Origin of the sequence: Chitinophaga silvatica (assembly GCF_003419895.1) — a bacterium.
GTDB lineage: Bacteria > Bacteroidota > Bacteroidia > Chitinophagales > Chitinophagaceae > Chitinophaga > Chitinophaga silvatica.
Map to the genome: position 1 here is coordinate 173015 of NZ_QPMM01000001.1, position 115343 is coordinate 288357.

Annotated in this window: 85 protein-coding genes (2 of these 85 running past the window's edge); 49 read left to right on the forward strand and 36 right to left on the reverse strand. The window is 39.5% G+C overall.

The window, feature by feature from the left end:
* Nucleotides 1–1875, reverse strand: partial view of a ligand-binding sensor domain-containing protein gene (locus tag DVR12_RS00645; protein ID WP_116973524.1) — the 5' portion only. The gene continues 1011 nt to the left of window position 1, outside the view; the window shows 1875 of its 2886 coding nt (coding positions 1–1875); the start codon lies at nt 1873–1875; its stop codon lies off the left edge, out of view.
* A 232-nt stretch (nt 1876–2107) separates the two neighbouring features.
* Between DVR12_RS00645 and DVR12_RS00650 the strand changes: the two genes are divergently transcribed.
* The 3 genes from DVR12_RS00650 (at nt 2108) to DVR12_RS00660 (ending at nt 6039) form a co-directional block, all read left to right on the forward strand.
* Entirely contained in the window at nt 2108–3286 is a 1179-nt protein-coding gene (locus tag DVR12_RS00650) for a DUF5009 domain-containing protein (RefSeq protein ID WP_116973525.1), read from the forward strand.
* Nucleotides 3287–3310: 24 nt separating this feature from the next.
* Entirely contained in the window at nt 3311–5164 is a 1854-nt protein-coding gene (locus tag DVR12_RS27715) for a glycosyl hydrolase family 18 protein (RefSeq protein ID WP_199417009.1), read from the forward strand.
* Nucleotides 5165–5256: 92 nt separating this feature from the next.
* Nucleotides 5257–6039, forward strand: coding sequence for a ThuA domain-containing protein (locus DVR12_RS00660; RefSeq protein WP_199417010.1), 783 nt, complete (start codon nt 5257–5259; stop codon nt 6037–6039).
* Here DVR12_RS00660 and DVR12_RS00665 read toward each other — a convergent pair.
* From DVR12_RS00665 to DVR12_RS00680, 4 genes are all read right to left on the reverse strand, one after another.
* On the reverse strand, nt 6025–7134 hold the full coding sequence (locus tag DVR12_RS00665) for a serine hydrolase domain-containing protein (RefSeq protein ID WP_116973526.1): 1110 nt from the start codon (nt 7132–7134) through the stop codon (nt 6025–6027). The two genes, DVR12_RS00660 and DVR12_RS00665, sit on opposite strands and share 15 nt — an antisense overlap.
* Nucleotides 7135–7146: 12 nt before the next feature.
* Nucleotides 7147–8910 carry an ABC transporter ATP-binding protein gene (locus tag DVR12_RS00670; RefSeq protein ID WP_116973527.1) on the reverse strand — a complete coding sequence of 588 codons (1764 nt, stop codon included), beginning with the start codon at nt 8908–8910 and terminating at the stop codon, nt 7147–7149.
* Nucleotides 8894–10618, reverse strand: coding sequence for an ABC transporter ATP-binding protein (locus DVR12_RS00675; RefSeq protein WP_116973528.1), 1725 nt, complete (start codon nt 10616–10618; stop codon nt 8894–8896). Before DVR12_RS00675 ends, DVR12_RS00670 begins: the two co-directional genes overlap by 17 nt.
* A gap of 189 nt (nt 10619–10807) precedes the next feature.
* On the reverse strand, nt 10808–11371 hold the full coding sequence (locus tag DVR12_RS00680) for an NADPH-dependent FMN reductase (RefSeq protein ID WP_116973529.1): 564 nt from the start codon (nt 11369–11371) through the stop codon (nt 10808–10810).
* A 455-nt stretch (nt 11372–11826) separates the two neighbouring features.
* On the opposite strand from DVR12_RS00680, the gene DVR12_RS00685 reads away from it, so the two are divergent.
* Together DVR12_RS00685 and DVR12_RS00690 are read left to right on the forward strand one after the other, a co-directional pair.
* Nucleotides 11827–12588: an SDR family NAD(P)-dependent oxidoreductase gene (locus DVR12_RS00685; RefSeq protein WP_116973530.1), complete on the forward strand. Its 762-nt coding sequence runs from the start codon at nt 11827–11829 to the stop codon at nt 12586–12588.
* A 26-nt stretch (nt 12589–12614) separates the two neighbouring features.
* On the forward strand, nt 12615–13001 hold the full coding sequence (locus DVR12_RS00690) for a hypothetical protein (protein ID WP_116973531.1): 387 nt from the start codon (nt 12615–12617) through the stop codon (nt 12999–13001).
* On the opposite strand, the gene DVR12_RS00695 is transcribed toward DVR12_RS00690, so the two are convergent.
* Nucleotides 12998–14302, reverse strand: coding sequence for a sensor histidine kinase (locus DVR12_RS00695; RefSeq protein ID WP_116973532.1), 1305 nt, complete (start codon nt 14300–14302; stop codon nt 12998–13000). The two genes, DVR12_RS00690 and DVR12_RS00695, sit on opposite strands and share 4 nt — an antisense overlap.
* A 240-nt stretch (nt 14303–14542) precedes the next feature.
* Here DVR12_RS00695 and mrdA point away from each other — a divergent pair, with 240 nt between their 5' ends.
* From mrdA to DVR12_RS00715, 4 genes are all read left to right on the forward strand, one after another.
* Complete coding sequence (gene mrdA, locus DVR12_RS00700) at nt 14543–16456, forward strand: penicillin-binding protein 2 (RefSeq protein WP_233522105.1); 1914 nt, start codon at nt 14543–14545, stop codon at nt 16454–16456.
* 21 nt (nt 16457–16477) lie between these two features.
* Nucleotides 16478–17275, forward strand: coding sequence for an alpha/beta hydrolase (locus DVR12_RS00705; RefSeq protein ID WP_116973534.1), 798 nt, complete (start codon nt 16478–16480; stop codon nt 17273–17275).
* A gap of 24 nt (nt 17276–17299) precedes the next feature.
* Nucleotides 17300–17890, forward strand: coding sequence for a TetR/AcrR family transcriptional regulator (locus DVR12_RS00710; RefSeq protein WP_116973535.1), 591 nt, complete (start codon nt 17300–17302; stop codon nt 17888–17890).
* 344 nt (nt 17891–18234) lie between these two features.
* On the forward strand, nt 18235–19218 hold the full coding sequence (locus tag DVR12_RS00715; RefSeq protein WP_116973536.1) for a GlxA family transcriptional regulator: 984 nt from the start codon (nt 18235–18237) through the stop codon (nt 19216–19218).
* Between the two features lies 1 nt (nt 19219).
* Here the strand turns inward: DVR12_RS00715 and DVR12_RS00720 are convergent, their stop codons facing one another.
* Nucleotides 19220–19651, reverse strand: coding sequence for a response regulator (locus tag DVR12_RS00720; RefSeq protein ID WP_116973537.1), 432 nt, complete (start codon nt 19649–19651; stop codon nt 19220–19222).
* 189 nt (nt 19652–19840) lie between these two features.
* Here DVR12_RS00720 and DVR12_RS00725 point away from each other — a divergent pair, with 189 nt between their 5' ends.
* From DVR12_RS00725 to uvrA, 3 genes are all read left to right on the forward strand, one after another.
* Nucleotides 19841–21100, forward strand: a complete 1260-nt coding sequence (locus DVR12_RS00725; RefSeq protein ID WP_116973538.1) for a PQQ-dependent sugar dehydrogenase — start codon at nt 19841–19843, stop codon at nt 21098–21100.
* Nucleotides 21101–21123: 23 nt separating this feature from the next.
* Nucleotides 21124–21546 (forward strand): secondary thiamine-phosphate synthase enzyme YjbQ, encoded by a 423-nt coding sequence (locus DVR12_RS00730; RefSeq protein WP_116973539.1) that lies wholly within the window; start codon nt 21124–21126, stop codon nt 21544–21546.
* A 380-nt stretch (nt 21547–21926) separates the two neighbouring features.
* Nucleotides 21927–24449 (forward strand): excinuclease ABC subunit UvrA, encoded by a 2523-nt coding sequence (gene uvrA, locus DVR12_RS00735; RefSeq protein WP_116973540.1) that lies wholly within the window; start codon nt 21927–21929, stop codon nt 24447–24449.
* Between the two features lie 194 nt (nt 24450–24643).
* Here uvrA and DVR12_RS00740 read toward each other — a convergent pair whose 3' ends face one another.
* Together DVR12_RS00740 and DVR12_RS00745 are read right to left on the reverse strand one after the other, a co-directional pair.
* A complete protein-coding gene (locus DVR12_RS00740; protein WP_116973541.1) occupies nt 24644–26368 on the reverse strand; it encodes an ATP-binding response regulator in 1725 nt (574 codons plus the stop codon).
* Nucleotides 26369–26620: 252 nt separating this feature from the next.
* Nucleotides 26621–26899, reverse strand: coding sequence for a helix-turn-helix domain-containing protein (locus tag DVR12_RS00745; protein WP_116973542.1), 279 nt, complete (start codon nt 26897–26899; stop codon nt 26621–26623).
* Between the two features lie 337 nt (nt 26900–27236).
* On the opposite strand from DVR12_RS00745, the gene DVR12_RS00750 reads away from it, so the two are divergent.
* Nucleotides 27237–28103 carry a DMT family transporter gene (locus tag DVR12_RS00750; protein WP_116973543.1) on the forward strand — a complete coding sequence of 289 codons (867 nt, stop codon included), beginning with the start codon at nt 27237–27239 and terminating at the stop codon, nt 28101–28103.
* A gap of 68 nt (nt 28104–28171) precedes the next feature.
* On the opposite strand, the gene ppsA is transcribed toward DVR12_RS00750, so the two are convergent.
* Nucleotides 28172–30583: a phosphoenolpyruvate synthase gene (gene ppsA / locus DVR12_RS00755; RefSeq protein WP_199417011.1), complete on the reverse strand. Its 2412-nt coding sequence runs from the start codon at nt 30581–30583 to the stop codon at nt 28172–28174.
* A gap of 164 nt (nt 30584–30747) precedes the next feature.
* Nucleotides 30748–32757: a beta-L-arabinofuranosidase domain-containing protein gene (locus tag DVR12_RS00760; protein WP_116973545.1), complete on the reverse strand. Its 2010-nt coding sequence runs from the start codon at nt 32755–32757 to the stop codon at nt 30748–30750.
* 146 nt (nt 32758–32903) lie between these two features.
* On the opposite strand from DVR12_RS00760, the gene DVR12_RS00765 reads away from it, so the two are divergent.
* Both DVR12_RS00765 and DVR12_RS00770 read left to right on the forward strand, forming a co-directional pair.
* On the forward strand, nt 32904–33506 hold the full coding sequence (locus tag DVR12_RS00765; RefSeq protein ID WP_116973546.1) for an alpha-ketoglutarate-dependent dioxygenase AlkB family protein: 603 nt from the start codon (nt 32904–32906) through the stop codon (nt 33504–33506).
* 55 nt (nt 33507–33561) lie between these two features.
* Nucleotides 33562–34389 (forward strand): protease complex subunit PrcB family protein, encoded by an 828-nt coding sequence (locus tag DVR12_RS00770; protein WP_158563172.1) that lies wholly within the window; start codon nt 33562–33564, stop codon nt 34387–34389.
* On the opposite strand, the gene DVR12_RS00775 is transcribed toward DVR12_RS00770, so the two are convergent.
* From DVR12_RS00775 to DVR12_RS00785, 3 genes are all read right to left on the reverse strand, one after another.
* A complete protein-coding gene (locus DVR12_RS00775) occupies nt 34386–35588 on the reverse strand; it encodes an alpha/beta hydrolase-fold protein (protein ID WP_116973548.1) in 1203 nt (400 codons plus the stop codon). The genes DVR12_RS00770 and DVR12_RS00775 overlap by 4 nt on opposite strands.
* Nucleotides 35589–35678: 90 nt before the next feature.
* Entirely contained in the window at nt 35679–36527 is an 849-nt protein-coding gene (locus DVR12_RS00780; RefSeq protein WP_116973549.1) for an NAD(P)-dependent oxidoreductase, read from the reverse strand.
* Between the two features lie 41 nt (nt 36528–36568).
* Nucleotides 36569–37879 carry a GntP family permease gene (locus DVR12_RS00785; RefSeq protein ID WP_116974214.1) on the reverse strand — a complete coding sequence of 437 codons (1311 nt, stop codon included), beginning with the start codon at nt 37877–37879 and terminating at the stop codon, nt 36569–36571.
* 101 nt (nt 37880–37980) lie between these two features.
* On the opposite strand from DVR12_RS00785, the gene DVR12_RS00790 reads away from it, so the two are divergent.
* Both DVR12_RS00790 and DVR12_RS00795 read left to right on the forward strand, forming a co-directional pair.
* On the forward strand, nt 37981–39084 hold the full coding sequence (locus DVR12_RS00790; RefSeq protein ID WP_116973550.1) for a Gfo/Idh/MocA family protein: 1104 nt from the start codon (nt 37981–37983) through the stop codon (nt 39082–39084).
* A 112-nt stretch (nt 39085–39196) separates the two neighbouring features.
* Nucleotides 39197–39787 carry a porin family protein gene (locus DVR12_RS00795; RefSeq protein ID WP_116973551.1) on the forward strand — a complete coding sequence of 197 codons (591 nt, stop codon included), beginning with the start codon at nt 39197–39199 and terminating at the stop codon, nt 39785–39787.
* Here DVR12_RS00795 and DVR12_RS00800 read toward each other — a convergent pair whose 3' ends face one another.
* Entirely contained in the window at nt 39788–41839 is a 2052-nt protein-coding gene (locus tag DVR12_RS00800; RefSeq protein WP_116973552.1) for a hypothetical protein, read from the reverse strand.
* Nucleotides 41840–42105: 266 nt separating this feature from the next.
* Here DVR12_RS00800 and DVR12_RS00805 point away from each other — a divergent pair, with 266 nt between their 5' ends.
* From DVR12_RS00805 to DVR12_RS00815, 3 genes are read left to right on the forward strand one after another with little or no spacing between them, the layout of a single operon-like run.
* The gene (locus DVR12_RS00805) at nt 42106–42609 is read left to right on the forward strand and encodes a hypothetical protein (protein ID WP_116973553.1); all 504 of its coding nucleotides are present in this window, start codon (nt 42106–42108) and stop codon (nt 42607–42609) included.
* Nucleotides 42610–42619: 10 nt separating this feature from the next.
* Nucleotides 42620–43039 carry a helix-turn-helix domain-containing protein gene (locus DVR12_RS00810; protein WP_116973554.1) on the forward strand — a complete coding sequence of 140 codons (420 nt, stop codon included), beginning with the start codon at nt 42620–42622 and terminating at the stop codon, nt 43037–43039.
* A 26-nt stretch (nt 43040–43065) separates the two neighbouring features.
* Nucleotides 43066–43473, forward strand: a complete 408-nt coding sequence (locus tag DVR12_RS00815; protein ID WP_116973555.1) for a hypothetical protein — start codon at nt 43066–43068, stop codon at nt 43471–43473.
* Nucleotides 43474–43563: 90 nt separating this feature from the next.
* Here the strand turns inward: DVR12_RS00815 and DVR12_RS00820 are convergent, their stop codons facing one another.
* Both DVR12_RS00820 and DVR12_RS00825 read right to left on the reverse strand, forming a co-directional pair.
* Nucleotides 43564–44139: a hypothetical protein gene (locus DVR12_RS00820; protein WP_116973556.1), complete on the reverse strand. Its 576-nt coding sequence runs from the start codon at nt 44137–44139 to the stop codon at nt 43564–43566.
* A gap of 1 nt (nt 44140) precedes the next feature.
* Nucleotides 44141–45424, reverse strand: a complete 1284-nt coding sequence (locus DVR12_RS00825; RefSeq protein ID WP_116973557.1) for an LVIVD repeat-containing protein — start codon at nt 45422–45424, stop codon at nt 44141–44143.
* Nucleotides 45425–45579: 155 nt separating this feature from the next.
* On the opposite strand from DVR12_RS00825, the gene DVR12_RS00830 reads away from it, so the two are divergent.
* Nucleotides 45580–46995, forward strand: coding sequence for a coiled-coil domain-containing protein (locus DVR12_RS00830; RefSeq protein WP_147323390.1), 1416 nt, complete (start codon nt 45580–45582; stop codon nt 46993–46995).
* Between the two features lie 61 nt (nt 46996–47056).
* Here the strand turns inward: DVR12_RS00830 and DVR12_RS00835 are convergent, their stop codons facing one another.
* Nucleotides 47057–48925: a glycoside hydrolase family 127 protein gene (locus tag DVR12_RS00835; RefSeq protein WP_116973559.1), complete on the reverse strand. Its 1869-nt coding sequence runs from the start codon at nt 48923–48925 to the stop codon at nt 47057–47059.
* A gap of 222 nt (nt 48926–49147) precedes the next feature.
* Here DVR12_RS00835 and DVR12_RS00840 point away from each other — a divergent pair, with 222 nt between their 5' ends.
* On the forward strand, nt 49148–51631 hold the full coding sequence (locus DVR12_RS00840; RefSeq protein WP_116973560.1) for a glycoside hydrolase family 9 protein: 2484 nt from the start codon (nt 49148–49150) through the stop codon (nt 51629–51631).
* A 4-nt stretch (nt 51632–51635) separates the two neighbouring features.
* Nucleotides 51636–52976, forward strand: coding sequence for an AGE family epimerase/isomerase (locus tag DVR12_RS00845; RefSeq protein ID WP_116973561.1), 1341 nt, complete (start codon nt 51636–51638; stop codon nt 52974–52976).
* Here the strand turns inward: DVR12_RS00845 and DVR12_RS00850 are convergent.
* Genes DVR12_RS00850 through DVR12_RS00865 form a run of 4 tightly spaced genes read right to left on the reverse strand, consistent with a single transcriptional unit; the run spans nt 52960 to nt 62818 of the window.
* Entirely contained in the window at nt 52960–53610 is a 651-nt protein-coding gene (locus DVR12_RS00850; RefSeq protein WP_116973562.1) for a GNAT family N-acetyltransferase, read from the reverse strand. The genes DVR12_RS00845 and DVR12_RS00850 overlap by 17 nt on opposite strands.
* Nucleotides 53607–54278, reverse strand: a complete 672-nt coding sequence (locus DVR12_RS00855; RefSeq protein ID WP_116973563.1) for a macro domain-containing protein — start codon at nt 54276–54278, stop codon at nt 53607–53609. Before DVR12_RS00855 ends, DVR12_RS00850 begins: the two co-directional genes overlap by 4 nt.
* On the reverse strand, nt 54244–59400 hold the full coding sequence (locus tag DVR12_RS00860; RefSeq protein ID WP_116973564.1) for a DarT ssDNA thymidine ADP-ribosyltransferase family protein: 5157 nt from the start codon (nt 59398–59400) through the stop codon (nt 54244–54246). Before DVR12_RS00860 ends, DVR12_RS00855 begins: the two co-directional genes overlap by 35 nt.
* Nucleotides 59393–62818, reverse strand: coding sequence for an AAA domain-containing protein (locus tag DVR12_RS00865; RefSeq protein WP_158563173.1), 3426 nt, complete (start codon nt 62816–62818; stop codon nt 59393–59395). The genes DVR12_RS00860 and DVR12_RS00865 overlap by 8 nt, the downstream gene beginning before the upstream one ends.
* Nucleotides 62819–63243: 425 nt before the next feature.
* Between DVR12_RS00865 and bla the strand changes: the two genes are divergently transcribed.
* Entirely contained in the window at nt 63244–64149 is a 906-nt protein-coding gene (gene bla / locus DVR12_RS00870; RefSeq protein ID WP_116973566.1) for a class A beta-lactamase, subclass A2, read from the forward strand.
* Nucleotides 64150–64214: 65 nt separating this feature from the next.
* On the opposite strand, the gene DVR12_RS00875 is transcribed toward bla, so the two are convergent.
* From DVR12_RS00875 to DVR12_RS00890, 4 genes are all read right to left on the reverse strand, one after another.
* Nucleotides 64215–64676 carry a VOC family protein gene (locus DVR12_RS00875; RefSeq protein WP_116973567.1) on the reverse strand — a complete coding sequence of 154 codons (462 nt, stop codon included), beginning with the start codon at nt 64674–64676 and terminating at the stop codon, nt 64215–64217.
* 10 nt (nt 64677–64686) lie between these two features.
* Nucleotides 64687–66090, reverse strand: coding sequence for a dihydrolipoyl dehydrogenase (lpdA, locus tag DVR12_RS00880; protein ID WP_116973568.1), 1404 nt, complete (start codon nt 66088–66090; stop codon nt 64687–64689).
* A gap of 66 nt (nt 66091–66156) precedes the next feature.
* A complete protein-coding gene (locus DVR12_RS00885) occupies nt 66157–66753 on the reverse strand; it encodes a TetR/AcrR family transcriptional regulator (RefSeq protein WP_199417012.1) in 597 nt (198 codons plus the stop codon).
* A gap of 189 nt (nt 66754–66942) precedes the next feature.
* Nucleotides 66943–67914: a 3-keto-disaccharide hydrolase gene (locus DVR12_RS00890; protein ID WP_116973570.1), complete on the reverse strand. Its 972-nt coding sequence runs from the start codon at nt 67912–67914 to the stop codon at nt 66943–66945.
* 275 nt (nt 67915–68189) lie between these two features.
* On the opposite strand from DVR12_RS00890, the gene DVR12_RS00895 reads away from it, so the two are divergent.
* From DVR12_RS00895 to DVR12_RS00940, 10 genes are all read left to right on the forward strand, one after another.
* The gene (locus DVR12_RS00895) at nt 68190–68579 is read left to right on the forward strand and encodes a hypothetical protein (protein ID WP_116973571.1); all 390 of its coding nucleotides are present in this window, start codon (nt 68190–68192) and stop codon (nt 68577–68579) included.
* 164 nt (nt 68580–68743) lie between these two features.
* The gene (locus DVR12_RS00900; protein WP_116973572.1) at nt 68744–69490 is read left to right on the forward strand and encodes a DUF1269 domain-containing protein; all 747 of its coding nucleotides are present in this window, start codon (nt 68744–68746) and stop codon (nt 69488–69490) included.
* Nucleotides 69491–69552: 62 nt separating this feature from the next.
* A complete protein-coding gene (locus DVR12_RS00905; protein WP_116973573.1) occupies nt 69553–70116 on the forward strand; it encodes a flavin reductase family protein in 564 nt (187 codons plus the stop codon).
* A 3-nt stretch (nt 70117–70119) separates the two neighbouring features.
* A complete protein-coding gene (locus tag DVR12_RS00910; protein WP_116973574.1) occupies nt 70120–71724 on the forward strand; it encodes a Na+/H+ antiporter in 1605 nt (534 codons plus the stop codon).
* 69 nt (nt 71725–71793) lie between these two features.
* Complete coding sequence (locus DVR12_RS00915) at nt 71794–72660, forward strand: LytTR family DNA-binding domain-containing protein (protein WP_116973575.1); 867 nt, start codon at nt 71794–71796, stop codon at nt 72658–72660.
* Between the two features lie 108 nt (nt 72661–72768).
* Complete coding sequence (locus DVR12_RS00920) at nt 72769–75513, forward strand: carboxypeptidase-like regulatory domain-containing protein (protein WP_158563174.1); 2745 nt, start codon at nt 72769–72771, stop codon at nt 75511–75513.
* 21 nt (nt 75514–75534) lie between these two features.
* Nucleotides 75535–76803 (forward strand): parallel beta-helix domain-containing protein, encoded by a 1269-nt coding sequence (locus DVR12_RS00925; protein WP_116973577.1) that lies wholly within the window; start codon nt 75535–75537, stop codon nt 76801–76803.
* Between the two features lie 12 nt (nt 76804–76815).
* Nucleotides 76816–77859, forward strand: coding sequence for an SO2930 family diheme c-type cytochrome (locus DVR12_RS00930; RefSeq protein WP_116973578.1), 1044 nt, complete (start codon nt 76816–76818; stop codon nt 77857–77859).
* 115 nt (nt 77860–77974) lie between these two features.
* Nucleotides 77975–80389, forward strand: coding sequence for a TonB-dependent receptor (locus DVR12_RS00935; RefSeq protein ID WP_233522108.1), 2415 nt, complete (start codon nt 77975–77977; stop codon nt 80387–80389).
* Nucleotides 80390–81127: 738 nt separating this feature from the next.
* Nucleotides 81128–82048 carry a DUF6528 family protein gene (locus DVR12_RS00940; RefSeq protein WP_147323391.1) on the forward strand — a complete coding sequence of 307 codons (921 nt, stop codon included), beginning with the start codon at nt 81128–81130 and terminating at the stop codon, nt 82046–82048.
* On the opposite strand, the gene DVR12_RS28085 is transcribed toward DVR12_RS00940, so the two are convergent.
* Entirely contained in the window at nt 82024–82254 is a 231-nt protein-coding gene (locus DVR12_RS28085; protein ID WP_116973580.1) for a response regulator transcription factor, read from the reverse strand. The genes DVR12_RS00940 and DVR12_RS28085 overlap by 25 nt on opposite strands.
* Before the next feature lie 536 nt (nt 82255–82790).
* On the opposite strand from DVR12_RS28085, the gene DVR12_RS00950 reads away from it, so the two are divergent.
* Together DVR12_RS00950 and DVR12_RS00955 are read left to right on the forward strand one after the other, a co-directional pair.
* Nucleotides 82791–84914, forward strand: a complete 2124-nt coding sequence (locus DVR12_RS00950; protein ID WP_116973581.1) for a RagB/SusD family nutrient uptake outer membrane protein — start codon at nt 82791–82793, stop codon at nt 84912–84914.
* A 146-nt stretch (nt 84915–85060) separates the two neighbouring features.
* Entirely contained in the window at nt 85061–86392 is a 1332-nt protein-coding gene (locus DVR12_RS00955) for a DEAD/DEAH box helicase (RefSeq protein ID WP_116973582.1), read from the forward strand.
* 46 nt (nt 86393–86438) lie between these two features.
* On the opposite strand, the gene DVR12_RS00960 is transcribed toward DVR12_RS00955, so the two are convergent.
* Nucleotides 86439–87032 (reverse strand): TetR/AcrR family transcriptional regulator, encoded by a 594-nt coding sequence (locus DVR12_RS00960; RefSeq protein WP_116973583.1) that lies wholly within the window; start codon nt 87030–87032, stop codon nt 86439–86441.
* Between the two features lie 41 nt (nt 87033–87073).
* On the reverse strand, nt 87074–87778 hold the full coding sequence (pepE, locus tag DVR12_RS00965; RefSeq protein WP_116973584.1) for a dipeptidase PepE: 705 nt from the start codon (nt 87776–87778) through the stop codon (nt 87074–87076).
* Nucleotides 87779–87964: 186 nt separating this feature from the next.
* Here pepE and DVR12_RS00970 point away from each other — a divergent pair, with 186 nt between their 5' ends.
* The 8 genes from DVR12_RS00970 (at nt 87965) to DVR12_RS01005 (ending at nt 99462) form a co-directional block, all read left to right on the forward strand.
* Nucleotides 87965–89494, forward strand: a complete 1530-nt coding sequence (locus tag DVR12_RS00970) for an alpha-N-arabinofuranosidase (RefSeq protein WP_116973585.1) — start codon at nt 87965–87967, stop codon at nt 89492–89494.
* Nucleotides 89495–89585: 91 nt separating this feature from the next.
* The gene (locus DVR12_RS00975; protein WP_116973586.1) at nt 89586–91250 is read left to right on the forward strand and encodes a ribulokinase; all 1665 of its coding nucleotides are present in this window, start codon (nt 89586–89588) and stop codon (nt 91248–91250) included.
* A gap of 10 nt (nt 91251–91260) precedes the next feature.
* Nucleotides 91261–91959, forward strand: coding sequence for an L-ribulose-5-phosphate 4-epimerase AraD (gene araD / locus DVR12_RS00980; protein WP_116974216.1), 699 nt, complete (start codon nt 91261–91263; stop codon nt 91957–91959).
* A 10-nt stretch (nt 91960–91969) separates the two neighbouring features.
* Entirely contained in the window at nt 91970–93445 is a 1476-nt protein-coding gene (gene araA / locus DVR12_RS00985) for an L-arabinose isomerase (RefSeq protein WP_116973587.1), read from the forward strand.
* Nucleotides 93446–93568: 123 nt separating this feature from the next.
* Nucleotides 93569–95251: a sodium:solute symporter family transporter gene (locus tag DVR12_RS00990; RefSeq protein ID WP_116973588.1), complete on the forward strand. Its 1683-nt coding sequence runs from the start codon at nt 93569–93571 to the stop codon at nt 95249–95251.
* Between the two features lie 54 nt (nt 95252–95305).
* A complete protein-coding gene (locus DVR12_RS00995) occupies nt 95306–96025 on the forward strand; it encodes an NUDIX hydrolase (protein ID WP_116973589.1) in 720 nt (239 codons plus the stop codon).
* Nucleotides 96026–96180: 155 nt separating this feature from the next.
* On the forward strand, nt 96181–98154 hold the full coding sequence (locus tag DVR12_RS01000) for an alpha-L-arabinofuranosidase C-terminal domain-containing protein (protein WP_116973590.1): 1974 nt from the start codon (nt 96181–96183) through the stop codon (nt 98152–98154).
* Between the two features lie 150 nt (nt 98155–98304).
* Nucleotides 98305–99462, forward strand: a complete 1158-nt coding sequence (locus DVR12_RS01005; protein WP_116973591.1) for an aldose epimerase family protein — start codon at nt 98305–98307, stop codon at nt 99460–99462.
* A gap of 102 nt (nt 99463–99564) precedes the next feature.
* Here DVR12_RS01005 and DVR12_RS01010 read toward each other — a convergent pair whose 3' ends face one another.
* The 3 genes from DVR12_RS01010 to DVR12_RS01020 form a co-directional block, all read right to left on the reverse strand.
* Nucleotides 99565–101043: a RagB/SusD family nutrient uptake outer membrane protein gene (locus tag DVR12_RS01010; RefSeq protein WP_116973592.1), complete on the reverse strand. Its 1479-nt coding sequence runs from the start codon at nt 101041–101043 to the stop codon at nt 99565–99567.
* An 11-nt stretch (nt 101044–101054) separates the two neighbouring features.
* On the reverse strand, nt 101055–104090 hold the full coding sequence (locus DVR12_RS01015; protein ID WP_199417013.1) for a SusC/RagA family TonB-linked outer membrane protein: 3036 nt from the start codon (nt 104088–104090) through the stop codon (nt 101055–101057).
* A gap of 370 nt (nt 104091–104460) precedes the next feature.
* Nucleotides 104461–105459 (reverse strand): RNA ligase (ATP), encoded by a 999-nt coding sequence (locus tag DVR12_RS01020; protein ID WP_116973594.1) that lies wholly within the window; start codon nt 105457–105459, stop codon nt 104461–104463.
* A gap of 201 nt (nt 105460–105660) precedes the next feature.
* Here DVR12_RS01020 and DVR12_RS01025 point away from each other — a divergent pair, with 201 nt between their 5' ends.
* Together DVR12_RS01025 and xrtN are read left to right on the forward strand one after the other, a co-directional pair.
* The gene (locus tag DVR12_RS01025; protein WP_116973595.1) at nt 105661–108141 is read left to right on the forward strand and encodes an XrtN system VIT domain-containing protein; all 2481 of its coding nucleotides are present in this window, start codon (nt 105661–105663) and stop codon (nt 108139–108141) included.
* Nucleotides 108135–109442 carry an exosortase N gene (xrtN, locus tag DVR12_RS01030; RefSeq protein ID WP_116973596.1) on the forward strand — a complete coding sequence of 436 codons (1308 nt, stop codon included), beginning with the start codon at nt 108135–108137 and terminating at the stop codon, nt 109440–109442. Before DVR12_RS01025 ends, xrtN begins: the two co-directional genes overlap by 7 nt.
* Here xrtN and DVR12_RS01035 read toward each other — a convergent pair.
* Nucleotides 109432–109848, reverse strand: coding sequence for a hypothetical protein (locus DVR12_RS01035; RefSeq protein ID WP_233522109.1), 417 nt, complete (start codon nt 109846–109848; stop codon nt 109432–109434). The two genes, xrtN and DVR12_RS01035, sit on opposite strands and share 11 nt — an antisense overlap.
* Nucleotides 109849–109934: 86 nt before the next feature.
* Between DVR12_RS01035 and DVR12_RS01040 the strand changes: the two genes are divergently transcribed.
* A complete protein-coding gene (locus tag DVR12_RS01040) occupies nt 109935–110753 on the forward strand; it encodes an alpha/beta hydrolase (protein ID WP_116973597.1) in 819 nt (272 codons plus the stop codon).
* Between the two features lie 36 nt (nt 110754–110789).
* The gene (locus DVR12_RS01045; RefSeq protein WP_116973598.1) at nt 110790–111557 is read left to right on the forward strand and encodes a porin family protein; all 768 of its coding nucleotides are present in this window, start codon (nt 110790–110792) and stop codon (nt 111555–111557) included.
* A gap of 76 nt (nt 111558–111633) precedes the next feature.
* On the opposite strand, the gene DVR12_RS01050 is transcribed toward DVR12_RS01045, so the two are convergent.
* Nucleotides 111634–112350, reverse strand: a complete 717-nt coding sequence (locus DVR12_RS01050) for a 3-ketoacyl-ACP reductase (protein ID WP_116973599.1) — start codon at nt 112348–112350, stop codon at nt 111634–111636.
* 87 nt (nt 112351–112437) lie between these two features.
* On the opposite strand from DVR12_RS01050, the gene DVR12_RS01055 reads away from it, so the two are divergent.
* Nucleotides 112438–113307: an aldose 1-epimerase family protein gene (locus DVR12_RS01055; protein WP_116974218.1), complete on the forward strand. Its 870-nt coding sequence runs from the start codon at nt 112438–112440 to the stop codon at nt 113305–113307.
* Between the two features lie 247 nt (nt 113308–113554).
* Here the strand turns inward: DVR12_RS01055 and DVR12_RS01060 are convergent, their stop codons facing one another.
* Nucleotides 113555–114070, reverse strand: coding sequence for a hypothetical protein (locus DVR12_RS01060; protein WP_116973600.1), 516 nt, complete (start codon nt 114068–114070; stop codon nt 113555–113557).
* 58 nt (nt 114071–114128) lie between these two features.
* Nucleotides 114129–115343, reverse strand: the final stretch of a protein-coding gene (locus tag DVR12_RS01065; RefSeq protein ID WP_116973601.1) for an efflux RND transporter permease subunit. 1890 nt of this gene lie beyond the right edge of the window; 1215 of the gene's 3105 nt are visible here — the last part of the coding sequence; the start codon falls outside the window, past its right edge — the gene reads right to left on this strand; the stop codon is at nt 114129–114131.

The following is a 115343-nucleotide window of genomic DNA, read 5'->3' on the forward strand; positions in this document are numbered from 1 at the left end:
TTGTTCGTAATTAATATGATAGATCCCTTTGGAAGAACAAATGAAGATATTCTGCTGATCATAGGGATAAATATAACCCGGACTTGTATTTGCCTGTGCCGGAAGTGATGGAAACCAGTTGATCGTAAAATTGTTTTGGTCGGAAGACTGGCTGAAGTCAACCACTCCGATCAACTGATTACTTACAAACCAGATGTTTCCGAAGTTATCTTCTGTCAGATAACGAACGGGCATATCTTTAAAAATGGGTTTGAAAAAGGAAGAAACTGCCCATTTGCCTGTCGCTTCATTATATTCATAAATTCCTTTCTCTGTAGCTGCAACCACCCGGTTCTTTAATCTGTATACAAAGTTGTTGGTGTTTCCAGGTAAACCATCTTTTTGAGAAAAGATATTTTTCCTGATCACCGTTTTCTGATCATCAGATAATGAGATTCTAAAAACTCCCCGGTAGGGATGGGAACCCCAGATGATTCGATTATCGCTGGCGAGAAAACGCATAGATTCATACAGGCTGTCTACTTTTCTGACGTTTTCAGGTTTAAGGTTCTTATCTATGACTAATAAACCTGTATAACTGCCTGCAATCAACTGATGCGGATGGGTAGTTTGCGGAAGAAATGTCCATACGCCTTGTTGGGTGGCAAGTGGGGTAGCATTTCCATTACTAATTACAAAGGCTCCATCCTGATGTGCCATTAATAATTGTTTATCCACTTCCTGTAATGCCCAAACCTGTCCATTGGTTTGTGCTACTTCTGTAAAGTTGCCACTACCCGTACTGAAGTCTTTATCCTGTAAACGTAGGGGAAGAGTATAGAGGCCATTTGATGTACCTACAAAGAGATGATCATTATGTACAATTACTGAAGTACCTGAAACCTGGTTATACTTATCCGGATAAATATGTTTCAGTGCTGTATTATAATTAATGAAATCCAATCCATTCTCTAATCCCAACCATAAATTCTGATCTCTGTCCTGAAACAGGCTTAGTACATTATTGTGCTGTAATCCTTCGTTTCTGCTGAAATGCTGCAATAGCTGTCCATTTTCATCAAGGATGAATAAACCATTTCCGGTAGTACCTATGGCATATCTTTTCCCTAATTGTTTAATGGAATTTATGCGGTCTTTCAACAGCAGAGGATCAATACTTGTTTTAAAAGGGGTAAGCCTGCGCTGATGCAGAAAAAATAAACCATTACTTAAGGAGGCTACCAATAATGTGTCGTGCCTGTAATTGGTCATATCCCTGATGCGTAAATGAGCATAGGAATTTTCTGCACATGCCGTCTCCCACTTATTATTTTGTAGTGTGAGTAAGCCCTGAGATCTGTCGTTGGTATATAACCGGCCATTTAGCCAGGTCATCATCATCCAGCCTCCGGGTGCATCCAGGAAATTGATTTTGTTTTCTTTCAGCTCAAAAATACTCTCTATAGTTCTGAAGTATACGGCTTGTGGAGTGATATTAATATCCCAGATATCTGCAAATTGGTGGTCAACCGGTGGAACTAAATGTTTGAGGGAATGATATATTAATAACCCGTTTGTTGCAGGTTCGAAATACCCTATTTCATCATGGCCTCCCACATATACCTTACCACTACTGTCTATGGCCAGTGAACGGATACTTGCCTTGTTGGGAAGCGGATGCAGTTGCCAGTATCGTCCGTTGAATGTAAGCAATCCATCATTGTTGGCAATATAAAGGATTCCATTTTTATCTTGTTGCTGACATCTGATTTCTGCTGAAGCATGAAAGTCTTTGCTATTGTAACTAATAATATCGGGTAGTCCGATCGTATTTTGAGCAGTTAATGACTCAAATAAAAAAATAGATAAAAGGAAAAATGGAATAACTTTCAGCATAGTTGCCAACAAAATAGCAAAAAAAGAACGGGTTGTAACCTATAGTTGTCAATATCCGGTTTGTAGTGGTGATGTAGTAGTAAAAAATATTGATTATCAATAGTAGTAGTAGAGTTGTTAAGGTGAAAAAGTAGTAGTTGATTGTTTAAATTCAGATATTTGTTAAGGCCGTTTATTGCTATTTCCACGTTGCTGACTGAATCCTGTGCCACAACCAAAATTCTATAATTCCATGAGTATTCCCAATAAGCCAAGCCGACAATTATCGATCGATGCTTTCCGGGCTATCACTATGTTACTGATGATCTTTGTAAATGATGTGAGTGGGGTCAGTAATATTCCAAAATGGATAGACCATGTAAGCGGGAGAGCAGATGGATTAGGATTCGCTGATACTGTATTTCCTACCTTCCTGTTTATTGTCGGATTATCTATGCCTATAGCGATTGGTAACCGTTTAAAAAAACAGGAAAGCTTTATTAGAATTGAATCTCATATAATATTAAGATCTCTGGCTTTAATTGTCATGGGCTTTTTCCATGTCAATCTCGAAAGCTACAGCGATCAGGCAGTTCTTCCTCATGCAATTTGGGAATTGATCATAACAATTAGCTTCTTTCTGATATGGCTCGATTATCCATCAACTGTCTCTAAATCGTTGCAGGTTGTATTTAAAGGAAGCGGGATCGCCCTACTTATACTAATGGCTGTTTTATATACCGGGGAACACGGATCAGGAATCCGGGGAATGAGATTGTCGTGGGGCGGAATTTTAGGAATTATCGGTTGGGCGTATCTGATCAGTGCAACCTTATACTTATTGATAAGAGGTAATCTTATATTGACAGGCGTACTGTTGTTGTTGTTCCTTGGAATCAATATTGGTGATCATGGCAGATGGTTAAGCATTTATATCTGGCCTTTGGGGGATGCTTCTTCAGTAACCCTGGTGATGGGAGGTGCTTTCATTGGAGCCCTTTATCATCATTACCGTACTGCAAATAAATTGAATCAGCTTTGGATTGTATTTGCATTGATCGGTACAGGCGCTATCCTGGCTGGATTGATACTTAGGCCATATACTGATGGTATTTCCAAAATCAGAAGCACACCAGCCTGGGTTCTTATTTGTGGCGGTCTTGCAGTGATCATTTTTGAATTATTAATTTATTTGGTAGATATAAAAGGGAAAGTAAAATGGTTTAAATGGATTAAGCCAGCCGGAACCAGTACTCTTACCTGTTATCTGATGCCTTATTTATTATATAGCCTCATGAGTTTATCTCATTTGTGGTACCCTCATTGGTTTAATACCGGCATTGGAGGTATTCTGCGTTCGTTTGTTGTTGCTTTTGTTTTGATTATGGTAGTTGGATGGATGGAAAAGAAACACTTACGTTTAAAAATCTAACAATTAATCTATTAAAAAGAAATTATGAAGTATTTGCATTCACCAAAAAAAGGAGGTATCTGTTTTTTAATGCTACTCACGGTTTTCCTCAACGCTACTGCTCTCCAGGCTACATCAAAGAAGCCCGGAGGGCAGGGAAAACCCGTTGTCATTGGGTATGTAGGCGGATACAGAGGATTGGTAAATGTTGAAAAAATAGCAGCCAGCAAACTAACGCATATCAACTATGCCTTTGTAAATGTAATTGCTAACCGTGCTGTACTGAGCAATCTGAAAACAGATACAATAAATCTCCGTTTATTAAATCAACTTAAACAAAAAAATCCCGATCTCAAAATCCTGATCTCATTGGGCGGATGGTCGTGGAGCGAAAATTTCTCAGATGCTGTACTAACAGATACCAGCCGTAAAGCCTTTGCTGCAAGTGCTGTAGATATAGTAAGAAAATATGGAATAGATGGAGTGGATATCGACTGGGAATACCCAGGTCGCCCGGGTGAAGAAGGAAATGTTTACAGACCGGAAGACAAACAGAACTTTACATTGATGTTTGCCGAACTTCGTAAAGAATTGAATAAGCTGGAGAAAAAGACAAAGCGCAAACTTCTTCTTACTACAGCAACCGGAGGTTTCCCACAATTCCTGGAAACTACCGAAATGGGCAAGGCACAACAGTATCTCGACTATGTAAACCTGATGACCTACGATATTTACTCAAGTAAAGTTGCCGGACATCATACCTGCTTATATGCTTCCGCTGTGAATCCGGATGGACTGTCGGCCGATCGTGCTGTTAAGGCTTATGTTGCAGCAGGAGTGCCAATCGAAAAACTGGTAATGGGCCTTGCATTTTATAGCCGTAGATTTATTGTTGAAGATAGCACCGGAACCGGACTGGGAGATAAAATTGTAAAACAGTCGTTTGGTCGTGGCTATACGTTTATGAAAGATAGTATGATCAATAAGAATGGTTATAAAGCCTACTGGGATGATCAGGCTAAAGCTCCGTATATGTTCAATCCCTCTACCAGGGAGTTTCTGACCTATGATGACGAGAGATCTGTTCAGGCAAAATGCGATTATGTGAAAGCCAACAAAATGGGTGGGGTAATGTTCTGGGAGTATTCCAGTGATGAAAAAGAATACCTGCTCGATGAAATCAATAATTCATTTAGTGTACATAACCCACATCCATCCTTTACTGCTTTGGTATTGTATGAAAATGGCGGTCACCATGTTGCCTTTTCAAAAACTGCCAGAGTATGGCTGAATAAATTGGGGGAGACAAAAAACATCAACTTCGATTTTATCAACAACACAGATTCCATCAATGATAATTATCTGAAAAAATATAAGTTATTCATTCAGCTCGATTATCCTCCTTATGCCTGGAAACCCGAAGCTGCAAAGGCTTTTGAGCATTATATAAATGATGGAAAGAAAGGTTGGATAGGGTTTCATCATGCTACCTTACTGGGAGAATTTGACGGATATCCTATGTGGCAATGGTTTTCGGCTTTCATGGGTGGTATTAGGTTTAAAAACTATATCGCCGGATTTGCAGATGCAAAGGTTATAGTAGAAAATAACCAGCATCCTGTAATGAAAGGAATAGATAAAAATTTTCAAATCAGTAAAGAAGAATGGTACACCTATGATAAAAGCCCAAGGGCTAATGTGCAGGTGCTGGCCAGTGTAGATGAAGCCAGCTACCAGCCCGCTTCTGATGTGAAAATGGGCGACCATCCGGTGGTTTGGTCTAACAACCAGTACAAAGCAAAGAATTTATACATTTTCATGGGCCATGGTCCGTGGTTATTCAATAACTCAACTTATACCAGATTAGTAGAAAACGCCATTTCATGGGCGGCTAACTAAAAGCAGCAAAACTCATTTTTTACTCACCGTTGATAGTTCGGGGCTTGCTCCGCAGGCCCCTTTTTACCCTATAAAACACCAAATCCATAGTTATGAGCAGCACAATGAAAATACTCCTATGTCTTATTTTATGTTTAACCAGCAATTCTAAAGTAGTAGCCCAGTCTCCATTATTCAGAGTATTGGCATTTTATAATACCCGTGTAGAACCAGATCACGTGGATTTTGCCAGGGATGCCATCTCGTTTTATAAACACCTGGCCACAGAACGACATTTCCAATTTGATACAACCACCGATTGGTCGAGAATGAATCCTGCTGACCTGAAGAAATATGAAGTGGTTTTATGGTTGAATTTTTTTCCTACCACCGCGGAGCAACGAAATGGATTTACAGAATATATGGAGAAGGGTGGAGGATGGATTGGTTTTCATGTTGCCGGGTATAACGATAAGTATACACAATGGCCCTGGTTTGTACAATTTATGGGTGGAGCAGTTTTTCATAACAATAACTGGCCCCCATTACCTGCACGGTTACACGTAGAACCAACCAGGCACCAGGTGACCCGCCACCTGCCTGCCGATTATGTAAGCCCTGCCAATGAATGGTATCAATGGATTCCAAGCCCAAGAGAACAAAAAGATATTCAGGTATTGGTAACTTTAGATCCCTCTAATTACCCATTGGGAAGGAAAAATCTACTGACCTTTGGAGATATTCCTGTCGTATGGACTAACAAAAAATTCCATATGCTATATATTAACATGGGGCATGGAGATAAAATTTTTACAGATTCAGTGCAAAACAAAATGTATGAAGATGCCATTATGTGGGTAGGGCAAAAAGCAGGGAAGTCTTTACTGAATAAATAAATCCAGTGTAGGCCAGGGTGTTTTAGGATCATTTACGGCTTTCCATAATAAGCCATCCAGGTCATTGAAGAAAGCACCATCGGTACGGGTATTACAAAGCATTACCCAATTGAACTCATTATGGCCACGAATAATTTCTGAAGCTGTACCCGGCAATGAACCGGAATGCCACCAATTATTGTAAGGATTAACGGCCAACCCTAAAGCATATCCGCTGTTAGCAGCTGATCCTGTTGTTAAAGCACTGATGCTGGCAGCAGTCAGTATATCTTTGGGGTTTGGAAATCCATCTATCTGCACCAAAAATTTTGCTAAGTCATTTGCCGAGGCTATCCAACCTCCGTGAGCATCCATTCTTGTGATATTATAGATGTATGGCTGTTCGGCATTCTGACCATAATAGATGACCTCGTCCTTACGTTTATTCTGCAGGGTATTACCTCCTATCTGCATAGTGCTGATGCCACATGGCTTAAGAACTGCCTGCTGCACATAGCTTTCATAACTTTGCTTACTGAGTTTTTCAATAATTCTTCCCAGGATGCAATAGCCAAAATTTGAATAGTCATATACAGTGCCGGGTGGGTGTTGGAGAGGTTGGTGGTCAATCGTCCAGCTAATTAATTCATCAGCGCTCATTTTAGGATGAGAAAACATAGGATCGTTACTATTGTTACCCCAGCCACCGGAAGTATGTTGAAGTAGTTGTTTTATAGTAATTTCCTGTAATTGTTTGTTATAAGGTTGATGCCCGTATCTCGTGCCCAGAATTGCCTTTTCTCCGAATACCTTATCGGCAAGTGAACATTTGCCGGCTTCCACCAATTTCAGAATCGCAACAGCCGTGATACTTTTAGATACGCTGGCGATTCTGAAAAGGTTATTTGGAGTAGCTCGAATATGATTGATTGTATCTGCAAATCCATATCCCTTACTGTAAATCAGTTTTCCATGGTGGGTGATGGCGATAGCCATCCCGGGAACCTGATAACGCTGCATAAATGCAGTTACCGCACTATCAACTTCAGGAACAGATTGAGCTTTAAGCGCGAAACAACTGCAAAGGCACAGCAGGAAAGGGATATAGTATTTCATCTACCTAAAATACTAACTTTCTCTAGATCCTTCCATAATCTTTTCCATAGCATTCTGAAGGCTGCCAGCTTTTACCACTTCACCCGAGTTTACAAAGTAGATCTCATCGGCATTTTCAATTGTATTAAGCCTATGGGCAATGATCACCTTAGTGGTTGTGGTAGGGAGTTTTTGTAGGATTTCTTCCAGCAATTGTTCTGTTACTGTGTCGATATTCGCAGTAGCTTCATCGAGGATCAGGAGGTCTGGTTTTCTTAATACCGCTCTCATAAAAGCAATGATCTGCTTTTGACCAAGACTGATACCTTCTCCGCCACCTACTACTTTGGTATCCAACCCTTGTTCGAAGATGGCAAGTAGTTTTTCGAGATTGCTGGCTTTTATAACATTGAGTAGCTCTTCATTGGAAGCATTCTGATAAGCAATGTTGCCATACAAAATGTTTTCTTTAATGGTGCCTGTAAACAGAAACGGCTCCTGGAGAATAAAACCAATTTTATTGGTTCGCTCTTCATTGCTATAGCTACGAATATCACGACCCGAAAGTAAAACGACACCCTGGGTTGGATCGTATAATCTGGCTATCAGTGAAGCAGTGGTTGTTTTACCTCCACCTGTAGGTCCTACTAATGCATAGGTTTTACCTGGTTCCAGATTGAGATTGATGTTATGTAAAATTTCCTTGCCTTCAGGATAGCCAAAATGTACATTGCGAAATTCAACCAGGGCAGTTGAAGCAGGAGTTACTTCTTTTTTAGGAATAATTTCAAGATCTGATTCTAAATTCAGAATCTCTGAAATCCTATCCCATCCTGCCATCGCTACCTGGAAATTGGCCCATAAAGTAGCAAGTTGACGCAACGGAGAATAGAAATAGTTTGCATATCCGAGATAGGCCAATACCAGTCCTATAGTAAATTCTCCTTGTGTAATCAGGTAAACACCAATTACCAAAACCAGTAGTTGCGCAATGCTGGAACACATTGAGTAAAATGGAAGGTAAATGTTATTGGCAATACCAGCACTAGTAGCAGTTTGATAGTTGTTGTTGTTGGCCTCACTGAAGCGCTTCCTGAAGTAATCGCGACGGTTAAACGCAACTATTGCTTTGAAGTTGCCCAGGCTTTCCTGAATTTCAGCACTTAATGCCCCCACTGTTTTCAGGTTGATAGCATTTTTCCTTTTCACCCAAGGGGAAAGTATCCTGGTAAAAATTAATATAATCAGGGCAGGAAACAAAGTAACCAGGCCCATTTTGAAGTTGAGGGAAATCAGGAAGATACCTGCACCTATCATGCCGGCAAGGCTGCCGATAAACTGCATTAATGCCTGAGAAAAGAATTGATTCAACTTATCGGTATCATTGTTTACCCGCGAAATAAGGTCACCGGCTTTATTCTGATTAAAGAAGGCAACAGGTAACTGCTGAATTTTAAAGAAGATGGCATTGCGTAGTGTGAAAAGTGTACGTTGCCCCACCCGGCCCATTAGCTTGGTTTGAAAATAGCTGGTAAACAGGGCAATCAAATACATGCCTATCAGAACACTGGTACAAAGTATGAGGCCATGGTAGTTCTTTTTTACAATGAAATGATCCACTGCATAGCTGACCAGTAGCGGCCCCATTAAGTTGAGCAATGCATTTAAAAGAATAGCACCGAATGCCAGCAACAGATTCTTCTTTTCATGAGTGATCAGTTGCAGCAAATTCTTAAATGCTGTATAATTAGAAGCACGCTGGCCTTTATTTATATTATTATTAAGATTGTAATTCATAGTTGCTGGTGCTTTGCTGGGAGTTATAGATCTGTATATATTCTGGGCTGCTATGCATCAGTTCATGGTGTGTACCTATAGCAACTATTTCTCCTTGCATTAAGAGAATAATTTTATCGTAATTAGTTACGGCATCAATTTTCTGAGTTACCGATACCAGTGTAATCCCAGGGTATGCCGTTTCTACATTTTTAAGAATTTTCTTTTCCGTATTAGTGTCTACCCTGGCGGTAAAGTCATCCAATAATAATACAGTTGGCTTAATAGCCAGGGCTCTTGCCAGCATTATTCTTTGTTTCTGACCGCCGGAAAGGCTGGTACCGCGTTCAGAAACCACTGAATCAAGTTTTTCCGGCAATGTATTAATGAAAGCAGATAATTCAGCAGTATTTATAGCCTTCTCCATATCAATTTCCGTAACACTTTCATTGAAGGCAATATTTTCTCTGATGCTCATATTAAAAATGATGCTATCCTGAAATACCAGTCCAACCTGGCGGTGATAAGCCTCATTATTAAAATCAATTACCGGATGCTGATCTACCAGCACCTCTCCGGAGGTAGGCTGAATTAGTCCGGTGAGCAGGTATAATAGCTGTGTTTTGCCTGCGGCGGTAGGTCCGATAATGGCTACTTTACTTCCTGCCGCAATGTCGAAAGAAATATTTTTTAGAATTGGTCTTTCGCCATAACTGAGACTTACATTCTTAAAAGAGATATTTCCTTTGATGGTTTCGCTGATATTACCTGCCGGCATGGTATCCGGAAGCTCCAGTACATTACTGATGCGTTGATAGGAGGCAGTTGCCTGTGCGATAATATTGCTCATAAATCCAATCAGGATAATAGGGAATATAAGCAAAGCCAGGTAGGTACTGAATGCAGTAAAATCTCCCAGTGTCATTGAATCTACAATCACGAAATGACCACCAATCAGCAAAATAGCAACGGTACCCATACTTGCCGAAAAAGTGATGATGGGCATCAGACCTGCAAAGAGTTTCACGATCGAAATACCAAAGTTCATTGCTTTGGTATTGGCTTCCACAAATTTTCCCTCTTCGAGTTGCTGGCTGTTCACTACCCTGATGATGGCAGCACCTAAGATGCTTTCATTAATTACCTTATTCAACCAGTCCATTACTTCTCTGGCTTTTATAAATAAGGCACGCACTTTTCGTAATACCAGGAAGAAGGTTATACCTATGATTGGTACTATGGCAATAATTATCAGTCCTAATTTCCAGTTGATGGTTAATAGCAGTACACTAACACCAACAATAATGAAGACGGATGAGATTAATGAAACAATAGCCTGCGATACGTATAGTTTGATGCTATCAACATCTGCAATCAGATTGGTAAGTAATCGGGAAGGGTTGGCCTGCTCTACCCAGGCATAACTCTGGGTGGAGATCTTTTCAGCAATTTTATTCCTTAATTCCAAAGCCACTTTCTCAGACAACCTTACCTGCAGTATATTTTGGAGGTAGGTGAAAAGCAGAATGCATACCACTGCTGAAAGAAAAGTAACCAGGATGGGTGTTAATTGAAAATTATGTTTTTCATAAGCATCAATACTGTTTCCAATAATTTTAGGAAGAATTATATTTATCCCACTACTAAGTAATGTAAATGTTATCAGGAGTAAGACCATGGTCCTGTATGGTCGTAACAAACTGAATAAACCAGGTTTTTTTTGTTTCATCTTTTCAACTTATAAATTGGGTATTCACAATGAGACGTATTCGGGAAGCAAATATTGTATATTATTTCCCAAGATATAAATTTTTATACGGTCATCTGTTAAAAAACAAAGAACGTAATAGAAAGCATAACATATAAGTAATGTTTACTTCCTATTTACGTTCTGTATAGAGAGGGATCTTATTTTGAATTAAGAGGCAGTGGCCATTTTTTTCCCGTTGATGGCACTGGCAAGCCATTCAAACTCATCCAGGAATTTTTGTGATGAGCGTAGGGTATGCTCATTTACGAGTTCCTGTTTTTCGTTAAACGCACCATAGATTTCAGGAACCAGCAGCCTGGTAGGAACGCAATAGGCACCAATATTTATGACTACCTGAGATAACTGTTGTACCGCGTTGATACCTCCGAATTTACCTGCACTTACACCTACCACTCCAATTACTTTTTTGTGAAATTCAGCGGAGAAGTAATCCATTGCATTTTTTAATACGCCTGAAAAGCTGCCGTGATATTCGGGAGTTACCAAAATAATAGCATCCGCAGTATGAAGTTGGTGACTCATTTTTAATGCAGCATCGGGCAACTGTGGGTGCTTGCCAACTCTTTCTTCCAGCATGGGTAAGGAGATAGTGGCAAGATCTAAAACTTCCACTTCGTGATGCTTATCATTTAATTGCTGACTTAAATAATAGCCTATTTTATGAGACTGACGGCCTTGTCTTATACTTCCTATTAGAACAGCGATTTTCATGTAAACTGGTTTCAGGTGAATAAATACCTGTGACTACCGACGAGATCATGTAGCAGAAGGGCTATTGCATGTGGTATAAACAACTGGCAATGTAGGCATCATCCCGTCCGGGATATTACTCTTACCCGGTGACGCCTACACTCAGTTGATACTAGCGGTACAAAGATAGGAGGTTTTTTAAATAAACCAAATAAACACTTGGTTTATTATGAAAAATATTCCCCTTTATCTGTAGGGCCATTATTGCAAGCGCTGGATTGCTATTCCTGCCAGTAACAAGTAGGAACCTAATTAATGGTCGGTACCGGGTTTTATCCCTTGAACGTGAAAGCCCAATTTTTCTTAACTTCAATATTAACCTCAAAAAAACTTAAACACTCACCATTTTTACTTAAACTGTCACCATACCCTAATAGCCGCTTTAGTGGAACTTTGTATCACTAAATCATAAAAATATGGCTGTAAAGAAAATAGCATTGGTAACCGGAGGTAGCAGGGGCCTGGGAAAGAATATGGCCCTTAAATTAGCCCAGCAAGGTCATGATATTATTATTACCTATAAAAGCAATCAGGACGATGCAAATGCTGTTTTGTCTGAGATCGCTAAAGCAGGTAGTAACGGTGCCGCATTCAAACTGGATACTGCAGATGTATCATCTTTTGATTCCTTTTTCGCAGAAATCAGTAAATATCTCCAGGAAACTACAGGTAAATCGGGTTTCGATTTCCTGGTGAATAATGCGGGGATCGACAGGCGGGCATTAATTCCCGAAACTACTGAAACCCAATTCGATGAATTGTGTAATGTGCATCTGAAAGGCGTTTTCTTCCTTACTCAAAAGGCCTTACCACTTATCGCAGATAATGGCAGAATTATCAATCTCTCTACCGGTCTGGCAAGATTCGTTACTCCCGGTTATGCCGCATACGCCGCAATGAAAGGGGGTATTGAGGTATTTACCAGGTACCTGGCCAAAGAAGTGGGGAGCCGCGGAATCACCGCCAACGTGGTAGCTCCGGGTATTATCGAAACCGACTTCACCAGGTCTGTTTTTGAGCATGCACCTCAGGCCATCCAGTTTATTACATCCCAAACGGCACTTGGCAGAACAGGAGTACCAGACGATATTGGTGGTATAGTTGCTTTCCTCTGCTCCGAAGACGCCCGATGGATTACTGCTCAAAGGATTGAAGCATCCGGTGGAATGTTTTTGTAACTTCCTCCTTTAAATCAAAATCAAATATGTCGGGAGAAGCAGTATTAAAAAAGTTGTATTTCATAAAGGCTGCAAATGCATTGATTGTTAATGCACCAGCCGAATACCTGGATATGATCGGGGAGGTTACCTATGATAAGGAACCTGAAAAAACGAAAAAAGGACAATACGACTTTGTACAGGTGTTTGCAATTGAGCAGGATGAATTGGTAGCATTATTGAAAAAAGTAGCTCCATATGCTAAACCTGATTGTTTCTTCTGGGCATGTTATCCCAAAGGAGGAAAGCTGAAAAGCAATATTAAACGAGAATCTGTGTGGGCGGCCTTCGAAACTATTCAGTTGGATGTTGTTAGCAGTGTATCTATAAATGATACCTGGACAGCCTTACGGGCCCGCCCCTTTAAAAGTTAATTGGCCAGTGGCAGTTCCAGGTAGAAGGAGCTGCCACCTTCCTGGTTATTTTGAAACCAGATTTTCCCATTCTGCGCATTGGTATATTCCCGGCAAAGGAAAAGCCCCATTCCAACCCCCTTTTCATTATCAGTTCCAAAGGTAGATCTGACTTTCAGAGAAAAAATATCTTCCTGCTGATGTATTCCATTCCCGCTATCCTTGACTTCTATTAAGCAATTTCCCTCAACAACACTGGTTCTTACTACTATTGTACCACCTGCAGGGGTAAACTTGGAGGCATTGCCAAGGAGGTTTCTTACAATCAATTGCAGCATGTTAAGGTCTGCCAGGACTTCCATCTCTTCATCTATATAAGTTTCCAATGATATCTTTTTCTTGGAAACCGCCAGTTTATTGATTTGCAGAATAGGCTGAATCGCATATGAAACATTTACTTTGGATAAATGTACATTAGGGCCATCCATCTGGGTTTTAGACCACATCAGGATATTGTACAGCATTTCCTGTGTGTTGTTTACCACATATAAAAGCTCTGCTTCAATCTGGGCTTTATCTTTGGGCTCCAGCTCAATCTCCTTTATCAGTTGTAAATAACTCTGGATTGATGCTAATGGATTCCGGAGGTCATGTGAGATGAGGGAAAATAATTTACTCTTCTCAGCATTCATGAGCTCCAGCGATTTATTCTTTTCATCACCTCTTTCCTTTTCCTTTCTGTAGGCATTTTTGAGATACATTGTACCTACAAAAATTACTACCACATCAGTAATGTAGGTAGGAGTCATGTCGGCAAACAAATCTTCTCTTGTGGCATAAACTGCTGCTACTGAGCTGGGATGATAATATTCATATATGATTACTCCAACCACCGTAGCCAGATTTAGTAGTAACCACCAGGTATATTGCCTGGGGGAACTGATCAGCATTGTCAGGAAGAAAGCCAGGGTAAAAGATAATAGGGAAGCGCCCTGAATACCTCCGCTGTAAAAATAGTTTACGGCAAAAAGTATATTCACCACAATTACCGACAATGCCACGCTGATGGTCAATTTATTTCGGAATCGCGAGAGGTAGTAAATCCCGGCAAAGGAAATAACTAATATACCAAAGATCAGAGAGGTCATTTTCAGACCAGTCAGATAATTATATGGTACATTGAAGGCGATAATAAATAAAGCTATTGCACAAATAGCATTGAAGATCCGGTTTTCAAGCGGAAAATCTTTTGGATTCCCGATTATCTGATATGACAGCTTCTTAAACAAAGGTAATAGGTTTCTATTGGCACTTAATAACATGCAAATGAATTTTGATGAAACGGGAGCCAGTTGGATGAACTATTGCAAAATTCGCAAATTTTCTGAATCCCGAAATCTTATTCTTTTTTACTAGAAACAATATCCGCGCCATTAATTTTTTTTATCAAAAATTATTTATATAAATAGTCTTCATATTTATTTTTATATAGCTTTGCAAAAGCGAATTTTTCCTCGCCATTTCCAATGTCAGTTTTTAATCAACCCAGACGACGCATAGTCGTGCTTATTATATTGGGACTAGCCATGGTCCTGATTGCCAGACTTTCCTATCTCCAAATTGTTGAGAAAAAATACCAACGTTTAGCCGATGCCAATGCAGTAACAAAAAAAATAGTCTACCCTAGCCGGGGAATTATTTTTGACAGAAAGAATAGAAGCATTCTGGGAAACGATATCCTGTACGATTTGGTAGTAACGCCGGCTGCGGTAAAAAATATCGATACCAGCTACCTATGCGAGATCCTGGAAATTAACAAGGAAGAATTTATTAAGCGTATAGGCGATGCCGTTAAACGGAATGGGAGAGTAAGGCCTTCCGTATTTGCCGGCTTATTGTCTGCCGCCACTTTCAGCCGTCTCCAGGAAAGCATGTATTTATTTCAGGCAGGATTCGAACTGGTACAAAGGCCTATTCGTTCTTATCCCTATAAAGCAGCAGCTAATATATTAGGCTATATCGGAGAAATCTCTCCTGGGATGCTTAAAACAGATAAATACAGCGATTATCAGTCGGGCGACTATATAGGTCTTACCGGTCTTGAAAAAACTTATGAGGATGTATTGATGGGGCAAAGAGGTACCCGATATATCATTAAGGATAACCTGAACAGGCCACAAGGCGCCCTTGAAAATGGCGACTTTGATACCGCTGCAATCGCAGGAAAAAATCTTCGTCTGTCTCTGGATATTGAATTACAGGTATTGGGAGAAGAATTAATGCGCAATAAAATAGGCAGTATTGTAGCCATCGATCCTTCTACCGGTGGTATTCTCGCGATGGTGAGCGGACCGGTTTTTGACCCAAATTTGCTTACCGGAAGTTCACGTACCAAAAACGTAAGTAAGTTATTCGTAGATCCTACCGAGCCATTTTTAAACAGAGGTATTCAGGCAACTTATCAACCCGGTTCCGCTATGAAGCCCTTAACAGCCATAGTTGCACTGGATGAAGGGCTGATCACTCCGGATTTTGGCTTCCCCTGCCATGGTGGTTATACCAGCTGTAAGTTTATTAAATGTTTGCATAGTGAAGCCGGTCATGCAGCCAACTTACGTGCTGCCATGGCTCATTCCTGTAACTCCTATTTCCTGCATTTATACCGGATGGAAGTGGATGACCGTAAATGGGGAGGAGTTAAAAAAGGCCATGCAAAATGGAAGGAGTATATGAGTCGATTTGGGCTGGGGCATAGGCTGGGTATAGATATTCCCGGAGAAAGCCCCGGTATTGTTGCAGATACTACAGTTTTAAATAAGAGATATAACGGAAACTGGAACTCCTGTTCAGAGCTATACGTAGGCATCGGCCAGGGCCAGGTTGCAGTTACTCCCTTGCAGATGGCAAATGCTATGTGCCTGATTGCCAATAAGGGTTCTTATTTTCTGCCCCACCTGGTAGAATCTATAGATCTGGATAGCTCCGACTTATTAAAGAAATTTAAAGAGAGGCATACAGTGGCTAAGATCTCGGATACTGCATATCACTCTGTAATTTATGGAATGGAAGATGTAATAGAACACGGAACCGGGAGAGGAGCCCAGATGAATGGGATTGCGGTATGCGGAAAAACCGGAACCGCACAAAACAGAGGAATTGTGAACGGTAAAGCGGTAGACCTTAAAGATCATTCTGTGTTTGTAGCCTTTGCACCCAGAGATAATCCAAAAATTGCTATTGCCGTAATTGTTGAAAATGCAGGAACAGGAGCCACATTTGCAGTTCCGATTGCTAATCTGATGATGGAGAAATATCTGAGAGATACACTTCCTCTTTCCAAACAACCCATCATGAAAAGAATGTTGGAAACTACTACTATCCAATTGTCCAAGTTGGAAACTTCTAAGATCGATTCACTGAATGCAACAACCGGTATGTTAACGTCAGAAGCTATTCTTAAGAAGTATTTTCATTAACTTATATGTAAATATGATTACATGAAGTGGTTCAAAAGAATAGCATTGAGCTTATTGGGATTGTATATTTTGATTTGCACATTGGTTTACTTCTTCCAGGAACATCTTATTTTTTTTCCTGAGAAATTGCCACAAGACTATAAGTTTCAATTCAATGAGCCGTTTATAGAGAAAAGTATTATTGTTGATAAGGGAATTATCTTGAATGGGTTACTGTTTCGTACACCCAACTCCAAAGGATGTGTGTTTTATCTGCATGGCAATGGAGGTTCTATTCGCAATTGGGGTGAAAAAGTGCAGCCCTATCTGGATTTAGATTACGATGTCTTTTTATTGGATTATAGAGGATATGGTAAAAGTAATGGAACTATTTCTAATGAAAATACTTTGTATAAAGATATTCAGGTGGCCTATGATTCCATCGTGCACATATATCCGGAAGATAAAATTACAGTATTAGGATATTCGCTGGGCACAGGTCTGGCAGCTAACCTGGTTAGTAAAAATCATCCAAAGCAGTTAATACTTCTGGCTCCCTACTATAGTTTTAGTCAAATGGCCAAAGAGCATTTCCCTTTTCTGCCAAAGGCTCTTATCAGGTATCACTTTCCAACCTGGGAGTATTTGAAGCAGATTAAAGCTCCGGTAACTGTTTTTCACGGAGATATTGATGAAGTGATTAACTGTAGCAATTCTACAGAATTACTGAAACCATATTTAAAGCAGGAAGATCACTTGTATGTATTACGAAATCAGCAACATGACGGTATTACGGATAATATAAGCTATTTGGGCTTCCTCCAACAATTACTTCCCTGACCTATTTATTTTATATTTGTAACTATGCGGTACAGAGATGAAAATAAGGTTCAGGCAATTCGTGAGCGGGCTATTGAAATGATAGCTAAAGAAGGATTGGAGAACTTCAGTATTAACCGGTTGGCTAAGGCGGCAGGTGTTTCTCCTGCTACGATTTATATTTATTATAAGGACAAGGAAGATCTGATTACCACTATTAGTATTGAAGAAGGACTGAGAATGGTTAGGGCTACCTTGAATGGCTTTGACCCCACAATGCCCTTTAAAGATGCATTATGGTTGCAATGGAAAAACAGGGCTGTATTTAATCTCGAAAATTCACAATCTGCATTTTTTTTCGATCAGTTAACCAATTCAACCTACCGCGAGCAAATGCTGGAGGTGACTTCAGAGGAGTATGCCAAAACAATAGGAAAGTATGTTAAAGGAGCTATGGACAATGGAGTAATTGAAGAAATGGCCTTGGTTACCTATTGGTCTTTAGCTTTTGCTCCATTATATTCCCTGATCAACTTTCATAAAGAAGGAAGAGATTTAAATGGAAAAAAATTTGAATTAACACCCGCTATTCTGGAACAGGCATTTAATTGTGTTATTAAAGGGTTGCTCAAATAATAATTTCAACTTACTATTCTTCAGATTTAAAGTGTTGGAATCCAGCGATCTTTATCTATTCCATAATCCAATAACCGTTATTTAAGAACAAAGCAATAGTACGAATTGGTATTAATGATGTATTTCATAGTAATCGATGGGTAGTATCAGAGATTTCAATGGATTATATTATCGTATACTTAGGAGAGGATTGCAGACAGTTAATGATTGGATTTAGCTATCGTTTTGGAAATCTGATGTTTACAAAAGAAAGGATAGAAAATGCTGATTGGATAATGAATCTAAGCGTGTAAAATGAACAAAATGATTGTTGATTTAATAATGTTTTCTCTTAGATTTGAATTATGAAGCAAGTTGCAATAATTGTTCCCCGCGGGGCCGTTGCTTTAAGTTGCATAGAAGGCCCTTTAGTTTGTTTTAGTAAAGTAAATGATTTCCTAGCCCAAGCAGGTCAATCCCCATTATTCCATGTAAAACTTATGGGTACCTCTTTAGAGCCGGTAGTTTATCATCACTTTTTTAAAGTAACTCCAGATGTTCAGCTTTCAGATGACTATAAACCAGATTTGATAGTTATTCCGGCTGTTAATGGAGAGTGGAATGAAGTAGTGAAAAGTAATGAACCATTCTTAAAATGGATTGCTGACCAAAGAAATCAAAATGGTGCAGAAGTGGCCAGTTTATGTGTTGGAGCATTCTTACTGGCTGGTACTGGTTTGCTTGCGGGAAAGCGTTGCGCAACCCATTGGGGTGCTGTTGGTGATTTCAATAAAATGTTCCCGGAAGTAGAACTGGTTTCTGAAAGAATTATTATTGATGAAAATGGAATTTATTCCAGCGGTGGTGCTAATTCATTCTGGAATTTACTGATCTATCTGGTTGAGAAATATGTAAGCAGAGATATGGCCATCGTTTTATCGAAATACTTTGAAATTGAGATCGATAGAGATAACCAGGCTACTTTCAGCATTTTTAAGGGTCAGCGCACCCATCAGGACGAATCTGTGCTCTTGGCCCAGGACTTTATAGAAAGTAACTGGGGCGAGAAAATTACAGTAGAGCAATTGGCAGAAAAATTTGCTGTAGGGCGCCGAAGTCTTGAAAGAAGATTTAAAAAAGCAACCAGCAACACCGTTACAGAATATATCCAACGCGTGAAAATGGAGGCTGCAAAGAAAAGCTTCGAAACCAGTCTGAAAAATATCAATGAAATTATGTATGAAGTAGGCTATTCAGATACAAAGGCCTTCAGAAATATCTTTAAGAAAAATACAGGGTTATCGCCTATGGAGTATAGAAATAGGTTCAATAAAACTGAATTGAAATAGTTTAAACATTACTGATCTGCTGGGAGGGAAACAGCATTTGCCAGCTTCCTTCCAGCACATCTTTCAGCATGTTACATAATTCCTGAAAGGTGTTGGGTTTTGTCAAAAATAGCTTAGCCCCTAATCTGTAGGCTTCATCTCTATCTTCCTTCATATCTGAAGTACTCAATATGACAATCTTTGTCATACGATGTTGCAGTATCTTTTTCAATTCTACCAAACATTCCCGGCCATTCATCAAAGGCATATTGAAATCCAGAAAAATATAATCCGGAGTATAAACCTTGTTTTCTTCAAATAACGCCAACGCCTGTACGCCACTGGAAAAAACCTTTGTCTCAATCACAGGGGATATGTTGCTAATCGCTTCTTGGAAAAATGTCCTGTCATCTGCATCATCATCTATGATCATTACCTGCTGTGGTGTAACCATGGTTAAAATTTAATGTTAAGGATTTTCATTTCTTCTAAAATAATTACTCTTAGGTTGGCAGGAACAATGAAGATACACCAAATATTCGCAGTTTTCGAATTAAATATTTTTTAATGCATATAGCAGAACCCGCTATTTGAAACCTTGTACTGGCTTAGATATTGTAGTATCTAAATTAAAGTTTATTTGATGAGAAATTGTTTGTTATCACTCCTATTGTTAGGTAGTTCCTTGTTGGCAGATGCACAGGATACCTTACAGTTACCTTCCCCATTTGCTACCAAATCTTACAGAGGCTATGGCTATGTAATGGGATGGCAACCCGGGGAAACTCCTAAAGCCCCGTTTGGAATGGGTGTTACTCTATACGCCGATAACCTCCAAAATCCGCGCTCCTTATATCAACTTCCCAATGGAGATGTACTGGTGGTTGAAGCTAATAGCAATCATTCTTTTTTTACTAAAGTCGGTGCGGTAGTCCTTGGTGCCAATAAATCCAACAGCATGAAACGAAGTAGTAATAGAATTACCCTGCTGCGGGATACAAATCACGACGGCTTCCCCGACCAGAGATTTACTTTCCTTTCCAATCTGAACCAGCCTTTCGGGATATTACTCCTCAATAACAAACTATATGTTGCGAATACTGATGCGCTTTGGTGCTTTCCGTATCACAACGGTGATACCATAATCCGGGCAGCCGGACAAAAGATCGCCACTTTCCCGGCCGGAAAAAATAACATACATTGGACCCGCAACATCATAGCTAACCCTGCAGGAACAAAAATTTATATAGCAATTGGCTCCGGCTCCGATCATGCAGAAGATGGTATTGAAAATGAAGTGCAACGTGCCACGGTTATAGAAATGAACCCAGACGGTTCTAATCAACGCATTTATGCCTCAGGACTAAGAAATCCGGTTGGAATGGCCTGGGAACCAACTACCAATACCTTGTGGACAGTGGTTAACGAGCGCGATAAAATGGGTAACGACCTTGTTCCCGATTATATGACTGGAATTAAAGATGGTGGCTTCTACGGTTGGCCCTATTACTATTATGGAAAACGCCCCGATCCCCGTGTAAAAGTAAATCCGGACTATGCCAACGCAAATGTAGTTGTTCCCGATTTCACCCTCGGAGCACATACCGCCTCTCTAGGTCTGATCTTTTATACCGGCAACAAGTTCCCTGAACGATACCACAATGGTGCATTTATTGCCCAACATGGTTCCTGGAACCGAAAACCCATAAGCGGATATAAAGTCCTGTTTGTTCCGTTTAAAGACGGAATGCCCGCAGGGCCGCCAGAAGATTTTCTCACTGGCTTCGTGTATAACGAAAAGGAAAAGATTGTGAAAGGTCGACCTGTTGCCTTATTACAATTAAACGATGGTTCGGTATTGCTGACTGATGATAAAACAAATAGAATTTGGAGGATACAGTAAATTGCATCCTAATTCGCAGGTTTATGAAAATCATTCAAAATTCTATTCAATTAAGCCAGAGGAAACGAGGCTTTCATATTATTACGCCCGAAATAGTTCAGGCACTTCCACAGCTTTCTGATATCCGAACGGGAATGCTACAGGTATTTATTCAGCATACTTCCGCTTCTCTTACAATCAATGAAAATGCTGATCCAACTGTAAGAGTGGATTTCGAAATGTACTTCAATAAAGTAGCACCGGAATCGGACCCCAACTACCGACATACCGACGAAGGCCCCGATGACATGCCCGCACATTTGAAAGCGTCTATGCTGGGGAGTTCTGTAATGGTTCCCATCAGGCACGGGCGACTGGCACTTGGTACATGGCAGGGTATTTATTTATGCGAACACAGAAATCAGGGCGGTGCCCGCCATCTGGTAATCACAGCCTGGGGTGAATAGCGCAGCAACTGCATAATTCATTGTGAACTGACATTACTTAAGCCGTTGCGATAACGGCAATGGGAAAGGCATGTCTGGAAGAAATTAAATTCATCTACCATAATAATTAAAGCCATTGCGCCAATGGCAATGGGAAAGGCATGTCTGGAAGAAATTAAATTCATCTACCATAATAATTAAAACCATTGCGCCAATGGTAATGGGAAAGGCATGTCTGGAAGAAATTAAGCTGCCATAATATCTTAAGCCATTGCGCGAATAGTAATGCCTTAAGAAGAAAGAAATAAGTTTTATGGAACTCCCCTGCAAAGCCCCGGCTAGTCAAACGCCCCTGGCATATCAAATGATCCCAGGGGCATAGTTTTTGTGCTAACCAGCCCATGCAGAACCCCATTCAAAACTTCAAAGAGGGCGACAGTGGCAATGTTCATGTTCGTGGTGCCCGTGAAAATAATCTAAAGGATATTGAGTTAACCATACCAAGAAATGCATTGGTTGTTTTCACTGGTGTTTCGGGTTCGGGGAAATCTTCGTTGGCATTTGGTACGCTATACGCCGAAGCTCAACGCAGATATCTGGAATCAGTATCTCCTTATGCCCGGCGCTTATTCCACCAAATGCCGGTTCCCGAAGTAGATGAAATTACAGGCTTGCCACCCGCGGTAGCGCTTCAACAACAACGAGGCGCTCCAACTACCCGTTCATCCGTGGGTAGTGTTACCACACTTTCCAATTTATTAAGGATGTTGTATTCCAGGGCCGGAAATTACCCAGCAGGTATCCCTCATATGGATTCGGAATATTTCTCTCCAAATACTCCAATGGGTGCCTGCCCGGTATGTCATGGAATCGGAAGGGTTTACGATGCAACAGAAAGCTCCATGGTTCCGGATGCTAATCTCACGATTCGGGAACGTGCGGTTGCTGCCTGGCCAACAGCCTGGTATGGGCAGAATTTAAGAGATATTCTCACCACCATGGGGTATGATGTAGATAAGCCATGGAAAGAACTCCCAAAGAAAGTGCGTGACTGGATCCTGTTTACCGACGAACAACCTGTAGTTCCGGTTTATGCCGGATTCACACCTGCCGAAGTGAAAGAGGCGGTAAAACGAAAATTGGAGCCTAGCTATATGGGCACATTTTCGAGCGCCCGTCGTTATGTGATGCATACTTTCGGTACAACAGAAAGCCAGGCAATGAAGAAGCGTGTCATGCAATACATGATTAGCAAAGAATGTCCTGAATGCAAGGGGAAAAGACTAGGCAAAAATGCATTAGCTGTAACTTTCGAAGGCATGGATATTACAGATATGTCGAGGCTTCCCTTGAAACAGTTGGCTGCATTAATGCAACGATATGCAAAAGCAGATCCGGCAAAATTTCATGAAAGTAAGATCCATCCCGAACGTGCAATGGTAGCCCAACGAATTGCACAGGATATGGCAATACGCCTCGAAATACTGTTAGACCTGGGTCTTGGCTATTTATTACTGGAACGCAACTCTCCAAGTTTATCTCCCGGGGAGTTGCAGCGTTTAAGATTAGCCACACAGGTACGTTCCAATTTATTTGGCGTTGTGTATGTTTTGGATGAACCGTCAGCTGGCCTGCATCCTGCAGATACGGTGGCTTTACTAACTGCAATGAATAAACTGAAAGCAGCGGGGAACTCCCTTTTTGTAGTAGAACATGACCTGGATGTAATTAAGCATGCAGATTGGTTGGTAGACGTTGGCCCCGCGGCCGGAGAAAGGGGAGGCGAAGTATTATACAGCGGGATACCTGAAGGATTAAAAGGGATTGAAAGATCTGTGACCAGGAAGTATTTGTTTTCGGAAGATAAATCAACAGACCATTCTATCCGTAGTCCACAAGGGTGGTTGAAGCTGGAAGGGATTACACGTAATAATCTGCATAATCTGAAAGTTGATTTTCCCCTGGGAGTATTTACTTCTGTAACAGGGGTTTCCGGGTCGGGCAAATCGAGTTTGGTTAGCCAGGCATTAGTGGAATTGGTATCGAAACGCCTGGGTTATCAAACTACAGAGGAAGAAGGTGAACTATCAGAACAAACGGAAACTACAGAAGGAAATATAGTTGAAGGGATCAGCAAAATTAAACGGTTGGTACAGGTAGATCAGAAGCCGATAGGCCGAACCCCCCGCTCTAACCTGGCTACCTATACCGGGTTATTTGATCAGGTGCGAAAGCTGTTTGCTGCAACTAAAATGGCAAAATCCCGAAAGTATGACGCTGGTCGTTTTTCCTTCAACGTAGCTAAAGGAAGATGTGAAACCTGTCAGGGAGAAGGATGGGTGATGGTTGAATTGCTATTTCTGCCGAGTGTATATGCTCCTTGTCCAACCTGTCATGGAGCCAGATATAATGCTAAAACATTAGAGGTATTGTTTAATGGTAAAAATATAGCGGAAGTATTGGGGCTTACAGTAGATGAAGCGGCCATATTTTTTCAGGAAGATACGGTATTGAAACGTTCATTGAATGTTTTGCAGGAGGTGGGGTTAGGATATCTCAGGTTAGGACAACCGGCAACGGAATTATCGGGAGGTGAAGCGCAGCGGATTAAGTTAGCTACAGAATTGCAGCGTATAGGAAAGGGTAATACACTTTATGTTTTGGATGAACCAACAACGGGTTTACATCCTTCAGATGTAGAGAAGTTAATTGCTCAATTGAATATCCTGGTGGATGCCGGAAATACGGTAATTGTGGTAGAACATGAAATGCGGGTGGTTGCAGGAAGTGATTGGGTGATAGATATAGGCCCGGGAGCAGGGGAGGAAGGAGGTACTATAGTGGTAGCTGGGGTTCCTGGTAAGGTGGCTAAAGCGAAGAATAGTAAAACGGCTCCTTATCTATTGTCGTTTATAAACAGATAGAATGTTTAGAAATACGATACTATTAGTTTTTGAAACTATAATCAGGGGCTCATTTTGAATGTACGAATCGATACTCAAAACAAAAACTGAGAGTATGATTTCTAAATTATATTAATCATAAACGTCTACTGATTTTTGAGAAGCTATTTTTACCAGGTTCGCTGAGTATGTCGATTCTGAACAGACAGAATAAGTTATGCATAAACGACGAGGTTTTTAAGTGTATGATATAGCTCTTCAAAATCGACTGGTTTACTAAGAAATCCGTCGGCTCCTGAAGAGATCACTTCTTCCTGTACCTCACTAAAGCAGTTGCCGGAAACCAGAATGGTAGGGATATGTTTGAGTTCTTTATCTTTTTGTAGCAGTGATAGTACTTCAACGCCACTAATTTTAGGCATTACCATATCCATGATGATGATATCTGGTTTAAATAGTCTTGCTTTCGTGATGCAATCATTTCCTGAATCGGCCAGTATAACATTAATGCCTAAACGTTCTAGTGCCAGTGTAAAGGCAAGTTGGTTCATGGAGTCGTCGTCTGTTACGAGGATCTTAATACCTTTGAGTAACTCGTAATCGATATCTTCCTTGGTGGTAGTAATATTTGGAGGAACGGCCAGCTCCAGCGGCAGCAGGAGAATAAAGGTACTGCCTTTTCCGTTAGGATTGTCGGTAACATGCAAGTCGCCGCCCAGTTGTCTGGCCAAATGTCTGGCAATGGGTAATCCCAGGCCTGTAGATTCGTTTTGATGTTGAGTAGCGCTGACGTATGGGTCGAAGATATGTTCCTTTTCGGGGTCGGGGATTCCTTTTCCCTGATCGGTAACGGTAAATCGCAGTTCTCCATTTTGAACAGATGCAGTAACTCTGACGATGGAATGTAGTGCAGTAAATTTTATTGCATTGCTGAGTAGGTTTACAATGATGCTTCTAAGTTTACTGATATCGGTGAGGATGTATTCAGGGAGTTGATCGCTGATAGAAACTGAAACGTGAACGGCCCTTTTTTTCCCGAGGAAGTCATATGTTTCGCATAACTGATTCAGCCATTCCCGGATCTGGAAGGTTGACTTTGAGATTTCCACTTTTCCGGCTTCGATTTTAGACCAGCTCAGGGTGTTGTTCATGACCAGCTGGATATCCTGGCAGGCGAAGTGAACGGCATCCAGGTGAGCTTTGCCCACCTGGATGGTTCTTTTGTTTTCGTCTGCTGCTTCGAGGTAGTTTTGCAGGATGCTGTTAACTACATTGAGCGGAGACCTGATTTCATGCGTAGTTTCTCTTACGTAAATACGCATCGACTGGTTGGTCTTATTAAGTTGCTCTACCAATGATTTCATGCGTTGATATTGGAATTTGCTTTCCTTCGCGTAATAGTAGAGTACAGAACCATTCAGGAAGGTTGCAGTAGCTATAGCAATCCAATGAAGATAATATTGAAAACTGGCAGAAAGAGGCAGTGCTTTTATAAGTTGTGACTTGTAATTCAACTGCACAAGTATGATCATCAACCCACAAAAAGTCATTACAAATATTCTGTTAAACCATTTTTGATAGACCAATAGGGTGCTAAAGGCCAGGAATGGAGCAAAGAGATATATTTGGGAAGATCGCCCCAGAATGATACCAAAATAGCCTATAAAAAAGGTATGAAGTATAAATAATAACTTTTTCCCCGTCTGAACAGAAGTATAGCGTGTACATGCCAGTACAGATAAAAATAATAATGCTTCCAGCATCGCCGGGTAAAATATTTGTTCGTTACCCGTAAGGCTATAAAACATACAGCCCAGCGAAAAAGCCAGGATAGCTCCAATTACAGCCAGTGCATCCACAATTTGAGTATGGCGCTTTTGCTGATCATTTAGTATTTCTATTGGTTCGATTATCCTGGGTAATGCATTGCTACTATCCATTTTGTACCAGGTTTGAATTTAGAATTGGTTGATAATTAATCTGATAATGCATCAAGGTAAAGGAATGTGCATTATCAAATGTAAATCCAATGTTAAAAACAATTCGGAATGCCGACCAGTTTAGCTTTTGGGATTTAAAATGCGCACAAGAAATGCACATGAAAACTTGAGTTATGAACATTTTTTGACGGAATTGCCTACTGATAAATACTATTGCGGCAAAAGTACTGGCACCATAATCCTGATGAATAACTATTCGGATAGTACTCTTCGTTTACTTTTTCTGAAAGCAGTTGGACTCATACCTTTTTGTTTCTTGAAAAAGCGATTCAAGTGACTTTCATCAGTAAACCCTAACTCAACTACCATTTCACTAATGCGCATGTCGCTATGTAATAAACGATGTTCAATCATTTTCAGTTTGTAATTCATAATAAATTGTTGCATCATTTCATTGGTATGCTTCTTAAAGTATTTTCCCACATAATGCTCCGATACCCCAAACTGATTGCTGATCGCATCTGTACGGATCCATCAATAGTTGTTTTATGGAAGAATCTTCATGTGAGAAACTCTATTTCCCTTCAAATTACTTTTGATACATCCTCTTTCCCTATGCAAACTCCGATAAATTCCATACCTTGCAACCCTAATTTTAAGTGAAGATCATGCATATTTATACATCTACACCTCCTCCTGCTGTTGTTGTTGTAGCCGTTCTGGCTTAATAACCAGCGTTCTATTCTTTAATAGCTAGTCCTGTTTTGCGGGACTATGCCAACATTCCCACTAAGGCTGTTGACCTGGTTATTCTTTCGTATGCCCTGCTCATCTGCAGGTTAGTTTTCATTTTATTAAGAATCGTTTAATGACCAGGTATATATTGATGGTATTTGTCGGCGCATGCAGCTATGGCATCTTATCAACATTTGTAAAATTATCTTATAGAGAAGGATATACAGCATCAGAAATTGCAGTATCACAAGCTTTAACCGGAATGATCGTGCTATGGCTAATAGTATTAGTAAGCAAACAGTTTCCCGGCCGAAAGCATTCATTAAAATCACTTCTCCTCTTATTACCAACAGGTGCTGCTATCGGATTTTCAAGTTTCGTTTATTATTTATCTGTAATCTATCTGCCGGCTTCAATTGCAATAGTAATCCTCATGCAATTTACCTGGCTCGGATTATTACTCGAATGGGTATTTTTTAAACAACGCCCTAATTCCATTCAGCTGATCACTACATGCATGATCCTGGTTGGTAGTTGTCTGGCCAGTGGAGGAATCAGTGCAGCAACTCATTTGCCCTGGCAGGGAATAGGATTGGCAGCGCTTTCTGCCTTGTTATATGCCATATATTTACTGGCAAATGGGCGTGTAGGAAAGGATATTCCATCTTTACCCAAAAGTGCAATTATGATGACAGGTTCTTTTGTTGGATTACTGATTGCAAACTTTCCTCAGTTATTGGCTTCTCAACATACCAACATCGGACTCGTTAAATGGGCTTTGTTTCTGGCAACTTTTGGTACTATTCTTCCGCCATTATTGTTTTCTAAAGGGATTCCAAAAATCGGGGTTGGAGTAAGCGCTATTTTAATGACCGCCGAATTGCCAGTAGCAATTATTTGCTCTCATATGCTATTGCAGGAACCTGTAACAATCTTGCAATGGAGCGGAGTAGGGGTTATGTTGTTTGCTTTGGTATTGTTGAATATCAGATCGAAGTAAAGATATTTTTAGGTTGATGATTGAAGTTTGAGATCATCAAATTTCAATCATCAACCTAAATAAAAAAATTATTTCTCAGCTTCATGAATCGCCATAATAGTTTTAATTACTGCATCCGGAGTAACTGAAATGGAATCTATTCCTTGCTCTACCAAAAACTTGGTGAATTCCGGAAAATCTGAAGGTCCTTGTCCACATATTCCAACCTTTACATTTGCTTTTTTAGATGTCTTGATTAATTGCTCAATAAGTCTCAGTACTGCGGGGTTTTGCTCATTATAAATACTTGCAACTAAAGAAGAATCACGGTCAAGCCCCAACGTTAATTGTGTCAGATCATTTGAACCAATAGAGAATCCATCTATATACGAGGCAAATTCTTCTGCCATCAGAATATTGGAAGGCAATTCTGCCATCAGGAATACTTTTAGCCCATCATCTCCACGTCTTAGTCCAAACTCGTTCATTGTTTCCAATACCTGTTTTAATTCTTCAACGGTTCTGCAAAACGGGATCATTACAATCACATTTTTAAGGCCCATTTCCTTCCTGACTTTAAGAATAGCCTTACATTCCAGTTCAAAAGCCGGTTTATATTGTGGTGCATAGTATCTGGATGCTCCTCTCCATCCGATCATTGGATTTTCTTCTTCCGGCTCAAAGTATTTTCCTCCCAAAAGGTTTCTATACTCATTGCTTTTAAAATCTGAGAAGCGAACTATCACAGCTTCGGGATAAAAGGCTGATGCAATTTTTCCAATTCCATAAGCGAGTTGATTTACAAAATAAGCAGCTTCGTTTTCATGTCCTCTGATCAGTTCCTTGATAGTGGAGGATAGCTGATGGTCTTTCAATGTCTGATGTTGCAATAGCGCTAACGGATGTACTTTAATGTAATTGTTGATAATAAATTCTTCCCGTGCTAATCCTACTCCTTTATTCGGTAGTTGCGAAAATTGAAATGCCAGGCCGGGCGACCCAACATTAAACATCAGATTAGTTTTAATAGCAGGAAGTTTAGATAAATCTACCTGCTCTTCTTTAAAAGGAATTTTTCCATCGTAAACATGGCCTTCACTTCCCTCGGCGCAACTAATGGTAATTAATTGTCCGTTGGCTAATCTTTCTGTTGCATTTCCACAGCCTACGATTGCCGGAATACCCATTTCACGTGCTACTATGGCGGCATGACAGGTGCGTCCGCCTTTATTGGTAACAATTGCCGAGGCAATTTTCATAATAGGTTCCCAATCGGGGTCTGTCATATCAGTAACCAGAATATCACCTTCTTTAAATCCATTGCCTTTAATCAATCTATTATCTAATGAAAAAAGGATGTTTACTTCTCCCGAGGCAATCTTATCTCCGACTGCGATCCCCTTTATTATTGGTTTTTTATGTTCACTATTATCCAGTTCATAGGTAATAATCCGTTGAGAGTCCTTTTGTGAATGCACGGTTTCGGGTCGTGCCTGTACTATATATAATTCCTGAGTTTCACCATCTACCGCCCATTCGGTATCCATCGGGCACCATTTTCCTTTCTTCTCGGAATAATAGTGTTCTATTTTCTGTACCCAATCTGCTAATTGTAAGATTTGTTTGTCGTTTAAGCAGAATTGTTGCTGAAGTCTTTTTTCTACACGAATGATCTTTGTTCTTTCATCACTGCTTTCACCATAAACCATCATTTTATCTTTTACGCCTAATTTCTTTTCGATGATCGGAGTAAATCCTGATTCGATCAATGGTTTAAATACAATAAATTCATCCGGTGAAACGGCTCCTTGTACTACCATTTCTCCTAATCCATATGTACCGTTGATCACTACAACATCTTTAAATCCTGATTCGGTATCCAGTGAAAATGCAACACCTGAAGTACCAAGATCGGATCTCACCATTTTTTGTACAACAACAGACAAACCCACATCCAGGGAGTCGTATCCCAGGCTCTTTCTATAACTGATTCCCCGATCGGTAAAGAGAGAGGCAAAGCAATTACGTACTGCATCAATAAGCGCTGCGGGCCCTCTTACATTCAAATATGTTTCCTGTTGGCCTGCAAATGAAGCATCTGGCAAATCCTCTGCTGTAGCAGAAGAACGCACTGCCACATCTGTTTGTTCCTGATTGTATTTTTTAGAGAGTTCTAAATAGGAATCGATGATTTCCTTGCTGAGTTCTTGTGGAAATCTTGTACTACTAATGGCCTGTCGTATTTTTTGTCCGGCTCTCCTTAGTGTAATCAGGTCATTGAAATCGATAGTTGCTAATTGATTTTTGATAAATGGCTCGAGGCCGCTTTTTTTAATAAAGTCGAAATACGCGTTTGTTGTTACCGCAAATCCTCCTGGTACGGCCACACCAAGTTTAGATAGGTTTACAATCATTTCTCCCAGTGAAGCCGATTTACCTCCTACCAGGGAAATAGAATCCAGATCTACAGATTCGAGTGGTATAACAATTTTATCGCTCATTTGACTGGGGTTTATTGGTTCCTCAAATTTTGGGGTTGTAAAAGTATTCTCAATCATGGGGCTAAAGCTTTATTGTTTAATGAAAAAGACGGTACAATTGTTTAAAATAAAAAACCTGATAACGTGCTCCGCTATCAGGTTTTTGTAGTTTGATGTGAATGTTTTTATTTATCGACTAATGGAAATTGCGAGATTCTCAATTTGGTACATCCATAAGGTACTAATGTAATCTCTTCTTCTTCAGCTACTTCCATTTGATAGGTTGTACTAAATGGCAGTGGTCCGGCCATTTCATTGTATAACCCCCATGATGGAATACGTTTAGCCCTGGTTTTAATAATAACCGGGGCATTGTCCAGATTCCAGGGGTAACGTGCAATAGTTGTCTTCTTTTCTAAGGTATACTGATCTGAATTATTGATCAGTGCATAGTTCCATGGAGTACCCGGACGGATTTCGTAATAGGTATCTCCGTAATCTATCGGGTCTTTTGTATTATGTATTTTGGAAATATTCTCCTGTATTCTGAGTGCATAGGTAAGTGGTCCGCGTTCTACGGAACCCGAGTTTTCCGACCAGGTATTTCTGTATATATGCATCGGTAATTCAAGGGTGATGCGATCTCCCGACTTCCATTCTCTGGTTACCTGTACAATTTTATCACCTTCAGATTCCATTACATTTTCTCCGTTTACTTTGATGGTAGCTTTCTTGCACCATTTTGGAATTCTTAGATGGAATGGGAACTTTACTTTCTTACTGGTAGTAATACTAAAGTTAATGGCTTCTTCAAATGGGTAATTTGTTTCTTCTTTAATAGTAACTGGTTGCTGATTACTTACCACCACCTTAACTTCATTGGGTGCATAAACCAATGCGGCTACGCCACTGTCTGCTGTGGCATACCAGAGGTTTTGGGTGAATTTGGGCCAGCCCTGGTGCATATTGGAAGTACAGCAAGGGTAACCGGAAAGAAGACCATAGCAAACGTCAACACCGTGGTGGTTTACATTGAAGTTTCGAATATGCCTGGTCACCATTACCTGATTAGCCTGCTGAAAATACTGATGGTCAATAAAGTTTTCGAATACCTGAGAAGGCAGTGCATTGAAAGCTATTTTTTCCAGCTGATCTGCAAAATCTACTTCACCGGTAATAGCCAGCATACTTTCAAGGCTATACATCATTTCAACAGCAGTACAGAGTTCAGAACCCTGGGTTGGAACATTGCCATGGAGCGATTCGTCTGCACCATATAACCCATGTGCCATCCCGTTGTACTTTGTAAGGTCGGCAAACCCTTTTTTGGTAGCTTCAATGTATCTGGCCTCGGGATGCTGCTGATAATAGATAATGGGTTCTTTAAACCCTTGTGCCAGGTTTACTCCATGCGCGGTTCCTGGAGTTCTGAGCATATCGGTATTCAGAAATGCGTTTGTAAAATCGAAGGTTTGTTTATGGATTACTTCAGCAAGGTCGAGCAGGAAATTATCGCCCGTGATATTATATAGCCAATAAACGATCATCAGGTTATCACCTCCCCGCCAATGTGCCCAGAAAGTCCAGTGGCCTAGTGGATGCTTAGGCAATTCTTTTAACTGATATTGAAAATATTTAGTCATTAGATTGATGACACGCTTATCGCCGGTTGCATCATAGTATTGTTTCAATACTTTCAGCATTACCATTTTTGGCCACCAATCGCGGCTATTATCGCGCTGGATGCCGGGTTCGTAAGGATAGTCTTTTGACGGACCAAAATATCCATCGGGTTGTTGATGGTTGATAGACCATTCGACCCAGGGCTTTACTTTGGCTATTAATGCAGTGTCTTTCAGAATGTATGCCAGTGGCAGTAATCCATCTATCCAATATGGGCCTCTTTCCCATTGATCTCCATCTCCGCCCAGCCAGCCATTACGCTGATTCATAACCAGTGGATACAGTTTATCGAGTTGTCCGGTTGCCCCATCTCTCTGATTTTCCAGCATAGTTCTTAACCAGCCGGTAGGGGAAATTGCTCCCAATGGTAATTCGAGATACGGCTTCTGATAAAGGGGAAGTCTGTTACTATAATATTGAGGCAGAGGTTCTGATTGTTTCTTTGCCCGCTGTGCCAGACCCGGCAACGACAAACCTATCAATACCGTGGAAAATAAAAGGATCCTTTTCATAAATCTTTAAGGCGTAAAGTCAGCCGCCAAGTTATTCCAATATTTATCTTTTGGATAGTTAAAAAGGATCATTATTTCAATTATTTGTATCAGTCTGAACTCAATCTGGAATAATTTGTTTTTGTTATATACTAATTATTAGTAGGATGACTCAATTTAGCTTATTTGACGACAATGATCATTTGATTTTTCCGGAAGGGTTGCTCAACTATTATCCTCACTTTCTAAGCGAGGCCGAAAGCATTGAGTTACTGAATCGATTGATCGATAATGTGCCATGGAAACAATCGACGCTTACAATTCAGGATAAGGTAATGCTAACTCCCCGACTTACTGCCTGGTATGGAGATGCAACACATAGTTATCGTTTATCCGACAAGTCGTTTGAGGTTAATCCCTGGACAGAGTCGCTTTTTGAGTTAAAGGAAAAGATTGAGAACCTGACAAAGTTTCGTTTCAACAGTGTGTTATTAAATTATTACCGTGATGGCAATGATTCAGTTGCCTGGCATAGCGATAGTGAAAAAGAATTGGAAAAGCATCCTATAGCTTCCTTAAGCATAGGACAGGCACGTACGTTTGAATTTAGACATAAGAAGGATCACAAACGGAAATATGCTTTAACGTTAGGTAACGGCAGTTTACTGATTATGAAAGGTGATCTGCAACAAAATTGGGACCATAGAATTCCTAAAAGCAATAAGTTTATGCGTCCGAGAATTAATTTAACTTTCCGGATTATTAATTAATAATAATTCGGAACACTTATTGTATATCTCCATGCTAATTAAAAAAATGAAGTTTATGAACCTCTACACCGCTGTTGCCATTCCCTTTTTATTAATGACAACACCCTATGTATCAGTAGCAGCTACCAAACCTACAGAAACTGTTATAGCTCCAAAACCCGTGGCCCGTTTGTCTTTTGGTCATGGAATTGAAATGATTGTAAAAGGATTAGGGTTGAATATTGATAATATCAGATTTATCAAAGCTCCCAAAGCCACTGATTATTTTAAGAATGCAGACAATAACGCCAGCTATGCAGAAGCTTTAATTATAGCGGCAAATAATGGAGTTAACTCCAACCGGAATATTAATCCGGCTACTCCGGCTACCCGCGAACAGTTTGCCCTGGCTTTGTTTGAGGCTATTCAGTCTACCGGCCAGTACCCGGTAAATATGATGTGGATCAACATAAAAGATCAGGCATCCTTTGGAAAAAATACGCTGATTGCAGTGCAAACATTAATTAAATTCAGAGTAGTGGAACTGAAAAATGACGCATTTCGTCCTAAAGCGCTTATAACTCCGGAAGAGGCGCAACGTATGGTAGATAACGCTGCCACCTTCCTCCAGGAGCATAAGAAAGCAATTACGAAAAATGATGTAACCTTCAGTGTGAAACCAATTAACGATCAGGTCAACAGCGTGGTGCTAACAGGAGCCGAACAACCTAATTCCGGTTACCGGTTAACTGTCACCAGTATAGTGTTTGCTGACCAGGAGGCTATTATTCATTACAAACTAATAACCCCTGATCCTAATAGCATGAATTTACAGGTCATTACAACACCTATGGTAACTACGTATATTCCTGCTGGTTATAAGGTGGTTTTACAGGCCGATTAATGTGACTTTAATTGTTTGAGCTTATCATTTGTTTCATTGGAAAACTTAAGTGATAAGGCTTTCTCATAATTTTGTATAGCATGGGTGGTATCTTTTAGTGCATTATATAAATCGCCCATGCTATCATAAGTATTACTGCTTTCCGGATAAAAGTGGATATTTAGTTCGAAGAACATTTTTGCATGCTCATAATGTTGCTGCTGTTGGTGGAAATACCCCATATTATTAAATACCACCTCTGATGGCTTTACCGGATACCCCTGGTCTTTGGAAATCTCTTCATAATGTTTAAGAATCATTTTCCTTAGAGTCTCGGCGGGTATAGATGCATCCATATATTTGTTTGTCGGAAAACGATATTTATTGAAGATAAATTTAAGCCCATCATACATAGCAATTACCGGAACTGATGCATGATCTTCGTCCGGATAATATTTTGCCTTCCACTTCAAGCTTCCAGGCGCCTTAGATTTTAAACTATCTACAAACGAAAGCATTGCGTTGATATGAACAGATGTTTGTGAAGTATCTTTTCTTACAGTAATGGAGTCCAGATCGGGTTCCATTGTATGGGCAATTGCCAGGTAATATTTTTTATTTGCCAAACCTGAATATTGAATATTTTTCAACGTAGCACGTTGACTCCAGAATAGGGAAGGATCAATGGCGAGGTATGCATTGAAAAGTTTTGATTGATGCAACATCACATCAGTTGCCATCAGTCCGCCAAGCGAGTGGCCAATAAGTACATTGTAAGGAGCAGTAGAATACTGTTTGTTGATATACGGTATTAATTCCTTTTCAAGAAAAGAGATGAAATTTTGTCCACCTCCCGACCTGGACGACATTTTATCTTTGAAAGAAGTAAGATCTTTCGTCCGGTTATTAGGAGTATTGGCAATACCTACAATGATCATTTTGGGTAAAGCTGTTATGTCATTAAATATCAGTTCCTGCATCATGGCATGTAATAATTCGAAGTGTTGATCTCCATCCAGTACATACAATACAGGATATCTGGCCTGGGAAAAATAGGGAGTATCTAGTGGCGGAGTATAAATAAACAGGGGCCTGTTTTCCTGTAGGATAGTTGAATAGATACTATCTGGCCGCCCGTATGCGATAAGTGGTTTAACAGCGGATTGGGCTAGTAAAAAGGCCGGTGCCAGAAGGCAGATTGCTAGTAGTATTTTTTTCATATAGCGACATATTTGAAGCAAGTTCTCAATATGTCGCTATCTATATTCTAAAATGTGATCAATTCGGTAATAACTGTGACGGATTTAGCATTAAATGCTGTCTTTCCCGATGATGGTCCAATCGTGATTCCCAAATCCCTTATCGATCCATTTATCCATTTGCTTAGCTATTTCTGGCAGGAGAATTAATTGATGACCCGCTTTCTTAGCAGCGTTCAGAAACAATTGTGTGTCTTTTCTTGACATGCTGAGTTCCCAGGAGGGCTGTTCATAACTACCGGAAGTGATACGTTTTAATCGTCCTGCCACCCCGGCTCCAGGATTCCAAACCTGTAACAAGGTACTGAGATCTTCAGGTGTTACATTAAGTGATTTGGCTACAGTCAGAGTTTCAATTAGCCCGGCAGTGAGGCAAACAAGGAAACTATTACCTACCAGTTTCATAGCGGCTGCTTTACCGTTCTCAGCGCCCAGGTTTACTAACTGGCCAGTCATGGCTTCCAATGAAGTTTGTAATGTATTGATAACTGTCTGATCACCTGAAACCAACATATACCCGGAGCTTTCCAAAGCATTTTGCGGACCCATAAAAACGGGAGCATGCAGATATATAAAACCACGTTCCTTCCATTCTCTGGTTCGCTGCTCAGCACCTTCTCTTGAAGTAGTTGTATGGTCCACTATGTAAGTGCCCGGCTGAAGGCCAGCATGAGCAGCAGCTAATACTTCATCTACAGATTGATCGTCTTTTAATGTTAAATGTACGCGTGTGGCTCCTTTTACAGCATCAGCAACATCAGCAAAAGCCTGGGCTCCAAATATTTCGAGGGCGGTAGCTTTCTCTGCGGTTCTATTCCATACCCTTACTTGTTCTCCTTTATTCAACAAGGCTTTGACAAAGTTAGACCCTAAAAGGCCCATACCTAAGAATGCTATCATGGTCTTTTATTTTCGAAGGTAGGAAAAAAGTAAACGACAGATTAAAGTAACAAGGATAACAGGTAAACAAACACTAAAGCAGTAAGCCCCATAACAATAGTGGCTGTGCTATAGACTTTTAGTGTTTCTCTGATTTCCAATTCTCCAAACTTACTGATTACCCAGAAGTATGCATCGTTGGTATGTGAAATCATCATTGATCCGGCACCCATTGCCAGTACGCAAATTATACGGCCTGTATCGCTGTCTAGTTTTAATGCTGGTAATAACGGCTGCAAAATAGCAGCAGCGGTGATAATAGCTACAGTAGAAGAGCCCTGGGCGGTTTTTAGCAGACTAGTGATCAGAAATGGAAGAAACAATCCCATAGCCGTTAACGTTGGATTGGCTATGTGTTGCCCGATTCCGGCTTTTGATAGGATAGCACCGAAGGCACCGCCTCCTCCAATGATTAATAATACCACAGCTGCTTTTTCAGCTCCTGAAATTAATATGGTAGCAATATTATTCCTTGCTGAAAATAAGGCAATTACAATTCCTATAGAGAGCGCTACTTCAGGCATTCCCAGTACATCTAACCATTGCAGGGAGATAGAGTGAGCTGATGATTCCAAAGAAAACATAGCACGTAATCCGATAAGCAATATCGGGATAACAATAGGGCATATAGCCATTAGCAGAGCCGGACCTTTACTATTAGTTTCCAGGCTTTCCTGTGGAATATTATTTTTTTGATTTCTTGTTATATAGGCTATCCATCTGTAACCTGCTATGGCTACCGGAATGGCAATGAGAAGCCCATACAACATTACTTTTCCGATATCGGCCTGCAGGTTTGTGGTAGCTGCTGTAATACCCGGATGTGGAGGCATCAGACAATGAACAGCGTATAATCCGGTAGCTAAAGAGGACGACATTATGATAATGGGAATGCCAGATCGTTTTGCCATTGCGGCATTCAGGCTACTCATTACTATGAAACCCGAGTCGCAGAAGATAGGCATACCAACTAAATATCCAACTATGCTCATAGCAATTGGTGCCCTTTTCATACCAATATGTTTCAGTACATAAGAGGCTAAAACTGCAGTACTACCGCTGTATTCCATAGCCTGGCCCAATACTGCACCCAGGATGATTATGAGTCCAAGTGAGCCAATAATGTTGCCCATTCCCGTTTTCAGGGTACTGATTATTTCAAGTACCGGAAGTTGCAGGATACTGCCGGTTACAACAGCTGCGAGTACAAGTGCAAAAAAGGCATGAACGCGAAATCTGGTTGTGAGTAATACAATCAGAATGATTCCTGTAATTAATGCAGTAATGCTTTGAAATAGAGATATGGAGGCCATAAGCATTAAAATACAAATCTTTCAGTGCTATGCAAAAGGAAATTTCTTTGCCATAGAATTACGGGAAAAATTTTGTATCATGTAGTTTAAATTTCACGTTTATGAGTACACGCCGTAGCTTTCTGCAACAGATAGCAGCCTCAGCTGCATTGTCATTAGTACCACTTTCAAGTCTGGCTTCTGAAAGAAAATATGAAGGACCAGTTCTCAGAGTTGCGATTATGGGTCTGGGTGGTTATGGAACAAGGGTTGCAGATGCAATGAAAACATGCCAGAAGGCGAAACTGGTAGGGGCAATCAGTGGAACCCCTGAAAAGCTTACCCGTTGGCAGGAGAAGTATGGTATCCCTGCCGAAAACTGTTATAACTATCAGACCTTCGATCAGATAAAGAATAATAAAAACATTGATGTTGTTTATATTACTACACCCAATGCGCTGCATCACGATCAGGTAATAAGGGTTGCTGCTGCCGGTAAGCATGTCATCTGTGAAAAGCCTATGGCATTGAATGCCAAAGAAGGTCAGGAAATGGTTGATGCCTGTAAGAAAGCAGGTGTGAAGTTATTGGTAGGATATAGAATGCACTTCGAACCGCAAACGCTAGAAGTAATTCGTTTGCGCAAAGAAGGTGCTTTTGGAAAAATCCTGTTTTTCCAGGGGCAATGCGGGTTTACCATCGGTGATCCAACACAGTGGCGGTTAAATAGAGAATTGGCAGGAGGCGGATCTTTAATGGATATTGGTATATATGCAATTAATGGTGCCAGATATATGGTAGGTGAGGAGCCAATTTGGGTAACTGCTCAGGAAACCAAAACTGATCCGGTAAAATTCAAAGAAGGTGTTGATGAAACAATACAATTCCAATTAGGTTTCCCAAGTGGGGCAGTGGCTTCTGCTTTATCTACCTACAAGATGAATAATCTTGACAGGTTCTTTGTAAATGGCGAAAAAGGGTTTGCAGAAATGCAGCCATCTACTGGTTATGGTCCAATTAAAGGCCGCACACATTTGGGCGAGCTGAAAGCCCCGCATGTTACCCATCAGACCAGGCAAATGGAAGAGATGGCAGGTATAATTCTGGAGGGAAAAGAGCCTGTAGTAGCCGTAAATGGGGAAGAAGGGGTAAAGGATCTTAAGATCATCGATGCTATTTATAAGGCCGTTAAAACTGGTAAAAAGGTTCCTTTAAACCTGATTTGATTGGCCGAGAAAATTTGCTGTGTTGTAGTGAAAAATGGTTTACTGATCTATTAGTGCATTTATAGCTATTGCTACCCTGTTATCTTCGTTCTTTATGGTAAAATAATCCGCTATGAAGAAACTGTTGTCCGTTTTCTTGTTATTTAGTTTTATTTCCGTGCATGCCCAGAGAACCATACATTACGGAGTTAAATTTGATGGAGGCCTTTACAAGCTAGATGGGGAAGGTATTCAGTCTAAATACACGTTGGGAGGCCAGATCGGGGTATTTGGGTATCGCGATTTTAGCTCCAGATGGGGATTTGCATCAGAGCTAATGGTGTCTCAGGCCAATCCAAAAAAGGCTGGTGACTTTGCTGCCAAATATATTTATACCAGCAATAGCATGGCTAATACAAGTATCAGATTAAATTATCTTACAATCCCTTTATTAATCAGATATAATATAAATCAAATAGTATCATTGAATGCAGGTCCTCAATACAGCTTTTTGTTTTTTGAAGATGAAAACCTGCTAACCTATAACAGAGTTGCCTTTAAGCGTAGCGACTTTGCCGCTGCTGCCGGTTTTACACTCACTTTCGATAAACTTCATGTGTTCGGAAGATACCTCTGGGGATTATCGGATATCAATAATATTGATGATCGTTATAAATGGAAAAGTCAGCAAGCCCAGTTAGGTCTTGGATTTAACATCAGATAGCTATTTGAATAATTCTAATATTTCTTTGTTCGGTGCAACCTTACTTGCTTCCTGCCAGATATAATTCTGGGCAGTTTGACTAAGATACCATCCCAATGGGAGTTGCACCGATTTTCTATTCAATGAAATTGCATAGAAACGATAAGCATCCTTCAATTTACTTTCATTAAATACTTTTGTTGATAAACCTGTGAAGGTTGGTGTACGCCTATCCCAGGCATTCATAAATCCACTAAGGATGGTGGTTATGTCTGGCAAGATAGTAACGGGTTTTAAGCTGTCTGCGGAATTAGGAGAAGCAATTTCACTATTCTGAATAAATACTAAATACACGGGTAGCTTCACTTTAAATGAATCCTGCATTTGCTCTATATACGGGCGCATTAATGCCATTAATTGCCATGCTGTTTCAATACCTGTATTTTCCTTATATCCTCCATCAATAATATGGCCCATAGCACTGGTATCACCACGTTTCAACAATCCGCCTGAGGTGATGAGCGGAAATCTCGAACATAATGATGCGGCCGTTTTTAGAGGAATATCCCTGTTTAATGTTTTAATCACATCTATTTCATCATCAAACAAACCAGATGAATCGTTCCTGATATCCAGGTTGGTGGTAATGGCCTTTTGGCCTGATTCAGCCATTACTCCATTAATAAGCATGTTAGGAACGAAATATTTGATGGCGGTATCTTTATTCCAGAGTTGCAGAAATGGTTCTTCCAATGTTTGTTGCTGAAGATGCTTGCTATAGCCAAAGCTCCAGCTATCTTCCAGTTTACGGTTTCTGTTGAAATACGGAATTGCAAAAGGTATAGCTCTTTGCAGATTGTCCTGGAAAATAAAAGCCGCAGTTACATCGCTGAGAAAATCGCAACCAATTGCTTTTCTGAAAAGTGAGTCTCTTGTATATGGACTGAAGTTGAGATTACCGGCACTTTTGTCTCGGTAAAATGCCTGAAAGAAAACAGATCCAACACCCCCGCCTGAAACACCGCTGATAGCATAAACGTGTTTGTACAATTGAGGCGATAAACTATCCAGATGTTGAAGTATCATTGCTGTCCAGTCCATTGCCCGGATGCCGCCTCCTTCAGCTGCAATCAGCACAATAGGGTAAGTGTCATACTTTGCACTATCGGGATGTATTGGCATTCTGGCGGCTAACCAGTTTTTCAGATTTTCCTGTACTGTTTCCCGTTTGGGTGCTGGCAAATTATTGGAATGTCTGATAACTGAATTATCATTAAACCGACTGATAAAAATTATGTAAATGACAACGGCAATTCCTAAAGGTGACTTTCTTAGATTGAAACTGGCAACTATTACAGCAAATAATACTGTGTAAAAAGATAAGCCCAATAATACTATTGTTGCAGGGTGTAGGAAGGTGGCCACTTGTGCGCTTACCGGCAATTGAAACGAAAGAAATAAAATCAGATTAATCATCAAAATAACATAAACGACTATACCCGTAACTCCTGTTGATAATAAATCCCTTATGGAAATTTGTTGGGGAGTGAATCGCACAATGTTCGGGTCCATTTCAATATTCATATTTTTTGCAATGGCCGAACGATAAATGAGAAACATCATCACAATTACTCCTAATATTAAATAGGAGAGTATGTATACATAAAAATAGAAATGATTAAAGTCGGGTACCGTAGAACGAACCGCGAATAAAGCGATTATCATTGTGATAATCGGAATAACTCCGAGTACCCTGGGTAACCACTTAATAAGGAAACGTGTGTATTCCAGGTTCTTGTACTCAATCATCTTAAGCCTAAGCACTATCCTGGAAGAATACCACAAGCTAAGCGACCATATTAGCAAGGCCACTGCGCTTTTAATGAAGTAGTTTAGCGAATAATGATCCTCAATTACAGCAGTAGAAAAGTCTCTTCCCTGATCATTCTGTACAAAACAAAAATAGCCAACCAACACGAGTATTACTGCATAAAATATAGGGTATAAAACTCTCCAGGTATCAATAATATAAGATAATACCCTTGGCAAAGGTTTGGTTGAATCCGGGGTCATAAAAAGGCTTGTATTTAAATATCAGATAAAGTATGAATTTATCAGATTGAATCCAAATTGGCTACTGAGAAAAATTACGCTATTGTTTAATTTATGAGACATTATTTTAAGCTAGAGTTATTCTTATTTTGAGAATTAATTCAAGTTTATTTACATAATTATTATATGAATTGTAAAATATCAAAATATAATAAGTTAATTTAGTTTTTTAAATTTCATTTAAAAGTGAAAAAATAGTACTAAATTGTGGAAAGATTCATTTTTAAGTGAAGGCAAAATTACACTATCTAAATTCAATATCTGGGCCTAAAGCATCTTTTTATTCAATTAATTACCAGGAGTTAGTGGATGGACCAACCAAGCAACTATTTAATGATTTTTTAGAGGAGTATCAGAGTGGTTATGAGAATGAACTAATGAATATGATTGGTAGGTTGAAAAACATGGGAAATACAAATGCGGCCAAAGAAGAGTACTTTAGACTTGATGAAGGTCTTGATTGGAATGATTTGGTTTGTGCATTATTTGACATACCAGAAAAATTTCTAAGGCTATATTGTATCCGAATTAGTGAACAAATTGTTATACTAGGGAATGGAGGTCCAAAACCTAAATATATAAGGGCGTGGCAAGATGATCCAAGATTAACGAAAGAGGTAAATGAAATGATGGAATATTCTAGGATTATAAGAACCAAGTTAGAAAATATGGATTTTAGAATTACTTCAGATGGCCTTCATTTAGAAGGAAAGAATCTCAGACTTATTTAATAGATATTTTATGAGTAAAATTGAAAAAAAGCATAAGGCAACAAACAAGAATCTTTTGGATCAGATGCTTTCAAAAATCACTCCTGCCGAACAACGAAGGATAGATGATAAAATGAATTTAGCAGCTGCAATTATTGATGCCTTAAAAGAGAAAGGATGGAAACAAAAAGATCTAATGGAGGCACTCGAATCAAGTAGCCCCTCTTTAATATCAAAGTATCTAAGTGGTACACATAATTTTACAGTAGATACTCTAAGTGATATTGGTAGAGTACTTGGGGTTAATTTTCTCAATTTTGAATTCAAAGATAAAATAGAAGTACTAACCTTTTCTTTTTCCACCCATCTAAATGTAGTATCACCTTCAAGCTTTTATAAGAAGATGCCAATGGCAGTAGATGAAGAAGGATGTCTTCAATACAATATATAAGAACGCTAGTCAAAACAAATATTGAAATGTCAGAAACCCAGAAAAAATATGTTCTTAAAGGAATCGAATTAATGTCTTTTGTGATGTCAGAAAAGGCGGAGAATTTTAATGAAAAAAAACCAGTAAGAATAAATTTTACACAAGAACAAAAGATTAATCAGGCTGAGAATATAGTTTTTAAGTATACTACTATTGAAATCCTTGACAGTGAAGATACGAATGTACTTATTAAATTGAAAGTTGCTTGTAGCTTCTTCTTTTTGAATTTTGCTGATGTTGTGAATCATAACGAAAAAGGTGAAGCTGTAATATTACATGATGTTAATATGGATCTGGCAAGAATTTGTGTAGGAACTGCACGAGGCATTCTTTATACACAACTTAAGGGAACATATTTGAAAAGTGCAATTCTACCTTTATTACCATTTGAATAAGTATTTGAATCCTTAAATAATAGAAATCCCTGGCATATTATGACAGGGATTTCTATTTAAAATTATTCATAAGGATAATCCCGTATGCTTTTACCAAAGCTGAAATCCAGCGGTAATGCAAATCTGATTGAACTTATAAGCGTAGTTTTCTATAATGTATGATGACTCCGGAGGCATGAACATTGCTAAAGGAGAAAATTTGTATTGAATGTTGAAATCTGAATGTGCATACGATGCTGAAAGAATGAAATCGGCGTGTTTGGCAAACCTGGTCTTAAAACCGATTCCTCCCTGGAAATAGCTTCCCGGTGAGATCTTATCGGCTTTGGAATGATATTCAGGCCATTGTTTATCATTAAACCAGGGAAGTGTCACGCCGCTATTTGCCAGCAAAAAGAAGGTATTAGGCTTGTTGGTAAGATCGTAACGCAGAGTGGCGAAAACGGGTGCATGGCGAACATAAGAGGCATTTATTCCTGCTCCGACGCCTGCATGCCATTGGTGCATAAATCTGTAGCCTATGGCAGCCTGACCCACAAAATTGGCTTCTTCTCCATATGCCACTCCTCCTTCTGCTAATCCGAATAGCCCATGTTTTGATTGTGCTGAAAGTTGAAAACTACTTAATAGTATGCATAACAATACGAGATTAGTACGGTTGATCATTTTATAAAGATTTAGGCATGAAACTTATTTTGCTTAATAATTTTGGATTCTGCATATCACTGATTTGAAATTGATATAAAGCATTTTCACCTACCAGTAATATGTTATCATTCCCTGTATGAATTACATCTGTAGTTTTAATGTTTGTGAGGGTATTCACTGTTTTAATATCGAGAGGATCTTTTGCATCCAGGAGTCGTAAACCATTTAAGTTTTCGCAGATCACCAGTTTATTGTTTGCAAGCCCAAGGCCATATGGACTTTTCATTTCATAGCTTTTAAGCAATTGAGGATTTACCGGGTCTTTTACATCGATGACTTCCAGTACATTTGTCGCATTCATATTACAGGCAGCACCACCACGTAGTGTTACATATGCCAGGTCATTTTCAACAATAACCGGGTCACAGCTTCGCAGATGCTGGTAGGTAGTTTTAAACACAGCAGTATCAGGATTAGATACATCAAATATGTCCATCCCGGTAGTTCCACCAATAAACAGATAATTCTTATATGGGAAAAGAGTTTCTCCCGCTATCCGCAAATTGGATACTTTTCTTTTTTGAGGATTGGCAGCTTGTTTTAAATCAAAAGAGGTAATCCTATAAGTATTCATTGTATACAAATGGCCATTTAATAAACCAAAAGTAGCCATTGACCCTGCTTGTCCGACAACCTGCGAACTTTGTACTGAAGAGGAACTGGATACTGCCAAGAAATTACCTGGTGCATCAAAAAACACTGTGCCTCTATCCTGTTGTTTGCAGGAATAATGAATGATTGTATCTTTTGTTTTGAATGAAGTAATAACACCCTGATCACTTGAAACCATTCCGTAATTATAGCTGGCATAAGGGAATGCTGCTTGAATTCTGTTTACTTCCTTTGCATGAAGCGGATCGTGTATGTCCAATGCTACCAGATCAATATAGCTATCTGCATATAAAATATTGTCTTTGATCGCTAAATCGGTATTACCGGGAATGTTTATGAAGGAAAGATTTTTGGGAGCAGAAGGATCAGTATTATCAATTACATGAATTCCTTTTCCGATTTCATTTAAAAATATGTATTTTCCATATAGATAAATTTTACCGTTATCTGTTATCTCCTTGGGATAATCTGTATTTACAGAAGCCCTGATAACCTCCAGGGATGTGTAAACAGGAATGTAAAGCTTATACGGTACAGTTTTTTCACAATCTTCTTTCAGACAGCCACTTTGGATCAAAGAAAGAAATACTATGGCCAATGCGATTTTGGAATAATGTAAAATAGATTTCATACGGGGAAAATTTGATTGTAAAACGGAACAGATGAAATAAGGTTACATGATAAGATTGTGATTTTACCAATAGTTCCCCTATCTTTGGTTGGTATGCGGTGATTTTGATGTTAATCCGCGAGGGGAATCGACCTACTTTGTACTAATTATATACCATGAAATATTTATCCATTTTGCTCCTTTTTATGTTTCCGTTTAAAGGAGTACTGATAGCCCAGGATAGCACGAAAACACCTATCCAGATCTCCGAGAAATATCTATCTACTGTAAAGAAAAAATCTGATAATATGGAGCGAAAAATCACTGCGAAAAGTGAGCAGTCCTTACGCCGTTTCATGAAGCAGGAAGAGAAACTGAAAAGGAAATTATCCAAAATAGATTCTCTTAAAGCTCAGAATCTTTTTTCCAATAGTATAGACTCCCTTGGAAAGCTCAAAGCCGGGATACAAGGAAAGTTAAGCCGCGCCAAAAAAATATTGCCCGGAGGTAGTAATATGTATCTCGATAGTTTGGGCAATACATTATCATTTCTGCAAGGCCCAAATTCTCTGCTCAAACAATCTAAAGGAGTTACTGATAAATTAAATGGCTCTATAAAAGCAGTAGATGAATTAAAAGATAAATTTCAACAGGCCGAACAAATAAAAGCATATATAAGAGAGCGTAAACAATTGCTGAAAGAACAATTGAGCCAATACGCCGGTATGACAAAAAATTTACAAAAAATTAATAAGGAAGCATATTACTATGCTCAGCAAATGAGAGAATACAAGGAAGTATTGAAAGACAAAAAGAAAATTGAACAGAAAGCAATTGAACAATTAAAAAAGTTGCCGGCGTTTAAAGACTTCATGTCAAAAAATTCTCAGATTGCCAGTTTATTCAACCTTCAGGGTGCAAGCAACCCGGCTAATCTTGAAGGACTACAAACCCGCGCCCAGGTAGAACAACTGATTCAACAACGATTGGGCAGTGGCCCCAATGCAGGAGCAGCTGTGAGTCAGCAAATGGCTGAAGCACGAAGCAGATTTGACGAGCTGAAAAGCAAATTCCCCGATCTCGATAACGCTGCTGAAATGCCGGATTTCAAACCAAACGAAATGAAAACTAAAAGCTTCCTGCAAAGACTGGAGTTTGGAAGTAATATTCAGTTTCAGCGTAGTACTAAATTCTTTCCTACAACCGGCGATTTTGCCGGACAGGTAGCCTACAAATTTCATAAGAACGGTAGTACAGGGGTAGGGGTATCTTATAAACTAGGAATGGGAACCGGATTTAATGATATTCATTTATCAGGACAGGGTGTAGGTTTACGTTCGTTCGTGGACTGGAAACTGAAAGGTACTTTTTTCCTGAATGGAGGATATGAACAGAACTATCAGCCTTCCTATGTAGGACTTCCGGATGGTACAGGGCAGCCATGGACTCAAAGCGGATTAATTGGTATCTCAAAGAAATATAAAATCAACAGTAAGCTCAAGGGAAATATGATGTTGCTGTTCGATTTTCTATATAACCAGCATGTTCCGAGAACTGATCCAATCAAAGTCAGATTAGGTTACAACTTTTAATATAAAAAGGCCCTGAAAAGGGCCTTCGTTATTCTAGGCTAGTAGCCAACATTTAACGTAATTATTTCTCTTTTATTGGAAAATACAATTGATATCTGGCGGCATTAATCTGGTAGAAAGGAACCAGCAAAAGATCATTATACTTTTCAGGCATCACTAATCCCTTAATCGAGAACGTTAAAGGAGTATTCTTTTCTTGCTGTATACTTTCCAGTAAATGATCCTGTTTGATAAGTACCGGCATTTCATTTATCGGATACTGCTTACCCAGCGCTACATGCGATATACGCCCGGTGTCTGCCATTAAACCGTTCATCTCATTTGTGTCGAGTTTTGCTGCCAGTACTAAAGGACCATACATAATAGCATAGTAATTGCTTTTATCAGGTATTTGCTGAAGCGATTTGTGCATTGGTAGTGTAATAACAATACGATCGTTTTTTCTCCAGTTATGTTCCAACTTCACATAACCAGTACTATTCTTTTTTACTTCGTATGGTTTGTTATTGAGCATTACTGATAGCGTACCTTCCTGAACCCAGGCAGGATAGCGTATATAGATATTTCCTTTTTCAGCTTTAGTAATAATGATAGTAGTACTGTCTGATTCCGGGAAACTGGTTTGCTGGGTAATCTTCCATGTACTGTTTAGCTCTGAAGGAATGAAAAGATTGATATACAGATCTTTGTTTTGCCTGGCATAAATCATCTCATTGTATTTCACATGATTTTCCATACCTGTTCCAACGCAGCACCACATACTGGTGGTGGGTTGTGAATAGGTTCTATAGTGGCCGGGCCGCATGGGTGTATGATATACAAAGCCACCGGTTTCAGGAAGTTGAGATGCCAGAATATGATTGTATAATGCTTTTTCGTAGAAGTCGATATACGATTGAAGTCCGTCTGTCAGGTACAATGCCTTGGTTAATTTCAGCATATTATAGGTATTACAGGTTTCTGGTCCTGCAACATCAGTCATCATCTTGGTGTAATCATCGATAGGATTGAAGTGTTCTCCCACACTATTACCTCCTATGGCTACTGTACGGTTGTTGGTTACTGTTTGCCAGAAAAAATGTGCTGCCTTGTTATACGCACTATCATTATCCAGGTCTGCAATCCGTTTGAATCCAATAACCTTTGGTATTTGAGTATTGGCATGTAATCCGGTTAGCTGATCTAACTGATTGGATAGTGGATTCAGGATAGCTTTCTGTGAAAATTTCCTGGCGGCAGTGAGGTATTTTTTATCACCGGTGAGTTGATATGCATCCGCTAATACTTCATTCATTCCGCCATGCTCTGTTCTGAGCATTGTTTCCATCTGTTCATCTGTTAATGCATTACTCAACTTTACAGCCCAGTCACAGAATTTTATCATCATTGGTAATGCCTGCTGCTGTCCGGCTATGAGATAGGCGTCTCTTAAGCCTGCATATACTTTATGAATATTATAGAAGGGTACCCACCTCTCTGTAACAGCCTTCACTCTGCCAGCTATGATAGCTGTCCACAATTTTTTACTACCGGGAACTCCACCTATATATCCGTCACCGTTGGCCTCCTGAACTTTTTTTAATTCATCAAGCATATAGTGCAATCGCTTCAGTGCTTCCGGATCTCCGGTGCTTGCATAGAGCAGTGATAAGGCTGAAAGGTAATGCCCTCCTATATGTCCGTCTAGTCCACCACTTTCCCAGTTATCATAAGCCCTGGCTTTAGCAGGCAAGTTGGCCTCTCTTAAATAGGGGGCCAATAAGCGGTCTGGGTCTAATGCCTCAATATAGTGCTGGTCTGTTGTTTGGGCCGACTTGAAAATTCCTGGTAAGAGTTTTACTTCCTGCAGTGAGAAGGTTTGCAATGGCGTTTGCGCACTGCCTGCAATCGCCATTATACTCAAAAATATAGTTAGGCAGTTCTTTTTCATAAAGTGGAATTATTAATTATGATTACAAATATAAGTGTTAATATGACAATTAATAATTGATGATTATTTTTTGGTAAAGAATTACATTATTAGGTAGAAAAAGGATTATGAATGGTTAAAAAAGTCTCATACCTGCACTTATAATTGTGATTTCGACATTTTACCTTTGTCTGGCCAGGCCGCCTTTGCCAAAAAATATCTTTCAACGGCACAACTAACGTTATGAAATACAATGTGAAATACCTTTACCTGCTTACTTTTTTAATGCTAATTACTGCAGTAGCAGCTGCCCAGCAGATGAAGCTGAATAGTAAAGAATACCTGGAGTACCAGGGCGTAAATGTGATGCTGGCGCATGACTTTTACCCGGAAGGGCATCAGGGAGGGGTTGGAATAATACAACATGGACAGCGTATTGCCACCAATGGTGATTTACGGCTTGAACCTACACCCGGCCAATGGTCACCCATTCCTAAAGTTGGAAAAAGAATGGTAGATAAAGCTAAGCAGATTGTTAGTGTAAGAATGGTATATCCTGATTCGGCCATTGATCGGAAAGGATTTAATCCGATCACTTATCCGGACCTGCATTTTGCATATACGATCAGTATGCAGCCGGCAGGTAAAGGAGTAAGAGTAATTGTGGATTTGGAAAAACCCTTACCGGATGAATGGATAGGGAAGGTGGGCTTTAATTTTGAATTATTTCCCGGTGCCTTGTTTGGTAAATCCTTCGCAATGGATCAACAGGTGGGCATCTTTCCTCAGCAATCGAGCGACCAGGTTTTCAGAAATCATGAAAACGAACTTGAAGTAAAGCCAATAGCCACTGGTAAGCAACTAACCATAGTTCCTGAATCCGATTATCAGCGAATGAGTATTGAAAGCATTCAGGGAGATGCCTTGCAATTACTGGATGGTAGGGCATTACATTCTAATGGCTGGTATGTTGTAAGGTCGCTGATCAAGAAAGGGGCAACCAAAAATGCAATAGAATGGATAATTACACCCAATGCTATTGCTAACTGGCAATCACCACCGGTAGTTCAGCTCTCACAGGTTGGATACCATTCGTTGCAGGAGAAAAAAGCAATTATAGAATTGGATGCAAATGACAAACGCAGGCCAGCTGCCCGGTTACTTCGTATCACCAGTACTGGTCCACAAGCTGTATTAACCGCTGCGCCGGAAGATTGGGGCACCTTTCTCCGTTATCATTATTTACGATTCGATTTTTCAAAAATAAAACGACCAGGAATGTATATGGTGCAATATGGAGATGTGAAAACTTCTCCGTTTGCCATCAACGATTCTATATACCAGGAAAATGTATGGCAGCCAACCCTCGCTTATTTTCTACCGGCCCAGATGTGCCACGTACGTGTAAACGATAAATACCGGGTATGGCATGGTGCATGTCATCTGGATGATGCAAGAATGGCGCCGGTCGACTCCAATCATTTCGATGGATACCTACAGGGGCATAGTACACTTACTTCGTATAAATCTGGTGCTACAGTACCACAACTAAATCGTGGTGGCTGGCACGATGCAGGTGATTATGATTTGCGGGTAGAATCACAGGCTGAAACGATCCATGGACTCACACTGGCTTATGAAAACTTTGGACTGAATTACGATAACACTACAATAGATCAGCTAAACAGAGTAGTAGAAATCCAGCAACCAGATGGGAAGGCAGATGCACTGCAACAGATAGAACATGGGTTGTTATCTGTAGTAGATGGATATAGGGCTTTAGGGCGGTTTTACAGGGGTATAATTGAGCCAACCTTACGTCAGTATGTTTTGCTGGGCGATCCCGTAAATCTAACCGATAACGTTGATTTTAATTCAATTCACCAGCCAGGGAGAGTGCCGGTAGTAGGACTTCCCGGATCGGCAGATGACCGTTGGGTATTTACAGAAGAAAATCCCGGCAGGGCATTGGAAGCAGCTGTTGCCTTAGCAGCAGCATCCAGGGTAATGAAAGGGTACAACGATACGCTTGCAAGGCAATCATTACAAATTGCAAAAGAAGTATGGCAAACCTACTCAGAAAAATATCCTGCCAGAAGTATCAGCCTGGCTGTGGAGCTACTGATAACAACCGGCGATCATCAATATGAAAGCTTTCTGATTTCACAACAACAAAATATTTCCCAGCAATTTTCCCGTATAGGCTGGGTAGTTAGCAGGGCATTACCATTAATAAAAAATGCAGATTTTAAAGCGGCAATGACAACAGCAGCGAAGCAGCTTTATGCTACTATTGAAGCAGACGGACATAAAACACCCTATGGAGTTCCCTATGAACCAAATATCTGGGGAGCCGGTTGGGGTATTCAAAATTTTGGGTACCGGCAATTCTTCCTGCATCAGGCTTTTCCTGAAATCATTTCGGATAAGTATCTGTTGAATGCTTTGAACTTTATTTTAGGATGCCATCCGGGCGCTAATACTGCATCTTTTGTTTCAGGAGTCGGAGCCAGTTCTATGACTACAGCCTATGGGTTTAACCGGGCCGACTGGTCATATATCCCCGGAGGTGTGGCTTCTGGTACGGCTTTAATACGGCCCGATTTTCCTGAACTGATGAAATGGCCATATTTCTGGCAACAGGGAGAATATGTATTGGGTGGAGGTACTACCGATTATCTCTTTCTGGTTTTGGCTGCCAATAAACTATTAAACGAAAAGAAATAAACGAATGAAACATATCCTATGTATCATACTTGCAATGACGGGTATACACGGTAGCTATGCGCAAAGTAAACCGGGCCTTGATTCATTGATCCAACAGTTCAGATTTGCAGCAAAGCAGGGATTGATAGATGTTTACTATCCGCGAAATACCGACACGCTTTATGGCGGTTATATCACTGGTTATTCCTTTGACTTCAAACCAGTAGGGGCGCAGGATAAAATGATTGTAACGCAATCCCGAAATGTCTGGACTACCGCCGAAGCAGCCATCTTTTATAAAGACACCAGTTATATCAAATTATCGCGACATGGATTTTATTTTCTGAGAGATAAAATGTGGGATAAGAAAGACGGAGGATTCTATACATTGGTAACCAGAGACGGCACTCCTAAAACCCTTGTAAAAGAAGCATATGGAAATGCTTTTGCCATTTATGCCCTGGCAACCTATTACAAGGCATCTAAAGATCGGGAAGCATTGAAGTTGGCACAAGCAACTTTCCAATGGTTGGAAAAACATAGTCATGATCCTAAATACAAGGGATACTTTCAACATCTCAGTAAACAAGGAGTTCCTATAGAAAGAACAGCCGATACACCTCCGCTTGCGGAAACCGGATTAAAAGACCAGAATAGCTCTATCCATTTACTGGAAGCTTTTACTGCTTTGTATGAAGTTTGGCCGGATGCATTATTAAAAACCAGATTACAAGAAGTATTAACCTTAATCAGGGATAAAATTGTGACAGATAATGGCTACTTGCAATTATTCTGGACTACAGACTGGAGGCCGGTTTCATTCCGTGATTATTCTGAAGAGTTGATCATGAAGAGTAAGAATTTAGATCATGTTTCATTTGGTCATGATGTGGAAACGGCTTACCTGATGGAAGAAGCGGCAACAGTAATCGGAAAACATAACGATCCCCTAACCCTGGCAGTTGGTAAAAAAATGGTAGATCATGCGCTCAAAGTGGGTTGGGATCAGCAACTCGGTGGTTTCTATGATGAAGGTTATTATTTCAAGGACAAAGAAGGTTGCACCATCATCAACAAAAGTAAAAATTGGTGGGCACAGGCTGAAGGACTTAATACCTTACTGATAATGGCTGAAAGATATCCTAATGATCCAATGCAATATTATCAACGGTTTCTGAAACTCTGGGAATACGTACAAACCTACCTCATAGACCACGAACACGGTGATTGGTATGAAGAAGGATTGGATAATGAACCATTCAGGAAAACTGCACTGAAGGCACATATATGGAAATGTACTTACCATAATTTCAGGGCATTAAGCAATTGTATTCAACGTCTCGAAAAGCTTAAGCAGGAAGGATAACAGCTGTGGAGTAGGGAGCATAGAATTTCCATCCTAGTTTCTCATACAAGAATTGACCTTCATGAGATGCCACCAGTATACCTTTTCGAATATTATGCTGGTGGCCAATATCCTGTAAGGCACCCATAATAACAGAGGCAAGCCCTTTACGCCGATGTGCTGCATCTGTGGAGATCCTGTCATAGATACCATAATCATTAACCAATGCAATTCCTCCTTTTGCAACCACCGTTTCCTGGTAGATGATTTCAGCTAGTGGAACAGGACCTGTATTGCTGATAACAAGCTTATATCCTAGTGGGAGTGGAGGTGCCTGCATTCTGTTGCCAGATTCATGTACCATCATATTGGTTGAGTCCTCGAGTTTCCATTTTTCCGAGAGCAATGGAGCAACTGTTTCGGCTGTAGCACAGGCTTTTAAAAATACATAAGGCTCCTCAATTGTTTGTGCGAATTCTCTGTATGAATTATTAGCTTCAGGAAAGATATACCGTGTTTTCTGATCCGGCCATCCCACATCTACTCTAAAAGCAGTATACTCTGTAGTAGGAGGTGCTAATGCGCGGGCCTTAGCCCAACCTTTAGCCCAGGTATGTATCAGAGAGGGATCAACTGTTTGGTGTAACTTGGTCATAGTGTATCTTCCAGGCAATACCCAAATGCTTTTTCCAAAGTCTTTTCACCAATACCAGCATAATTTGCTAATGCAATCATTGAGTATATTTCTCCACTTTGTAAGATATCTGAAATTTTTCTTGCGTATTGGGGTTGTATACCTGTTTTTGTTTTAATACTATTTTCGTCTAACGACAACCATTTCTCTCTGAAAAGTGAAAATAAGTCGTCTTTTGTATTTGGGTCGTAATCATATATTTCAATTTCTATTTTACACTGTTCTAGATATTCGTCCATAAGTTTTTTAACTTCGTTTGTATTCAGGCCTCCGTTGTGAGTTCCAAGTAAAGGAAAAGCAATTGAGGTAATACCTTTCTTTTCGTAGGTTTCTACAAACTTTTGCAATCCTTGTTCAATCCACTCTATTTTACTTGGATATTTCCAATGAAATTTTGTAGGAAAACTTAAAATCCAAGGGGCATTTTCTTGCTTGTTATATAGCCATAATGAACCAATTTTTATCAATTTATTTTTGCAATGATCTTTATATTCCGCGTACATTTTAGGATAACGAAGCTTGTGCACTAATGCAATGCCTTTTCCCATTACACCAACGCAATTTACGGTATTAACTAATGTTTGGCATTTTGAGTTAAATATGTTCCCTTTTATATGTTTGATTGACATTTTCTATTTCGGTTTTAAGTTGTTTATACATCCCCCAATATTCTGGTGCCATTTTTAATAATCCTTCCATTTCTTCAAATAATTTTTTCCCATTTTGATATTCAAAAAGATGTTCTAAAAATTTAAACCCTCCTTCATCTGTAGTATAAGAAGCAATATCACACTGATAATAAATCATATAAATATTAAAAAATATATTTATTGTTAATCCACAAGATTTCGATAATCTATAAAGTGAATCTCTTACTTGTGTGAGAGTTAATTTGGATTGAAAATAGTTCCCCAAATAATCTTCATCTAAAATTGCTAATATAATTGACAATTCCTTCTCAGAAAAATGTAGGTTTTGCCATAAACCTTTTACTATGTGTTTAGTATGTTCGTATTGTTTGTTTTTGTCTCCTTCAATATTGGCATTAGTTTTTCCTATGTCGTGAAGAATTAATAAAGTTCTAAACAATTCTAAGGATATGTATTCAGTGTAATTTGGAGCAAAATATTTTTCAAAAGTATTACAAACTAAATTGGTGTGTGTTTCTAATTTGTAATGTCTTATTTTCTGCAAAAAAATATCATTATAACCATTCTGTTTCAGCAAATTTATTGCATCAATAGGATTATAGAATTCCATACTGACAGTTTCTTGCCATTTTTTTGCTAAACTTTCATTATTTAAGTTATTCTCAAATAATCCATTGGTATATATAAACCAATTTCTTTTTGATTCGTCTATGAAATTCAATCTTATGATTTGAGTTAAATTTCCAAGGGAAACATAAGAATTAAAGATAATTTTGTCTTTCTCTATTTTGCTAACATTACCTGTAAGAATTTCTAATTCTTTGATGTTTGTTCCATTTAAAACAAAATACCCTTCACCCTTAAAATTAGTTGAAATGTGCAATTTTGATTCTTCTTTTTCAATTATTACCCTTGGGTTATGGTTATTGTAATAGCTTGTATTAATTACAATTTTTGAGATAATATCTTTGTGCTCATTCCCTAATAAATTTGTGAGTAGTGTTTTGTCTGAGGCAGAAGAACAAATAATTTCAAAGTCGGATAAATCATTAAAAGAAAGTTCATCCTTTACTAAAAACTCCTGTTGAGCATAATTTCTGTATCTGTTGTAATCTTCTTTTGTTGCAAACTGCTTTGGGGTGTAATATAAATCCTCAAACCCAAATTTGTTTATCATATTTTCTAGATTTCCAAATTTAGTTGAACTTGTTTGCATATTTCCATTACTGATACAACATTGGTTTTTATTTTTGAATAGCACTTCCTTAAGTGAAAATTTGAAAAAGATTGGAATAGGACATTTAGGAAAACCTAATCCCCTTGCTTTTTCATACCAGGATACCCAGCCATAATCTTTACTATTGTATCCGTCAGTCGTATTCTTTCCCAAAAACTCATTGTAAAACTGTGTTGGAGTTTGGGGTCTGAAATAAAAACGAGCATAGTCATGTGCTTCATCTCTGAGATGAACAACATTTCCTGCTGCATCGCCTTTTATGTTAGCTTTATTTCTGCTTTGGATTTTTCTGTTTTTAATTATTTCAACTGCATTTTCAATATGTGAAAAATGATATATACTTCCTTTCCAATCTGAGTATTGTTGCTCAATTTTATCAATGAAATTCAATGTTGGAGATTTACAAATTTCATCGGTAACATAACTTCCCAATAGTTCTTCTGCGCGTTTATTTTCCTTAAGTTTCGTCCAATTCCAATATTGCTTAAACTCCTGAATAATTTCTGTTGTGAATTGTATGTTTGTGTTTGATGAAATTAAATTCCAATTCAAATACTTTTTGAACTTAGTTAAAACTTGTTCATTTAAGGTGACTTTTCCCGATTCACATATAAAATGCCAGTTCCATCTGTTTTTAAAACGTTCAATGAAATCAATATCGTCAAAATTGATTTGCGGATTTTCTGTAATACTGTACCAATGCCATTGAGTTTCAAATTTGGCAAGTATTTCTTTGGTCGGATTTAAACCAGAGTGTTTCGATATATATTCCCAATCGATTTCAAAATCTTTGGTAAGGGTTAAGGTTTCAGTAGTTGGCAAGAATGATTTATGCCTTGAAACTGCTTCCCAATTCCAGGATTTAGTTTTTGTTTTCTCAATAAATTCGATGTTAAATTCAAGACTATTGTTATCAGATATATAATTCCAATCTAAATTTTTATCTAATAACTGTAAAATTGTAACATTACTAAACTCAATATTTTTGTTTTTTGAGATAGTTTGCCAATTCCAGTTCTTATCTTTTAATTCAAGAATAAGCTCGTTAGAAATTTCAACTTTCTTGTTCTCTGATAAAACCTGCCAATCCCAATTCTTGTCTTTGGTGGACAATAATAACCTGCTATCAATGTTTATGTCCTCCCGTTTTGAAAGAATTTCAAAATTTATTTTTGGAAATTGATGCAATACTTTTTCTAAATACTCTTTATTGTTATTATCTCTTTTTTGTTCAGTAAGAAATCCGCCATACTCAGTTAAGTAATCCCAATCCCAATTTTCGGTTTTATATTTCTGTAATATAATCCTGTTATAATTAATGTGTCGGTTTCGCGAAAGTACCTGCCAATCCCAATAATCTTCAAACTGATTTAAATACCGGTCAATGTTACTAAACCATTGTTTACCATTGTCCCAACTGTCAGGATTGAATTTTTGCCGAATAGCATGGCTTTCAGTAAAGATTGTCCAATTTATTTTTTTACGGTATTGATTAAGTGTTTTTATATCAGTTGGGAAATGCTTATGATTTGAAATAAAATCCCAATCCCATTCAAAAAAATTTGATTGATTTGTTGCTTCAACCATCGGGAATAATGTTTCAAAAGGAATCTTTGCAGTTAAAGTTTTCCAAACATCAATACGTATTTCCTTATCTATAACCGATAAACAAGCGGCGATTCTGGGAAGTTGCTTATCTATAATAAGCTCGTTTTCTATTGTAAAAACTTCGTTAATTATAAATTTCCAATCAATGAAACGTGCAAAATCTTCTAATCTATTAAGGATGTCTTCTTTATCAAGTTTTTGGGTGGCAATTTTCCAATCCCATTTTTCAAAAAGTTCCACATTTTCAAAACTGTCAAGGATTGCTTTTTTTGAGCTGTTTTCGGTAATAAAGCTCCAATCCCAAGGAAAATGAGGATTTGAAAAAATGTAGTCTGAATTTTCTTTTTTTGTTAACGACTTCCAAAATGGAGTTTGTTTTTCACTATCGGTTGTTTTGTGAAACTTTTCGAGGTTTTTATTCCAAAACGAAACATCAAAAGTGGACTCCAATAAGATCGTGTTCCATATTAACTTGTTTGAAAAAGAAAGGTTACTAACAAATGCATTTTCAATAAATGAAATATTGTTAATTAGCATTTTGTTCTGTGATATCGCTTCCCAATTCCAGTTGAAATCAGGAAATTCTTCAATCAAACTACCATCTGAAATGTGTTGACTAACATTTAGAAAACCATCCTCTGTCGCAATACGATTGTGATACCTTTGAAAAATAAAATTATTCCAGTCGACATTTTTGTTTGTATCAAAACCCTTGATATAAGATTTGCTTTCCCATTGGATTAGATTTTGTTGTTCAAAAAAGTCAATAAGGCCTGGTGTCCAAATATATTTTTGATGAGCAATAACAAACTCCTCAGGGGAATATTTTTTTAAAAGTATTTTAAACGATTCATCATTCAGGCATTTCGCGGATATTTCTTCATTGTTGAAAAAACGACTTAATACTGTATGCCAATCTAATTTCTTAGCAAGAGCTGAAATGTTTTTGTGTAGAAAATTGATATTAATTTTTTCCGAAATATATTTCCAGTTCCAATTTTTGGAAATCAGCGTTTCAAGTTTATCGCGATACTTAATGAATGTATTTTTGAAAACTTCGTTTTTGTTTTCTGTTATCGTATAAAAATCCCAGGGGAAATCTTCAATGTATTTCTCAATAAATTCGTCTGGTAGATTTTTGGATATATAGTTCCAATCCCAATCACGGTTTTTGAGCTTTATATTTAGAAGTAACGAAGTTATAAACTCAGTTTCTTTGTACGAAAGTTCTTCAAAATCCCAATTGAAGTTCTCAATGTGCTCCTTGATGAAATTATTGTCTAATCTTTCAGTGAGAGTTGTCCAATTCCAAAACTCAGCGTATTCCCTTATTACGGATTTAATGCTTTCTAGCGGCGCATTTTTAGAAATGGATGCCCAAATACTTCTGTCTCCATATTCAAGAAATAATTTGAAAATGTTTTGATCGTTCCAATCGAGTTTTGAGTTTTCCGCAAGTTCTTTCCAATCCCATAAGTCGATATATGTTTCAATATCTTTCAGGGAAATGAAATTTTTCTCTGAAAGGACGTAATGAAACATTCCCATTCTAAGCAACTTACTTTTTAATGCTTCATTTTCGGGTAAATTAATTATAAGTTCAATGTCTGGCTTATTTATTCCAGATTTAAGAATTGTAAGTTGAGATGAATTGTCAGCTGTAAGGGTTTTACATTCTAAAGAAATACTTTTGTAACTTATTATTGAATCACTCTTGTAAAGTTCTACTATTTCTCCTTGGTAAGGATCATTTCCAAAAAGTTGAAATTGAAGTTTCTGTTGTAATTCAGGATTTTCAAAAGTTGATTTATTAATTTTTCTATCATGAGATAACTCATTTTTAATATTGAATACACTTTCAAATGAAAAATCAAAATTCTCACCTTTGGCGGTTTGATTTTCGAAAAGCCCGGTTGTTGCTGAGTAATACCTATATTTAAGGTTACTTTGCAATGCTTCTTGTCCTAATTCTGTTAAATGAATAGTTTCGTGATTTATCTCAATCAGGTTATAATCAGTAAGACTTTTTAGATAAATCTGCAGAATGTCTTTTTCTGCCTGGTCCTGCAAGTTGAAGCCCAACAGAATTCCAAATTCTGAAAAATTGATATTATTTCCTTTAGTATTGATGATTGAACAAAATATTTCATCAATTTCATTTAAGCTAAATGCTTTTCTATATCTAATTTGATAAGAAGTAGATTTTAGAGTCCATTCAAATGGAAAAGTTATGTATTTCAAGTTACTGCTATCCATTGTGTTCAACTGCGTTTTGTAGTTCTTCTGCACTAATTATTTTCCCATTTTGTTGAATAGTCTCAAAAACATTCCTGTAAATGTCTTTTCGGCAAAAATGCTCGCTATTCCCAATGATAATAAGCAATCGCCTGGCTCTTGACAAAGCAACATTTAATCGGTTGGGTGATTCTGCAAAACCTAAACTTTCTTGCAATGGGTAACCTAATTCACCATAAATTTCATCTGGTTGTTGTCCTTGGAAAGTTGCAAGTTTGTTGCTTCGTACCATCGAAACAATAATTATGTTTCTTTCCATTCCTTGAAATCTATCAACTGTACTTAATCGAATTGGTACATTAATATGTTTTTCTTTCAGCATTTTGTTGATGTAATTAATTTGCTTTCCATAAAAACTTATAATTCCAATTTGTTTTTCTTCGAGGCTTTTATTTGACAACCATTCATCAAATTCATTTTTTCCCTGGCTGTTTTGAAGAATAGAAAGAATCCTATCAATAGCTTCAATTTCTCCAAAATTAACTCTTGATGTTCCTTCCTGAATTTCAGGGGTTGTTACGTTTATCCAAATTGTATGGATTTCAGGTGAAATAATGTTTTTGAATTGTAAGCCATGATACCTTGAATTCCATTTGTCAAACGAATTATGATAACTTTCATCTAATGGTAACCCGCAATTTAAGCCTCCGTCATTTTTGTAAAATTGTGCGATTGCATCATTGATTGCAGGGTGCATTCTGTATTGCGTATCAAACGTTCCTTTTATGCTTTCATCAATAGTTGTAAACAATCTTTCAAACTGCGATATTTCAAATTCTTTATGCGAAAGTGTTTTTGCTAATGTCTTTTCGCCTATTGAAACCAGTAACTCTTTGATTTCTTCACCATCAATCATTGGCGGCAATTGTCGATGGTCACCAACGATAATGGATTTCTTACCGTACAAAACAGGCAATGCAAGTTCGGGAGGAGTTGCTTTACTGGCTTCGTCTATAATTACAGTGTCAAAATCTATTTCTGTATGATTGCAAGCTCTTAAATCATGCTTTTCATAGCTTTCTTTTTTGAAAACGTTTAGATATGACCGAAAGAAAGATGTCCATTTGTTTTCTGAATTTAGTTTTCCGATCGAACTGCCTGTAGCACCAATCAAATTCACGTATTCAAAATATTTGTCAGCAAATAGTTCTTTTGTTTGATTACTTGGGTTTTGTATATAGTATCTCCATTTCTCTAAGGCTGAATCAAGTCGTTCATCATTTTGGACTGTAACTCTGTTGGCAATGTTGTTTATCCAATGAGAAACAGTGTTTTTTGTTGAAGAGTTTCCTTTGAACCAATCCCGAATGGCTTCAATCGAGTAAAAATATCCTTCTGATTCTAAGTTTCCGGTGTTTCCAAAACGAATGGGTTTTACAACATTATTTTCCTCGTTTTTCAACCTATCAATTGCATTATCAACAGCAAGATTAGTTTCAGAAGTCAAAAGAATCTTTTGTTTGGGATTTTTCCTGATATGTTGCCAAATTATTTCAGCTATTGCAGTTGATTTGCCTGTTCCGGGCGGACCCTGTATCAACGCCAATTCTTCCGCATAAAGTGATTTATATACCGCTTCTCGTTGCGATTTGTTTAATGATTTTGAAAAAAGATTATTTTCAAAGTCTTGCCATTCTATACTTTTTTCGTTTAGTAAATAATCTATGTTTTCAATTCTTTTGGCTTTTGTTGAATCGTATAAAAATACTTTTGCGTTGTCATTTGGTAATTTTGTTGTCGCATCATCAAGTTTAAATACGGTATCTTCTAATCTCTTTATTTTATCATTTTCGCCTTTTAAGTCTGGGAAAATAGCTTTTACTGATTGGGATGAGATATTTGTTTTTACTTCGTCAAGTCTATCTTCATCTACAACAAAATACAAATCTGGATAATCTACTTTTTGCAATTTTCCCAGATAGAATTTTTCTATTTGATTACTGAAATAAAAATCTTCTCTCAATAGTTTTGATAGCTTTTCTTCTTCCTGTTCAACTTTTAATTCAAAATTTTCTTCACAAAGATATTTTTCTTGGAAAGTATCATTTATAGTATAACTAAAAGTAGCTAAATCAATAAAATCATCGAATTGATTATGTAGTCGTGCAAGAATTTCAGTCTTATTTCCTGTTTTGTAAAATTGCCTGAATATTAGTTTTGCACCATTGGCAATTAGTTTTGTATTCAAATTTGGAAATCCTTTTTTCAATTTGGCCTGCAGTTCGTGTAAGCCTGTTTTAAACAGAATGTTAAATTTGTATTTGTGATTTTCACTTCTGTCGTAAATCTCAAAGAATGAAAATGATTTTATAAAGTCTAATTTTTCATACAATTCATCTTCCGTTCCAAAGTCAAAAGAAATAGTTCTATGCGTTTGGCTTATTTGAAAATTTTCTCCATGTATTTCAGCAAATAATCTATTCCAGAATAGCTCTTCATTTCTTTGAAGTTCATCGGCTCCCTTGTCTAGCTTTTTATAATCGAAGGTATAATCCGTTGTGTAGGAAAATTCAAATAAATTATCGGGGAAATATTGTACTAAAGAACCTTTTAATCTGAGGGCTTCAAATTTCAAATTAGATTCATGTGTTTCATAGAATTTATTATCATAATCAAAATAAAGACAATTGCCCTGTGGTTTCGGTAATGTTATTCCATTATTGGATAATTCTTCAATATTTCGTTTTAGATTTTCGGCATTTTGAAAAGTGAATATTAATCGATTGCCCCGTTTTATTAACCCAAAATGATTTTTAAAGAATTCATAAATGTTTTTATGTAATTCTCCAACAACTGTAATTTTATTGGCACTTTGGCTTATTTCAATGTTTCTGTAAAAAGTAGATAAATGAAAAGAGATAGAGGGTTTTAGTGGAAAAACTGCACCAGCTTTTTTATCGAAATTAATCCCCTGAATTTGACGTATTTTCTTCCATTCGTCCAAGGTTAAATAAATCAGCCCCGAATTTTTAAATTGATAACTTGTTGAAAGTTCACCAATTATTTTTTTCAATTCGTCTTTACTGTTGCTAACCTGGCTTGTTATTATTCCTTCAATAAGCGGATTTTCGTTAAAATCAATGTAACAGATTTCAGCGAGTTCTTTCAGTTCACTAAGGTTTTTAGGTGTGATATTTGCCGTGTTTTCAATGCTTGTCTGAATATAGCCGCTATTGAAATCGAAGTCCTGGACTTTGAAAATTTGTTCAACATCCTTCTTAAATACTTGTTTGAATATCTCCTGATCAATTGATAGATGCAATTTCAACCCATCTAGTTGAACAGACTTTAAAGTATCAATTCCAATAGGTTTAGATTTATGCTCTAATATTTTGGATTGTGCTGTAATGTATTTTTTCCAAATGTCCTTTTGACTCATATTATCTTTAACATTTTGTGACATCAGTACATTCTTACGGGTTTGGGATAAGTAATTTTACTTGTTACTAATTGCTAAATTTATAGGAAGAGGTCAACCTCCTGTCGTCTGTTTAACAACATATTTTATTAAAACTAAACATAATACTTTTTCAATAATAATCTCCTATCTTCCATTATAAATTTCTATAAGATAATTAGAGTAATAATGACGAGCAAATGTGCTTCATGAAAAGTTTAACAGGCTTGTCAATACCAGGGGCCGATAAACTTACTATTTATGATATGTGCATATTATCATCGAAAACCTATCCGGAGATTGAGGTACTGATAGGAGAAATTTACTTAGAATGATGAAGCCTTAGTTTTGACGATATGTTTCTTCCTTGGTGTATTTTTACTGAAAATTATTTCTAAAAAACTGTAATGAGAAGAGTAGTTTTATTATTTATATTGATGTTATCCTCTGTGGTATTTGCATTCGCACAGCAATCCAGCCTTAAGTCTGATGTGCAGGCACTTATTGCAAAGTCGAAAGTTTCCCGTGTTGGAGTCAGTGTTATCGGGCCCGAAGGGAACGATATTCTGGATTTGAAAAGTGGAGAGCGATTCCCTATGCTAAGTGTTTTCAAGTTTCACATAGGCCTGTATGTCTTGCATCTGGTAGATAAAAAGGAGCTTACATTAAACCAGTTAGTTCATATCGATAGCTCTGATTTAATGAAAAATACCTGGAGCCCCCTTGCTAAATTGTATCCTAATGGAAATGTGGATCTGCCATTGGAAAAAATATTGAGCTATACCATTTCTCAGAGCGATAATAATGGTTGTGATATATTACTTAAGTTGGTAGGTGGACCAGATTCTGTGCAGAATTATATGAAGAAGTTAGGAGTGAAGGATATTTCTATAGTGGCTACGGAACGTGATATGCATGCAAGTTGGGAGGCGCAGTATAAAAACTGGACCAGCCCATGGGCGGCAACACATTTGCTGAAGGCAATGGATGAAAACAGAATTTTGTCTCGCTCCAGTACAAGTGTGATGTTAAAGTTTTTGATGGAGACAGCGATCACCGACCGGTTGAACGGCCTGTTGCCAAAAGGAACTAAAGTAGCCCACAAAACCGGTACATCTGGTGTTTCTGAAGCCGGGCTCACACCTGCTACCAACGATATTGGAATCATCGAACTACCAAATGGTCAGCATTATTATATTGCTGTTTTCGTGAATGATTCATGGGAAAGTGACAAGAAAAATGCCCGGCTAATTGCAGAAATATCAAAAGCTGTCTGGGATTACCTTGTTAAGTCGAAAACAAGGTTAAAATAAAAAACAAGAATAGTTGTTTGAAGTAGTTTTAGATGACTCTTTCTTTAACAACCTTCAGATGGTTTCTAGACTTTAGAATCATCTTTCCTTTGAAGCCAATCAGCATAGCTGATAACACCTAAGGCAGGTTGGCTTGTTCCTTCTAAAATATGAATAAACTCTAATTGGTTACCATCCGGATCATCGAAGTAAAGAGCGAGAGCAGGCATCCAGGCAAAAACCATTGGTTTATTGTCGCCATTTTTTAGAAAATTGTAAGCCTTCAATCCGTTATCTTCCAAAAACTTATTCGCTGAGTTTAAAATAAAATCTTTGCTACAGCTAAATGCAAAGTGTCTTTTCTGCAAATTTTCCTGCTGTTCCCATAAACCAAGCATTGCTTTTTTATTCTCGCCAATCCAAAGAAAAGCAATTGGTCTGTTATCATCATAATGAGCGAGCTCTAATCCTAATACTTCAGTATAAAACTGAACGGCTTTTTCTAAATTACTCACCTGAATATGAGTTTCGTATAATCCCTGTATCATTTCTTTAGTTTTAAATATTTGCAGAAGCCTTACCAGAAGCAATTGTATAAGCCTCTTTCAGTACTTCCGAGTAAGTTGGATGGGCATAACAAATAGAAGCCATATCCTTTGCTGTAATTTCGTATTCTAAACCTACAACCGCTTGAGCTATCAAATCAGAGGCTCTGGCACCGATAATATGCACTCCCAAAAGTTCGCCATATTTGGGCTCGGAAAGTACTTTTACAAAACCTTCGGTTTCCATACTAGCTCTGGCTCTTGCATTTACGGCAAATGGAAATTTACCTACGTTATACACTACTCCCTGTTTCTTTAGATCATCTTCTGTAGCCCCTACCGAAGCGACTTCTGGCCAGGTATAAACCACAGATGGGATGCGGTTGTAATGAATATGTGGTTTTTCACCGGCTATACTTTCCACCACAAATATTGCTTCTTCCTCTGCTTTGTGTGCCAGCATAGCACCACCGATAACATCACCAATCGCAAAGATATTGGAAACTGTTGTTTGAAGCAGGTTATTCACTTTAACTGTGCCATTCGGATTTAATTCTACGTTGGTATTTTCTAAACCTAAATTGGTCAGATAAGGTTTTCTGCCTACGGCAACTAAAATATAATCGGCAGTCAATTCCTGTTCTGTGCCTTGTTTATTTTTGAAATAAACTTTGGCTTTATCGCCCAGATTTTCAGCTTTGTAAACGGCTTCCTGAAGCTTAATTTCTACCCCTTCTTTCGTCAGAATTTTGGTTAGGGTATTACCTAATTCCTGGTCCATAGTGGCAATCAGGTTATCGGCATATTCTATGATAGTCACTTTGGTTCCAATTCTATTGAAGATTGAAGCCATTTCTACCCCAATTACTCCTCCGCCTATAATAACGATACTTGCTGGTTTTTCTTTCATTGCCAATGCTTCGGTAGAAGTGATAATTCTCTTTTTATCGATGCCAACACCTGGAATGGTTGCAGGTTTCGATCCTGTAGCAATAATGTATTTTTTCGCTTTTATCACAGTTTCTGTCTGGTTAGCATGGGTGATTTTCAAAGTTTCATTGTTAACAAAAGAACCTGTGCCTTGCAAAACTTTGATCTTATTCTTTCTCATCAAGAAATCTAAACCTTGCGTATTTTTAGCTACTACATCTGTTTTGCGTTTATAAAGTTGTTGAAAATTGAGCTGAACATCCGAAAATTGGATTCCATGAGTATCAAAATTTTTAACTGCATCGGCATAATGATGTGTACTATCCAACAGTGCTTTAGTAGGAATACATCCTACATTGGTACACGTACCCCCCAAAGTGCTGTATTTTTCTATTAAAACAGTTTTGTAGCCCAACTGAGCGCTTCTTATTGCTGCAACATAGCCACCAGGACCTGATCCTATAACGGCAATATCAAATTCTTCCATTTTATTATTTTGTTAATGTTGTACTAATGAAAATAAACCAATCGGTCTTTTTATAAGCAAAAAAAATTATACTTTTAAATTTGTAATCATTCTTTCTAAAAACGACATCACAGTTTTCAGTTCGGTCATTCTATTGTGTACCTTTGCTTGCATAAAGGCTCCTTCAATCATCGAAATCATAATTACCGCCACTTCGTTTGGATCCGTATCTTCTTTTATTTCCTTTCTCGTAATTCCTCGTTTAATTTGGTTCTCAATTGAAGTTCTCCAGAACTCAAGAGCTTCCTGTGCACGTTCTTTTAGCTGCGGGTGCGTATCATCGGCCTCTGTGGAGGTATTCAAAATTGGACAACCGGCTTGAAGAAATGTGTATCTAAAATAATTTTTATAGGTATTTGGGTAAACCAACAGCCTCTCAATAGAATTTTCTGTGGCCAGGATCCGCTCTTTTACATGCTGAGTTATCTTACTGAAATTGTAATCAAAAACTGTTAATGCAATCTCATCCTTGCTCTTAAAATTACCATAAATACATCCTTTTGAAAGCCCTGTTGCATTCATTAAATCATTGATAGACGTACCTGCAAAGCCTTTTGTGTTAAAAACATTTGCTGTCTTCTCAATGATAAGTTGTTTGGTATTTTCGGACTTTGATGTTTTCATTATCAGAGATTCTAATCAGCTACAAAATTAAAATAAAAAAAGAACAATCGGTCTTTTTTGTAAAAATTTAAGATACTTACTGGGTTAACACCAAAACAGAAACATCGAAGGAAACCTTTAATACTGGGTAATAGAGTGGATTAACTAATTTGGTATAAAAAAAAGCTAACCGTTTGGCTAGCTTTTTTTTTATTTAGCTGGTGTAATCACCACTTTTCTAAATTCTATAGGGCCGTGATCTCCCTGGAAGTAAATTGGTCCGGGTGCTCCTTCATTACTATCAATTGCACCACCAGTAATACCAGGAATTTCCTGATTGCTGATTACAGTTTTACCATTTACTACAACAGTAACCATGCGGCCTATCAAAGTAATATCGTAGGTGTTCCATTTGTCTGGCCCTAAAGTGTTGATTTCACTTGGAGTCAGAAATCCATAGATCCCGCTGAATAATACGCTGGAAGGATGTGCATCTTTTTTACTGTCTTCGATTTGTGTTTCGTAACGTCCTCTCAGGTATACACCACTGTTACTACCTTCATGGTAACGGAACTCGACATGCAGTTTGAAGTCGTTAAATGTTTGTTCTGTGTAGAGATTAGAACCGGAATGTTCGCTGGTCAGGATACCATTTTTAACTATCCATTGGTTTTCGCCGGTTGCTTTCCATCCGCTAAGGTCTTTACCATTAAACAGGTTGATTGGTTTACCCCAAACAGGTGCAGTGGTTCTTTTCAGAGAAGGGGCTTTCACTCCTTTCCAATTATATTTTTCACCTGTAGGCATAACAACGGTACCGTGTATTTCTCCATTGCTAAGCGTTCCTTCCAGCACCAGGTCTTGCCCTTTTTCCCATTGCGGAGGGATAGTAAAGCTGAACTTACCATTATCAAAATTTACTTTTGATACAGGACGCGCACTACCACTATTTCCTACGAAATAGCCTACTAATGTGCTGAATCCTGAAAGTTTTACTTCCATCCAGGATGGAGCAGAAGTACCATTCATATCGATGGTCAGATCCCATCTACCGATTAATTCTTTCGGGTCTGTCTGTTGCTGAACCATTGCTATAGCATTTTTGCCTGCAGCCATGCCAGGTTGAAAAGCACCTAAAGTCATTAATCCACTCAAACCTAATACAAGGAATTGTCTACGCATACAAGTAATTTTTCATATTTATGGAACCCAAACAGGGTCAATAAAGGGCTTCCAAAGTAGTACTTATTTATATATCATGCAATGACCTTGAAAAATTTTGTAAACAAATTTTTTAATGATTCGATTACAATTTTAATGAAAGCAGGGCGGGGATTGAAATTGAAGAAGGTTGAGTGAAAGTTTAATTTGCCCACAAACGTTTGCGCAAGATAGATCTTGAATATTTTATGATTAAAAATCTTTATATAAGTTCATGGAATCAAAAATCTATTTTTATGAAACTACTCCTCACAGCCCTAACGTTGTTTAGTTTAACAACAAAAGCCCCGGCTACTGTAAATCCTCCGGTTAAAGAAAGAACCACAACAGTGGCAACCCGGCAATCTTCATTTCCAAGAAATGTAAATTGGATTATTGCTTACTTTCCCGGATTACCAATGGTTTCTCTTAACTGGCCTGGCACCACTTACCCGGGAATTGGTCCGATTCAGGTAATATTTCAGGGTACTACCTACACAGTTGACCCAAGTAATGTTTCCTATCTGTTAATGCCTGGCATCACAATTAGCGCCAATACTAACTACACAATGAAAATTGCAGGAGTTAACTACTACTTCCGTTGGGATGGATCAAGCGGTCAGTGCACCATTACCGGTCATGATTGATAATAACCGGATAATTTTGAACAGTAACAATGAAGGCTATACGGATTAAAATTTCTGTAATGCCCAGGAAGCTCGACAGGCTGGTCGAATTAAATTTCGGTTAGCCTGTTTTCGTTTATCAACAATTCCAGGTTTCAAAGGTTATTACAATAAAAGCAAGTGCCATGACCAATCTAATTATTATTTCATATCTGAATGAAATACAGGCCAGAGAAGGAGCAAAAAGATTAGCCGAAATTGAATCGATCGGAGACATCACAATTTATGAAAGTGTGCTGTTCAAAAAAGATGAGAGGGATAATATTATCATCCTCCAGGAAGATATTTCAAGCGGTACAGGCACCATTGCAGGAATGGCCATAGGAGGGTTAATTGGTGCATTGGCCGGCCCGGTTGGCTTAGTAGTTGGATTACTGTTGGGAACACTAACAGGGATTGCCTATGAATCTGATAGCTATAGCTTTTCAGAAGATTTTGCCAAAAGAATTGCAGCCGGACTATTACCCGGAATGGCAGCCATAATTGCAGAAGTAGATGAAGAAGACCATGTGTTTTTAGATACCTATGCAAAAGAAACACACGGAACATTAATCCGTACTGATGCTGATGCCGTTTATGAAGTATTTGATGACAGGCAGGTAGAAGCCTGGGATGCACAAATTGCATCCGATAGGTCTAGGCTTAAAACCGCTACAGCATCAGAAAGAGATGCAATCTGGAAAAATATAGGCATCCTGAAAGAAAAAAGAAGGTTAAGACTGGCAGAACTAAAAACCGATGCAGAGAAAGCTGCTAAGGATACGAAGGGTGATGTAATAGAAACCAGGGCAGAATTCCTTCAAAACCGTATTGCCCGTTATAAGGAAAGAATTACAAAACTGGAAAACGAACTGAAAAGAATCAGACAGTAACGAAGGAACAGTCTGGCATACCCACCTGGAAAACAATATATTTATCTAGTTGTTGAACAGGTATGAGAAGGAATTACAAAAAAGCAGATTTGCCCGTTTACCAGATTCGCAAATATTTGGAACCAGGGCCAGTAGTACTGATAAGTACTTTGTGGGAAGGTAAGACCAACATCATGACTCAAAGTTGGCATACCATTATGGAGTTTACTCCCTCTCTGATAGGCTGCATGATTACAGCTGCCAATCATAGTTTTGAAATGATTAGAGAAAGTAGGGAATGTGTCATCAATATTCCAACCGTAGATCTGATCAATGAAATTATCGGAATCGGAAATATAACCGGTGATCAAACAGATAAATTCAAAAAATTTGCACTCACTCCGGAAAAGGGCCAATTTGTAAAAACTCCCTTAATCAAGGAATGTTACGCCAACTATGAATGTAAATTAATTGACGATTCTCTGCTGGAAAAGTATAATTTTTTTATTTTTGAAGTCTTGAGAGCGCAGGCAGCAACCTACCCCCGATATCCAAAAACTGTGCATTATAGAGGAGCTGGAAGATTTATGGTATCTGGTAAAGAACTGTCTTTGCCCCAAAAATTTAAGAAAAAGAACCTACTCTGATTTATGCTTGTTTCGAATGTTGTTCATCATGTAATTTTAGTTTTTATAATTGTTCTGTTGATAATGGTGGCTCGCCGCTTAAAGGTGGCCTATCCTATCATTCTGGTACTTGGAGGTTTGGTATTAGGTTTTTTTAGGTTGATGCCTTCCATTCAGATTGATCCGGAACTTATTCTACTGATCTTTATGCCTCCGTTATTGTACGAGGCAGCCTGGTACACTTCCTGGAAAGACCTGTGGCGCTGGCGTCGCGTAATTTCAAGCTTCGCTTTTCTTATTGTAATTCTTACTGCTACTGTGGTCGCCGGAGTTTCAACCTGGGTAATTCCTGGTTTTACTTTGGCTTTAGGCTTCGTGTTAGGAGGTATAGTATCACCTCCTGATGCGGTTTCGGCAACCACCATTATGAAATATGTAAAAGTGCCCAGAACTATTTCTTCTATCGTAGAAGGGGAAAGCCTGATGAATGATGCAGCCAGCCTTATCATCTTTAGTTTTGCCAAAACTGCTGTCATGACTGGCGCTTTCGTGTGGCAGGAAGCTGCCTGGAGTTTCCTCCTGGCAATAGTTATGGGTATAGGTATTGGTCTTGTTGTTGGTCTGGCTTATTATGCAGTACACAGGTACTTACCAACCGGCCCGGAAATAGATGTAGTGCTAACACTTACTGCTCCGTATGTAATGTACATCATCGCTGAGGCTTGCCATGGTTCCGGCGTTTTAGCAGTTGTAAGCGGTGGATTATTCCTTTCCGCCCATAGTCAGCATATGTTCTCCTATCGAAGCCGGTTACAGGGAGCCAGTGTATGGTCGGCATTAGTCTTTTTGCTTAATGGCCTTGTTTTTATGCTGATTGGTCTGGAACTTCCGGTGATCATTTCCTCTTTAGGAACTTCCAGCATAGGAGAAGCTATTAAGTATGGTGTAATCATTACTGTAGTATTGATAGTTGCCCGTTTACTCTCCACCTTTGGTACTTCCATATTTACAGTATTTATCAGCAGATATATAACCACAGCCGATAACAGGCCAGGATGGAAAGGCCCGCTGATTATAGGTTGGTCGGGGATGCGGGGTGTTGTGTCGCTGGCAGCTGCCTTATCTATTCCGGTGTATATGGATAATGGTCAGTTCTTCCCGCAACGTAGCCTGATCCTCTTTATCACATTTACAGTGATCCTCCTCACACTGGTGGTACAAGGACTTACACTGCCTGCCTTAATCAGATGGGTGAAACTCGAAGACAGGGATCATATGTTACCACATGCAGACCAGGAAAAGTTAATTCAGGACGAATTATTGGAAAAAAGCCTGCTGTTTCTTGATAAGCATTTTAAAAGGGAAGTCGCCACAAACCGCTCTTTATCTCAATTACATGAAGATCTGATTAATAAACGATCAATTGCCATGCATAATCGAAATGGTGATGGCGACTATGAGCAATACAGACATATATATCTTAAAATGCTGGAACACCAGCGAGCGGTTTTGCATGAACTGAACAGGCATCCAAGATTTGATTATGAGGTAATTACAAAGTATCGGGCGCTTGTAGATATTGAAGAAGAAATACTTCGAATGAAATACGATCCGGTTGTGGAAATGTAATAGTCGGAGCGGCAACGAATTTTTATACGGCGATTTTTCCTTATCTTAATTGAAGTAAAAATTCCCGATATGAAAAGCTCAACCACCTTGCCGCTTTTATCTCGATATGCCCTGCGTCAGCCACGCTTTACATTGTTGGATAGCCTGTATAACCGCATTGCACTGATAGCATTCTGCAGTGTGTTTAGTTTTCTGTTTATGTACATCTTTTTGCCATTTAATATTAATAAATGGTATGAAGGACAACAATTACCTTTAATTCCCTTATTCCTGATTTTTACAGGTTGTGGAGTGGTAGTGCTTTACATTACACAGTTTTTACTGGCTAAACTACCCATCAGGCAGAAACTGACCAATGCAACTTACCTATGCTGGTTTATCGGGGAAGTAATACTGATTTCACTATTGGTTACTATAGTAAATGTCTCAATTACCGATACCTTTTTCTTTACCTGGACGGAATTCATTAACACTCTCCATTATACCGGCCTGATTTTACCCCTGCCATATTTTATTGCCTTGCTTTGGTTTTATTCGAAAGAGCAGGTAATCAGACTTAGGAGTTTAGAGAAAAACAAGGAAGAAAACTGTTTGCAGATCAGAGATGAACATGATAAATTAATTCTTACAGTTCATCCGGCCAGACTACTAATGCTGAAAGCAGAAGACAATTATGTTCAGTTATATTATCTGGCTGGCCACACCTTATGCAAAGAACTGGTCAGAACTACCCTGAAAAAACTGGAAGAACGTTTGCCTACAGAAAATTTCGTCAGAGCCCATCGTTCTTATCTTGTTAATATTCATAAGGTGGTACTATTCAGAAAAAGTACCAAAGGGTATCATTTACAATTGGAGGGTATAACTGAGATATCGGTTCCTGTATCTGCCAGTTGCCTGCCAACTATACAGCAAAGATTCGCCCCGGAGGGTTAAATTTTACCCCAATATTCACCTATTTCACCCCAAACCCCTGATACAGCGATGGAAGGTCTGTTGGCTAATTGTAATATCGCAGTAATGCTAGCCAAAATCTATCCATTCATGCTAAGGACCACCACAACCATTATTCTCATTTTTTTATCATTTGGGGTGTATGCCCAACAGGTGATAACCGGAAATATTCGTAATAGTGTTACAAAAGAAGTAGTACCTGCTGTATCTATTTTAATCAAGGATACTCAGTTGGGGGATTATACCAACGACCAGGGGAACTTTCGCCTGACTATCCGAAAAGGGTTTCCTGTCACTATTATTTGTTCTTCATTAGGATTTGAAACTAAGGAAATTGTAATTACCGGCCCCGGACCTCAGCGTATTGAGCTGTTACCCGTATCGGTATTGGGGAAGGAAGTAGTTGTTTCCGCCAGCCGCTTTGTACAGAAAAAAATAGAATCCCCGGTTACGATCGAACGAATTGGTACCAAAGATATCATCAATTCACCACAGCCCAATTACTACAATATGATCCAGGGGCTTAAAGGGGTAGATGTAACTACCAGTAGTATGATGTTTACTACCATCACTACCAGAGGTTTCAATACCAGTGGTAACACCAACTTCACCCAGATTGTAGATGGGATGGATAACCAGGCTCCAGGCCTCAATTTCCCGATAGGTGCTGTTATTGGCCTAACCGAACTGGATGTCGATAACCTGGAAGTGCTGTCTGGCGCCTCTTCAGCCCTGTATGGCTCCAGAGGATTGAACGGAACAATGGTAATGACGGGTAAAGATCCCTTTAAATACCAGGGGCTGAGCGCTCAGATCACTCAGGGGGTAAATCATATTAAGAAAGGAAAATCAAATGATCCGCTGGGTCCTTCGCCGTACTACGATTGGACAGTACGCTGGGGTAAAAAGGTGAACGACAAATTTGCATTCAAAATAAATGTTCAGTATACCCAGGCTAAAGATTGGATGGCTTCCGATACCACTAACACAAGAGGATTGGGAGGGCCGTTACAGGACCCAGGTTATAATGGAGTTAATATCTATGGTAGTAATACCAATGCAGATATTAATCCATTCCTGGAAGGAGCAATGGCACAAGTTCCGGAATTAGCTCCGTTAATAGAACCATTATTGGCTGAAGGACGGCATGTGGTTGCAAGAACCGGTTATCCTGAATACGGATATCTAAGTAGCGATGCTCAACTTTTTAAGGCAAATGCTGAATTCAGATACAAGATAAAGCCAACCTTGGAAGCCATTGTTTCAGGTACTTATGGCCAGGGAAATGCTGTTTACAGTAACGATACCCGTTATGCACTGACCAGGTTTCACCTGGGTCAGTACAGAGCCGAGTTAAAAGCACAACATTGGTTTCTGAGAGCTTATACCAGCCGGGAAAATTCAGGCCGCACTATTATTGCAGGCCCAACTGCCCAGCTAATCAATGAAGCCTGGAAACCAAGCTACGACGGGAGAACCGGCGATGGCTGGTATCCTCAATATGTAGGCGCGTTGTTAGAGTCTATGTCTACCGGCGATAGTTATTTAGATGCCAGTAATAAAGCCCGGGTTTTTGCTGATCAGGGTATGCCGGCTGCTGGTAGCCCGCAATTTTTAAGATTAAAGGATAGTATTGCTGGTATCCCTACTTCTCAGGGTGGTACATTGTTTACAGATCGTAGCCGGTTGTTTAATACCGAGTTGCAGTACAATTTCACCCACCTGGTTCATTTTGCTGAATTAATTGCCGGGCTGAATTATCGCTTGTACCGCCTGGATTCAAAGGGCTCCTTATTCCCGGATATAAAAAGTCCTATTGATGTTGCAGAATACAGTGCTTATGCACATCTTACCAAAAAAGTTGCGCATGATAAATTAAGTCTTGCTGCCGCTTTCAGGTACGATAAAAATACGCTGTTCGCTAAGCCTCGTGTAACTACCAGGGTATCTGCTGTATTTGAAGTAAACAAGGAAAGTTTTATTCGTTTCTCTTACCAGAATGCATATAGCTATCCTTCAAATATTCAGGCATTGCAAAGTACACTGGTCGATTATAATACCTATGCATCAGGCGGTAGCGACAGGTTGTTGAATGGAGTTTATCAGTTTGATAAATATCCGGCATATACAGTACAAAGTGTAGATTCATTTCAGCGTACGCAGAACCCTGCAGACCTGAAGTTGTTCCAGCTCAATGATATTAAACCACAATCGGTAGATGCATTCGAACTAGGTTATTCTTCTTTGATTGGTGGTAAGGTATTGATTGATGTATTGGGTTATTATTCTACCTGGAAAAATTTTATCGGATATGTTAATGTAGCGAATTCACCAGGTACTACCGATCCAACTGCCTTCCTGGATCGTAGCCAATATATCCAGTATAATATTGCTTATAATGGTGCGGAGAAAGTGAATACCTATGGTTATGCCGCTAGTGTGGGTGTAGATTTATCGCATCATTTTATGGGAAAAGTGAACTTCTCATCCGACTTCCTGAAAAACAGGAATAATAGTCAGGTTAATAACTTCAATACACCTAATTATAAATTCAATGTGGAATTTGGGAATACCGGATTTGGCAATAAAGAGCGTTTCTCTTTTAACACAACTATGAGATTCAGACCGGCATATTTCTACCAGATTGGTTTTGCAAGTGGTACCGTACCTGCATCTGCAGTGATAGATGCACAGGTTAGCTATCGTTTGCTACAGGCGCATAGTACCATTAAACTGGGCGGAACAAACATTACCAACACCTATTACAGAAATGGTTTTGGCAGCCCCGCAATAGGAGGGATGTATTATATAACTTATGCTTATAACGTTTTTTAATCCATTTTAAATTATTACTGAATGAAACAGTTACTTGCAGGATTCATGCTATTGTCGTTCACCGCTTGTTACCAGGGTAATACGAAAAGTGAGGATGGTTATAAAACTGCTCTGAGCTTTGCACCGGGTGAAGAATCCAAAATTGAAGCTGCGTTATTATCACTTACTGATAGCACAAGAATTACTTTAAAAGAAGGTACTTACAAATTCGATAACCTGAGTATTGCTCAGTTAAAACATATATTGATTGAAGGTGCCGGAGCCGGAAAAACTGTTCTGGACTTTAGTAGTCAATCTCAAGGTGGGGAAGGTATTCGGGTTACCGATGTAAAAGGATTTACGATCAATGGAATGACCCTTAAGGATAGTAAAGGAGATCTGATTAAGATCAACAAAAGTGAGCAGGTTGTGATCGCTGATTTACATGCTATATGGTCGGTGGCTGATTCAACCAGTGGTGGTTACGCTATTTATCCGGTAATGTGCAAGAATGTTTTAATAGAGAATTGTTATGCAGAAGGGGCATCCGATGCTGGCATCTACGTAGGGCAAACCGATAGTGCTATTGTGCGTAAATGTAAGGCCTATAAAAATGTAGCCGGATGTGAAATAGAAAATACATCCCATGCTGAAGTTTACGACAACGAATTTTATGGCAACACTGCCGGCTTCCTGGTATTCGATTTACCGGATCTCTCTAAAAAAGGAGGATATGTAAAGGCTTACAATAATTATCTGCATGATAATAATGAAAGGAATTTTGCAAAATCGGGCAGCTTCGGCTCTACCTGGGGAGTAGGTAATGCGGCGCCGGGCAGTGGTATTGTAATTCTTGCAGCATCAAATATTGAGTTATACAATAATCGCATCATCAATAATAACTCTAATGCTATATCTGTAGTATCCGGATTTTTTATTGACGAAAATGCTGCCGCAAAAATGAATGATAACTATTTCCCTATACCTAGAAATATTCATATTCATGACAATGTAATGCAGATGGATACCGCATTCCCGGCAGCAGTGTATGAACATCATACTGGTAAGGTGCTTGTAGGTATTGAGCAACAACTGAATGCAATGGACCCTTCAAGAAAAAATGCAAGAATACCTTTCATCGCTTATGATGGTATTACCACGAATGTACTTACCAAAGGTACCGCTGTAAACCCGGATTCCTTATGTATTCAGCAATCAGGCCCTAATCTGTTTGTGAATATTAATGCAATGCAAATGAAAGATAAGGGATGGAAACCCAGTACAGATATTACACCATACGTTTGTAAATAATGTTTAAGGAAGATGAGGAAGTTTTGTTGGTTAATCGGAATTTTTGGAATTTGGTTACTATTTATTCAGGCTTGTAACCAGAATACCGCACCGGTTGTATTTCAGTTTAAGGATAAACTATCGGACTACGGCTTTTTTAAGGGTACTTTAAAATTGTTGCAGCCAGAAGAAAATGTACTGCCTTATGAGTTGGCGACACCGTTGTTTACTGATTATTCCGTAAAAGACAGGTTTATCGTACTGCCACATGATAGCGCCATGCGTTATAAAGGGGCCGGGTTACCGGAATTTCCCGATTCGACATTTATTCTAAAGAATTTTGCATATATCAATCCCAATCATGAAAAAGTGATGATAGAAACCCGGATCTTATTCAGAGATCCGGCCGATCATCAATGGAAAGTCATGAATTATTTATGGGATAGTACACAAAACGACGCTCAGAAATGGATTGTAGGCAAGAAAATTCCTATTTCGCTGATCGACGAATCGGGAAAAGTTCAGTCTACCGTCTATCAGATGCCTAATACGAATGATTGTAAGCGATGCCATATCAATAACAGTGTTCTTACGCCAATTGGTCCTAAAGTCCGGAATCTTAACTATACGAGGCACTCGGAAACGGAAAATCAGCTGCTGAAGTGGGCTGGGATGCATAAACTGGCAGATTTGCCCGATCTGGCAACTGTGTCAAGGCTTCCCGATTACAAGGATAGTCTGAAATTTACGGTAAATGAGCGGGCAAGGGCCTACCTGGATGTTAACTGTGCCCATTGCCATACAAAAGGCGGGGATGCCTATAATACTGGCCTGTTTCTAGAATATGAGCAGGCCGATTCTAATCATTTAGGGCTCTATAAATCGCCTGTTTCGGCAGGTGGAGGCGCCGGCGGATTGGATTACGACCTGGTTCCTGGTAGTCCGGCTCAATCTATTTTGTTATACAGAATGAATAGTGTAGAGCCTGGTACAGCCATGCCGGAATTGGCAAGAACAGTGATCCATCGGGAAGGAGTGGTCTTAATATCGAAATGGATCACTGAAATGAAGCATTGATAATCAATGTATTAATGCGAATTGATCAATTTTTTCCGGATTGCGTAAATGCTTTTCCCGATCTGATCATATTAGGAATTAATGTAGCCGTTTCTTTGCCGAAAATTATTTGGAATTGAAACAGTTTTACTTAATTCTCAGCCTAATTCTGGTTAATCTCGCTGCAATAGCTCAACACGGACACATTAAGGGAAAAATTACCTCGGCAGATGGTGAACCAGCTGCATTTGTAACTATTGGTATTAAAGACACAAAGAAAGGAACGTTAACAGGGGAAGATGGACTGTTCTCACTAAGAAATATCAAACCGGGAAAATATGTATTGGTGGTTTCTTACACTGGTACAAAAACCTTAAATAAAGAAGTTACCGTAGAATCTGACCGTACTACAGAATTTACCTGTGCTCTGGAAGCAACTTCCAGTCAGCTGAATGAAATTGTAGTGGCAGGCGCTCACGGTAAAACAATTAATAAAAGATCTCTCAGCATCGGAAAATTACCGATTGCCGCGATGGATCTTCCTCAAAGTGCTACAGTAATTGGCCAGAAAACGCTGGAAGAACAACAGGTTCAGAGAATGAGCGATGTTGTTAAGAATGTAAATGGCGTTTACGTAGCTTCTATGAGAGCTGGTACCCAGGAAACCTTCAACGCTCGTGGTTATGGTTTCTCCAGCACCAATACTTTTAAAAATGGTGCCCGCGTTAACTCTGGTGCAATGCCGGAAATGAGCGGACTTGAAAAAGTGGAAATACTGAAAGGTAGCGCTGCCATCCTGTATGGTAATGTTGCTCCGGGTGCTGTAATGAACATGGTTACTAAGAAACCTAAATTCGATTTCGGTGGAGAAGTGAATCTGCGTGCCGGTAGCTATGGTTTATTAAAACCTGCTTTCGATGTATACGGTCCTATTTCCAACAAAGTAGCATACAGAGTAAACGGTACTTTCGAAACTGCTGATAGCTACCGCGATCAGGTACATAGCAAACGCTATTACATCAATCCATCAATGCTCTTCAAACTCAGTGATCGTACCGAATTGCTTGTGCAGGCCGATTACCTGAAACACGATTTTACTCCTGATTTCGGAATAGGTTCAATTAATAGTACAGCTATTGCAGAAGTACCTCGTAATACTTTTTACGGCGCTCCATGGCAATATGCACATACCCAACAAACCACAACTTCTGCAAACCTAAAGCATCAGTTGAACAACAACTGGACTCTGACTGGTAACATTGCCTACTCTAAATACGATCGTAATTACTATGCGGTTGAAAGAATTCAGGCAGATGCAAAGGGAGAGTGGAAACGTCCTTTAGGAAGAAATGCAACCAACGAAGATTATTATGCAGCGCAGGTAGACCTGACTGGTAGATTCAAAACCGGAAATGTAGAACACACTGTATTGGCTGGTGTAGATGCAGATCGTTATCTGACTGGTGCCTACACTTATGGTGTTCCAACAATTCTTCCAAAAACAGCTGGTATCTATGATAGCGTGAACGTATTTGACTTAAACAAATACCCACGTCGTACCGATATGCCTGTAGATACATTAAAATCTTTGACTAACACCCCAATCAACAGAGTTGGTGTATATGTTCAGGATTTAATCAGCATTTCTGAAAAGGTGAAAGTGCTGGCCGGAGTAAGATTCTCTTACTTACAAACTGAAAACACTATTACCTATGATATGATTAATGGTGGTAAAAAGAATAATAACAATGCACGTTACGATAATGCATTTTCTCCTCGTATCGGTGTTGTTTATAAACCAATTCCTGCTACTGCCATCTTCGCGAGCTATTCTACTTCATTTACGCCAAACACAGGAAATGATATCTACAGCAACCCATTACCTGCATCTACTATCTCTCAATATGAGGTGGGTGTGAAAAATGATCTGCTTAAAGGATTATTATCTGCTAACGTAACATTATACCGCATACGTAATAACAACTACGTACAAACTGCACCATTCGATAAAGATGGTAAGCAAAACAATAACACTAATTTTAAAGCACTTGTTGGTGAAACTTTAAGCCAGGGTGTTGAAGTAGATTTGGCTGGTCACCCGCTTCCAGGATTGGATGTAATTGGTGGCTATAGCTATAACAGCATGACCATCGAAAATGGTGCAGGCACCAATGGATCAGTAAGTGGAGAACGCCTGGTTGGTAATCCAAATCATACTGCTAATGCCAGCGTATTCTATACTTTACAGCAATCAAAACTGAAAGGCCTGAAATTTGGTGTGGGTTACTACTACATTGGTCAACGTTTTGCAGGTTGGAACAATACTACTGATGTTAATGGAAAATTTGATCCAGCTGTAGGCAACCGCCTGATTTCAGTTCCTGGTTTCTCTACTTTGGACCTGAGCGTAGGTTATAACTACAAACGTTTTGGTATCATGACTAAAGTTTCTAACGTTACTAATACTTACAACTATTACGTACACGAGAACTATAGCATCAATCCAATTCCTCCTACCCAATTTACAGGAACTGTTTCTTACAAATTCTAAGATAAATTTTGTCCAAATAGTAAGGCGCTTCAATTTTGAAGCGCCTTTTTTATTTTTAGGTTGATGTTATATATATGTAAATGGATTTCTAAATTTATTTGATCTTTAATTGCTTGACTTATTTTCTGTGACCGTAAATTGGGCGGGGGCAAGCCTAATGCTATTAAGTTAAGAGGAATAGGCGTTGTTTTTATTGTTTTTAAGTGATTGATAAATTTCCTTAACCGTAGTTAGGGCAGGGGTAAACCCTGTCCCTACAGGGCTTCAGCACATTACAGTTTCTATATTGTAGATTTATTTCTTTAAAGAATTGAAATTAGTAGATTGCCATTTAACATGAAATATATCTACCTGATGAAAATATAGTTTCGATGAAATCCTGTAGGGGCAGGGTTTACCCCTGCCCTAACTACGGTTAAGGAACCAAGTCCTTTAAATCGAATTCAATTCGATCAACATCCTTCCTCTTAACTTAATAGCATTGGGCATGCCCCCGCCCTGCCGGCAGCTACAGAAAATAAGTCAGGCAATTAAAGATCAATAAATTTAGAAATCCATTCTCATAATCCAATTGGTATTGAGTTTCATCAGATTGAAATCAATATAAAACCCATTTTCAGTATTGATCCAATCAAACAAATCCATCAAAATAAAATCAATCCCCATTCCGCTTATCAAATGTTATACGCTCCCAAAATTTATAGCTATTATATTTATGGAATATTAATCCTGTGAAAAATGAAATCAATTTTTCTCTTTGTCGGACTGTTAACAATTACGTTGTCAATTCAGGCACAAAATTGTAAGCAATGCATGGTAATAGCCGAACAGTCGCAGAATCGTATAATAATCATTGATGCTGCCAATAGTGAAATAGTTTGGGAATGGAAGGCTGCCAATTCAAATGTGAAACCTAAGGATGTAAAGTGGTTTAATACTCCAAGTGATGCCAAGGTCGTTTATAACAGCCAGTATGTATTGATGAATGCATCGGGTGGAGGAGTGGCACTAATCAGAATTGCTGATAAAAAGACAGTGTTTTATGCTTATGCAGGTGGAAATACCCATTCGGCCGAATTATTACCTGATGGTAATATTGTTACAGCATCCAGCACAGATAACTACCTGATGCTCTTCAAAACCGATACAGTCAATTATCCGGAGGTATATAAGAAGAAAATTTATATCACTTTCGGTCATAATGTGGTTTGGGATAAGCAGAGAAACAGGTTATGGTCTGCCGGTCTGGATACCCTGATTGCCTTTAAATACAACTATGATTGTGAGCATCCCGATTTGATTGAAGACGCGGTATATCCTATTCCGGGAAAAGATTCACATGATCTTTTCCCTGTATATGGGTCCGGCACTCAATTATGGTTCACAAATGAGAATAATGTTTACCAGTTTGATGTGATTACCAAAAAGTTTGTGCAGGCAGAGGTTATTCAACAAGACATTAAAAGTATTTCCAATGGCCCTAAAGGCTATCCGACCATTATCGTTAAGCCCAAGGAACAATGGTGGACAGATGAGGTGCTGGATGCTGCTGGTAAGCGTGTTGCCGGGCAAGCGGGCTGGAAAATCTACAAAGCCAGATGGGTATTACCAAACGATTTTGGATATCCTAAAAATCAGCAATTAAAGTTATGTAAATAGGATAGTCTTATGCATATGAGCCCATCTTTAATAGCTTTGTACACTAATTCACTGGTATTGGTCACTTCCATTTTAAGCAACATATTCTTTCGATGGTTGTCTACTGTATTTTTACTAATACCTGGCAACCCTGAGATTTCCTTACTGAGCCTACCTTCAATCAAATGAAAAAGTACCTCTCTTTCTCTGTTACTTATTAAATTGATTTTGAGAGGAAAGAGTTTTGAACATCAACGTTATGATAGGAAGGTTCTCCTTCCATACCAATATAGGACATAATTGGCCGACCCGATTGTTTTAAGATGGGTAATAATACAATCAGGGTTCGGAATACCTGCACAGTGTCTTGTTGATCTAATATTGCTAATATCAATCATTTCCAGAATTTTTAGTTATAAATAGCTATTGCAGATGGAAATATCTGCTGTTAGTTTTGTAACAGCAATGTGTATACGATAATGAGATCTGATATGTAATAATATAAGTAAAAAAATTAATGTTTATTTCCTTGATGGGCCTTGATTTAATTTTTTATTGCCTGAACTCTATCAAAAAGTAGAAAATTACCTCCTATCTTATGATCTGTGCCACAAGGGTACTTTTTGGATATCCATAACTGTTGAAAAGAATGAGTAAATCTGATTGTTTAGTGGCTGGGAAAAAGTTTACTAGAAATAAACAGCCATAAGATTTTAAAGCCAATATCAGAACGAAATATTATACTCCCAAACTAATATATTTTATGAATTGTTCTTTAAAGAGACATTTAGCATTATTGATCGCTATAGTATTATTTGCAGCTGCCTGTAAAAAAGATAAAGCACAGCCAACTGAGAATCGGGATGCTGAAAACCTTGTAAAAGCATTGAACGGACAAGTAGCCAAAATTGATAGCCTCAGTGAATTTGCTCCTTACCTAAAAACCTTGCAATTAAGTAATGAAGATGTTGCCCAGGGTATCACTGTGTTTGCTCCAGTGAGCAGCGCCTTTAAAAATTCCGGTGGCCGTAAGGCATCGACAGAGAATTTGCAGTTGCGTGAAAGCTTGCCCGACTCTTCCGACTTACAGGATTATGTGGTGAAAGGACTTATCAGTGCCAGCTCATTGACCAACAACGCGCATTTCACCAGTATGAGTGGAAAAACTTTGACTATCACCAAAACCGGCGACGATATTCGGGTGAATGGCGTTCTGCTAACCGCAAAAGACGGAATAACTGGCGATAAAACGATGATCTATACTATTAACGGGCTATTAAATACGAACCCGTCACTTGTCATTACAGTATGGGATGCCACAAACTGGTCTGCCACAAAACCAAGAGGGGTAGTAACCGGAGGGGCAGTGGTAGCGTTGTACAGTTCACGTGGAGATTATGCAACCGGCAAACCCCCGGCTTACACCACCGAAACAGATAACAATGGAAAGGCAAAATTCAACAATGTTGCTGTAGGTACTTACTATGTTGTTGCTACAAAGGGGGATATGAGCAATATTTTCAAAGAGAAAGGATTCTGGAACCCGCAACCTGTAAATGGAGTCCTGGCAGGATATGCATTCGATTCACTTTTCCAGACCCAGGCTGAAGTAACTTCCAGTCCACAACAGCCCAATGCGGCGCCAGGGAATTTTCGCTTCCTGGATGCTAATGGTGATGGGCGCATTGACAATAACGATTTCGTGGCATTACCTTATGCTTCGGTAAATGCGCAACAAGGATTGGCTGCTTCGGCCTCGGTGTTAATTGGTTATAGCAATAACAACAATCTGAAGGCGATTACCAGTCTGGAAGCCGCTACTGCCTTATTGCAAAGCTGTTATGAAGTGGAAGCTCAAGCATTTCTCAATTTTACGATGCTGGATGGCTATCTGAGTGATAATGCAGATGCTACTAGCGCAAAATGGCAGGCTATAGATAATTTTGCATTTACACCGCAAGAACCTGTATTTGCCAACCTATGGAATGGTGCATATTTGCAAGCATTGCCGCAGCTAAACAGGATAATAAGAGATGTACCGGGATTGCCTGATTTAACTGATAAGGCTACCGTAATTGCCCAGGCCAAAGCGCTTCGTGCATATATTTATCTTCAGCTATATACTTATTTCGGCAATATCCCTGTGCTGAACGGCGTAATAATCCCACCTGATTTTTCAAATGCCAATAATCGCCAGTTGGTATATGAACAGGTGAAGAAAGACCTGGAAGAGGCAGCTGCCGGATTGCCTCTGCAATGGCCACAGGATCAGACCTTCAGACTCACCAAAGGAGCTGCTTCAGCGCTCCTCGCAAGAAATGCACTGCTGCAGAAGGATTATAAGAATGCAACAATCTATGCCCAATCAGTGCTGAATAGCGGTATATACCAGTTGTTACCGTCTTACACCAATATATTTACTACAGCTCCAAATGCTGAGGTGATATGGGATCTCTCTGGGCAGGCTCAATTGTCTGAGTTCAATCCGTACTTTATTTATGGCGGCATTCATGGTAATTTGCCCACCAGTAGGTGCCCTACCATCAGATTGGGAGAAATGTACCTGATAGCAGCAGAAGGATTGCTGGAGCAATCAGGTGTTACGCAAGATGTTGTAAACTATAACAACCGGCTTTGCAATCGTCTGCCTACCGGCCTGTTGCTGTCTATGACTAATACAGCCGCCCAGGTCAGGAGCACATTAAGGAATAACTGGAACGAAGAGATGCTCAGGGAAGGTAACCGCTTTGTGTGTTTGCAACGTTGGGGAATCGCACAGTCCGTATTGGCTGCGAAAGGTTACACAAGCCCTAAAAATGAATTGTTGCCGATTCCAATTGACTTTATGATTAATTATAATGGAATGAAGCAGAATCCAGGGTATTAGTTGATGCAAGGAATACTTTCACAAAAAAATAAAAATTAAATATAGTATGGAGGCCAGCTTTGATTCTTTCAAAGCTGGCCTCATACTATGCTATATAAGTGAAGGCTGATCTATAGCTTTGTCGGATTCTTCGTACTTTTGCGGCAATGCAAAAAAATAGTAACAAATTTGGTAATATTCTTACCAATCTGAAGATCGATGCTCTGAACGAAATGCAGGAGGCATCCATAAAGGCTAACCAGGAGCATAAAGATGTGATCCTGTTGTCGGCAACCGGGTCCGGAAAGACATTGGCTTTTTTACTGCCTGTACTGGAAAGACTGAAGGCCGATAATAAAAAAACTCAGGCGCTTGTGGTGGTGCCTTCCAGAGAACTGGCCCTGCAAATAGAAAAAGTATTCCGGCAGATGACCACGGGCTATAAGGTAACTGCCTGTTATGGCGGACATCTCAGAGAAACCGAAGAAAACAACCTGATAGAAGCTCCTGCACTGATCGTCGGTACCCCCGGCAGATTGGGCGATCATATCCGCAGAGGAAATATTGTGACCGACGGAATAGAAACGCTGGTACTCGACGAATTTGATAAAACACTGGAACTGGGCTTCCAGGAAGAAGTAGGCTTTATTGTAGAATCTTTGCCAAATGTAAAAAAGCATATTCTTACATCCGCTACTGAAGGTGTTGATATCCCGGAATTTTTAGTGTTGGAAGCTCCGGCGCGCCTCGACTTCCTCCCGGAAGATGGAAACACCGCTCCAAGACTGGAATTAAAACAAGTGCTGGCTCCTGAAAACGATAAGGTAGATACACTGTTCAGATTAATTTGCCATTTGGGTAACAGATCTACCATTGTATTCTGCAACCATAGAGAGGCTGTAGAACGTACCAGCAAAATGATCTCTGAAAAAGGGATTCTCAACACATTCTATCATGGTGCTATGGAGCAGCGCGATAGAGATGTTGCTCTTACAAAATTCAGAAACGGAACCGTAAATGTGCTGGTAACCACAGACCTGGCGGCCAGAGGACTGGATATCCCGCATATCCGCTACATCATACACTTCCATCTGCCTCATACAGAAGATAGCTGGACTCACAGAAACGGTCGTACTGCCCGTATGGAAGCTAGTGGTACCGCTATTGTTGTGCTGGCACCTGATGAAAAATTAATGTCTTACCTGGAAGAAGAACAGGTTAGTACCATAGAATTACCGGAAAAAGCGGTTTTGCCAGAAAAACCAAAATGGGTAACAATATTTATAGGTGCAGGTAAAAAAGATAAAGTAAATAAAATTGATATCGTTGGGTTCTTATCAAAGAAAGGTCAATTGAAGAAAGACGATATTGGATTGGTTGATGTTAAGGATTTCTTCTCCTTTGCAGCAATCGTCAGATCAAAAATGAGCTTTACCTTAGAATTGATCAAAAATGAAAAGATCAAGAATAAAAAAGTCAAGATAGATATGGCTAAGTAATCATAAGTAATTTTAATAGGGCGAAAGCAGCAATGCTTTCGCTTTTTTATTGAATTACCAATGCTTTTAAGGTTTGTTGGAAAGTAAGCTTTAAGAGATGTTGATTAAACTCAAACGGGCGGCCCGACATAGTAGCATTTTCCAGATGAAACTTCACCAGCGTATAGAAGGAGCCATAGGCCAATGCCCAGAAAACTTCCAGGGGTAACTCAATAATCTGCTTTTTTTCAACAGCATGCTCTACGAAGCGTTTCATTGCCGCTCTGAATATATCTTCCTGTAAGCTGGGCTGCTTCTTAATTAAAGGTGAACTCTTGAACTGTTCCAGAAATTTATACAACAATGGAAAGTCGATAATATGCTGCAGGCGATTATTCCATTGTTTCCATAACCCTGATTCGAAATCGGTTTCAGGAATAAAGTCCTGCAATGTAGCAGCCATAAAGGTATCAGTTGCATGCGCAAACAACTTGTTCAGCAAATCTTCCCGATTCTTATAATATATATAAATGGTGGCGGCAGATATATTGGCCGCTTTGGCCAGTTTATGCATACTAAGGCCATCGAAACCCTCGTTGACGATCATTTCGATAGCCTTATCCCTTATTAAAATCTCTTTGCTTTCATCTTTGGTGCGCATTTAGCAAATATAAAAGAATGATTGTTCTTTTATGGGAATTCTTACAGCCCGGATAAGGAGCTTCCGGTTGGTAGTTCATATGGCTCTGCGCCGGCAAGGAAAATCCGGGCGCTCAATTTGCCTTCAAGTGTAAGTTGCTCTCCTTTTGCATAGATCCAGCTACCTTCTCTTAAGCCAATAACCGGAGTATTGTTTTGAGTATGAAACTCACGGATGCGTGTTTCCCTGGTTTCACCCATATGCTGAGAACCAGCGATGGGGTCCAGATAATGCGGATTAAGATTATAAGGAATCAACCCCATAGTATTGAAACTGGGAGGATATACAATGGGCATATCGTTGGTTGTTTGCATGGTAACTCCACCTATATTACTGCCGGCACTGCAACCCATATATGGAGTACCATTTAGTACGGCTTCGGCCAGTACTTTCATTAAGGACAGCTCATGTAATTGCTTTACCAACAGAAAAGTATTTCCTCCACCAGTAAAAAAGCCTTTAGCCGATTTAATTGCCGCTGCAGGATCTGCAAAGGTATGCAGGCCACGAACCCTGATGCCTGCCTTGGCAAAGGCCTCGGCGGCTTTAGCCGTATAATCATCGTGCGATATACCGTTAGGACGGGCATACGGAACAAACACAATTTCATCTACTCCCGCATATAATTGCTTTATAGCCGGTTGTAAATATTCGAGATACCCCTCTCCATACAAGGTAGAAGTACTTGCCAGTATAAAATGCTTCATCTTCAGAAAATTGAGCAAATGTAAGGAAAACCGATTTTGATGTCATCCTAAAAAAAATCTGCTGCTGAAAAGATTGATAGTTAAGGATTTGAAATGCTGAAAAAGTTTTTTAAAACTTTTTAATTGTAAATGTGACAATTATTTTGTTCTTTTGATTCAGAGTAAAGAATAATTTAAATCCTCGTTATGAAAAAACATAGTTATATCCGCACGGGAATCCTGGGCCTGTTGCTATCTTCAACAGCCATACAGGCACAAAATAAAGTAACCTTCCGTACTGATGCGCCAACTCAAACTATTAATAAAAATATCTATGGCCACTTTGCTGAGCATTTAGGTAATTGTATCTATGGAGGATTCTATGTTGGGGATACTTCCAGCATTCCTAATACTAATGGAGTGCGAAATGATATTATTGCCGCATTGCGCAAATTGAAAATTCCTAATCTCCGTTGGCCAGGTGGCTGTTTTGCTGATACCTATCACTGGAAAGATGGAATCGGGCCTAAAGACAAACGACCAACCATCGTAAACACCTGGTGGGGTAATGTTACAGAAAATAATAGCTTCGGTACTCACGACTTTCTCAATATGTGCGAAGTGCTGGGTGCAGAACCTTACCTGGCCGGCAATGTTGGTAGCGGCACTGCACAGGAATTATCTGATTGGGTGCAATATGTAAACTTCCCGGGTAAAAGCCCGATGTCTGACCTCCGCCAGGAAAATGGCAGAAAAGAGCCCTGGAAAGTACGCTATTGGGGTGTTGGTAATGAAGCCTGGGGCTGTGGTGGAAATATGAGACCTGAATATTATGCAGATATCTATCGCAAGTATTCTACCTTCATGAGCGGACCATTATTTAAAATTGCTTCCGGCGCCAACTCATCTGACTATAACTGGACAGAAGTACTCATGAAAAATATCCCCGGTCATATGCTGGATGGAATGGCATTACACCACTATGCAGTGATTGACTGGAACAAAAAAGGAGATGCTGTTGATTTTTCTGAAGAACAGTATTTTCAGACTATGTCTTCCGCCTGTTTTATGGACACATTGGTACGCAAGCATAGTGCCATCATGGACAAATACGACCCTAAGAAAAAAGTGGCATTAGTAGTTGATGAATGGGGTGGTTGGTACAACGTGCAGGCAGGAACGAATCCTGGTTTCCTCTTTCAGCAAAACACAATGAGAGACGCTATGATTGCCGGAGTTACCCTCAATATCTTTAACAATCATTCCGACAGAGTGAGGATAGCAAACCTTGCACAAACTATCAACGTATTACAGGCTGTAATCTTTACAAATAAAGAACAAATCATCCTGACGCCCACCTACCACGTAATGGAGATGTACAATGTGCATCAGGATGCTACACTGATCCCGATTGATATTCAAAGTAACGACTATACCTTCGGTAAAAGCAAACTTCCTGCTATCACTGCTTCTGCTTCTAAAGATAAAGCAGGTGTAACCCATATTTCATTGGTGAATATTGATGCCGGCAAGTCTCAGGAACTTTCTATCAACACACAGGATGCCTATAAAACAGTTAACGGACGTATACTCACTTCCACCAAACTGCAGGATCATAACAGTGTTTCACAACCTGATAAAATCAAGCCTGTAGCTTTTAATGGAGCAGTGTTGAAAAACAATACACTTACTGTTAAGCTACCTCCGTTCTCTGTAGTAGTATTGGAATTGAAATAATACGAGGAACAAAAACGGTATGTCGATTTCAGACTGCCGTTTTTTTAGCTCAATTTATATAAGTGTCTAAGTAACAATTAATAAAGAACAGATGAAGGCATCCTATGTTATTGGGGTCGATTATGGAACAGATTCGGTACGTTCTATAATCGTAGATGCTCAAAATGGAAAAGAAGTTGCGGCAGCCGTATTTCAGTACCCTCGCTGGAAAGAAGGCCTGTTCTGCAATCCTGGCCAGAGCCAGTTCAGACAACACCCGCTCGATTATATTGAAGGCCTTGAAACTTCCATCAAAGATTGCCTGCAACAGGTTACATCTGACGTGGTTGAAAATATCCGCGCTATTTCGGTAGATACTACCGGTAGCACACCAGTAGCGGTTGATGAAACTGGTACTCCATTGGCCTTGCTTCCTGCATTTAAGGATAATCCCAATGCGATGTTTGTATTGTGGAAAGATCATACTGCTATTAAAGAAGCCGCCGCCATCAATGCAACAGCCGCTACATTTCATGAAAACTATCTGCGTTTTGTAGGAGGTATTTACTCCTCCGAATGGTTTTGGGCCAAATTACTTCATATCTGGCGTGTAGACGAAGCAGTTAGAAATGCTACCTATTCCTGGGTTGAACATTGCGACTGGATTCCTTTCCTGCTGGCAGGAGGGAGCAATGCGCGTGAAATAAAACGTGGTATCTGTTCCGCTGGCCATAAAGCTCTATATGCAGAAGAATTCGGTGGCTTGCCACCAGATAGCTTCTTTACGGCTATTGATCCCTTACTCACGGGATTCACTCAACGCCTCTTTACCAATACCTATACATCCAGCGAAGCAGCTGGTAACCTTTGCCCCGAATGGGCGCAGCGCTTAGGGCTTTCTACTTCCGTGGTAATTGGCATAGGAGCTTTTGACGCGCATATGGGGGCGGTAGGCGGACAAATAGAACCTTATCATCTCAGTAAAGTGATGGGCACCTCCACCTGTGATATGTTGGTGGCTCCATTGGCAGAAGTAAGAGATACTTTGGTAAAAGGAATCTGTGGTCAGGTGCCCGGTTCGGTAATCCCGGGGATGATGGGAATGGAAGCCGGCCAATCGGCTTTCGGGGATGCTTATGCATGGTTTAGTAATGTATTGTCATGGCCTCTGCAACATCTTTTCAATGATACTACTTCACCGGATCTCAAAAAACATATCCGGGAAGCTAACGCAAAGATCATTTCAGAACTTTCGCGCCAGGCTGCTGCTATTGAACCGGATGAAAACAGCGAATGGGCTATCGATTGGTTGAATGGGCGACGTACTCCGGATGCCGATCAATCACTGAAAGGAACTGTAACCGGACTAAATCTCGCTACCGATGCGCCGCGAATGTTCAGGGCTGTAGCTGAGGCAACCTGCTTTGGTGCCAGGGCTATTGTGGAACGTTTTGAAAGAGAAGGGGTACCCGTAAAAGGCCTGATCGGAATAGGAGGAGTAGCAAAGAAATCGCCGTTTATCATGCAAATGATGGCCGATGTAATGAATATGCCTATACGAATTCATAAGTCCGAACAAACCTGCGCATTAGGTGCTGCAATGTTTGCAGCTACTGCTGCAGGATTATATGCTACTGTTGAAGATGCAATGGCAGCTATGGGGCAGGGTTTTGAAACTACGTATACCCCTGATGCCAAACGTTCTGGAATCTATACAGAGCGATACAGGAAATACAAGGCACTCGGCGCTTTTACAGCATCTATGAATATTGATTAATGGAATTATTATGAAACAATTTCAGGCAATTCGCCAGGCTGCATATGAAGCCAACATGCAACTACCGGCATTGGGATTGGTCTTATTTACCTTCGGAAATGTGAGCGCTGCAGACAGAGCTGCCGGCGTTTTTGCAATTAAACCCAGTGGTGTACCATATTCGAATTTAAGTCCTGATGCTATGGTGGTGGTAGACTTCAACGGCAAAGTAGTGGATGGTACCTTGCGCCCTTCTTCTGATACACTTACACATGCTGTATTATATAAGCATTGGGAAAACATAGGAGGTATTGTACATACTCACTCAACCTATGCAACCGCATGGGCACAGAGCCAGCGCGATATTCCCATTTATGGAACTACCCATGCCGACCACAATACAATAGACATTCCTTGTGCTACTCCCATGTCTGATGATTTAATAGCAGGTAATTATGAATACCAGACAGGCTTTCAGATTATGAAAGCATTGAGCGACAGGAGTCTTACCTACGAGGAAATTGAGATGATATTGGTAGGTAATCATGCTCCTTTCACCTGGGCTGCCACGCCGGCTAAAGCTGTTTATAACAGTGCGGTATTGGAAGAAATAGCCAAAATGGCTTACCTCACTGAAGCGATCAACCTACAGGCACCCCGATTGAAAGATGCTTTGATCAGGAAACATTACGAGCGTAAACATGGTCCTGACTCTTACTATGGACAATAAATAAAAATCTATGATTGATCTGAAAAAATTAGAAATCTGGTTAATCACCGGAAGCCAGCATTTATATGGTGAAGAAGCCTTAAAACAAGTAGCAGCACATAGCCAGGAAATTGCTACTGCTTTAAACGCAGATAGCCAGATTCCCGTAACTGTAACTTATAAACCCATAGTTACCACACCTGAAGAAATCTATGCAGTGTGCATGAATGCAAATGCAGCCGAAAATTGTATTGGAGTAGTGGTTTGGATGCATACTTTTTCTCCGGCCAAGATGTGGATTCGTGGCCTTAAAGCCTTGAAGAAGCCTATCTGCCATTTACATACTCAGTTTAACCGCGATATCCCATGGAATGAGATTGATATGGATTTTATGAACCTGAATCAAAGTGCGCACGGCGACAGAGAATTAGGGTTTATGATGAGCAGAATGAGAATGAACAGGAAGGTGATTACAGGGCATTGGAAAGATAGGGAAGTAACAGCCGAATTAGGTTCCTGGGCCCGTGTGGCTGCCGGGTGGCACGATTGGCAAGGTGCACGTTTTGTTCGGTTTGGAGATAATATGAGATATGTGGCTGTGACAGATGGTGATAAAGTGGAGGCAGAATCAGTATTCGGATTCTCCTGCAATACACATGGAATTGGAGATCTGGTTGCAGTAATTAATAGTGTTGAAGATAATGCAGTAAATGTTTTGGTAGAAGAATACGCTGCCGCATATACGATAAGCAGTGAACTGCTTAAGGACCCGGCTCTGAAAGAAGCTGCCAGAATTGAATTGGGATTAAAAGCTTTTCTGGAAGAAGGTCGGTACAAAGGCTTCTCAGATACTTTTGAAGATTTGCACGGTATGGTACAGTTGCCCGGCCTGGCCGTACAACGACTGATGAAAGCCGGTTATGGTTTCGCAGGAGAGGGAGATTGGAAAACAGCAGCACTGGTGCGTGCCATGAAAGTAATGGGTAGCGGCTTGCCGGGAGGCAACTCTTTTATGGAAGACTATACCTATCACTTTGATCCGCAGCAGCCGATGGTGCTGGGGGCACATATGCTTGAAATATGTGAATCAATTGCCGCGGGTAAACCGTCTTGTGAGAAACATCCACTGGGAATCGGAGGTAAAGCAGATCCGGTCAGACTGGTCTTTAATACAGCCGGAGGGCCGGCTATTAATGCCTCTTTAGTGGATATGGGTAACCGCTTCCGTTTACTGGTAAATGAAGTGGAAGCAATTACTCCACCACATGCCTTGCCTAAATTGCCGGTAGCACGAGTGTTGTGGAAGCCGTATCCCGACATGAAGAAAGCCTGTACAGCCTGGATTCTGGCCGGAGGAGCACATCATACTTGTTTTAGTCAGAACCTTACTTCTGCCCAGATGCAGGACTTTGCAAATATGGCTGGTATAGAACTGGCACTCATAGATAAGAACACAGAACTACGATCTTTCCAGAATGAATTACGCTGGAATGATGCCGCATACTAATATTTAAAAGTGGATTACGGACCGGCTATATCCATCCGAACTATCAAACGCTACTCAAATACGCAATGCCGTCCGTAATCCACTTTTCCTGAGCTATCAACCCTTTGTCAACAAATTCTTGTTATGAAAAATGTACTTTCCACAAGCGATATCCTCGTTTTTGTTATCTACTTTATTATAGTAGCCGGATATGGCTACTGGATCTACAATAAAAAGAAGAAGACAGCAGAAAATGCAAAAGACTTTTTTCTGGCCGAAGGCTCATTAACCTGGTGGGCAATTGGAGCCTCTTTAATCGCTTCCAATATCTCTGCCGAGCAGTTCATAGGGATGAGCGGAGATGGGTTCTTTGTGGGTATTGCAGTTGCTGCATATGAGTGGATTGCTGCTATTGCATTGATCATAATTGCCGTTTGGTTTATTCCTATATATCTGAAGAACAAGATTTATACAATGCCACAGTTTCTTAAAACGCGTTATAATGAAACAGTAGCATTGATCATGGCTGTTTTCTGGTTGTTTTTATATGTGTTTGTTAACCTCACTTCTATTTTATATCTGGGTGCTTTAGCTATCAATGGGTTGTTGGGAGGGGAGTATTTGCATATCATAATGATTGCTTTATCTGTTTTTGCAATTATTATTACCCTGGGCGGAATGAAGGTAATTGGATATACAGATGTGATACAGGTAAGTGTATTGATTATAGGTGGATTGGCAACCACTTATATGGCGCTGACATTAGTGAGTGAACATTTTGGTTTGGGAAGAAATGCACTCGCTGGTTTTAATGCTTTGATGAAAGATGCGCCGGATCATTTTCACATGATCCTTGCTAAACCAGATGCTTCTTCTTCTCAGGAATATATCAACAAATATCTTGTATTGCCTGGCATTCTGATGTATGCAGCGGGGCAATGGATTGTGAACCTGAACTACTGGGGATGTAATCAGTATATTACCCAACGGGCATTAGGAGCCAATTTACAAACTGCCCGCAACGGTATTCTGTTTGCCGGGTTACTGAAAATTATGATGCCGGTAATAGTAATGTTACCAGGTATTGCTGCTTATGTGTTGCATAAGAACGGACATTTACCGGGGCTCGAAAATAAGGATGGGGCTTACGCTGCTATTCTTGGTTTCCTGCCTTCAGGTTTAAAAGGCTTATCAATTGCGGCCTTAACGGCTGCTATTGTTGCCTCTCTGGCAGGTAAAGCCAATAGTATTTCAACCATCTTTACATTAGACATATACCAGAAGTACATGAATAAACAAGCCTCCGAAAAGCAGCTGGTTTGGACGGGGAGGTTAGTAGTAATTGCGGCGATGTTGCTGGGTATTGCCTTTACCTGGAACGATTTACTGGGAATAGGAGGGGCAGGAGGGTTTACTTTTATTCAGAAGTATACAGGGTTTATTAGTCCGGGTGTTTTTGCCATGTTCATCCTTGGGATGTTCTGGAAACGCACTACCGGAGCTGCAGCGGTAGCAGGGATTATTACGGGGTTCACCTTATGCGTGTTCTTTAATGAGTTTGCGCCGGCTGTATTGGGGCATGAAACCATATTTTATACAGCCTATCCTAATGGCAATGGAGGATATGAAATACCTTTTCTTATTTGTATGGGATTGGCATTTATGTTTACTATGATTGTTATGGTTGCAATCAGCCTTGCTGGTCCGAAAATTAATCCTAAAGCCTTTGTGCTGGATAAGGCTATGTTCAGGATCAGCCCTGTTACCACCGTGCTTATAGTAATTACATTACTGTTATTATCGGCATTATATATACGTTTCTGGTAGAGATACTTAAATATCCGGGCTGAATTGTACATTTAGTACATAATTGTGTGTAATATGAAGAGATACTCCCAGCAAACAAGGCTACTATGTGCGGTAGACTGCATAATTTTCGGGTTCGACGGACAGGAAATGAAATTGCTGCTTATACAACGTGGATTTGAACCTTGTAAAGGTAAGTGGAGTTTGGTAGGTGGATTTATCCAGGAGCATGAAAGTGCCGAAGACGCCGCAAGCAGGGTGTTGAAAGACCTTACGGGCCTGGATGGACTTTACATGGAGCAATTGCATATTTTCAGTTCTCCTACCCGTGATACAGTAGAAAGAACTATTTCAGTGGCCTTTAGTGCGTTGATAGATATACAGAAGTATAAGCAACAATTACATGAGGATTTTCATGCAGTTTGGTTTCCAATCAACCAACATCCCGAATTGATCTTTGATCATGAAGCAATGGTAAACATGGCTAAAGAAAAATTAAGGTATAAAGCTGCTTTGCACCCGCTGCTGCTGGAGTTATTGCCAGGTAAGTTTACGCTACCTCAATTACAAAATTTATATGAATCGGTCTATAATACAACCTTTGATAAAGGGAATTTTAGTCGAAAAATTTTATCTACAAAGTTATTGGTAAAGCTAACAGATAAGGATAAACTAAGTTCTAAAAAAGGAGCATTTTATTATAAAGTAGATAAGAAGAAGTATAATGCCAATTTACATGCCTTTATGAACTTTGTGCCAGATCCTCACACCCTGCAGTCGGGAGTTGATCAATAAAAAAGGTAGTTAATTTTTTTATACCAAAATTTTTAACTGTTTAAAAGACAGTTAAACTAATTTGATGTTCAACGTGAACGAAAGTCCCGGTCAACTGACTTATTGCCTAACCTATATGAATTCATGTTTATTGAATAAATAATTAAAATAAGCTTATGATAACACAACGATGGAAGCGGCTAACCGTGTTGCTTTTTTGTGTGTATGCTGTGCCGTTAACAGCTCAGCAACCTTTGAAGTATACCCTAAAGGCCAATGAAATCAAAGCGAGCGTTTCGCCTCAGATGTGGGGAATCTTTTTTGAAGATATTAACTTTAGTGCTGATGGAGGAATATATGCGGAACTGGTAAAGAACAGATCGTTCGAGTTTTATACACCGCTTATGGGATGGCATCAACCGGCCGCTACCGCCGGAAATGCGCAGGTATTGATTATTAACAGAGCAGGTACAAATCAACAGAATCCGAGGTATGCCCGCATCACAAAAATGAGTGATAAGGATTTTGTGCTGATTAATGAAGGCTTCAGAGGAATGGGAATCAAAGCCAATGAGCAATATCACCTTTCACTATTTGCCCGGCAACAGGCAGACAAACCTGTTAAAATCACAGCAACGTTATTGGATGAATCAGGTAACGCAATAGGCACTACCGTTATAGCACCCGACAGCAGGGAATGGAAGCAGTATAACGTTAGCTTTTCTGCAACTCAAACATCCCCCAAAGCTAAACTGCAACTGACCTTCCAGGGTAGTGGAGTGCTGGATATAGACATGGTTTCATTATTTCCGCAACATACCTGGAAACAACGACCCAATGGCTTAAGGGAAGACCTGGTACAGTTACTGGCTGATATAAAACCTGGATTTCTTCGTTTCCCGGGCGGTTGTATCGTAGAAGGACGGGAACTGGCAACACGTTACCAATGGAAGAAAACAATCGGTGATCCGGGCCAGCGGGAAGTATCGGTTAACAGATGGAATACTGAATTTGCCCATCGCTCTACTCCAGATTACTATCAGTCGTTTGGCCTTGGATTTTATGAGTATTTCCAATTGGCAGAAGATATAGGGGCCAGTCCACTTCCTATTCTGAATTGCGGAATGGCCTGCCAGTATAATACAGGTGAAGTTGTTCCTGTTACTGAAATTGATCCTTATATTCAGGATGCTCTTGATCTGATCGAATTTGCAAACGGCGATGCCTCTACTACCTGGGGTGCTTTGCGTGCAAAGTTAGGTCATCCGGCCCCCTTTAATTTAAAAATGCTGGGTGTCGGAAATGAGCAATGGGGGCCAGAGTACATAGAACGCTATACTTTATTTGCAAAAGCACTACGGGAAAAACATCCTGAAATAAAACTTGTCAATAGCCTAGGACCCAATCCCGATGGCGATAAATTCAATTTCCTGAATGATACCCTGAGAAAATTGCAGGCAGATATTTTGGATGAACATTACTATAGTTCACCTGATTGGTTTCTTAGAAATGCAGGCAGATATGATAGTTATGATAGGAACGGACCAAAGATCTTTGCCGGCGAATATGCTGCACATAGCAAGGGCATTGGAAATGGAGATAATAAAAACATCTGGCAAAGTGCCTTAGCTGAAGCAGCTTTTATGACCGGTTTAGAACGTAATGCAGATGTAGTAGTTATGGCTTCCTATGCGCCATTACTGGCGCATGTTGATGCCTGGCAATGGACACCGGATCTTATCTGGTTCGATAATCTCAGGTCTTATGGTACTCCGAATTATTATGTACAAAAACTATTTGCCAATAATAAAGGCACTTCTGTTGTACCATTATTGAAAGATAACCAACCGGTAACAGGTCAGGATAGCGTGTATGCTTCTGCGGTAGTAGATAATAATGAGCTGGTGGTGAAAATGATTAATGTATCTGCCAAGCCCGTTGCAGTAGATGTTGCAGTAAGTGGAGTTAAAGGATTAGCCAAGACTGCTCAGCTGACTGTTTTGAGAAGCGATAACCTGGCAGAAGTTAATTCACTGGATGATCCAAAGAAGATTTCACCTGAGGAAAAAGTGCTTCCTGTTAAAGGTAGAAGTATTGCGGCAACTATAGCGCCATGGTCGGTTTATGTGGTAAGAGTAGCCAGGCAGTGAAGCAACGGAAAATCAACCTAAAGGCTTATACGAAAAGATGCCAATAATCAATAAAATTAAAAAGTGTAAAAAATACGCCTAATAACTTTTATTTTCGAAAAATATCCCGATATTGGGTACTTCTTTTTTCACTTAATACCAATAAACGTTATGAATAGGAATGTTAGGGCCCTTACTGCCCTTTTAATCTCCGGAGGTGCTATTCTTGCCTCTTGTAATAATAACACTGCTTCTAATGAGGGAGAGGGTAATAAGCAGGATTCTGTATCAACCCCGGCTAATGGCCCTGTCAAATATGGTCAGGTAGATGGGCAGGAGGTTTTACAGTATACCCTGAAAAATGCCAATGGTATGGAAGTAAAAATCCTGAATTACGGAGGTATTATCACAGACATCATTACTGCCGATAAGCAAGGCCAAAAAGGTAATGTTGTGTTGTCTTATGATTCACTACCAGGATATCTTCAGGCAGGCAACCCTTATTTTGGTGCTTTGGTTGGAAGATATGCCAACCGTATTGCCAACGCGAAATTTAAACTCGATGGTAAAGAATATACTTTAGCCGCAAACAATAATGGCAATTCTTTACATGGTGGCCTTAAAGGTTTTGATAAAGTTGTATGGACAGCCACTCCTTCCGGAGATACCAGCTTACAACTTGTTTATAACAGTAAAGACGGTGAAGAAGGATATCCTGGAAACATGGTAGCTACTGTAGTTTATACTGTTACTCCGGATAACGGACTACAAATCAATTATAAGGCAACAACAGATAAACCAACTGTATTGAACCTTACCAATCATGCATACTTTAACCTTTCTGCCGGAAAAGAAAGCGATGTCCTGAATCATGAGCTCATGCTGAAGGCTAACCGCTATACACCGGTAAACAATAAATTAATTCCAATCGGCAAGCTGGATCCTGTAAAAGGCACACCGATGGACTTTACCACAGCTAAGAAAATTGGTACTGATCTCGCTAAAGTAGAAGGTGGTTATGATCATAACTTCGTTCTCGATAAAAAGGAAAATGCTTTGGAATCTATCGCTTTCGTATACGATTCTGCCAGCGGCCGTACTATGGAAGTACTGACTACTCAACCAGGTATTCAGTTTTATACCGGCAATTTCCTGGATGGTAGTTTAACCAACACCCGCAATGGTCAGAAGTATGGTAAACATGCTGCACTTTGCCTGGAAACACAACATTTCCCTGATTCTCCTAATCAACCTTCTTTCCCAAGTGTGGTACTGAAACCAGGAGAAACCTATGATCAGACTACTGTTTATAGATTTGGAATTAAGTAAGATTTTATTAGTATTATAGAAAAGGGCTGTCTCAACGTTGAGACAGCCCTTTTTGTCTATTCATAGATTCTTTGAATTCGCTCTTTTCAGAAATTATTGCTATTAGAAATTCGGATTCTGAATCAATGTTCCTTTACTTCTATCGATTTCCTGTTGTGGCATCGGGAAGTAATAGTTTTTAGGTTTTGCAAATTTTCTTCCTTTACCTCCTCTTGAAATTTCGCTTCCATCATACGCCAGCTTAGGCTTTTGATAAATGGCAACAATGTCTACCAACCCAGCTTTATCCCAACGAATTAAGTCCTGATGTCTTTCATTTTCTCCGCAAAGTTCCACTCTTCTTTCATGCATCAGTTCTTTCATAGTACCGTTTGTAACCGGAGTTAAAGCAGCAGAGGCACGATGACGAACTGCATTTAATTCGGCATCACCAGCGCCGGCACCATGAAGACGGATTTTGGCTTCAGCCACCAGCAAGTAAATATCCGCAGAGCGAAGCAGTGGTGTTTTCAGAGAGTAATCTAATCCGCCAGAAGGTTTCCATGCACAGAACTTAGCATAATGATAACCACTGTAGGAAGCATCGGCTTTATAGGTTTCGATTCCTGTACCAACATTTATCTGATCACCAGGTTGCATGATGCAGATGTTTTTGCGTGGGTCATTAGCTTCAAATTCATCAACCAGGCCTTTGGTAGGGTAGAAGAAGCTCCAGCCATTCCAGTTACGTGGGGCATGATAAGTGATAAAGTCAGAGGATCCTTGTCCATCTACTGTTTGAATAGCTAATAACATTTCCGAATTATTACCGGTAGCTGTTTTAAAGTTATCGGCATAATTTGTTGCCAACCCATAATTCGCATTGGTGGTTACTTTTTCTCCCACTTCAACGGCTTTATCTAATTTATTCCACTCCATATAGAGTTTACATAACAGAGCCCAGGCGGTACCTTTACTTACACGGCCTTTGTCGGCAGATCCGTATGATTCAGGTAACAAATCGGCTGCTGCAAGCAAATCGGTTTCTATCTGTGCACGTAGTTGATCGGCGGTCGACTTAGGCTTGTTATAGTTCGATTTCAATACATCATCTTCAGTAATAATTGGGGCATCTCCATAAATCAATAACAATCTCCAGTAACCGAATGCTCTGAAGAAATGGGCTTCACCGAGGCAACGGTTCTTAATTGCAGCATCGATGTCGGTTATTTTAGGTACATAGATCAGCACATTGTTGGCGCGACTGATAGTTTCATATTTCCATCTCCATCCCACTCTAACACTGTAAGTAGAGGCATCGTAAGAGAAATCTTCAATTACTGCATCATAATCGTGATCTCCTCCTCTTACCTGGTCATCTGAACAGTTATCGAAAACAAATTCGTTAAACCCGGTATAGTCTTCTTCGAACAGCACATTGTAAATGCCTGTAACACCATCAACAGCATCACTCTGATTGCGCCAATAGTTACCGGTAGAATAATTACCTTTTGGATTGATGTCTAACACACTTTTACAACCACCGAAAACCAGGGTGCTTGTCAGACCGGTTATGAGTAATATATTTTTAATTGATTGCATAGTTCTCAGAATTAAAAGTTAAGTGTTCCACCAAACGAAAATGTTCTGGCCTGTGGATAGGCTGCTACATCGATTCCTCTCTGACGGTTACCATCATTGGTTCCGCCATTGTATCCTAATTGTGGAGTGAGGCCAGAATATTTAGTGAGCATAAAGAGATTCTGTGCAGCAACATAGATATGTAAGTCAGAGATCCCGCTATGGCCCCATACTTTCGAAGGAATAGTATAACCCAGAGAGATATTCTTCAATGCCAGGTAATCGCCATTTTCTACAAATCTGTCGGATGTTCTGTTATTCTGGTTATCGTTGCTCAGGGACATACGTGGAACTGAATTACTGGTACCTGCTCCATGCCAGCGATTGAGTGCATCTGCATACATATTGTATGGATAGTTGGCATCCATTCCCTGCATTTTATCGGCGTTATAAAGTTTCACCCCACTTACACCAGCGAAAGACAGCGATAAATCGAAGTTCTTGTAGCTGGCGCCTGCCTGGATACCATATACCATTTTAGGATTAGGGCTACCCAGGTTTACACGGTCCTGATCATTTACGATGCCATCGTTATTTGTATCAAGGAATCTTACATCCCCTGGTTTGATCTTATCTTTATTCGGATCTTTGCTGATGTTAGGATCACTGTCTATTTCGGCCTGTGATTGGTAGATGCCATTGGTTCTCCAGCCATAATAGGAAGCAAGAGGCTGACCAACATAGGTGCGTGAAATTTCCTGACCCTGGCGGCCATAAGGGGTTGAACCTATGTAGCTGTTGGGATCATAGAGTTTAGTAACTGTATTTTTGATAAAGGATGCATTGGCGCCAACATTGTAGCGGAAATCACCTTTTCCACCCTGATAACTTACTTCTATTTCCCAACCTTTATTATTCAGTTCTCCCAGGTTAAGATCAGGGATAGCGGAAGTACCGTGGGTATCCATTTCCGGAGCCGGAACTAACATATCACGGGTGTTTTTATTGAACCAGGTAATGGTGGTATTAAGCCTGTTCTGGAGGAAACCAGCTTCTAAACTGATGTTGGTCATTTCTGCCTTCTCCCAGGTGATATCAGGATTCGCTAATCTTGAATTCCATACACCGGTATATGGGTTTTCACCGAAGTTATATTTGCGGTCTTTATCTACGGTAGCAAGATATTGGAAATCGTTTACGTTCTGATTACCTAACTGACCCCATCCTCCGGTTATTTTAAGATTGCTGACAGCTTTTACATTCTCTTTGAAGAAGCTCTCGTCGGAGACTCTCCAACCGGCAGAGAAAGCAGGGAAATAACCCCAGCGATGACCCGGTGCAAATTTTGAGGAACCATCAGCTCTGAAAGTAAGGGTCAGCAGGTATCTGTCTTTATACCCGTAAAAACCTCTTACAAAAGCAGAAGCGATGGCTGTTGCCGGCCAGTAGTTACCGATGGCATCATGAATGTCGTTACCATTGCTCAATACTCTCTGATCCGGGTTTTCATCATTATAGCCCCATCTTTCGCCCTGGTAGTAAGAGCTGTTGGAGGTTTGCTGAGAATATCCACCGGTTGCGGTGATGTGGTGATCGCGATTGAATATTTTATTGTAGGTTAAAAATATCTCGCTTAACTGATTGTTATATGTTTCATTACGATTGTATAATTCAGCGTGATCGCGGGTTCTGGTTTGATCCAGTACTTTTGGAACAAAGCTGTATTTGTTGACCAGTGATCCATCAAAAGCATAGTTACCACGTAAGGTAAGTCCATCTATGATAGTCAGTTCTCCAAATACGTTGCCCAACATGCGGTAATTTTTATTCCAGCTATCAGTAGTTAAAGCAGTATATACCGGGTTGTTGATATCGCCCAGTTCGTTGCTTGCTTTAGATGATCCGAAGCTGCCATCTGGATTGTAAACCGGGATAGCCGGATTAAATCTTAATGCACTAAAAATTAAACCTGTTTGTGAAGAATAGGTATCGGGGCCACTATTTTGTTTGTAGGTCAACTGAAGATTTTCTCCTACTTTAAAACGTTTGCCAAATTTATGTTCTGAGTTGATGCGTACCGAATATCTTTTGAAATAGGAGTTGGTGATGATACCGTCTTCATTATAATATCCTGCACTTAGCATGTAGTTGGAGCTGTTGTTGCCACCGCGTAAGTTAACATCGGCATTGGTAACGTGGCCATTCCCAAACAAGGCTCTTTGCCAGTCGGTACGCTGAGTAGCATAATAAGGGTCTTGCCAGATAGGTTCAATAGCTACACCATCGTTGGTGTAGCGCTCCTGTTTTAGTTTCACCAGATCGGGGGCAGTGAGCAGAGGAATATATCTCATTACGCTGGATACACCTCTGTAGATATTTACAGATGCATTGAGCTTTTCACCAAAGTTTCCTTTTTTGGTAGTGATAATAACAACACCGTTGGCGGCACGTGTTCCATAGATGGCGGAGGAGGATGCATCTTTCAGAATTTCCATTGATGCAATATCGTTAGGATTCACATCGTTTAGTCCACCAGCCGGTACTCCATCAATAATTACAAGCGGGTCTGAATTGTTGATGGTACCGGTACCTCGAATTCGGATAGAGGGTGCGCTACCTGGAGCTCCGTCTGAGCGTACTATTTCCACACCAGTTACACGACCTTGCATGGCGGCACCGGCATCACTTACGGGTAAATTCTTAATGTCGGTTCCCTTGATGGAGGAAATGGTACCAGTTACATCTCTGCGGGTTTGCGTTCCATATCCTACAACTACTACTTCTCCCAATCCTTTGGTAGTGGATATTAATTGAACATTTATTGTAGTCTGGCTACCAATAGTAATGGATTGTGTTTCATAACCCATAAATGAAAACTGCAAGGATTGAGCGCCTGCAGGTAAGGTTACCGAATAGGCTCCCTGTGCATTGGTACTGGTACCGGCGGAAGTACCAGGAACTGCTACGGTAACACCGGGAAGTGGGGCGCTATCGTTGGCACCAGTTACTTTTCCGGAAATGGTCTTTTGTGCCAGCAGCATACTGCTGGATGCACACAGAAAGATCATCAGAAGGCATAATTTGCGGATCATTACGTACCTCATAATGTGTGAATAAGACGTGATTGGAATAGAACTACTTGTGTGGTCGTTCCTGTTCTTTGGTTGTAGTTGTTATGAAATAGATTTGGCTAAATCGATAAAGCTATTAGATTTGAATGTATCGGTTGTTTTTCATCAGATCACTGGGTGCCACAAAAATTAGATGAAACGTTGTAAAGTTGGTCGATATATTATTTAGATGAAAGGTAGTATTTTTTATAAATTCTTAAATATTAATTTTTAATGCTTTAAAAGCGTTGGACTAACATTTATTCCTAAAGTTTAATGGAGTATAATACAAGTTGGGCAGACATACCTGCCCAACATATTCATCAACTTAATTCCTTTCTTTCAACAAAAATTTATTGGAAATAACTTTAAAGCTGATTTGTCGGTCTATTGATCTTATCACTATACCTTCTCTTTCGGCTGAACTCAACACAGATGTTCCTTCTGCAAGTGCCAGAAGCGCATCAGTTGTTTCGGGCAACTTGAATGATTCATCCAGTATTGGAACATGCTGAAGGTCCAATGACTCCATTATTTCCCTGAAAGCTGGTAATGGTAAATAGGTCTGCGTATCTATATCAAATACATTGAAGAAACGAACAACCTGCCCCTTTACTACATAAGGGTTGGATTGAATACCTTCACCGATTAGTTCACCTTGCAATGCAAGATTTTTTCCAAGGCTGGTTAACTTCTTTTCAAGATCCAGTTCCCTGGCAACTTGCCAGAACGAATTGTTTTCGGATTCTTGCAAATCGAGGTTTCGGGAACATACTCCGAATATGCCTTCATTTAGGTAGAAGGTAGCAGAAGATCCATCCAGTTTCTCTGTAACATAAAACGTATGTTGTTTGAAAGATTCATATTCTTTCGTGAGATTCTGAATTCTTTCTTCATCTGTTTTAAATATAAATGATGGGAAGTTGCCTTTTGCAACACCAGCTAATTCGGCTGGCATTGGCGGTTCATACTTTACAATACCTAACCTTTCGGCCACATTTTCACCCAGCTCATAATTGTATCCTTCCAATATACTAATTGGCAGGAGCAATCCTTGTGATACTTGTCCGCGTAGCCTGATTGTTTTAAGCCTGAATCCTTCCTGTCCGGCCATTTTGCGGTAGGAGGTTTTACGTAAAAATTCAAATTTTTCGATTACCGGTAGGAAGGAGTCTATTTCGCAATAAACGGCATGGTCGTTTATCCTGAATTCTCCTTTCTTAACTACAAGCTTCCATCCTTTAACAGTGGCTACTTCTATTTGATCGGCATCTACAATTGGTTGAAGATCGTCTATGGTAACTATAGACGCTAGTTTTCTTTCCATGAAGTAATAATCATTGGTGGTTAACAAAACTTTTTTAGCGCGGCAAAGGTATATTGATATTTTTATATTTTAAAATTTTAATTGATGTTTTTTCGTTTTCAATGCCCGATAGAACTAGCTTATCTAGTGAAATAATTATATATACTTTGTGGTACAAAGTACTTTTTATTTGATAAGTTTGCATGGCAAATATCTCTTACCATGGAAAATTCTACACGCTCTAGTCTGATTCAACCTCCCTTAGTAATTGGAGCTATTCTGATAGCTGTAATGACCCTGCTCTTAGGAATACTGGTATTTATTGATCCAAGGAATGATAAAATAAGTTTTGCTAATCATGCGATCTTAGGCTTTTACCTCATATGCCTGCTGATTTACCGACCGTTTAAAGATTTTGAATATAAGAAAACCATTACCGCTATGTTAGTAGTAATGGTGATTCTTGATGCTTTTGCAATGAATTACCAGATAGAAGTACTTCCATCGCTTGCCAGCTGGTATGGATATGTTTTAGTATTATCCTGTATTAATGTATTGGTAATCTCCTTCTTTCAATGGTTACCGGAGTGGCTGAAAATTATAGTGGCATTTGTAACAGGAGTCTTGTTCCTTGCACCTCTTACCCCTGTTATTACCATGTTACCCATAACAATAATCGGGTTGATAGCAATGGTGTTTTTGGCAATTGGTATTGTAGCTTTTGCCCCATACCTACTCTTACTTTATTACACACTATTCACGATTAAAAGGTTGTTCCCCGTTATACGCTATCGGATGGCCTTTTTAGCAGGTCTTTCCTCCGTTCTTATCCTCATCATATTTTATTGTAGTTCTTATGTCAGTACAAAAAATGAAATTGAAAAACAATATGAGCAGGCATATGCATCCACTACAGACGAGCTTCCTGCATGGTTGATTGCTTCGCAATCACTCAGTAAAACCAGCATGACCGAACGCATTCTGAAGACTAATATTACTTACCAATCAATCTGGACTAATGCATCCTTTGGAGTTAAATCCCAGGATGAAAAAGTACACTATGACCCACTTTTCGCATTATCTTCATTGTTGTTTGGTGAATGCTCGCTTACATATACAGCTAAATACAACATGCTGTATGTGATGTACGACAAACAACATTTAAAGGAAGACAGACTTTGGAGTGGCGATGATCTCGTAACCTCTAATGTTACCACGAAAGCTGATATCTGGCCTGAATACCACCTCGCATATACGGAACATACACTTACTGTTACCAATAATACCAAAGAAACCTGGAGTACAGATAAGGAAGCTATTTATACATTTCATATGCCTCCAGGAGCTGTTGTTACTTCCCTCTCTCTATGGGTTAATAACAAAGAGGAAAAAGGTATTCTGACAACTACACATAAAGCCGATAGTGCTTATAAGGATATTGTTGGTGTACAAAGGCGGGATCCCTCTTTAGTTCACTGGCGGGAGGGAGATAGAGTAGCTGTTAGGGTGTTTCCGGTTCAAAAGGGCAAGAGCCGTGTTTTTAAGATTGGTATTACTTCCCCGCTTCAATCCGATCATCAGCAATTAACTTATCAACCTTCCTGGTTTGAAGGCCCCGAAGCGGAAAATGCAACATATGATGTACAACTATCCTTTAGTAATTTACCTAAGGAAATCATTAAGCCAACAAACTCCTTTACAACTAAAAATCAAACTATTTCAAGAATAGGTCGCTATGCCGGAGACTGGAACATGCGGTTCACAGACCCTGGTCTGGGTAATGCGGCCTTCATGTTTGATAATAAACGTTACACCTTATTACCTTTTAAGCCTACCATAGTAACGCTTAATCCGGACAAGATTTATCTCGACCTTAATTCCAGCTGGAAGTATAGCGATTATACCCAACTGCTGAAAGCAACTTCTTCAAAAGAGGTTTATGTATATGATAGAAACGAATGGATTAGGGTTACTGCTGCTAATAAAGAAGAGGTTTTTAACATAAGACATTCCCTTCGTTTTTCCTTTTTCCCTTTTCATAAAATGCCTACACCTAATGGCCTGGTAGTAACAGCCGGAGACAAACATTCTCCATTCCTGAGTGATATTGATGTTGATGGATTTTCATCAGCTGTTCAAAACTATTTAAGAGCAAATAAACCTAAGGTGTTTAGTTTAGGCGATATCAGTTCTCAATTTATTGCTACATTAAGATCAAGGCATTTACTTACATACAGTAATGGTACCATTACAGATCTTGTTTCCCAATTATCTCAGCATTCGTTTAGTACCACTTCTGCAGACAGCAACAGGGTAGATATTCCTGGCGCAAAAATCACAGTTGCTCAGACTCCGGATAGTGTGGCTACTAATGGCCCTGATCATCTGGCGCGATTATTTGCCTATAACTGGTTGTTAGAAAAAAGTGCTGTAGCGAACCCGGATGATGATGCGTTAATTGATATTGCAAGTAAAGCTTATGTAGTTTCACCGGTGTCGAGTCTTATTGTTTTGGAAACCCGCCAAGATTATGAGAAACACAACATAAAGGATAATGAATCCAGCTTAAAAAATGCCATTCTTAAGGGGCACGGATCGGTTCCCGAACCTCATGAATGGGCGTTGTTTATTATCGCTGTTAGTATACTTGCCTATGTCAGATATAATAAGATATTTTCAGGAACCAAAGCGAAAGTATGCTAAGTAAGCGACTGTTATTTCCAGGGATTTTATTGCTGATTTTATTGATTATTGCAGTCGATTCGTTGAATCATTATTTCCAGTGGAATAGCTTGTTTTTTGCTTTGTCTGTCATTGCACTGTGTTGTACCTGGCAGGCAGAGCAAACAAGCAAAGTTTCCTGGCGTTGTGCAATAGTTGCCATTGTTTTTTGGGGAGTTTATAGATTGATTCCTGTATTTACTCTTTGCTATCTTGGGTTATTGTTTACGGCAGCATTCATTGTTGAATTATGTTACAGGCGAATAGCTGCATTAACCTTTATTACTGCTTTTCTGATAGCCCCCGTAATCGATTATATAGCTAATGTTTTTACTTTTCCAATTCGTCTTTGGCTCAGTCAATTTGTAGGAAGTGGCATTGCCCTTATGAATACAAATGTTGGCGTTGCCGGTAATGTAATAATGATCAACAAACAGGAATTTAGTGTAGATACTGCCTGTATGGGATTAAGTATGATGATTACTTCCCTGTTATTTGGAGTGGTACTGATTGCTATCTTTCAAAAAAAGATGGCAAAAAAATTAAGTCTGCTTCAACTTATACTTATATTAATAAGCATTGCTATTCTGAATATAGGGTCCAACGTTTTCAGAATAGCAATTCTGGTATTGTTACGTATTCCGCCATCCAACTCAATGCATGAAGTAATAGGTATTATTACTTTGGTGATTTATGTTTTGTTACCTGCGGTATTCGGAATAAAATGGATGTTAAAACGCTTTGGTAAAAATAATTCGGAAACTTTACCATTTAAAAATCCAAAGTTATCTGGTATACTGGCCGGTGCAACTTTGGTAACTTTAGCAATAACAGTAGTTTATGTGCTGCCTAAAAATGAAGTTAAAACAGCTGTAAATATTGTTCAGCTTCCTGGTACTACAGTTACTACTTTGAATGATCAGATTTGCAGACAGGCCTCGACCGATCTATTGCTGTACATTAAACCTATACCATCTTTTTATTTTTCAGATCATCAGCCAATGATATGTTGGAAGGGGAGTGGGTTTGAATTTTATAAAGTAACTGAAGTGAAAATTGACGGGAAGAAAATCTTTCAGGCTGTATTAAAGAAGGCAGATGCAACTTTATATACAGCCTGGTGGTATGAGAGTAAAAATAGTTATAGTAACAGTCAATTATCCTGGCGTTGGGATGCTTTAAGAAATGGTACCAGTTACTATCTGATGAATGTTACTACAAACGATCCGCACAAATTAACCGAAAGTATCAGACAGGTAATGAATGCCCACCTTATTCGGTAATGATTTCGGTAGTTTCTTTATGCCTGGGTTGGTAATAGATATAGTACCAGGCCAGTATTAAAATTCCTGTTACAAATGGAATTAATGCCAGGTGTTTATATGTTATTTCACCCCAAACCGTTTCTGCATCAAAATGACAAAACTCACTGATCATCCAATAGGAGTTGGCAGTAATCCAAACCGTAATAGCAACATTATGGCAAAGCTCCGACATAAACTGGCGGGTACGCCATGCTATAACTATTGAAATGATTAAAGTTGGAAAAATCATCGCTATTCCGAGTGGCTTCCAAATCATGCACCAGCTAATGTCTTTCAATAGCCAGAATACAATATGGAGGTTCTCCATCTTTCGATAACTTAAGGGAATACTATATACCGGTGAAGTGGTATCTTGTTTGCTCATAAATGGATTGATTGCTTAATTTTATCTTCCTAAACAAGCCATAAAGATATTCTTTATCTTCGTTTTCTATCACCAAAACTCCAGTTATGAATGAATTTTATTGGTCGTTTCAGCAAACCCGATTTCATGGTAATAGCTGGGTGCCGGCAAACTTTAACCGGGTAATGATCATCATTCATGGGATTGGCGAACATCTTGGCAGATATGCCCATGTAGCTGAGTATTTCACCACACAAGGCTTTGCAGTTGTAGGGATCGATCATTATGGCCATGGGTTAAGCGATGGAAAACGAGGTGCTTCAAAAGGATATGAGTTTACATTCGATTATCTAAGTGCTTTTCTTCAGCATATTAAAGATACATATCATTTACCGGTTGTTATGTATGGTCATAGCATGGGAGGTGGTATTCTGATGAGTTATTTACTGAAAAGAAAACCAGCCATTCAGGCGGCTGTAGTTTCAGCTCCTGCATTGATAGTTGCAGACGGGCCGGGAACAGTATTGAAATCAATGCTGAAAGTATTGAGTAAAGTAGTTCCGAATTTCACCATCAAACAAGGACTGGATATCAACAAAATTTCTCATGATCCCAAACAGGTTACAAAGTTTGAACAGGATCCTTTACGACATGATAAACTTAGTTTGCGCTTAGCAAATGATATGATTCAGTATGGAGCCTGGAGTATTGCACATGCAGATGAACTTAAAATTCCAACCCTATTAATCCATGGCACAGCTGATGCCTTTACCGCCGTGGAAGGCTCCCGTAGCTTTGCAGGAAAAGCTCCCAAACAATGGCTTACTTATCGTGAGTGGGAAGGTATGTATCACGAATTACATAACGAACCTGAAAACAGAGAAGTATTATCGTTTATTTCCGGTTGGCTTAGTAATGTTAATTAATCGTTACATTTACAACTCAATTTTATTTTATTCATTATGAAAATCCAAAACTCTTTCAAATGGCTCTTGCCTGCCTTCCTTGCATTTTGTGGGCTTAAGGCAGATGCGCAGCAGATCGACCTCGGAGCAAGAGGGGGTATTAGTATTCCTAATCTGTCTTCCGGCGGTAGTGATAACAATCCGTTAAACACAGGTTATAAATCCCGCCTTGGACCTGAGTTCGGAATCTTTGGAGAATATCATGTGAGCAAATTATTTTCCATCGAAGCAATGATTAATTTCTCTGGCCAGGGTGGTAAGAAAAGTGGTTTACAAGCCGTACCTGTACCAGCTGATAAAGCTGCCGCTTTACCTCCTGGTACCTTGTATCTCTACAACGACATTAAAAGTGAAGCTAAATTTAACTACCTAATGGTTCCAATCCTGGCTAAATTCGGATGGGATCTCGGGCATTCGCCTCTTCGTTTATACGTAGATGCTGGTCCGTTTGTTGGTTTTCTGTTGAATGCCAAACAAGTTATTTCCGGTACCAGTGCTACCTACCTCGACCCGGCAGGAACAGTGCTTATTGCTCCTGCTATGAAGTTAGACCAGACTGTTGATATCAAAGATCAACTGCACAAGGTTAACGTGGGTGTAGCTGCAAACGTAGGCCTGGCTTATCAATTTGGCCGCAATAACATCTTCATCGAAGGTGGTGGCAACTACGGATTCCTGAATATCCAGAAAGGTACTGCAAACGGTAAAAATAATATCGGTGCAGGTACTGTTGTTTTAGGATATGCTTACCGTATTAAAAAGTAAGTCGTAATTTATTAAAAAATGGGCTGTCTCTTAGTTGTAGAGACAGCCCAATTTTTATTTTGTAGAAGAAAACTGTTTAGGGATTAGTAGACCATAATCCTGCTGTTTTCACCAGCACCCTTCTGTTCATTTTCAGTTGATCTACCATGAACTCTGCCAGATCCTCTGGTTGTAATACCTTCTCAGGATTGCCATCTGTCAGATTAAGTTCTTTTGCCATATCTGTTGCTGTAGTACTCGGAGTGAGTGCGCTAACACGGATATTATGCTTGCGAACTTCCAGCATTAACGATTCTGTAAGCCCAAGCAAGCCAAATTTTGAGGCACTATAAGCGCTGGTAAGCGGAGCGCCTCTTTGACCAGCCGTTGAAGATATATTGATGATATCCCCGGTTTTTCTGGCTATCATACCTGGTAATACCGCACGGGTGACATAATATACCCCCAGCAGGTTCACTTTGATAATATCTTCTACCTGGGTTGGAGTGAGATCTAGAAATCCTCCAAATGCCGAAATCCCTGCATTGTTGATGAGAATATCTATATCCCCAACTGCTTGCTGCAAAGTAGCAACTGCTGCCTCTACTGCCCCAAGGTCACTGACGTCTGCTACTGCATAAGCCGCATTTACGCCCAATGCCTTTAACTCCTTAACAACAGTTTCCAATGCTGAGGCATTACGGCCTATTAATGCAATATCTACCCCTTCCTTTGCCAAAGCAATGGCTGTGGCCTTACCAATACCCTTACCACCTCCGGTAATCAGGGCCTTTTTACCTTTAATTGATTCCATATGCTGATCTCCGTTTATTTAAATAAAAATCTTCGCCAAAGGTACAAAGCTTTTATCTTCGCACTATCTATCCAATTAATACTTCTCATGATACAATTAACAAATGAAAGACTCAGCGTTGAGATAGCCAAACAGGGTGCTGAACTGCAAAGTATCAGGCGCACCGATTGGGAAATCGACTATCTGTGGAATGGTGATCCCGCTTTCTGGAGTAAAAGAAGCCCGGTATTGTTTCCCATAGTAGGTGGACTAAAAAACAATACTTACGAATATAACGGACAGAACTATACGATGGGTAGACACGGTTTTGCCCGAGATAAAGAATTTAAGGTTATAGAGCAATCTGTAGATAAAGTAACTTTTGAACTTACAGACAACGAAGAAACACTTAAAGTATATCCTTTTCGTTTTGTCTTTAACGTCACCTACCAGTTGGAAAGAAATAAACTGATTGTAACCTACAATGTCAGAAATACAGATGACAAAGTAATGCTATTCTCCGTTGGGGCACATCCGGCTTTTAGAGTGCCTCTGGTGAAAGATACCACCTATGAAGATTACTTCCTCCGCTTTAATAAGGTTGAAACAACAGGAATCTGGCCACTATCTCCAGACGGACAAATAGAGTCGGCCCCTGTTCCGTTTCTGAATCAGGTATCTGAACTTCCGCTTAAAAAGTCACTATTCTATAAAGATGCACTGGTATTCAAATCCCTTGCTTCCACCACAATTAGTATTAAAAGTAAGCTTACCCCGCATGGACTTACAGTTAGCTATGATGGCTTTCCGTTTATGGGAATATGGGCGGCAAAAGACGCAGATTTCGTGTGTATAGAGCCTTGGTGCGGAATTGCTGATAGTGTAACTTCAAGTGGTAAGCTGGAAGATAAGGAAGGTATTTTGAGCTTAGAACCAGGAAATACTTTTACCAGAAGCTGGAATGTAGAACTCTATTAATATTTCAAAATCATTAATGTCCGGATAAGTCGGGTGTGTCGGATATCATTAACTAGCAGGCCATGCGATTTGCAAGTGCTAAAGAATATATTGAAGGAAAGGCTGACAGCGCAATAGTCAGCCAAAGAGAATAAAGAAAGAGGATGTATCAAAAGTAATCTGAAACGAAATTACTCTAGATCAGGTGCCCCAATAAAATCGGGAATAATTTACTTTTAATACATCCTCCTCTTTATTGAAAAATATTCTAGAAATTATAACCTGCTTTCAGACCGAAGAAGCCATGAGTTTTGTCATGAAACCATGCCTCATATTTAGCTTCAACATCCAATCCCAGTAAGCGAATACCAACTCCCGGGGCTATCAATCCGCCAACTCCGTTGTTGTAATCCCCTGTAAAATTTGCCGTACCGCCTTCAAGTTTCACATACAGAATAGATACAAGTTTGTATCTGAGACCTAAACGAACCGGGATAACATTAGCACTTTTTACTTCGTAATTTCCACCCGGTGCTGGAATAGTTTTACCGGGAAAGTGAAAATAACTTACAGAACCAACGGCTGTAAGGCCGGCAATTAATTTTACATCAGCCCCTAAACCGATACCATAACCAGTATTGTGGGTGTCGCCGAAGTCGCCTGTTGGGAATCCTACCTCTACAAACGGTCCTATACTGAACCTTTTTAATTGTGCCTGCGCCGAATGGTTGATAAAGCAGACAAGCAACAACATACTTACCAATGATAGTATGGTCTTTTTCATAGAAATCAATTTTCAAAAGGATTGGTGATGCTCGAGTCACTCTAAATTTACGTAACTATTACGAATTTAGAACAGAGGGAGCATGCACTTTCCTGTTGTCTTCCTGGTGTTTTGGCTTCAAAACCTCTACAGCAGGAGGTATTAACTGATAAACTACGGGCGTAACTATACGAGATAATAATGTACTGCTAATTAGGCCTCCGATCAATACTATCGCTAATGGTGCAATTAATGGATTAGTAGAAATCGCAATAGGTATTAATCCGCCTATCGCGGTTAGGGAGGTAAGTACAATTGGCAAAAACCGTACTTCACCAGCTTCCCTGATCGCCTCCTTTAATGGTTTGCCTTGCATTCTTAGCTGGTTGGTAAAATCTACCAATAGTATGGTATTCTTTACTTCTATTCCTGCCAGAGCTATCAAACCAATGATTGCAACAAATGATAAACTATTTCCTGTCATCCACAACGCTATGGCGGCTCCAACTACCCCTAACGGAATAACCGAGAGCACAATAAGCATACTCTTAAAGGTCTTGAATTGTAAGATTAATGCCGCGATAAACATAAATACCGTAACGATTATTACACTGGTAAAACCACTGAATGAGCTTTTTCTACTCTCCACTTCTCCTCCCATTTCATAGGAATACCCAGCGGGTAGGGGAGTAGCATTCATGTTTTCTATCACTTTATCGATAACCTTATCGGTTAGGAAGCCTTTTTTGATAAAGGCATTCACAGCGGCTACACGATTTTTTTCCTGGTGCCTGATAGTAGAAGGAGAGGTCTCCAGCTGCATAGTCGCGATTTGTGATAACGGAATAGCTGTGCCTTGCTGATTATTTACATAGATAGACTGAAGCACATCCAGATTAGGTTTTCCGGTTTTCTGACTGGTCAGCAGAATATCATAGTCATTGTCGTTACGATCGTTGTATTGCCCTAAATTGATACCGGCAACGGCTAAACGAACAGCTCTGTCGATATTAATAGTAGGAATACCCAACTGTTGTGCCTTTTCCTTATCTATTTTTATTCTGATATCAGATTTTAGATTGTCGAGCGGATTGTTGATATATATAGTACCGGGAACCTTTTCCAGCATCTTTTCCACCCTTCCTGCCAGGACTCTTAAAGTATCCAGGTTATCGCCGAATATCCGGACTTCTACAGGTGCTGCAATCGGAGGGCCCTGCTCGAAATTTTTTACTTCTATGCGCGCACCTGGGTAAGGAGTCCATTTATGTCGGAGTCTTTCAATTAACTGGCT

Bases quoted from the DNA above. Each gene is read 5' to 3' on its own strand.
- DVR12_RS00650 (WP_116973525.1), top strand. From the start codon at position 2,108: ATGAGTATTCCCAATAAGCCAAGCCGACAATTATCGATCGATGCTTTC.
- DVR12_RS27715 (WP_199417009.1), top strand. From the start codon at position 3,311: ATGAAGTATTTGCATTCACCAAAAAAAGGAGGTATCTGTTTTTTAATG.
- DVR12_RS00660 (WP_199417010.1), top strand. From the start codon at position 5,257: ATGAGCAGCACAATGAAAATACTCCTATGTCTTATTTTATGTTTAACC.
- DVR12_RS00665 (WP_116973526.1), bottom strand. From the start codon at position 7,134: ATGAAATACTATATCCCTTTCCTGCTGTGCCTTTGCAGTTGTTTCGCG.
- DVR12_RS00670 (WP_116973527.1), bottom strand. From the start codon at position 8,910: ATGAATTACAATCTTAATAATAATATAAATAAAGGCCAGCGTGCTTCT.
- DVR12_RS00675 (WP_116973528.1), bottom strand. From the start codon at position 10,618: ATGAAACAAAAAAAACCTGGTTTATTCAGTTTGTTACGACCATACAGG.
- DVR12_RS00680 (WP_116973529.1), bottom strand. From the start codon at position 11,371: ATGAAAATCGCTGTTCTAATAGGAAGTATAAGACAAGGCCGTCAGTCT.
- DVR12_RS00685 (WP_116973530.1), top strand. From the start codon at position 11,827: ATGGCTGTAAAGAAAATAGCATTGGTAACCGGAGGTAGCAGGGGCCTG.
- DVR12_RS00690 (WP_116973531.1), top strand. From the start codon at position 12,615: ATGTCGGGAGAAGCAGTATTAAAAAAGTTGTATTTCATAAAGGCTGCA.
- DVR12_RS00695 (WP_116973532.1), bottom strand. From the start codon at position 14,302: ATGTTATTAAGTGCCAATAGAAACCTATTACCTTTGTTTAAGAAGCTG.
- DVR12_RS00705 (WP_116973534.1), top strand. From the start codon at position 16,478: ATGAAGTGGTTCAAAAGAATAGCATTGAGCTTATTGGGATTGTATATT.
- DVR12_RS00710 (WP_116973535.1), top strand. From the start codon at position 17,300: ATGCGGTACAGAGATGAAAATAAGGTTCAGGCAATTCGTGAGCGGGCT.
- DVR12_RS00715 (WP_116973536.1), top strand. From the start codon at position 18,235: ATGAAGCAAGTTGCAATAATTGTTCCCCGCGGGGCCGTTGCTTTAAGT.
- DVR12_RS00720 (WP_116973537.1), bottom strand. From the start codon at position 19,651: ATGGTTACACCACAGCAGGTAATGATCATAGATGATGATGCAGATGAC.
- DVR12_RS00725 (WP_116973538.1), top strand. From the start codon at position 19,841: ATGAGAAATTGTTTGTTATCACTCCTATTGTTAGGTAGTTCCTTGTTG.
- DVR12_RS00730 (WP_116973539.1), top strand. From the start codon at position 21,124: ATGAAAATCATTCAAAATTCTATTCAATTAAGCCAGAGGAAACGAGGC.
- uvrA (WP_116973540.1), top strand. From the start codon at position 21,927: ATGCAGAACCCCATTCAAAACTTCAAAGAGGGCGACAGTGGCAATGTT.
- DVR12_RS00740 (WP_116973541.1), bottom strand. From the start codon at position 26,368: ATGGATAGTAGCAATGCATTACCCAGGATAATCGAACCAATAGAAATA.
- DVR12_RS00750 (WP_116973543.1), top strand. From the start codon at position 27,237: ATGACCAGGTATATATTGATGGTATTTGTCGGCGCATGCAGCTATGGC.
- ppsA (WP_199417011.1), bottom strand. From the start codon at position 30,583: ATGAGCGATAAAATTGTTATACCACTCGAATCTGTAGATCTGGATTCT.
- DVR12_RS00760 (WP_116973545.1), bottom strand. From the start codon at position 32,757: ATGAAAAGGATCCTTTTATTTTCCACGGTATTGATAGGTTTGTCGTTG.
- DVR12_RS00765 (WP_116973546.1), top strand. From the start codon at position 32,904: ATGACTCAATTTAGCTTATTTGACGACAATGATCATTTGATTTTTCCG.
- DVR12_RS00770 (WP_158563172.1), top strand. From the start codon at position 33,562: ATGAACCTCTACACCGCTGTTGCCATTCCCTTTTTATTAATGACAACA.
- DVR12_RS00775 (WP_116973548.1), bottom strand. From the start codon at position 35,588: ATGAAAAAAATACTACTAGCAATCTGCCTTCTGGCACCGGCCTTTTTA.
- DVR12_RS00780 (WP_116973549.1), bottom strand. From the start codon at position 36,527: ATGATAGCATTCTTAGGTATGGGCCTTTTAGGGTCTAACTTTGTCAAA.
- DVR12_RS00785 (WP_116974214.1), bottom strand. From the start codon at position 37,879: ATGGCCTCCATATCTCTATTTCAAAGCATTACTGCATTAATTACAGGA.
- DVR12_RS00790 (WP_116973550.1), top strand. From the start codon at position 37,981: ATGAGTACACGCCGTAGCTTTCTGCAACAGATAGCAGCCTCAGCTGCA.
- DVR12_RS00795 (WP_116973551.1), top strand. From the start codon at position 39,197: ATGAAGAAACTGTTGTCCGTTTTCTTGTTATTTAGTTTTATTTCCGTG.
- DVR12_RS00800 (WP_116973552.1), bottom strand. From the start codon at position 41,839: ATGACCCCGGATTCAACCAAACCTTTGCCAAGGGTATTATCTTATATT.
- DVR12_RS00810 (WP_116973554.1), top strand. From the start codon at position 42,620: ATGAGTAAAATTGAAAAAAAGCATAAGGCAACAAACAAGAATCTTTTG.
- DVR12_RS00815 (WP_116973555.1), top strand. From the start codon at position 43,066: ATGTCAGAAACCCAGAAAAAATATGTTCTTAAAGGAATCGAATTAATG.
- DVR12_RS00820 (WP_116973556.1), bottom strand. From the start codon at position 44,139: ATGATCAACCGTACTAATCTCGTATTGTTATGCATACTATTAAGTAGT.
- DVR12_RS00825 (WP_116973557.1), bottom strand. From the start codon at position 45,424: ATGAAATCTATTTTACATTATTCCAAAATCGCATTGGCCATAGTATTT.
- DVR12_RS00830 (WP_147323390.1), top strand. From the start codon at position 45,580: ATGAAATATTTATCCATTTTGCTCCTTTTTATGTTTCCGTTTAAAGGA.
- DVR12_RS00835 (WP_116973559.1), bottom strand. From the start codon at position 48,925: ATGAAAAAGAACTGCCTAACTATATTTTTGAGTATAATGGCGATTGCA.
- DVR12_RS00840 (WP_116973560.1), top strand. From the start codon at position 49,148: ATGAAATACAATGTGAAATACCTTTACCTGCTTACTTTTTTAATGCTA.
- DVR12_RS00845 (WP_116973561.1), top strand. From the start codon at position 51,636: ATGAAACATATCCTATGTATCATACTTGCAATGACGGGTATACACGGT.
- DVR12_RS00850 (WP_116973562.1), bottom strand. From the start codon at position 53,610: ATGACCAAGTTACACCAAACAGTTGATCCCTCTCTGATACATACCTGG.
- DVR12_RS00855 (WP_116973563.1), bottom strand. From the start codon at position 54,278: ATGTCAATCAAACATATAAAAGGGAACATATTTAACTCAAAATGCCAA.
- DVR12_RS00860 (WP_116973564.1), bottom strand. From the start codon at position 59,400: ATGGATAGCAGTAACTTGAAATACATAACTTTTCCATTTGAATGGACT.
- DVR12_RS00865 (WP_158563173.1), bottom strand. From the start codon at position 62,818: ATGAGTCAAAAGGACATTTGGAAAAAATACATTACAGCACAATCCAAA.
- bla (WP_116973566.1), top strand. From the start codon at position 63,244: ATGAGAAGAGTAGTTTTATTATTTATATTGATGTTATCCTCTGTGGTA.
- DVR12_RS00875 (WP_116973567.1), bottom strand. From the start codon at position 64,676: ATGATACAGGGATTATACGAAACTCATATTCAGGTGAGTAATTTAGAA.
- lpdA (WP_116973568.1), bottom strand. From the start codon at position 66,090: ATGGAAGAATTTGATATTGCCGTTATAGGATCAGGTCCTGGTGGCTAT.
- DVR12_RS00885 (WP_199417012.1), bottom strand. From the start codon at position 66,753: ATGAAAACATCAAAGTCCGAAAATACCAAACAACTTATCATTGAGAAG.
- DVR12_RS00890 (WP_116973570.1), bottom strand. From the start codon at position 67,914: ATGCGTAGACAATTCCTTGTATTAGGTTTGAGTGGATTAATGACTTTA.
- DVR12_RS00895 (WP_116973571.1), top strand. From the start codon at position 68,190: ATGAAACTACTCCTCACAGCCCTAACGTTGTTTAGTTTAACAACAAAA.
- DVR12_RS00900 (WP_116973572.1), top strand. From the start codon at position 68,744: ATGACCAATCTAATTATTATTTCATATCTGAATGAAATACAGGCCAGA.
- DVR12_RS00905 (WP_116973573.1), top strand. From the start codon at position 69,553: ATGAGAAGGAATTACAAAAAAGCAGATTTGCCCGTTTACCAGATTCGC.
- DVR12_RS00910 (WP_116973574.1), top strand. From the start codon at position 70,120: ATGCTTGTTTCGAATGTTGTTCATCATGTAATTTTAGTTTTTATAATT.
- DVR12_RS00915 (WP_116973575.1), top strand. From the start codon at position 71,794: ATGAAAAGCTCAACCACCTTGCCGCTTTTATCTCGATATGCCCTGCGT.
- DVR12_RS00920 (WP_158563174.1), top strand. From the start codon at position 72,769: ATGCTAAGGACCACCACAACCATTATTCTCATTTTTTTATCATTTGGG.
- DVR12_RS00925 (WP_116973577.1), top strand. From the start codon at position 75,535: ATGAAACAGTTACTTGCAGGATTCATGCTATTGTCGTTCACCGCTTGT.
- DVR12_RS00930 (WP_116973578.1), top strand. From the start codon at position 76,816: ATGAGGAAGTTTTGTTGGTTAATCGGAATTTTTGGAATTTGGTTACTA.
- DVR12_RS00940 (WP_147323391.1), top strand. From the start codon at position 81,128: ATGAAATCAATTTTTCTCTTTGTCGGACTGTTAACAATTACGTTGTCA.
- DVR12_RS00950 (WP_116973581.1), top strand. From the start codon at position 82,791: ATGAATTGTTCTTTAAAGAGACATTTAGCATTATTGATCGCTATAGTA.
- DVR12_RS00955 (WP_116973582.1), top strand. From the start codon at position 85,061: ATGCAAAAAAATAGTAACAAATTTGGTAATATTCTTACCAATCTGAAG.
- DVR12_RS00960 (WP_116973583.1), bottom strand. From the start codon at position 87,032: ATGCGCACCAAAGATGAAAGCAAAGAGATTTTAATAAGGGATAAGGCT.
- pepE (WP_116973584.1), bottom strand. From the start codon at position 87,778: ATGAAGCATTTTATACTGGCAAGTACTTCTACCTTGTATGGAGAGGGG.
- DVR12_RS00970 (WP_116973585.1), top strand. From the start codon at position 87,965: ATGAAAAAACATAGTTATATCCGCACGGGAATCCTGGGCCTGTTGCTA.
- DVR12_RS00975 (WP_116973586.1), top strand. From the start codon at position 89,586: ATGAAGGCATCCTATGTTATTGGGGTCGATTATGGAACAGATTCGGTA.
- araD (WP_116974216.1), top strand. From the start codon at position 91,261: ATGAAACAATTTCAGGCAATTCGCCAGGCTGCATATGAAGCCAACATG.
- araA (WP_116973587.1), top strand. From the start codon at position 91,970: ATGATTGATCTGAAAAAATTAGAAATCTGGTTAATCACCGGAAGCCAG.
- DVR12_RS00990 (WP_116973588.1), top strand. From the start codon at position 93,569: ATGAAAAATGTACTTTCCACAAGCGATATCCTCGTTTTTGTTATCTAC.
- DVR12_RS00995 (WP_116973589.1), top strand. From the start codon at position 95,306: ATGAAGAGATACTCCCAGCAAACAAGGCTACTATGTGCGGTAGACTGC.
- DVR12_RS01000 (WP_116973590.1), top strand. From the start codon at position 96,181: ATGATAACACAACGATGGAAGCGGCTAACCGTGTTGCTTTTTTGTGTG.
- DVR12_RS01005 (WP_116973591.1), top strand. From the start codon at position 98,305: ATGAATAGGAATGTTAGGGCCCTTACTGCCCTTTTAATCTCCGGAGGT.
- DVR12_RS01010 (WP_116973592.1), bottom strand. From the start codon at position 101,043: ATGCAATCAATTAAAAATATATTACTCATAACCGGTCTGACAAGCACC.
- DVR12_RS01015 (WP_199417013.1), bottom strand. From the start codon at position 104,090: ATGATCTTTCTGTGTGCATCCAGCAGTATGCTGCTGGCACAAAAGACC.
- DVR12_RS01020 (WP_116973594.1), bottom strand. From the start codon at position 105,459: ATGGAAAGAAAACTAGCGTCTATAGTTACCATAGACGATCTTCAACCA.
- DVR12_RS01025 (WP_116973595.1), top strand. From the start codon at position 105,661: ATGGAAAATTCTACACGCTCTAGTCTGATTCAACCTCCCTTAGTAATT.
- xrtN (WP_116973596.1), top strand. From the start codon at position 108,135: ATGCTAAGTAAGCGACTGTTATTTCCAGGGATTTTATTGCTGATTTTA.
- DVR12_RS01035 (WP_233522109.1), bottom strand. From the start codon at position 109,848: ATGAGCAAACAAGATACCACTTCACCGGTATATAGTATTCCCTTAAGT.
- DVR12_RS01040 (WP_116973597.1), top strand. From the start codon at position 109,935: ATGAATGAATTTTATTGGTCGTTTCAGCAAACCCGATTTCATGGTAAT.
- DVR12_RS01045 (WP_116973598.1), top strand. From the start codon at position 110,790: ATGAAAATCCAAAACTCTTTCAAATGGCTCTTGCCTGCCTTCCTTGCA.
- DVR12_RS01050 (WP_116973599.1), bottom strand. From the start codon at position 112,350: ATGGAATCAATTAAAGGTAAAAAGGCCCTGATTACCGGAGGTGGTAAG.
- DVR12_RS01055 (WP_116974218.1), top strand. From the start codon at position 112,438: ATGATACAATTAACAAATGAAAGACTCAGCGTTGAGATAGCCAAACAG.
- DVR12_RS01060 (WP_116973600.1), bottom strand. From the start codon at position 114,070: ATGAAAAAGACCATACTATCATTGGTAAGTATGTTGTTGCTTGTCTGC.